The following is a 111,830-nucleotide window of genomic DNA, read 5'->3' as shown; positions in this document are numbered from 1 at the left end:
GGTTTGTCGCCGGCATAGCGTTGGCGTAAATAATTCACCAGCGCCGTTACCTGCCGATCGGAAAAACTGTCCTTAAAGCCCGGCATAAAGCCCAATTCGGCGGTGGCCGGTTTGGGGATCCCTTGCAGGATCACCTTGATCAGGTTATCGGGGCGATCGCTGAAGATGTTGGTGTTGTTGGCCAGATCCGGGCTGACGCCGAACAGCTGCGGCCCGCCGGCGGCGGCGCTGTGGCAGGCCTGGCAAGCGCCCTGAAACAACCGCTCACCGGCAAGTTGCCCCACCGCCGGCAATGCGCGAGCCGCCAACTGCGCCTGCGGCTCCACGTTCAGCGTCGACTTGGCGCTCAGCGACATCACATAATTGGCCATCGCCCGCAGATCGCTCTGCGGCAACGTCGCCAGCTCGCTCACCACCGGCCCCATCGGCCCGGCCGCCACGCCGTGCTCGGCGGAATGCCCGCTGCGGAAATACTGAAACAGCTGTTCCTCGGTCCAGGGTTTTTCCGCGTTGGCCAATTGATTCAGCGCCGGCGCTTCCCACCCGTCCACCATCCCCCCCGCCAGGAAAGCCGCACCGCCCTTTTCCGCCCCCAGCAGGTTGCGCGGCGAATGGCAGGCGGCGCAATGGCCAAGCCCGTTGACCAGATAAGCGCCGCGGTTCCATTGCGCGCTTTGTTGCGGATCGGGTTGATATTCCCCCTGGCGCAGGAACAGCGCGTTCCAGCCGGCCATCAGCGGCCGCAGGTTAAACGGGAAACGCATCTGATTGGCCGGGTTGCTCTGGCGCACCGCCGGTTGCGACATCAGATAAGCGTACAGCGCCTGCATGTCGCCGTCGGTCATTTTGCTGAAGGCGGTGTAAGGAAATGCCGGATAGAGGTGGCGGCCGTCGCGGGCGATACCCTGGCGCATCGCCCGATCGAACGCGGTAAACGACCAGTTGCCGATGCCGGTTGCCACGTCCGGGGTAATATTGGTGCTGTAGAGCGTGCCGAACGGCGTCGCCATCGCCAGCCCGCCGGCGTTGGTCGCCCCTTCCGATGCGGTATGGCAAACCGCGCAGTCTCCGGCGGCGGCCAGCTGACGGCCGCGCTCCAGCGTGGCGGCCGACCAGGTGCCGGCGCCGGGCGTCGCCACCGGCGCGATCTCCGCCCGCCACGGCAAGGCGCTGCCGGCGATGCCCAGCACGGCGCCGAACAGCCCCGCCGCGCCGCCGAACCACCATTTGCCACGCTTCTTTTTCTTGGGCGGCGCGGCCTGCCGTTCGGCATCCGGCCCGTTCAGCGCCTCACGCAGCTTGTCCGAGGTGATCGGCAGCTCGCGAAAACGAATGCCGGTGGCGTCGAACACCGCGTTGGCGATGGCCGCCGCGCTGGGCACCGACGCCGACTCCCCGGCGCCCAGCGGCGGATCGTAAGGGCGCGGCATCATCACCACGTCCACCTCCGGCACCTCCGGGAAGGTCAGGATCGGGTAGGCCCCCCATTCTTTGGCGGAGACCGTCGATTCCTCAAAGGTCACGCGCTCTTTCAATACCCGGCTGGTCGATTGCAATACATTGCCGTGAATTTGGTGGCGCACGCCGTCCGGGTTAACCATCATGCCCGCGTCGTGGCCGACCACGATGCGCGTCACCGCCACTTCACCGCTGGCTTTGTCGATCGCCACGTCGGCCACCCAGGCGGCCCAGGCCGCGCCAAAGCCGGGAAACTTGCTGTGGATGTAACGGGCATAGGCAAAGCCGCGCCCGCGCAGCACGCCGTCTTCCGCCGGGGTCTGCATCGGTTCGGTATGCGGCGTCCAGCCGGCGCGTTCTGCGGTGCTGCGCATCAGTTCACTGGCGCGTTCATCATTGATGTAGCGCAGCCGATACTCCAGCGGATCGACGCCGGCGGCGTGGGCCAGCTCATCGATATAAGACTCGTGGGCGAAGGTGTTGGGCAAGGCGGAAACGCCGCGCATCCAGGAGGCACGCACGATCGGCGCCATGTCCTCGATGCTGACGCGCAGCGCCGGATACTCATAAGGCGGCACCGAAGTGCGATCGCCCATTTCATAGGCCACCGGCAGCGGCTCGACCCGGCCGGTCAGCAGCAGCGCCAGCGTCGGCGCGCCGTTGGAAGGATAATAGGTGCGAAAATCGTAGGCGACCGGGTGCCCGGCGGCGTCCAGCCCGCCGTCCACCTCCATCAGTTGCGCCGTGCCCTTCGGTTCCCACACATGTTCTTGTTCGCGGGTCAGTTGCACCCGCACCGGCCTGCCCACCGCGCGCGACAGCAGCGCCGCGTCGGCGCAGACGTCATCGGCGCAATTGCGGCCATAGCAGCCGGCCGCCTCCATGCGAACGATCTCGATCTGCGCTTCCGGGTACTCCAGCAGCCAGGCCAGATCGGCGCGCAGCAGGTGCGGGTTCTGGCTGCCTGACCAGACCTGCAGACGCTCCGGCCGGTAGTCCGCCAGCGCGCAGGAAGGGCCAATCGAGGCATGAAGCTGATACGGCCACAGGTAGCTGCGGGTGAAACGCCTGTCGGCCGCCGCCAGCGCCGCGTCCACGTCGCCGGTATCGTGCACCACTCGGGTCGAATGCGGGTTGTCGCGCAGCGCCTGCGCCACGTCGGTCATCTGCGGCAAATTGCGCCGCCAGTCTTTCCAACTGACCTGCAGCGCCTGCGCCGCCTTGATCGCCTGCTCTTCGCGCTCGGCGACAATGCCGATGAAATCGCCGATCACCACCAGTTTGACGATGCCGGGAATATGCGCGATCGAGGTTTCGTCCACCGCCAGCAGGCTGGTGCCGACAAATTCGCCGCTGTCGTACCCGGCATAGGGCGGCCGCACTACCCGGCCGTGCAGCATATTCGGCAACCGCATATCGTGTACGTAAGTGGTTTCGCCGGTCGCCTTGGCCGGAATATCGACGCGCGCGGCGCTGGTGCCCACCAGGCGATACTCCGCCTGCGGTTTCAGCGGCGCGTCGCCGGAAATAGACAGTTCGACATGACCGCCGGCCACCAATTCGGCGTAGCTGAGCGCTTGCCCCTGCGGGCTGCGGATCACGCCCTCCTCCAGCGTCAGCCGTTCCACCGGCGCATCGAAGCGCTGCGCCGCCTGGCGCAACAGCCAACGGCGCGCTTCGGCGGCGGCGTTGCGCAGCGGCACGGCGGCGATCTGCAGCGTGGCGCTGGCGATGGTGGCGCCCTGATTCGGCGCGCGCTCGGTATCACCCAACACCATTTGCACCTGATCCATGCGCAGGTACAACTCTTCGGCGACGATCTGGCCGAGCGCGGTGCGCACGCCGGTGCCGAGATCGACATGGCCGTTAAAGGCATAGATTTCACCGCTGCCGCACAGGGCGATAAACAGCCCTTGCTCCTTGGGCTTCAGCACCGGCGTTTGCCCCTTGGGCACCAGCCCCGGCGGCGGTTGCACGCTGTCGACGATCAACAGAACGCCGTCGCGCTGCAGCAATTCGGCCTGGCTCGGCGATGGGGTACGGGAATCAGTCATGATCGTGGGCGTCCTCATCGCGGCAGAGAATGATGGCGCGCTGAACCGCACGCAGGATTTCAAGATGGGTGCCGCAGCGGCACAGATTGCCGGACAGCGCCTGACGGATCTCCGCCTCACTCGGGGCGGGATTGCGATCCAACAGGGCTTTGGTGGTCATGATCATGCCATTGAGACAGTAGCCGCATTGCGCCGCCTGCTCTTCGATAAAGGCGCGCTGCACCGGATGCGGGCGCCGGCGAGTGCCGAGACCTTCCAGGGTCACGATCGCCCGGCCGGACACGCCGAGGGCCGGGATCACGCAGGAGCGCGCCGCCACGCCGTCGATCAGCACGGTGCACGCGCCGCATTCGCCCAGGCCGCAGCCGTATTTTGGGCCGTTGAGCGCCAGATCGTTGCGCAGTACCAGCAAGAGCGGCGTATCCGCCATCACCTGCGCATGAAGCTGTTCGCCGTTCACCGACAGCATCAGCGGATGCTCCGTCAGCGTAGTTTTCGCGCCTTCCCTGGGCGATTGCACTTCAGATATCGCCATTGTTTGCGTCTCCGCCTGCACTTGATGGTCTTATGGGCTGGCCTCTCGCCACCGACCACCAGGCAACCGACGTTGCGCGGGCGAATCAGCCGGTGGCAGGGTCTTCCAGCATTTTATTCAGCAGGAATATCAGCGCTATCCGTTCGGCCGGGTTCAGCGTGCCGAACGTCAATTCTGTGATTTTCGCCGCCTGCGGCACCGTTTCCGCCAGCAGCGCGCCGCCGGCGTCGGTCAGGCCGACCACCACCTTGCGCCGATCCACCGGATCCGGCGTCACCGTGATCAGATCGCGCGCCTTCAGCCGCTCGACGATGCCGCGGATGGTGGCTTGATCCACCGCCGTCACCTGCACCAGCTCGGTCAGCGAGCTCGGCCCCATATCGCGCACCGCGCACAGGGTGATGAACTGCACCGCCGTCAGCTGCGAATCGCCGACGTTTTGCTGGAAAATCGCCACGTGGCGCTGATAAACCTTGCGCAGCAGGTGCCCGACTTGCTCGGTAAAATGATAATTTTCGGGTTGGCCGCTCACGGCTGACGGGTATTCGGGGGGCGTCATTGCGTTACTCTCACCATCTATGGAATCCACGAGAATAGTACAAACCCCCGCCGTTGGCAGCAACGATTAGGCCCGGCGCACGCGCGACGCCTCCGGCGCCACCACTTCCCCGTCCGCCACCACCGTTTGCCCATCGAGACGAATGTCGCAGCGGCGCAGCGCGATGTCCATATGGCAAGGCGTTTTGCGCGTGCCGCCCACTTCGGTATTCGGCCCGGTGGAGAACAGAAAGTTGCCGTAGAACGCGCGCGCGTCCATGCACATGCCGTCGTTCTTGTCGTGCAGGCCCATCGCCGTCCACTGGGCGCGAGGCTGCAAACCCCAGCCGATGTGCGAGATACCGTACACTTCCGGATCGTCGAAGTATTTCATGTATTCGCGCAGGTATTCCGCCTCAAAACCGCCGTGAATGCGGGTGACGAACCCTTGTTCGATCTCCAGCGTGATGCGTTCGCGCGCATAGCTTTTGAACGGCAGCAAGATATCGCCAACCTCCAGCACCAACACGCCCTCCGCCTGCTCCTCATTCGGCCAGGTGAACAGGAAACCGCTCGGCCAGTGATCCCAGCGCCCCGGCTCATCGGCATAGCCGTACTCGGTCACCGTCGGATATTGCCCGAGCGGCGCGCGGAAATCGCTGCCGGCGGCGGAGGTCACCTGCATCAGCTTCGCCTGCTCCAGCACGGCGGCGGCGGCCAGCACCCGCGCTTTGTCCTCCGCGTTGGGCAACATGCGCGCCAGCACCTCCGGCGGCTCCACCGCCAGCAGGATGCGGGTGCCGGTTTTCAGGATCTGTTCCTGCTCCGGCGAATGCAGCAGCATCATGGTATCGACGATCAGGTCGGCGGCCTCCAGCGCACGCTGCGCCGCCAGGTTGCCGGTCAGCGCGGTATCGCCGCAATAGGCGGTCATGTCGTTGCCCATCGCCCGCGGATGGTTGAACGCCGGCAGTTCGACGGCATACACCCTGGCGCCCAGCCGCAGCGCCGCGTCGGTCGCGGCGCGCACCGTGCGCGCATCGGAATAATGGCTTTTCAAAATCGCCACGCTCTGCGAAGCATCGACCTTCGACAGCGTAAGCACCTGCTCGAACAGCTGTACCAACTGGGTTTCATTGACCGCCATGGCCTGTCTCCTGTCACGTCAAGGGTATCCGACGCCCGCAAGGCGGCGGTTATTTTTCAAACAATTTAAAGTGAACACGCTCATTTTATCTAAGTCAAAAAAGGAAGAGAAAGCAAGCCACAGATGGCCATCATAAGAAAGTCCTATTTCATGCCTTATCAATCCTGTGATTAACATGAGTTTAACAGTAATGCGCTGTCAATTAGCGTGAGCAAGATCTGATTTAACACTTTTGCAACTTTGCGTTATCTAGTGCATACACTATAAATCAATCGTCCAACCACGCGTTGGGCCTACGCTGAAAAAAGCCAACAGACAGGGGAAACATGATGAGCAAACAACCACGCATCGCCGTCGTCGGCGCCGGGCTGGGGGGCGCCGCCGCCGCCGGGCTGCTGCAAAAAGCCGGCTTTACCGTCGATCTGTATGAGCAGAGCCCGGCGTTCTCGCGCCTCGGCGCCGGCATTCACATGGGGCCGAACGTGCTGAAGATTTTCCGCCGTCTCGGTATTGAGCAACGGTTGGAGCAGATGGCGTCTCATCCCGATTTCTGGTTCAGCCGCGACGCCGAAAGCGGCGACTACCTGTCGCGCATCGAACTGGGCGCCTTCGCCCGCCGGGAGTACGGCGCCGCCTATGTGACGGTGCACCGCGGCGATTTGCAGGCGTTGCAGCTCTCCGCGCTGCAGCCCGGCACCCTGCACTTCGGCAAATGCCTGAGCAAGATTGAAGATCGCGGTGACGAGGTGGCGCTGAACTTCGTCGATGGCACCTCGGCCCACGCTGATATCGTGATCGGCGCCGACGGCATCAACTCGCGCATCCGCGAGCATCTGCTGGGCGCCGAAGCGCCGACCTACAGCGGCTGGGTGGCCCACCGCGCGCTGATCCGCGGCGAGAAGCTGGCGAAATACAACCTGACGTTCGAAGACTGCGTGAAGTGGTGGTCGGCGGATCGCCATCTGATGGTCTACTACACCACCCAACGGCGCGACGAATATTACTACGTCAGCGGCGTGCCGCACCCGGCCTGGGATTTCCAGGGCAGCTTCATCGACAGCAGCCGCGAAGAGATGTTCGAGACCTTCGCCGGCTACCATCCGATCGTGCAGGCGCTGATCGAATCCAGCGAACAGGTCACCAAATGGCCATTGCTGAACCGCAAACCGCTGCCGTTGTGGAGCGAAGGCCGTCTGGTGCTGCTCGGCGATGCCTGCCACCCGATGAAACCGCACATGGCGCAGGGCGCGGCGATGGCGATCGAAGACGCCGCCATGCTGACCCGCTGCCTGCAGGAAACCGGCCTCGGCGACTACCGCACCGCCTTCCAGCTGTATGAAGCCAACCGCAAGGAACGCGCCTCCAGGGTGCAGGCGGTGTCCAACGCCAACACCTTCCTGCGCACCCAGGAAGATCCGGCCTGGGTTTACGGCTATGACCTGTACGCGCAAGCGCTGAAATCGGAGAACGCCGCATGAGCACCTTCCTCTACGGCGCCCACGTTCACGCCAACAACATTCGCCAACACTATCTGCGCTACGGCGGCCACGGCCCGGCGCTGATCCTGGTGCCCGGCATCACCAGCCCGGCGATCACCTGGGGCTTCGTCGCCGAGCGGCTGGGGGAAAAATACGACGTCTACGTGCTCGACGTGCGCGGCCGCGGTTTGTCGTCCAGCGGCCCGGAACTGGCTTATGACGCAGAGACCTGCGCACAGGACGTCAACGCCTTCGCCGCCGCGCTGAACCTGGACAGTTACGCCCTGCTCGGCCATTCGATGGGCGCCCGCTTCGCCCTGCGCGCCGCCGCTTTGCGGCCCGCCGGCGTGCGGCGGCTGGTGCTGGTCGATCCGCCGGTTTCCGGCCCCGGCCGCCGCGCCTATCCCGGCCAATGGCCATGGTACGCCGACTCCATCCGGCAGTCGCAGCCGGGCATGAGCGCCGAGCAGATGCGCGCCTTTTGCCCAACCTGGAGCGAAGAACAGCGCCAGCTGCGCGCCGAGTGGCTGCATACCTGCTACGAGCCGGCGATCCAACGCGCCTACGACGATTTTCATCAGGTGGACAGCCACCGCGACTACCCGCAGCTGACCATGCCGACGCTGCTGATGGCCGCGGGCAAAGGCGGCGTCATTCAGCCCGAAGACCGGGCGGAGATCCGCGCGCTGCAGCCGGAGATCGCCATCGTCGAGGTCGAGAACGCCGGACACATGATCCCGTGGGACGATTTCGACGGCTTCTTCCACGCCCTGGGCGATTTTCTGGATTAACTGAGGAACACCGACATGAGCAACCACTACCGCATCGGCCAGATCGTGCCCAGCTCCAACACCACGATGGAAACCGAGATCCCGGCGATGCTGGGCGCGCGCCAGTTGATACGCCCGGAGCGTTTCACCTTTCACTCCAGCCGCATGCGCATGAAACACGTCAATAAAGAAGAATTGGCGGCGATGGACGCCGAGTCCGACCGCTGTGCGCTGGAGCTGTCCGACGCGCGGGTCGACGTGCTCGGCTACGCCTGCCTGGTGGCCATCATGGCGATGGGGCTGGGCTACCACCGCGAATCGCAGGCCCGGCTGGCGCAGGTGACGAAAGACAATCAGGCCGCCGCGCCGGTTATCAGCAGCGCCGGCGCGCTGGTCAACGGCCTGAAGGTGATCGGCGCCAAACGCATCGCGCTGGTGGCGCCCTACATGAAACCGCTGACCCAGCTGGTGGTGGACTACATCCAGCACGAAGGCATCGAGGTCAAGGTATGGCGCGCGCTGGAGATCCCGGACAACCTCGAAGTCGGCCGGCACGATCCGGCCAGGCTGCCGGGGATCGTCGCCGAGATGGACTTACGCGAGGTCGATGCTATCGTGCTGTCCGCCTGCGTGCAGATGCCTTCGCTGCCGGCCGTCCCGACGGTGGAGGCCCAAACCGGCAAACCGGTGATCACCGCCGCCATCGCCACCACTTACGCGATGCTGACCGCGCTGGAGCTGGAGCCGATCGTCCCCGGCGCCGGCGCCCTGCTGTCCGGCGCCTATTGAGGAGGCAGAATGAACGACACCCTCAGCGACAACTATCGCGGCGTCTGGGGCCAGCGCATCGGCTTCGGCCGGCGCCCGGCGCTGCTGGCGATCGACTTTATGCAGGCCTACACCACCGAAGGCGCGCCGCTGTTCGCGCCGGGCGTAGTAAGCGCAGTCGAGGAAAGCCGCGAGCTGCTGGCCTGCGCGCGCCGAACGGGAATTCCGGTGATCCACACCCATATCCGCTATCATGCAGGCCATTTTGCCGATGGCGGCCTGTGGGTCAAGAAAGCGCCGGTGATGAAGGACATGGTGGAAGGCAACCCGCTGGCGGCGTTCTGCCCGCCGGTGGCGCCGCTGGGCGATGAGGTGGTGCTGAGCAAGCAATACGCCAGCGCCTTCTTCGGCACCGCGCTGGCGCCGCTGCTGGTGGCGCAAGGGATCGACACGCTGCTGATGATCGGCTGCTCCACCAGCGGCTGCATCCGCGCCAGCGCGGTGGACGCGGTACAGCACGGCTTTCGCGCCATGGTGGTGCGCGAGTGCGTCGGCGATCGTCACCCCGGCCCGCACGAAGCCAACCTGTTCGACATCGACAGCAAATACGGCGACGTGGTGCACAAACGGGAGGCGCTCGACTATCTGAACCGGTTATGAATCAACGATTCACCTGCAACGACAATAACGAAGGCGCAGACAGCACCTCAGGCGACCGCCCGAAACAGGGCGGCGTCCATGCAACGCAAACACAACAGGCGCCTCCTGCGGAGGCCAACACGCACCACCTGGAGACAACATCATGGCCATTGTCGACACCCCGCTGGCGGGGAAAGCGGACGCAGAATCGCTGCTGCTGTACCGCAAAATCACCTGGAAACTGATCCCGTTTCTTTGCCTGTGTTATCTGGCGGCCTACCTCGATCGCATCAACGTCGGGCTGGCCAAGCTGCAGATGGCCGACGCGCTGCAGCTGAGCGAAGCGGCCTTCGGCCTGGGCGCCGGGCTGTTCTTCGTCGGCTATATTCTGTTCGAGGTGCCGAGCAACCTGATCCTGCAGCGCGTCGGCGCCAAGATGTGGATCGCCCGCATCATGATCACCTGGGGGCTGCTGTCCACCGCCACCATGTTCGTCACCACGCCGACGCAGTTCTACGTCATTCGCTTTCTGCTCGGCGTGGCGGAAGCCGGTTTCCTGCCCGGCGTGCTCTTTTACCTGACGCTGTGGTTCCCGACCTATCGCCGCGGCCGCATCATCGCGCTGTTCATGATCGGCCTGCCGCTCTCCAGCGTGATCGGCGGGCCGCTCTCCGGCTGGATCATGGGCCATTTCGACATGCGCCACGGGCTGCACGGCTGGCAGTGGCTGTTTCTGCTGGAGGGCATTCCCAGCGTGCTGTTGGGCGTGCTGACCTTCTGGCTGTTGCCTAACACTTATCAGCAGGCCAAGTGGCTGACGCCCGAGGAAAAGCAGCGCATCGCCGACGATTTGGCGCGTGACGACGCCGAGGCCGATCACGGCAAGCACAGCTTCCGCGACGGCTTCTTCAACCTGAAAGTGTGGATGCTCGGCGGCATCGACTTCGCCATTCTGCTCAGCGCCTACGCCATGGGCTTTTGGATGCCGACCTTCATCAAAACCGCCGGCGTCACCGACATCACCACCATCGGCTACCTGACGGCGATCCCCAGCGTCGCCGCCCTGCTCGGCATGCTGCTGATCGGCAGCAGTTCGGACCGGCTGCGCGAACGGCGCTGGCACATCATCGTGCCGTTTATCGTCGGCGCGTTGGCGATGGCCGGCAGCACCTTCTTCACCCACAATGCGCTGGCCACGGTGCTGCTGTTCTCCATCGCCCAGGCGGCGATCATCGGCGCGGTGCCGGTGTTCTTCAGCCTGCCGGCCACCTTCCTGCGCGGCACGGCGGCGGCGACCGGCTTCGCGCTGGCCTGCTCGCTGGCCAACATCGCCGGGCTGGTGAGCAATTCGCTGATGGGGCTGGCGCTGGATCTGACCGGCAAGAGCGGCGGCGCGCTCTGGGCCTTCGCCGGCTGCCTGCTGCTCAGCTCGCTGCTGGTGGTGGCCCTGCCGGCCAAGGTGGTGAACCGCTGACTGTCGGCCAAGCCAAAAAGACGAAGGGCGCATAACGCGCCCTTTTGTTTGCTTACCGGGAATGGCCGAACTTACTCGTCCTTCAGCCCGCGGTTGATCAGCATCGGCTCGATGCTCGGCTCTTTGCCGCGCCAGTCGATGTACAGCTTCTCCAGATCCTGGCTGTTGCCGCGCGACAGGATCATGTCGCGGAAGCGCTGGCCGTTTTCGGCGGTCAGGCCCCCGTGTTCGGTGAACCACTGGAAGGCGTCGTCCGCCAGCATTTCCGTCCACAGATAGGCGTAGTAGCCCGCGGCGTAGCCGTTGCCCCAGATATGCTGGAAGTAGCTGGAGCGGTAGCGCGGCGGCACATAGCTGAGATCCACCTTGTCTTTTTGCAGCGACTCGGCCTCGAACTTGTCCACGTCCTGCTGCGGCTGATCGGCGGTCAGCATATGCCAGTGCATGTCCAGCAGCGCGGCGGACAGCAACTCGGTCATGCTGTAGCCCTTGTTGAACTTGTCGGCCTTCTTGATCTTGTCGACCAGTTCCTGCGGCATCGCCTCGCCGGTCTGGTAGTGCTTGGCGAAATGGCTGAACACTTTCGGATCGCTGACCCAGTGCTCGTTGAACTGCGACGGGAATTCGACGAAGTCGCGCGCGGTGTTGGTGCCCGACAGGCTCGGGTACTCCTGATCGGCGAACATGCCGTGCAGCGCATGGCCGAACTCGTGGAACATGGTGATCACGTCGTCATACGACAGCAGCGCCGGCTGCCCCGGCGCCGGTTTGGTGAAGTTGGCGACGTTGTAGATCACCGGCTTGGTGCCATTGAGCTTCGACTGATCGACGAAGTTGCTCATCCAGGCGCCGCCGCCCTTGTTGTCGCGCTTGAAGTAGTCGGTGTAGAACAGCGCCAGCGATTTGCCGTCCTTGTCGAACACTTCATACACCTTGACGTCCGGCTGATAGACCGGGATGTCCTTGCGCTCTTTGAAGCTGATGCCGTACAGCAGGTTGGCGGCGTAGAACACGCCGTTGTTCAGCACGTTGTTCAGCTCGAAGTAAGGTTTGATCTGCGATTCGTCCAGATCGTACTTGGCCTTGCGCACCTGTTCGGCGTAGAACTGCCAGTCCCAGGCCTGCACCTTGAAGTCGCCTTTCTGCTGATCGATCACCGCCTGTATGTCTTTGGCTTCACGCTCGGCGCGCGCGGTGGCCGCCGGCACGATGTTGCGCATAAAGCTCAGCGCGGCATCCGGCGTCTTGGCCATCTGGTTCTGCAGCTTCCAGGCGGCGTAGTTCGGGTAGCCCAGCAGTTTGGCCTGCTCGGCGCGTACCTTGGCCAGACGCGAAATGGTCTGACGGGTATCGTTGCCGTCGCCCTTCTCCGCACGCGTCCAGGAGGCGTCGAACAGCGCTTTGCGGGTGTCGCGATCTTTCAGGCTCTGCAGCAACGGCTGTTGCGTGGTGTTCTGCAGCACCAGCAGCCACTGTTTCTCCAGCTTGCGTTCGGCGGCCGCCTGCGCTGCCGCGGCCAGTTCGCCTTCGGACAGACCGTCCAGCTTCGCCGGGTCGGTTATCGCCAGCGCGCCGTTTTTGCTCGCCGCCAGCAGTTTGTTGGTGAACTGGGTGCTCAGCGTCGCCGCTTCCTGGTTCAGCGCTTTCAGCTTGGCCTTGTCGGCGTCCGACAGGTTGGCGCCCGCCAGCTCGAAGTTCTTGTAGGTCACTTCCACCAGCCGGCGCGATTCCGGATCCAGCTTCAGCGCATCGCGATCCTGATAAATGGCCTTGATGCGTGCGAACAATTTGCCGTTGAGCATGATGTCGTCGTTCAACGCCGCCAGCTTCGGCGAGGTCTCTTCATCCAGCTTCTGCAGCGCGTCGCTGGTGTTGGCCGAGGTCATGGCGCCGAACACGTTCATCACCCGCGTCAGCAGCGAACCGGCCTGCTCCAGCGCCACGAAGGTATTTTTAAAGTTGGGCTTGGCCGGGTTGTTGGCGATCTTCTCCACCTCTTCCCGCTTTTGCTTGATGCCCGCTGCGATCGCCGGCGCGTAGTCGCTCTCCTTGATCAGGTTGAACGGCGGCGCCTGGAACGGCAGACGGCTTTGATAGAAGAACGGGTTTTGGGTCTTTTGCTTGTCGTGCTGATTGGCTTCACCGGTCACGGTAGCCTCCTTCGCCTGGCCGCTGGGCAGCGCGCTATGGTCGGCGTGAGGTTGGGTTTCTGCTGCCTGTGCCTGCGAGCCCAGCGCCATGCCGATCGCCAGCACCAATGTGGATAAACGCATCAAATCGAAACTCCTCCATGTTCACGGAATAAGGTCTCGGGGAATGGCTCCCTCTGAGTCATCACCTAGCTTAGGCGCAGTTGGCAGTTTGAGCAAAAACAAGTGATTAGAAGTTAGTCGCCTCGCCAACCTGCTGTATCAGAAAGGTCAGCAGCGCGCGCGTTTTGGCCGGCAGATAGCGGCGGCCGGGATAAACGGCATACAGCTGCAGCGGCGCCGGCGGCAAGGCCAGCGGTATCTCAACCAAACGTCCGTCGGCCAGAAACGGCCGGCAGCCGAGCTCGGAGAGCATGGCGAACCCCACGCCGGCCAGGGCCGCCTTCAGCGCCATCTCCCCGCTATTGACGCGATAGCGCGCATTGACCGGGACGGTAACGAACTTGCCGTCCGGGCGCACGAATTGCCACGGCATGCCCTTCAGCGCATCCACCGTGCTAATGCAGGGCAATTGCGTGAATTGCTCAATCTCCGCCGTCGGCGGCCACTGCGCCAGCAGCGCCGGCGCGGCCACCACGATGCAGGGAAAGGTCGCCAGCGGCTGCGCAACATAGTCGCTGTCGTCTAACAGGCCCCGGCTGATCATCACCGCCAGATCGACATCGTCAAGCAGCGACGCCATGCCCGCCAGATTGGTGACGCAGCTGATTTCGATCTGCGGATGCTGCAGGGCGAAGGCCGCCAACGGATCGCCCAACAGGTATGGCCCCACTTCATTCGGCACGCACAGGCGCAGCGGCCCGCGCAGCTGTTGTTGCCGTTCGCTGAGCGTTTGCGCGGTATGATCGAGCGACGCCAGCAACGGCTGAACCCGCTCATGCAACAGCTGGCCGTTCGGCGTCAGCCGCATTGAGCGGGTGCTGCGCTCGATTAAGCGCTGGTCGAGCTGGCGCTCCAGCTGCGAGATAGCGCGGCTGACGTTGGAGGTCGGCATCGCCAGCGCCCGGGCGGCCCCGACGAAGCTGCCTTGCTCCACCACCGCCACGAAAATGCGTAACAGGTTTAAATCCAATTTGGCGCGCATGATTATCCCACATTTGATAACAAACCATGCCATTTCTACCACCTAATCCCGCTCAACGCCAAGCGCTACACTGCCGGCCTGATTCTGCAACCGATGGATGCTTATGACACCCACGAGAAAGCTGACGGCGATAGCGCTGGTCATCGCCTTTATTCAATTCACCAATGCCCTGGAATACATGGTGTTCAACCCGATATTTCTCTATATGGCCGCCGACTTTTCCGTGCCCGTCAGCTACGCCGGTTATGTCAGCGCGGCCTATACGCTGGCGGCGGTGATTTCCGGTATCGGCGCATTCTATTGGATCGGCGGCGTTGAGAAGCGGCGTTTTCTGCTGCTCAACGTCGCGCTGCTGGGGGTGACGACCTTACTGATCGCCGCAACCCGGCAGTTTTATTGGCTGTTGGCGCTGCGGCTGCTGGCCGGTCTGCTGGGAGGCACCACGATGGGCGTGGGGATCGGCTTGCTGCTCAACGCCGCGCCGGCCGCGCTGCACGGCCGAATGTTGGCAACGGTGATCGCATCTTTTTCACTGGTGAGCATCGTCGGCATGCCGGGCATGCTGTACCTGTGCGAGGTGGCGAGCTGGCGCGTTGCGCTGGTGGCGATCGGCGGGCTGTGTCTGCTGGCGGCGGTGTTGGTGGCACTGTTCGTTCCCAGAGATGCGCCGCAGCCGCAGGCCGCCGCCCCCGTCACGCTCGATCGCCGTTTGTTGCTGTTCGCCTCCGCCGCCGGCCTGACACAGTTCAGCCCGATGCTGCTGATCCCGGTGCTGGCGCCGCTGCTCACCCAGCGGCTACAGGTGGCCGACGCGCATTTGGCCTGGCTGTTTCTCATCGGCGGCGTGGCCGGCTATCTGGCGACCGTGCTGGCGGGACGCTGGCTGCAACGCTTTGGCGCCGTGACGCTGACGGTGAGCGCCACGCTGTTGCTGTTGGGCAGCCTGTGGTTGGCGGCGTGCGGTGGCGATCGCGGCGAACTGTTCATGATTGCGTTTCTCGCAGCGGCCTACGCGCGGCTGGTGGCGATCTCTTCCCTGAGCATGCGCTGGCCGGACCATCGGCAACGCGCCGCCTTCGGCACGCTGCAAACCGCCCTGATACACCTGAGCGCCACGGCGGCCTTCTTGCTCTCCTCCGCGCTGCTGAGCGGCGGCCTCACCCCGCTCGGTTTGCAACGCCTGTTATGGCTGTGCGCGCTGAGCGCCGTCGTCGCCGCGCCGCTCAGCGTTTGGCTGCAGGCGCGGCTGCGTCAGCGCGCCGCCTGATAAACCACCTTGCCGTCCACATAGGTGCAATAAATATTGCGATCGTCCCCCAGGGTCATCAGCACAAACCCTTGTTCCATCAGCGTGGCGCTGTTGGCGTGACGCAGCTGCTGCAGCGGCGTGACCGCCGGATCGAGCACCACGAAATCCGCCTCTTTACCGACGTTGAAGTTGCCGATTTTGTCGTCCAGCGCCAGCGCGCGGGCGCCGCCCAGGGTGGCATGATAGAACGCTTCTACGGCGGAGAGCCGGTAATGCTGCAGCTGGCCGACCTTGTACGCCTCGCCTAACGTGCGCAGCATATTGAAGGTGGTGCCGGCCCCCACGTCGGTGCCGATGCCGAGCTTCACCCGCTTGCGCCAGGCCTGCTGCAGATCAAACAGCCCGCTGCCGAGAAACAGGTTGGAGGTGGGGCAAAAGGCGATCGCCGAGCGGGTATCGCACAGGCAGTCCCACTCCTGCTCCTCCAGGTGCAGGCAGTGAGCGAACACGCTTTTATCGCCGGTCATGCCATAACGGTGGTAAACATCCAGATAGCTGCGGTGCTGCGGAAACAGCGCTTTTACCCAGGCCACTTCCTGCGGGTTCTCGCTCAGGTGCGTCTGCAGCCAAACGTCGGGATACTCTTCGCGCAGCCGCTGCACCTGCGCCAGCAGCGCCGGCGTACTGGTAGGCGCAAAGCGCGGCGTAATGGCGTAACCGAGGCGGCCTTTGCCGTGCCAGCGTTCAATCAGCTCACGCGTCTGGCGATAACTCTGCTCCGGCGTTTCCAGCAGCGCCTCCGGCGCATGGCGATCCATCATCACCTTGCCGGCGATCAGGCGCATGTTCAGCGCTGCCGCCTGGCTGAACAGCGCATCGACCGACTGTGGATGCACGGTGCCGAACACCAGCGCGGTGGTGGTGCCGTTACTCAGCAACTGCTGCAGAAAGAAGGCCGACATCGCATCGGTGTGCTGCTCACAGTCATAACGGCTTTCGGTCGGAAAGGTGTAATTGTTTAACCAGTCCAGCAGCTGGTCGCCATAGGCGCCAATCATTTCGGTTTGCGGGTAGTGGATGTGGGTATCGATAAATCCCGGCACGATCAGCTTGTCGCGATACTCCGTGACCGTGAAGCCCGGCGGCAGCAGCGCCTCGCCCTGCTGCCAGTTGCCGAACCAGACGATGACGCCGTCGTTCAGCAGCAGCAAACCGTCGGGAACATGCCGCAGGCGTTCCTCAAGCTGTTGCGGCGCCTCCACACAGGCTGCGATATCAAAAAAATTGCCACGAATAGCCGTGGTGAATTGCAGTGCCATTATTTTCTTCCTTGTCGCGACCGGCCAAGCTCACCCGCGAAATAACCTGCGCCGATGAAACAAGGCTTTTTTGCCCAAACGTAAAGACCGGCTTAAGCATAGCAAGCCGCATGCCAACAGGCGGCGATAAAATACATTTTTAAATAAAAACAATTGATTGGTAATTAACCTGAAAGCATAGGCCGGCGAAAGAGAATAAGACCCACGCTCAGTCTTCGACGGCGGATAAATAGCAACCGTTTGCCTGTCAAAATAACATCGCGCCGCTGCACCTTGAATGAGCAAGCGAATATCTTCACGGCGCACGGCTTATTTCAACACCACGCCTGGGGGTTGAATCTCGGCCTAAGGACAACGGCCAAACTTGAAACGATAACCATTCTCAATTATCATCCGCGCATCTTTTTGACCAGCAATGCGAAAATCATGTCCGCCACCGCTTCTGCCCCGCACGCCGCGCTGTCGCGCCTTTACGCCACCCATCATGCCTGGTTGCAGGGATGGCTGCACCGGCGGCTGGGCTGCGCGTTCGATGCGGACGATGTGGCGCAGGACACCTTTATGCGCCTGCTGAGAAGCGACGCCGCGGCAACCCTGCGCGAACCGAAAGACTTTTTGGTCACCGTCGCCAAACGGGTGATGGTCGATCTGTTCCGCCGCAGAACGCTGGAGCGCGCCTATCTGGAGATGCTGGCGCTGATCCCGGAAGGCTATGCCCCGTCGCCGGAGCAGCGCCAGAGCCTGCTGGACAACCTGCAGCAGATCGACGCCATGCTCGACGGCCTCGGGCCGAAGGTAAAACAGGCCTTTCTGTTGTCGCAGCTCGAAGGCCTGGGCTATGCGGACATCGCCGCGCGCCTCGGCGTGTCGGTCAGCTCGGTTAAAAAATACATGGCCAAAGCCACCGAGCATTGCCTGCTGTTCAGCCTGGAAAACGACGTTTATTCATGAGCAACGCCATCACCCCCGAGCAGCGCCAGGCGCTGAAAATGGCCGCACACTGGTATGCGCTGCTGTGCGACGAGCACGTCACCGAGCGCCAGCGCCAACAGTGGCAAGCCTGGCATCAGCAGCATGACGATCACCGCTGGGCCTGGCAGCGCGTCGAAGCGCTGCAGAGCCAGCTACAGGGCGTGCCGGGCAAGTTCAGCTACCGTGCGCTCGACCGCGCCGGCCGCCAGACGGCGATCGATCGCCGCACCCTGCTGAAAAGCCTGCTGCTGTTGCTCGGCGTGGGCGGCGGCGGCTTCCTTTACCAGTCGCCGTTCGGCCGGGAGCTACGCGCCGACTACCGCACCGCCACCGGCGAGATCAAACCCATTGTGTTAAGTGACGGCACCCAGCTGGTGCTGAACACCGCCAGCGCGGTGGACGTACATTACGACGATCGTCAACGGCTGATCCGCTTGCACGCCGGGGAAATCAGCCTGATCACCGGACACGACGCCCGGCCGCTGTGGGTGCAAAGCCCGCAGGGGGCGATGCGCGCGCTCGGCACCCGTTTTTTAGTGCGCGAGAGCGGCGGCGAGACGCGTCTGACGGTGCTGGAGCATGCGGTTGAAGCGCAACTGGCGCAGGGCGCGCGGCAAACGCGCCGGGTGAATGCCGGCGAACAGATCAGCTTCAGCGCCACGGCCTTCGGCGACAAACACCCCGCCGCGCAGGAGGACGGCTGGCTGCGCGGCGTGCTGAGCGTCAGCCAGTGGCGGCTGGAGCGGGTGATCGCCGAGCTGGCGCGCTACCGGCGCGGCCATCTGAGCTGCGATCCGGCCGTTGCCGGCCTGCGCGTCAGCGGCAGTTTCCCGCTCAACGATACCGATCGCGCTCTCGCCCTGCTCAGCCAGACGCTGCCGATACGTCTGCAGAGCTTTACCCGCTATTGGCTGCAAATCGTCCCCGCCTGAACTTTTTAAATGAAAATGATAAAAAATCGCATTTTTGATTGTCCCTTTTGCCTTGCTCATCCGACTCCCAGGAAAACACTGCAGCAATAAATAAAAATGATTCAGGAGAAGGTATGAACAACGCTTGGGGAAAGGTCGCTCCGGCTTCGCTTTGGGGAAAACGGGCCAAACCGCTGGCCGTGGCTATTGGCCTGGCATTCGCCGCACCGCTGATGGCGAGCGCCGCCAGCGCCGCGGCAACCTATCACATTCCAGCCGGTGAGCTGGACGGCGCGCTGAACGCTTTCGCCGCTCGCGCCGGCATCGCACTCTCGGTAGACGGCGCGTTAACCGCAGGTAAACGTTCGCCGGGCCTGAACGGCAGCTACGGTGTCGACGACGGCCTGAACGCCCTGCTGGCGGGCAGCGGCCTGCAGGCTAAAGCGCTCGGCAACAACGGTTACACGCTGGCCACACTGCCGCAGCCGCACAAGGAAGAGGACATCACGGTAGTCGGTGACTGGCTGGCGGAAGGCCGTCAGGCAGACGTGTTCGAACACCCCGGCGCGCGCGACGTGGTGCGCCGCGAAGACTTCGCCAAAACCGGCACCACCACCGTGCGCGAAGCGTTGAACCGCGTGCCGGGCGTGGTGGCGCCGGAGAACAACGGCACCGGCAGCCATGATATGGCGCTGAACTTCGGCATTCGTGGCCTCAACCCGCGCCTCGCCAGCCGCTCCACCGTGCTGATGGACGGCATTCCGGTGCCCTTCGCCCCTTACGGCCAGCCGCAGCTGTCGCTGGCGCCGGTCTCGCTCGGCAATATGGACGCGATTGACGTGGTACGCGGCGGCGGCGCGGTGCGCTACGGGCCGCAGAGCGTCGGCGGCGTCGTCAACTTCGTCACCCGCGCCATCCCGAAAACCTTCGGCATGGAGGCCGGCATGCAGGGGCAGCTCAGCCCGACCTCGCGCCAGGATCACCCGAAAGGCACCGGCAACCTGATGATCGGCGGCACCGCCGACAACGGCTTCGGCGCGGCGCTGCTCTACTCCGGCACCCGCGGCAGCGACTGGCGCGAGCACAGCGCGACCAAGATCGACGACGTGATGCTGAAAAGCCGCTACGCCCCGAACGAGGTGCACACCTTCAACAGCCTGCTGCAATACTACGAAGGCGAAGCGAACATGCCGGGCGGACTGAGCCGGGCGGACTACAACGCCAACCCGTTCCAGTCGACGCGCCCGTACGACAAGTTCTGGGGTCGCCGCCAGTTGGCGAACTTCGGCTACCAATATCAGCCGGATCGGCAGCACAAGTTCGACGTGCAGAGCTTCTACACCTACACCCTGCGCAGCGGCTATCTGGATCAGGGCAAGAACCTGACGCTGTCGCCGCGCGAATACTGGGTGCGCGGCGTAGAACCGCGCTACAGCCAGAGCTTCCGCTGGGGCGACTCGGCGCATGAGGTCGGCGTCGGCTACCGCTACGTCAGCGAATCCACCCACGAACTGCGCTACACCAGCAAAGCCAGCACCGGCAGGCTGCCGTCCACCGCCAGCCCGTACGATCGCGACACCCAGTCCGGCACCGAGGCGCACGCGTTTTATATCGACGATCGCATCGACATCGGCGACTGGACCCTCACGCCGGGCATGCGTTACGAGTACATCAAGTCGTATCAGAACAACTACATCAAGAACAACCGCCTCGACGTCAGCTATAACGCGCCGCTGCCGGCGTTGAACGTGATGTATCACCTGAACGAATACTGGAACCTGTACGCCAACACCGAAGGCTCCTTCGGCACCGTGCAATACAGCCAGATGGGCAAAGCGGTCGACAGCGGCAAAATTGAACCGGAGAAGGCGCGCACCTGGGAGCTGGGCACCCGCTACGCCGGCGATGCGCTGACCGGCGAGATCGGGCTGTTCCTGATCAACTTCAACAACCAGTACGACTCCAACCAGGTGACCGACAGCGTGACCGCGCGCGGCAAAACCCGCCACGCCGGGCTGGAAGGCAGCCTGCGTTACGATCTGTCGCAGCTGACACCGAAACTGGACGACCTGACCGCCTACGCCAGCTACGCCTACGTCAACGCCACCATCCGCGAAGACGGCGGCTACAAGGGCAACCAGGTGCCGTTCTCGCCGAAGCATAAAGGCACGCTGGGGCTGGACTACACGCCGGGCAACTGGGCGTTTAACCTTAACGGCGAGTTCCAGTCCAGCCAGTTCGCCGACAACGCCAACACCGTGGCGGAAAGCGCCGACGGCAGCACCGGCCGCATCCCTGGCTACATGCTGTGGGGTGTGCGCGCCGCCTATGATTTCGGCCCGGAAATGGCCGGCCTGAATCTGGGCGTCGGCGTGAAAAACCTGTTCAACCACGAGTATTTCACCCGCGCCTATGACGACAACAACAAGGGTCTGTACATCGGCCAGCCGCGCACGATTTATCTGCAAGGTTCGGTGAAGTTCTGATCCGCAGCGGCGGGCGCGGTTAACCGTGCTCGCCGTCTTTCTCATCAACGTGACGCCGTCACATAAAGCCGTTCCTCCGCGCCGCCGCAGCGGCGAAAAATAAGTCGCTTCTGACGCCAATGCGCGTAATATCGACGATCCGCCCCAACTTATGGGCGCGGATTTTTTTGCCATTCTGGCCTGAAAAGCGAGGGAATAAGATGAATCATAATGACCTTTCTCAGTGCCGCGTTGACACCGACCGTTTGTTGATTGCCCCCTTTACCGCAGCAGACGCCGACGATGTTTACCAGGCGATCACCCCCACTCTGACGCGCTTTATGACCTTTGAGCCGGAGGCGTCGCCGGAGGATTTCGCCAACGTCTGGCAAGGCTGGCTGCCGTTGATGCGCGAAGGTGAAGAAGTGATCTTCGTCGCCCGTCGGCGCGAAGACCGGCAGTTCGTCGGCGTCGGCGGCGCACATAATCTGCGCAGCCACACCCCGGAGCTGGGCATCTGGGTTAAAGAGAGCCTGCATGGCCAGGGCTACGGCCGTGAAATCGTACAGGGCATCGCGCGCTGGGCCAGCGAGCGCTTTCAGCCGCCGCACTTTCTCTACCCGGTGGCCGAGCAGAATACCGCCAGTCGCCGCCTCGTCGAGTCGCTGGGCGGCGTGCTGGCCGGCCGTTGCGAGCGCATCAAGTATGACGCCGTGGTGTATCACCTGCCGCCTCAGCGCTAGTCAGCATCGGGCCGCCGGCCCGGTGTCATCTTTTTTGCTTTCCGCCGTGATAACCCCTGCCACTGCCTGCGGGTTTGTGCTAATGATAGAGGCATGTAGGGTAAAAACAGTTGAGGAACAGCAACATGATTATTTTTGTTACCGGCGCCACCTCCGGTTTCGGCGAGGCGATCGCGCGCCGTTTTATCCGTGAAGGCCACCAGGTGATCGCCGCCGGGCGCCGCCTTGAGCGTCTTGAAGAGCTGCAGGAAGAACTCGGCCAAGCGCTGCACATCGTGCGGCTCGACGTGCGCAACCGCGCCGCCATTCAACAGGCGATCGAAGCACTGCCGGCCGAGCTGCGCCAGATCGACGTGCTGGTGAACAACGCCGGGCTGGCGCTGGGGCTGGAGCCGGCGCACAAGGCCAACGCCGATGACTGGGAAACCATGATCGACACCAACGCCAAAGGGCTGGTGAACATGACGCGCGCGCTGTTGCCGGCCATGGTCGAGCGCAACGTCGGCCACGTGATCAACATCGGCTCCACCGCCGCCAACTGGCCTTACGCCGGCGGCAACGTGTACGGCGCCACTAAGGCGTTCGTCAAACAGTTCAGCCTGGGCCTGCGCGCCGATCTGCACGGCACGCGCATTCGCGTGACCGATATCGAACCGGGCCTGGTGGGCGGCACCGAGTTCTCCAACGTGCGCTTCAAGGGCGATGACGGCAAGGTCAACAAAACCTACGAAGGCGCCGATGCGCTGACGCCGGAAGACATCGCCGAGTCGGTGTTCTGGGTCGCGACGTTGCCGGCGCGCGTCAACATCAACACGCTGGAAATGATGCCGGTCAGCCAGTCCTTCGCCGGGCTGAACATCCACCGCGGCGCCTGAGCCGCGACGGCGGGAGGCAACTCCCGCCGCGTTTCCTCAGGCCGCGCGCCAGCCGGAAACGATAATCAGCATGCCCGCCAGCGCCACGCCGGCGCCGACCCAATCCAGCGCAGACAGCTTCACCCCATCAACCACCCGCAGCCACAGCAGCGCAGTCGCCACATACACACCGCCGTAGGCCGCATAGACCCGCCCGCTGGCCGCCGGATGCAGCGTCAACAGCCAGACAAACAGCATCAGGCTTAATGCCGCCGGCAGCAGCAGCCAGGCGCTGCCCTGCTTCTTCAGCCACAGGTAAGGCAGGAAACAGCCGATAATTTCAGCCAGGGCGGTGGCGAAAAACAACAGCGTGGTTTTTAACATCGGTCGCAGTTTTCTCTCGGTAAAGTAAACGAATCGGCGCTTGGCTGGTGAATTCCAGGAGCGCAGTGGTATATTTATCACCACGCCTGCGGGCGAGGTAACGCCAGTGTCGCCATCATCAGGCGCACTCACTCATAAGGATGAAACGATGAAAACATTTTCGACCCAACGACTGCTGCGCGGGATGCTGCCGGTCGCCATGCTGGCCGTTATGGGCGCCTGGCAGGCGCCGGCGCTGGCCGCCACCTGCACGCAGGGCAGTACCTGCGTCACCGTCGATGGCAAAGGCAGCGGCGCGATGAGCACCGAAGAAGCGCGCCAAAGCAAAGAGCAGTGGAATGATACCAAATCCCTGCGCCACAAGGTCAACACTCGCGTCGAGAAAGAGTTCGACAAGGCCGATCGCGCGGCGGATGACGAAGACCGCTGCAACGACAGCAACAACGTCAACGCGTACTGGGAACCGGACACCCGTAAATGTCTGGATCGCCAGACCGGGCGTCGGATTAATCCTTAATCCGCCTGCGGCGGGCGGGCAAGCGTGAAACCCGGCCGCCGTTGCTGCTATCCTGTTACAGGAAGTTCATTGTCTAAAAGGATGACGTGATGAAGAAAACGCTGATATTAACCGCTGTTTTGCTGGCCGGCGCCCCATTGGCGGCTCTGGCCTCCTGTGAAAGCGTGAAAGCGGACATTTCGCAAAAAATCGTCAATAACGGCGTTCCGGAGTCCGGCTTCAAACTGGAGATCGTGCCTAACGATCAGGCCGATCAAGCGGGCGGCCAGGTGGTCGGCCACTGCGAAAACGACACCCAGAAGATCGTTTATACCCGCCTGAACAACGGCGACGATAGTGGTGACGCGGCGCAGACCGGCACCAGCCAGGACACCTCCAACGCGCAGTAAGCCGCATCGGCTACCCAGGGCGCGCAACAGCCGCGCCCTTTCCTTTTCCTTTACGCCTGCTCCGCCTCTTCCTCTTCGCCTTGCGGCCGACAACGCGCCGGGATCAGCATCGCCGCCGCCAGCGCCAGCAACGACACCAACGCCGATACCAGGAACACCCAATGCAGCGAAGCCGCCACCTGCTGGATAAGCTGCGCCAGCGCTTCGCTCCCCATGCTGTGCCGCACCGCCGGCTCCATCAGCCGCTGCACCGGATCGTCAATCTCCGGCAAACGCCACTGCAGGTTGAGGTTCAGCGTGGCGCCCAAAATCGCGGTGCCGATGGCCGAGCCCACCATGCGGGTAAACACTGTACAGGCGGTGGCAATGCCGCGAATGCTGTAATGCGCCGCGTTCTGCACCGAAACCAGAAACGTCGTGTTGCACAATCCCATGCCGGCGCCGACCATAAACGCCGCCACCCGGCCCCACAGCAGACCGCCGTTCGGCTGCAACATCAGCAGGATCAGGCCGCCCGCCACCAGCAGCAGCGCGCCCAACAGCGCCGTGGCGCGATACGAAGTCATCAGCATCAAACGGCCGCTCAGCGTGCTGGCCAGCGGCCAGCCGATCGACATCAACGCCAGCGTGGTGCCCGCCTCCAGCGGTGAGCCCCCCATCACGCCCTGAATGAAGGTGGGCAGAAAGGCGCTGATGCCCATCATCGCCGCGCCGATCACCAGCCCGCCGATGTTACCGGCGACGATCACCCGGCTTTGCCACAGCGCCAGCGGGAACAGCGGCTCAACCGCGCGCCGCTCCTGGCGGATCAGCAGCGCCAGCGACGCCGCCGCCAGCGCCAGCAGCGGCGCCACCCACCATCCGAGACTTTCCATCTGCAACAGTGCCAGCAGCAGCGCGGAAACGAACAGCGTCAACCAGGCGGTGCCCGCCAGATCCAGCGCGTGCCGCCGCAACTGCTGATGCGCCGGCAGATAGCGCCAGAGGAAGAGCATCGCCAACAGGCCGATCGGCAGGTTGACCCAGAACACCAGCGCCCACGGCAGGTGTTGCACGATAAACGCGCCCAGCAGCGGGCCGATGATCGCCGATACGCCCCACACGCTCGACAGGTAGCCCATCACCTTCGGCCGCTCGGTGGCGCTGTAGATGTCGCCGATGATGGTGGACGCGATCGGCATGATGGCGCCGGCGCCCAATCCCTGCAATAAGCGGAAGCCGATCAGCCAATACATGTCGGGGGCGAAGCCGCACAGCACCGATCCCAGCAGGAACAGCGTCGCGCCGAAGAAGAACACCCGCTTGCGGCCGTAGAGATCCGCCAGCCGGCCGTAGATGGGAATGGTGATCGCCTGCGCCAGCAAATAGACCGCGAACACCCAGCCCAGCAGCGAGAAACCGCCGAGATCGCCGATGATGGTCGGCATGGCGGTGGCGACGATGGTGGCTTCGATCGCCGACATGAACATCGCCAGCATGCAGGCGATCAGGATCAGCGGGCGGTGGGCAATGGGTGCGGGTGAAACGTTATTTGTCATGGCGTTATGCAGGTTTCCTGGCGTTTTTATTTTCCCTGAGTATATCAGCAAGCGCCAGCGCCAAGTCTATCCGCCCTCACATCCTGCCTTTGCCGGCGGCGAATCGCACCATTTGGACTAACTGTTACGGCGTAACGTTTTGCCGTGGATTTTTTTCACTTTACCCGCATCCCAGCGCTGACGCGGGCTGCGGCGCCAATACGGGCAAACTCAATCAGCTGATTTTGTTCATAAAACTTGGCACGGTCAACGACAGGGTGCTATACCTTCCCTAGCCGGCGCCTTTGGGCTTCGTGCTTTCTCGGGTTTAAATATCAGTATCTTATGCTGATTAACTCACGTATTGAGCCTACGTTCAGCACGCTGTGCCGAACGCACCCTTCGCTCAATGTCGCTAACCTCATGCGAAACGCCCGTTTTGTACCGCCACGCCCGCCGGGCCGTGGGTAACAATCAGAGCGGAATGCGCCGTCTCGTCGGCCGCTCCGCGCAACGGAGGACGCAACATCATGCACAAGTCAGCGCCATACCGGCGCCTGCTCCTCGGGAGCCTGCTGTTTATCGCCGTCATCGCGCTGCTGGTTTACGGCATCGGTTGGGAAACCCTCAAGTCGCGCCGGGAAGATTTGATTTACCTCGGTCAGCAGCACATGTTCCTGGTGGTGTGTTCGATGCTGCTGTCGCTGCTGGTCGGCATTCCCAGCGGTATCCTGCTGAGCCGCCCTTTCGCCCGCCGCTGGGCGGAGCACGTGATGCAGATCTTTAACGTCGGCAACACCCTGCCGCCGCTGGCAGTGTTGGCATTGGCGATGGTGATCATCGGCATCGGCGACCGGCCGGCGGTGGTGGCGTTGTTCCTCGCCTCGCTGCTGCCTATCGTGCGCAATACCTATGCCGGCCTGCGTTCGGTGCCGCCGGCGCTGGTCGAGGCCGCCAACGGTATTGGCATGACCGCCGGGCAGCGGCTGCGCCAGGTCGAACTGCCCAATGCCCTGCCGGTGATCTTCGCCGGGGTGCGCATCGCGATGGCGATTAACGTCGGCACCGCGCCGCTGGCGTTTTTGATCGGCGCCAGCAGCTATGGTGAGCTGATCTTCCCCGGCATCTACCTGAACGACTTCCCGACGCTGATCCTCGGCGCCGCCGCCACCGCGCTGATCGCCCTGCTGCTCGATCTGGCGCTGGCCGGTCTCGGCCGCCGGCTCAGCCCGCACACCGCATCCTGATGGGAGAAACGCGATGACTCGATGGTTACAACGACTCCGCCACGCGCTGCTGTTCTCCTTGCTGATGACCGGCGCGGCCGCCTGGGCCGCCCCGCTGACGCTGGCGAGCAAGAACTTTACCGAACAGCGCATTCTGTCGGCGATCACCGTGCAATACCTGCGGGCCAAGGGTTTTCAGGTCGAACCCAAGACCAATCTGGCTACGGTGATCACCCGCAACGCGATGATCAACAAGCAGATCGACATGACCTGGGAATACACCGGCACCTCGCTGATCATCTTTAACCACATCAATAAGCGCATGTCGCCGCAGGAAACCTACGACACGGTGAAAAAGCTCGACGCCAAACTCGGCCTGGTGTGGCTGCAGCCGGCGGACATGAACAACACCTACGCCTTCGCCATGCAGCGCCGGCGCGCGGAAAAAGAGCAGATCCGCACGATGTCGCAGCTGGTGGCCAAAGTGGAACAGGTGCGTAAAACCGACCCGAAACACAACTGGCTGCTGGGGCTGGATCTGGAGTTCGCCGGCCGCTCGGACGGCCTGAAGCCGATGCAGACGCTGTACGACATGCCGCTGGATCGCCCGCAAATCCGCCAGATGGATCCCGGCCTGGTCTACAACGCCATCCGCGACGGCTTCGTCGACGCCGGGCTGGTATACACCACCGACGGCCGGGTGAAAGGCTTCGATCTGCAGGTGCTGGAAGACGATAAAGGCTATTTCCCGAGCTATGCGGTCACGCCGGTGGTGCGCGCCGACGTGTTGCAAAACACGCCGGGGTTGGAGGAGGCGCTGAACACGCTGTCGAAACAGTTCAACAATCAGGTGATCACCGAGCTTAACGCCAGAGTGGATATCGACTACCAGACGCCGCAACAGGTCGCCGACGCGTTCCTCAAGCAGCGCGGCCTGATTTAGGAGGCATGATGAATACCTTACTTTACGCCTGGCAAAACTGGGCCTATATCGCCGGATTGACGCTGGAACACCTGCTGCTGGTCGGCATCGCCGTCGGCCTGGCGATCCTGATCGGCGTGCCGCTCGGCGTGCTGATCGTCCGCCACAAATGGCTGGCGACGCCGGTGCTGAGCCTGGCCACGCTGGTGCTGACCGTGCCCTCCATCGCCCTGTTCGGGCTGATGATCCCGCTGTTTTCCTTAATCGGCCACGGCATCGGCTACGTGCCGGCGATCACCGCGGTGTTCCTCTATTCGCTGCTGCCGATCGTGCGCAACACCCACACCGCGCTCGACAACCTGCCCGGCGGGCTGCGCGAAGCCGGCCGCGGCATCGGCATGACGTTCTGGCAACGCCTGCGCTGGGTGGAGATCCCGGTAGCGCTGCCGGTCATTTTCGGCGGCATTCGCACCGCCGTGGTGATGAATATCGGCGTGATGGCGATAGCCGCCGTGATCGGCGCCGGCGGCCTCGGCCTGCTGCTGCTCAACGGCATCAGCAGCAGCGACATCCGCCAGTTGATTACCGGCGCCGTGATGATCAGCCTGCTGGCTATCGTCCTCGATTGGTTATTGCACCGTTTGCAAATTGCGCTCACGCCCAAGGGGATCCGCTCATGATTAAATTGGAAAATCTGACCAAACAGTTCATGCAAAAGAACGGCACGCCGTTCAACGCCGTCGACAACATCAATCTGGACGTGCCGGAAGGCGAAATCTGCGTGCTGCTCGGTCCATCCGGCTGCGGCAAAACCACCACGCTGAAGATGATCAACCGCCTGATCGAACCCACCGGCGGCACCATTCTGATCAACGGCGAAGACACCAGCGCGCTGGATACCGTCAGCCTGCGCCGCAAAATCGGCTACGTCATCCAGCAGATCGGCCTGTTCCCCAACATGACCATCGAGGAGAACATCACCGTGGTGCCGCGCATGCTGGGCTGGGACAAAAAACGCTGCCACGATCGCGCCGAGGAGCTGATGAGTATGGTGGCGCTGGATCCCAAGCGCTTTTTGCACCGCTACCCGAAAGAGATGTCCGGCGGGCAGCAGCAGCGCATCGGCGTGATCCGTGCGCTGGCGGCCGATCCACCGGTGCTGCTGATGGATGAACCCTTCGGCGCGGTGGATCCGATCAACCGCGAAACCATCCAGAACGAGTTTCTCGACATGCAGCGTCAGCTGAAGAAGACCGTGATGCTGGTCAGCCACGACATCGACGAAGCGCTGAAGCTCGGCGATCGCATCGCGGTGTTCCGCCAGGGCAAGATCGTGCAGAACGCCAGCGCCGATGAGCTGCTGGCGCGCCCGGCGAACGACTTCGTCGCCTCCTTTGTCGGCCAGGATCGCACGCTGAAGCGCCTGCTGCTGGTGCAGGCCGGCGACGTGGCAGACCAACAAGAGACGGTGACGGTACGCCGGGAAACGCCGCTGACAGAGGCATTCGGGTTGATGGACGATATCGACGCCCGTTCGGTGACGGTAGTGGACGCCGACGGCAAACCGCTGGGTTACGTCAAACGCCGCGAGGCGCGCGGTGCGCCGGGGGTATGCGCCGACAGCCTGCACCGCTTTCGCGTCACCGCCCGCGCGGAAGAGAACCTGCGCGTGGTGCTGTCGAAGCTGTATGAGCACAATACGTCCTGGATGCCGATCGTCGATGAAGACGGCCGCTACAGCGGCGAAATCTCGCAGGATTATATCGCTGACTACCTTAGCTCCGGCCGCACGCGCCGGGTGCTGACGCCGCAATAACCCCCGCCGGGGCGCCGACCGCCCCGCCCATGCCGCAGTTTGATAAAGATTCACTGGTCATCGGCCGGAGCGCCAAGCACAATGCGCTGATGACCCTTTGATTTTTCTCACGACGCCGCCCACGCATGAAAAGATTGGTCCACCTGCACCACTATCGCGCCCTGCTGCGCAGCCTGTTTATCGCCGTGTTCATCGGCGTCGCCGCCGCCCTGGCGGTGTGGCTGTTCCACCGTTCGATGATTGGCCTCGAGTGGCTGTTGCTCGGCAATGCCGACGGCAGTCTGGTGGCCGCCGCCGCCGCGCTGCCCGGCTGGCGGCGCGCCCTGACGCCTGCGTTGGGCGGGCTGGCGGCGGGCCTGCTGCTGTATGTTCACCAGCGCTACCGCCACCAGCGCCCGGCGGCGCCCACCGACTATATGGAAGCGATCGAGACCGGCAACGGCAAGCTGGACACCGGCGCCAGCCTGGTGAAGTGTCTGGCGTCGCTGCTGGTGGTGTCGAGCGGCAGCGCCATCGGCCGTGAAGGCGCGATGATCCTGCTGGCAGCGCTGGTGGGCTCGCTGTTTGCCCAGCGCTTTACGCACGAGAAAGAATGGAAACTGTGGGTGGCCTGCGCCGCCGCCGCCGGGATGGCCAGCGCCTATCATGCGCCGCTGGCGGGCAGCCTGTTTATCGCCGAGATCCTGTTCGGCACCCTGATGCTGGCCTCGCTCGGCCCGGTGGTGATCGCCGCGGTCAGCGCCCTGCTGATGACCAACCTGCTCAACGGCGGCCAGGCGCCGCTCTACCTGGTGACGCCGCTCGCCGCCCCCTTGCCGACGCAATACCTGCTGATGGCGCTGGTCGGCGTGGTGGCCGGCGCCGGCGGGCCGCTGTTTTTATGGTTGATGACCGCCACCGGCCGCGCGTTCCGATCGCTTCGCCTGAAGCCGCCGCTGCAGCTGGCGCTGGGCGGCCTGATCGTTGGGCTGCTTTCGCTGTTGTTCCCGCAGGTATGGGGCAATGGCTACAGCGTGGTGCAGGCGCTGCTGATCGCGCCGCCGGGGGTGTTGCTGCTGGGGGCGATCCTGGTATGCAAGCTGTTGGCGATCCTCGCCAGCAGCGGGTCGGGCGCGCCCGGCGGGGTCTTCACCCCGACGCTGTTCGTCGGCGCCGCGCTCGGTTCGATGATCGGCCAGCTGTTCGGCCTGTGGCCGGGGATGGATGCGGCGGTGCCGCTGCTGCTGGCGCTGACCGGCATGGCTACCCTGCTGGCCGCCACCACCCATGCGCCGATCATGGCGGCGCTGATGGTGTTTGAAATGACCGGCGAATACGCGCTGCTGCCCGGCATTCTGCTGGCCTGCGTGATCGCCACCACCGTGTCGCGCGGCCTGCGGCCGGTATCGGTCTACCACACCGCGCCGCCGCCCAAACGCGAGGCTTAAAACTCGCCCTGCTGCAGCAGCTTCCTGAACTGCGGGCACTGCAGGTGCTCCGGTTCAGGGCAATCGACCATGTGCTGCAAACCGGCGCGCACCTGCCCCAGACGCCGCAGGGTGCGATCCAGTTCTTCAATCCGCGCCGCCAGCAGCCGGCGATCGAGGGCGATGCGCCCTCGATCGTCAAACAGCGAGGCGATCTCATCCAGCGTAAATCCCGCCAGCCGCCCAAGGGCGATCAGCTTCAGTTGATCCAGCACGCCGGCGGCGTATTGGCGACGTAAACCGTTGCGGCCTATCGAGGCGATCAGCCCCTTTTTCTCGTAATGCCGCAGCGCCGAGGGCGCGATGCCGCTCAAACGCGCCACCTCGCCAATATCCAGTTCTTTTTCCATTGACTTGAAGTCGACTTTAAGTTGCACACTGTGCGCACATTACACCATGAGTGACTTTAAGGACACGAAAATGACGACAGAAATTTTACTGATGATTCTGCTGACCGGGGTGGGCGCCACGCTGTGCACCGATCTGTGGGCCATCGTGCAAAAGCGCGTGCTGGGCATCCCGCCCCTTAACTACGCGCTGGTCGGCCGCTGGTTTATCGGCCTGTTCGACGGCCGGTTTTATCACGCTCCGATCATGGCTGCGCCGGTGCGGCGGGGAGAAAAAGCGATGGGATGGCTGCTGCACTACGCGATCGGCGTCGCCTTCGCCTTTATCCCGCTCGGCTTGGCGGGCATCGCGTGGTACGCCGCGCCGACGCCGCTGGTCGCGCTGTTGAGCGGCTGGCTGAGCCTGGCGGCGCCCTTCTTCGTGATGCAGCCGGCGTTGGGCTTTGGCGTGGCGGCGGCGAACCCCCCCAATCCGACGCGTAGCCGCATCATCAGCCTGCTGGTGCATACGGTGTACGGCCTGGGGCTGTTTGTCTCCGCCCGTTTGTTGGCCCCTTTCCTGGCCTGAGCGCGCTAGCGCAGCAGCGTGGAGATGTCGAGGTAGTGCGCCAGTTCGCGCTGCTCCGCGCGCGGCAGGTACGGAATTTCACCCAGCAGCGGCGCAGAAATGCGCTGCTGCAGCGCCGCGATGGTTTCGGCATAGTGCGCCAACCCCGGGTTGATGCGGTTGGCGACCCAGCCCAGCAACGGCAGGCCGTCGTTGATAATCGACTGTGCGGTCAGCAACGCGTGGCTGACGCAGCCCAGCTTGATGCCCACCACCAGCACCACCGGCAGCTGTTCCTGCACCACCCACTCGGCGTAAGGCCGCAGATCGTTCATCAGCACCCGCCAACCGCCGCTGCCTTCCACCACCACCGTATCGGCTTTGGCCGACAGATCCCGCAGACCGCTGCTCATCACGCCATAGTTGATGTCCTCGGTCGCATGCGCATGAAACACCTCATCCAGGCAGGTGATGGGATTGATCTCCTCGTAGGACAGCGGCAGGGTTGAAGATGCCTGCAATACCAAAGCGTCTTTATTGCGGATGCCCTCGCTGGTTTCCTGGCAGCGCGCGGCGATCGGCTTGTAGCCGGCCACCGAACGGCCTTCGGCGGCCAGCGCCTGCATCAACCCGCGGGAAACCACGGTTTTACCGACGTCGGTATCCGTGCCTGTCACAAATAAACGCTTCAACATGAATAAAATGCCCCAGAATGCCCCGTTAACAATGTATCGCCGCACCGGCGGCGAAGAAGTATTTCGGAAAAATTCTAGGGGATGCTGCCGCTTAGGGGCTTGAGGTAGCTCAATCTTTTGCGGAATTAATAAGAGGTTCTGATGTTAGCCTTGCAGCAGTTGCACCAGCAATGAACCGTTATACAGCGCCTCTTTCACCAGCGCCGCGCCGGGCATGGTGCCCTGATTGAAGAACTGCGTGGATTCGACCTTGACCTGCTCGCTGTAGGCCGGCAGCGCCTGCTGGCGAATGCAGGAGGCGATGGCCGGGTGCAGGATCTCCGCCGCGCGGTTGAGCGGCGAGCCCACCAGGATCTTCTCGGGATTGAACAGGTTGACCATGATAGCCAGAATGCGCCCCACGCTGTGGCCGACGCCGAGAATGATGTCCCGCGCCAGCTGATCGCCCGCCAGCGCGGCGTCGCACAGCGATTCGACGGTCAGCGGCGCGCCGTGCAGGCTGGAGCTCATCGAGCCGCTCAGCCGCTGCTGGGCGATCTCCAGCATGTTCTCAATGCTGGCCACGGTTTCGAGACAGCCGTGGTTGCCGCAGTAACAGCGTTTGCCGTAGGGATCGACCTGGGTGTGGCCGATCTCCACCACGCTGTGGCTGCCGGCGTGCAACACATGGCCGCCGGTGATCACCCCGGCGCCGACGTTGTGGTCGATCACCACCTGAATCACGTTCTGGCTGCCGCGCGAGGCGCCGTACAGCGCCTCGGCCATGGTCCAGGCGCTGATGTCGTGCTGCAGGTAAACCGGCAGGCCGGTGCGGGTTTCCAGCGCCGGGCCGAGCGGCATCTCCAGCACGTCGTAAAACGGCATGCGGTGCACCACGCCGGACTGGACATCGATCATGCCCGGCAGCGTGATGGCGATCGCCGTCAGCCGTTCCAGCTTGCTTTGGTGGCGGATAAAGAACTGATCGACTTCGGTCAGGATGCGCTTCAGCAGCGGTTCGGGATGTTCGGCCGCCAGCGGCAGCTGTTCCTCCACCACCAGCTTGCTGCTGAGATCGCGCAGCGCCAGCGTGATGCTGCCGCGGCTGATGCGGGCGGACAGGTAGTGCCAGGCTTCGGTGTCCAGCACCAGCCCTACCGCCGGGCGGCCCCGGCTGCCGATCTCCTGGTACTCGGTTTCCTTGACCAGATGGGCTTCCAGCAGCTCGCGCACGATCTTGGTGATGCTGGCGGGCGCCAGCTGCGCGCGTTTTGACAGTTCGATGCGCGAAATCGGACCCAGTTGATCGATTAGCCGATAAACCGCCCCCGCATTGGTCTGTTTGATTTGATCGATATGCCCAGGCTGCCCAACCGCAATCACAAACCGGCTCCTACTATTTTTCGCGCTTCTAAATAAAGACTAGGGGTTATGGTGGGGCTTTTGTCATACAGCGTCAACTATTTGATTCGTTATGTGATTTGCTGCACAAATTCCTCGCAATTTCAGCGTGAATTGATTTTTATTTGCCCAAGCTCAACGTCATTTCAGCATCAACGCCATCAGCGACTGCGCCGCCGCGGTCAACGGCCGCCGGCGGTGGTGCACCAGCCACACTTCGGTGGTGGCGTCCGGCTCCGCCAGCGGCAAATAGCGCACGCCGTCCACCCGCACCCGGGCGAAAGACGCCGGCAGAATCGAAACTCCCAACCCGGCGGAGACCAGCCCGATGATAGTCATCGCTTCCCCCACTTCCTGGGTGATATACGGGGTGATGCCGGCCTTGCCGAGCAGCAGCAGAATTTCGTCGTACAGCGCGGTGCCCACTTCGCGCGAGAAGAAAACGAACGGCTCCCGCGCCAAATGTTGAAACCGCAGCGCGCCGCCGGGCGTTTCCGCCAGCGGATGCCCTTCCGGCACTACCGCCACCAGCGGTTCGCGCAGCAGCAGCTGATAGTGCAGCGCTTCCGGCAGCCGCGTGTTGCGCATCACCCCCAGATCCAGTTCGCCGTTCAGCAGCGGTTCGATCTGCTGTTTGGTGTTGATTTCGCGCATCTTGATGTGCACCTGCGGGGACTGCTGGCGAAAGGCGCGCAGGCTGCGCGCCACCACGCCGATAAAGGGCGCGGAAGAGGTAAAGCCGATGGTCATTTCCCCCAGTTCGCCGCGATCCAGGCGCGCCGCCTTTTCCGCCGCGCGGCCGACCTGATCGAGCACCTGATAGGCTTCTTTGAGGAACATCTCCCCGGCCTGGGTCAAACTGACGTTGCGGTTGTTGCGCGCCAGCAGCCGCGCGCCGACCATCTCTTCCAGCGCCTGAATTTGCTGGCTGAGCGGCGGCTGGGAGATGCGCAACCGCTCGGCGGCGCGGCCAAAATGCAGCTCTTCGGCCACGGCGATAAAGTAACGCAGGTGTCTCAACTCGATATTCATATTTAAAAAGTCTTAATTGTAATTATTAATATATTAGACAAAAAAATCGCCGCTCCCTATCATTTTGTTATCTGCAAAGTGTCTGTTTATCTCCCCGAAGTTCGGTAAGGAAACGCTGTGACAACCCCTGTGCGTTCTGCGGCCGTGATGCCGTCGACGCTGGCCGCCAACGATGACGCGGCCGCTGCGCCAAAAGTAAAACGCTCCACCCTCAACAATAAACTCCCCTATATCGAACGCGGCACGCCGCAGTTTATGCGCGTCACGCTGGCGCTGTTTTCCGCCGGGCTGGCGACCTTCGCGTTGCTTTACTGCGTGCAGCCGATCCTGCCGGTGCTGTCGCAAGACTTCGGCGTCTCGCCGGCGGAAAGCAGCCTGTCGCTCTCGGTCTCCACCGGCCTGCTGGCGATCGGCCTGATGTTCACCGGGCCGTTGTCCGACGCCATCGGCCGCAAGTCGGTGATGGTGGTGGCGCTGCTGCTGGCGGCGGTTTGCACGCTGATTTGCGCCTTTATGACCAGCTGGCACGGCATTTTACTGATGCGCGCATTGATCGGCCTGTCGCTGAGCGGCGTCGCCGCGGTCGGCATGACCTACCTCAGCGAAGAGATCCACCCCAGCTTCGTCGCTTTCTCGATGGGGCTGTACATCAGCGGCAACTCGATCGGCGGCATGAGCGGCCGTCTGGTGACCGGGGTGCTGACCGACTTCTTCTCCTGGCGCGTCTCGCTCGGGGTCATCGGTCTGTTCGCCCTCGCCGCCGCCTGCATGTTCTGGCGCATCCTGCCCGCCTCGCGGCATTTTCGCGCCAGCTCGCTGCGCCCGCGCACCCTGCTGATCAACTTCAAACTGCATTGGCACGATAAGGGCCTGCCGCTGCTGTTCGCGGAAGGTTTCCTGCTGATGGGCAGCTTCGTCACCCTGTTCAACTACATCGGTTATCGCCTGCTGGCGGATCCTTATCACCTGAGCCAGGCGATCGTCGGCCTGCTGTCGGTGGTGTACCTCACCGGCTCCTACAGTTCGCCCAAGGCCGGCGCGCTCACCTCGCGCTTCGGGCGCGGCCCGGTGCTGCTGGCGTCGATCGTGATTATGCTGATCGGGATCCTGATTACCGCGCTGCCACAGGTGCCGGCGATCTTTATCGGCATGATGCTGTTCACCGCCGGTTTCTTCGCCGCCCACTCGGTGGCCAGCAGCTGGATCGGCCGCCGTGCGCGCCGCGCCAAAGGACAGGCGTCGTCGCTGTATCTGTTCTGCTATTACGTCGGCTCCAGCGTGGCCGGCACCCTGGGCGGCGTGTTCTGGCACAGCTTCGGCTGGAATGGCGTGGCGGCGTTTATCAGCCTGATGCTATTGCTGGCGCTGCTGGTGGTGCATTACCTGAAACGGCTGCCGGAAGCGGCGCGCCTGTGAATGGAAAAAGCCGCGGTGGTTAGCCGCGGCTCGTCATGCCAGAGCCCGTGATTATTGACCGGGTTTCCAGCGAGTTTGCAGGTACTCCACCGCCTTGTCCGTTTGCGGCTCGGTCAGATAACGTTGCCGGAACAGGATGGTTCCCCCCATCCCCGGCAGGCTCTCGTTGAGATCCAACTGCCTTTTCAGCTCGGGGACGCCGCCGTCGACGGTCCAGGCCGGCTCGCTGGCCGATGGCGTGCCCACTTTATACAGCGCCACCCCGGCATAGAGCCGAACCGGCGTGTCTTTCACCACCTCGGCCCACCAGTTGGCCAGCACGTCGTAGCGAACAATTTCACGATCGAAAGGCCAATACAGCTGCGGTGCGATATAGTCGAGCAGCCCCAGTTTGACCCACTGGCGCGTATCGGCATAGGCCGTATCGTACGACGGCGCGCCGGCCCGCGTCGCCGAACCGGCAGGATCGTCCGCTTTGTTTCGCCATACGCCCGCCGGGCTGACGCCAAACGCGACCGCGGGCTTCAGTGCTTTGACGGTGGCGGAAACCTGTTTTATCAATTGCAGCGTGTTGTCTCTTCGCCAGTCGGCCTTGTCTGCAAACCCTTTGCCGTATGCGCGATACGTCTTTTCATCATCAAGCGGCGATTGCGGCGTTTCGTAATAGAAATAATCGTCAAACTGAATGCCGTCGACATCGTAGTTTTTGACGACTTCAGCCACCACGCCGGTGATCCAGTTGCGCACCTCGGGCAGGCCGGGGTCGAGCACGAAGCGATCGCTGGCGGTGCGTATCCAGTCGGGATGTAGCGCATAGACGCTGGCCGGCGGCGACTGCAGCGTATGATTGAGTGCATCAATCGTTTGCTGTCGGGTATTCATGGAAACCCGATAAGGGTTCAGCCAGGCATGCACTTTGATGCCGCGTCGGTGCGCTTCTGTCAGCATAAAGGCCAGCGGATCATAACCGGGGTCCTGGCCCACGGTGCCGGTCAATACCTCCGACCAGGGCAAGATGTCAGAACGCCACAGGGCCGTGCCGTCCGGTTTAACCTGAAAATACACCGTGTTAATCCCGGTTTTCACCATGTCGTCCAGCGCGTCCGTCAGCCCCTGCTTCTGCAGACGCACCCGCTCTTGCGTGGATTCCGCTTTCAGCGAGGCCGCCGGCGGCCAGTCCAAGCCAATGACCGTGGCCAGCCAGATGCCCCGCATCGGCGTTGCCGGCGGTACAGGCTGCGGAGGCTTTTCCGGCTCAGGGGGTTTGGCGCATCCGCTCACGCCCAGCATGGCGGCCATCAACAGCCATCCGCCTAGTTTTGTTGCGCCTGTCGGCATAAATGTTCTCCTTCCGTGAGTGACGGTTATCCCATGTCGCGGCGTGCGGAGCAAGAAACCGCCCGCTTTATCAACGCCATCCAGCGACCGGCGCCGCCCTTTCTGGCGACGCCTCTCCTTATCCCATCACCAGCTCAGCCCCGTCCCGCGAGGGAACGCCACCTTGCCGGTATTGGTTTGCTCATCGTAGTCATGCCAGGTATTAACCGGCAGTTTTCCGTGCGGTCTGATTTTCCCCGTCAGCACCTGCGCCAGCGATATCATCGAAGGGCCACGCCATACGCCGCTGTCATACCCGTAGTAAGAATAGGTGGCGACAGCCGCATCCACGTCAGCGGCATAGTTCACGATATCGTAAGGCGCGCGCAATGAGAGGTGAACGCATTTTTTCCCCTGCTCGGCGGCGTATTTCAGCCAGCCCGGATAAGGACTGCTGTCATTAGCCGCCCCGGTTGCGGCGGTCACGACCCCATCCTGCTCGGCAGGCGTAAAGCGGGTTGAGAGGGTTCCAAGCAAGAACACGTCGCAGCCGGCAATATGTTCCCTGACCTGGGCGTCGCTCAGTTCCGTTTCCTTCGCGGCCACGACGTTCTGATAGCCCTCCTGCGCCATCACGTTCGCAATGCCTTTGGCCTGCTCGCCCCACGGAGTCAGAATAAAGTAGCGCAGCGCTTTGTCCTTTAACGGCAGCAGACATTGACGGTTGATAACCACGGTAATGGAACGATCGGCAATCCGTTTCTCTAGCTGATGCGCGGAGGACGAAACGTCGTGGGAACAGGGTTTATCGCTATGGCCCATCAAGTGATGGCGCAATTTGAGGCGCAAAATGCGCTCGACCGAAGCATCGATATCGGCCTCGCTGAGATGCCCGGTTTTCACCCGCTGCGCAATGTAGCGGATAAGCTCGGGCAGCAGGCTCGCCTGCGCCGGCGAGGCGATGCTGACAGGCATCAGAGCAATATCCACCCCGGCGGTAAAGACGTTTTCAGCCGCCGTTTGCTGGCTGAAATGCTCGGCAATCGCGCCCATATCCAGCGCGTCTGAAATCGTTACGCCGGCATAACCCAGCTCATTGCGCAGGATCTGGGTCTGGATTTCGCGCGACATGGTGGCCGGCACCGTGATTTTTTCACCGTTGCGGGTGTCGATCTGGCTGTTATCCAGTGCGGGGTACTGAATATGCGCAGTCATCACCATATCCGGCGCCGCGCAGCGATCGATGGCCTGTTTATAAGGGGCGATATCAATGGCAAAAGCTTCTTCCCGCGTACGATCGACGCGCGGCAAACCGGTATGCGAGTCGGTGGAGGTGCTGCCATGGCCGGGGAAGTGTTTGTACGCGGTGATCAGCCCCTGCTGTTTCATGCCCGCCACCATGTTTTCCGCCAGGCGGGCAACGGTGTTCTTATCATCGCTGAAGGCGCGAACGTTAATCACCGGGTTGAACGGGTTGGTGTTGATGTCCACGACCGGGGCAAAGTTGGTATTGATATGCAACGCGCGCATATCCTGGGCCATCAGTTTGCCCTGTTCAACGGCGAGCTGTTTATCCGCACCGCCCTCGATCGCCGCCGCCAGCGCCATATTGCCGGGGAATGAGGCGTAGTCGCCGCGCGGCAGCCGGAAAACGTTACCGCCTTCGTTATCCGTGCCAATAAACAAACGAACGCCCGCGTGGGTTTTCAGCGCGGCATACCAGGCCGTCAACGTTTTGATCTGCTGCTTGTCTTTCAGATTATTGGCAAACAGGATCACCCCACCGATGTGGTTATCGGTGATCAGCTTGCCAATGGCTGCATCGGGAACGGTCATATCCTGATTGCCGCTACCGTTCTGATCCCAGTAGCGAAAATCCAGCATGATTTTTTGCCCGATCTTCTCTTCCAGCGTCATGTTTTTGACTTTCTGTTTAATATCCACAGTAAACCTCCGTTTAAAGCACCCGTTAATGACAGAAGAAAAGATAACCCGAGGGGCTCATAGCGTCCTGCCATTCTGTTTGTTCCAGCAATTGGACAACGGCAAACGGAAAATGGATCAAACAAAATATCAACCAACAGAAAAAATCCATCAATGAATCAAACCCATACCAATGCAAAGTCTATTTCGCGCCCTGCTGTAGAAGTCCCTCTGGCGTATTTTTCGCTGACAAGCCGGGTGGCCAGTGAAGCCGCTCTCTCTTCGTTTGCCTATGTTGCCCCCAGTCGGCCACTCTTCTATAGTATGTTGTAACTAATATGGGGGTGTGCGATGAGCAGATACGATGTGATTGGCCGAATGAACGCCTGCTTTAACGAGCTGGAGCAGGCGCTCGGCGCGTTGCAGCAGCAGATCGCCCCGCTGCGGTTGCTGGCGGCGCGGGTGTTCAGCCTGCCGGAGGTTGAAAAAGGCCAGGAACATCAGGCCATTTCGCATATCGCGGTCGAGCAGCATGTGGGGCAAGCGGCGCGCGATCTGGCGCTGGAGCATTATCAGCGGCTGTTCATTCACCACAACCGGGAGAATGTCAGCAGCAAGGCCGCCGTGCGCCTGCCCGGCGTCATCTGTCTGGCGGTGGAGCAACCGGAGTATCAGGCGCTGCAAACGCAGCTGGCGCTGATCAACCGCCTGAAGGGCGAACTGGAGCAGATTATCACCGTCGATTCCGGCCTGGCGCCGGAGCAGCGTTTCGAGTTCGTGCACACCCATCTGCACGGGCTGATTACCCTCAGCGCCTATCGCACCCTCACTGCCCTGACCAATCCCGACTCCGTGCGCTTCGGCTGGGCCAACAAGCACATCATCAAAAACGTCAAGCGGGACGACATTCTGGCGCAGCTGGAGAAAAGCCTGAAAGCCGGCCGCGCGGTGCCGCCGCACAGCCGTGAACAGTGGGCCGCCCTGGTCAGCCGTGAGATCGACGACGTCAGCCGGCTGCCGCAGCAGGCGACGCTGAAGATCAAACGGCCGGTAAAAGTGCAGCCGATCGCCCGGGTGTGGTATCAGCAGCAGCAAAAACAGGTGCAGCACCCCTGCCCGCTACCGCTGATCGCCCTGTGTCAGGTTGAAAGCGGCGCCGCGGTGCCGAAGATCGGCGAACTGCTCAACTACGACGCCGAGGCGGTGAAACACCGTTACAAACCCGACGCCAGGCCGCTGCGGCTGCTGGTGCCGCGTCTGCACCTGTATACCGACGACGCTACTCGCTGAGGGCATACACCCGCAGGCGATGGCCGTCCGGATCTCGCGCCACGAAGGTGTAACCGAACTCCATCTCGGTCGGCGTTTGCTCGATAGTCAGCCCAAGTTCGCGCCACTGGTTATAGCGCGCCTCCACTTCTTGCGGATCCTGGCATAAAAAGCCCAGTTCACCGCCGCCCCCGGTCAGCGTGGCGGCGGGTTTTACCCCCTGTTTGGCCCACATCCCCAGCTTGAAGCCGTTGTTGAGCACGAACAGGGCAAAGCCGGGCGAAAGCTCCACCGGCGCCTGCCCCAGCAGGCGTTGATAAAAGGCGGCGCTGTTGAGCGGGTTGTCGACGTAAAGCAGGGTCATGCTGGGAAGGGTCATCGGTCTGTCCTTTGGGTGATGGGAACCGGCCGGTTCCCGATAGGCACAGACTAAGGCGCGCGACTGACAGTTTATGGCAGCAGCGTGCCGCTATTGCTCCGCAATGCCCTCGCTGAGGCGCCACTCTTTCAGCAGCCGCCGCCGGCCACGCGGATAGCGCTGTGCAAGCGGCGTGGCGGCCTGAATGCGATCGAGACGAAAATGGCGAAAGGCCTGACGCAGCTCGCACCAGGCGACCAACATCTGAAACTGATCGAAAAAACCCAGCGCAAAGGGCCACAGCAGGCGTTCGCTGCGCTGCCCCGCCAGATCGAGGTAGTCGATATGCAGTTTGCGCTCGCAGCGGATGGTGTCTCGGATCAGCACCCGCATCTCATCCGCCACCGGCGGCGCCTGAACCGGCGCGATAAGCAGCGTATTGGCCTCCAGCTCCTCCCGCAGCGCCGGCGGCAGCACCGCGGCGATCTTGGCCAGCGCCTGACCCGCCGCGCTCGCCAGTTGGCTGTCACCGCGGCGGCTGACCCAGCGCATCCCCAGCACCAGCGCTTCTGTCTCCGCCGGCGAGAACATCAGCGGCGGCAGCATAAAGCCGGGGCGCAGCACATAGCCGACGCCCGCCTCACCGGCGATTTCCGCCCCCTGCTGCTGCAGCGTGGCGATATCGCGGTACAGGGTGCGCATGCTGATGCCCAGCGTCTGCGCCAGCGCATGGCCCGCCACCGGATAACGGTGGTTGCGCAGCAGCTGCATCAGATCGAGTAAACGTTGTGCGCGCGACATATCACGGCTCCCTGCATAGCGCGGTTTGGACAAAATCGGCAAAGGCCCGCGCCTTGGCCGAAACGAAATGGCCGCCGGGGAACACCGCCCACAGCGCCAGCGGCGGCAGTTGCCAGTCCGCTAATACCGCTATCGCCGCCCCGCTTTGCAGCTCGCTGCGAAACAGGCCTTCGCTGGCGACGGTGGCGCCAAAGCCCGCCAGCACCAGCTCGCGTACGCACTCCGCCGCGTTGACCCGCATGCGCCCCGGCAGCCGCAGCGCGCGCTGCTCTTCTCCGCGGCTGAAGCGCCACTGCTCGCCGCCGCCACGGCGATGGTAAATCACCATCTCGTGCTGCAACAGATCTTCCGGCCGCTGCGGCATACCGGCAGCGGCAAAATAGCCGGGCGTGCCGATCACGCATTGCTTTACCTCACCCAGCTTGCGGGCGGTAAAACCGGAATCCTCCAACTCGCCAACACACAGGGCAATATCGATGCCTTCTTCAATCAGCGACAGATTGCCGTCATCCAGCAGCAGATCAACGTGCAACCGTGGATTGGCGCGCATAAACGCCGTCAAATCAGGCAAGGGAACGATGCGGGCGAACACCGCCGCCGAAGCGACCCGCAACCGGCCGCTCAGGGTCTCGCCGGCGCTCTGCACCAGCGCTTCCGTCTCCGCCAGCTCGTTCAGGATACGCCGGGTGCGTTGATACAGCTGCTGTCCCGCATCCGTCGGCTGCAGGCCGTGGGTCGAGCGCAGCATCAGGCGCGTGCCGAGCTGCTGTTCCAGCCGCGCCACCGCTTTTGAGACCGCCGGCTGCCCCACGTGCAGCCGCCGCGCCGCCGCGGTAAAGGAGCCGCTCTCGTAAACGCAGGCATAGGTTTCGTAATCGGCAAATTTACCCATGGCATTCCTTGTTGGAATAACTGTTAGCATTTATTGCAGTCTACACGCGCCATTTTGGAATGGGCAAGATAAGCGCTCCCCCTCATTCCCGTCAGGAGAACGCATGACACTGCAAGACAAACTCGATGCCTTCAAAGCGGCATTCGAGGCCGACCAACTGCCGTTCAAACTCGCGGTGCAAGATCACGCGCTGATGCGTGAGGCGATCCAGGCGCAGATCGCGTCGGGCGTGGCCGAACGCGCCCTGAAGGTCGGCGACGCCGCGCCCGGCTTTACACTGTCGGACAGCGAAAACCGACCATGCTCTTCCACGGCGCTGTTGGCAAAAGGGCCGCTGGTCGTCAGTTTCTATCGCGGGATCTGGTGCCCTTACTGTACGCTCGATCTGCAGGCGCTGCAGGCCGCATTGCCCGCCATCACGCAGTACGGCGCGCAGTTGTTGGCCGTTTCGCCGCAGAGCGCGGTGCATAACCGCCAGGCCGCGCGCGATCACGATCTCACTTTTCCGTTGCTCAGCGATACAGGCAACCGTCTGGCGGCCCAGTTCGGCCTGCGTTACCGCCTGCCGGACGCGCTGATCGCCCTGTATCAACAGCGGCTCGGCCTCGATCTGGCGCAGTTCAACCAGGATGACAGCTGGACGCTGCCGCTGCCGGCGCGATTCGTCATCGCCCGCGATGGCCGTATTGTCTACGCAGAAGCGCACGCCGATTACACCCAGCGGCCGGAGCCGCAGGCGCTGTTATCGGTGCTAGAGATGTTGGCTTGAAAAGACGGGGCGCAACCGCGCCCCATTTAGGCATGACGTCATTATTTCTGCATGCTGCCGACCATCGCTTCCGGCCGCACCCACTCGTCGAACTGCGCTTCGGTCAGGTAGCCGAGCTTCAGCGCCGCGGCTTTCAGCGTCAGCCCTTCCTTGTGCGCTTTCTTGGCGATTTCCGCCGCCTTGTCATAACCGATATGGGTATTGAGCGCCGTCACCAGCATCAGCGATTCGTTCAGCAATTGGGAGATGCGATCGCGGTTCGGTTCGATGCCCACCGCGCAGTGCTCGTTAAAGCCCTGCATGCCGTCGGCCAGCAGGCGAATCGACTGCAGGTAGTTGTGGATCACCATCGGGCGGAACACGTTCAACTCGAAGTTGCCGGAAGCGCCGCCAATGTTCACCGCCACGTCGTTACCCAGCACCTGAGCGCACAGCATGGTCATCGCTTCGCACTGGGTCGGGTTGACCTTGCCCGGCATGATGGAGCTGCCCGGCTCGTTCTCCGGGATCGAAATCTCGCCAATGCCGCAGCGCGGGCCGGACGCCAGCCAACGCACGTCGTTGGCGATCTTCATCAGCGAAGCCGCCAGCCCTTTCAGCGCGCCATGCCCTTGCACCAGCGCATCGCAAGTCGCCAGCGCTTCGAACTTGTTCGGCGCCGTGACGAACGGCTGATGGGTCAATTCCGCCAGCGCTTTAGCGACGCGCACCGCGTACTCCGGATGGGTGTTCAGGCCGGTGCCGACCGCCGTGCCGCCCAGCGCCAGCTCGGCAATGTGCGGGATACTGTCCTCGATGTGTTTCAGATTGTGCGCCAGCATCGCCGCCCAACCGGATATCTCTTGCCCCAGGGTCAGCGGCGTGGCGTCCTGCAGATGGGTGCGGCCGATTTTGACGATATCGCGGTAGGCTTCGGCCTTGTCGCTCAGCGTCTTGTGCAGCACTTTCAGCTCAGGGATCAGGTGTTCGCGCAGCGCAATCACCGCCGCCACGTGCATCGCGGTGGGAAACACATCGTTGGAGCTCTGGCTTTTATTGACGTCGTCGTTCGGGTGCACCTTGCGCTCTTCACCGCGCACGCCGCCCAGCAGCTCGCTGGCGCGGTTGGCCAACACTTCGTTCATGTTCATGTTGGTCTGGGTGCCGGAGCCGGTTTGCCAGATTGATAACGGGAACTGGTCGGCATGGCTGTCCGCCAGCACTTCGTCGGCGGCGTTGATAATGGCGGCGCCCCGCTCGGCCGGCAGCAGCCCCAGATCCACGTTCACCTGCGCGGCGGCGCGCTTGGTCAACGCCAGCGCGTGGATCAGCGCGGTCGGCATCTTTTCGGAGGAAATACGGAAATGCGCCAACGAACGCTGGGTTTGCGCGCCCCACAGCTTGTCGGCCGGTACTTCGATGGGGCCCATAGAGTCTTTTTCGATACGAACGCCTGCCATCACGATCTCCTTAGCATAATTCCTAAAATTGTAGGGTTAGGCCGACGCGCTCCCCCCCACGTCGGCATGCACTCCCAGTATAGTGACATAATAACTATTCGCATTAAGAGAGTTATCTCACAGCACGTTTCATCTCTTTTACCCATTAACGACGCGGTTATTTTCCGCCGGTTAACCCGCGGTGAAATAAACGGCCGGGAATGAGCCTGGAGAATAAAAATCTGGATAACCATTAACGCGGATGACGCGCATTAAAATTATTGATGCGCTGCGCCTGTAAATGATTGAGTTCATCGATCCGTTGCTGCTGCAGATGATTGATCTCGTCGTAGGCGTCCTGCCGTTCATGATGCCGATACGCCCCGGTCACCGCCGCACCGGCGGTGAGTGCCAGCGGATGCGCCACAGGCGCTATCGCGGCGGGAACCGCGACCGGGGCGGGTGTGACGACGATCGGCGCCGGCGCGATCACCACGGCGCGCGGCGCCGCGTAGGGATAGGCGACAATCACCGCCGCCTGGGCTGCGCCGGTGCAAAACCCCAACAGCAACAACAGTGTTTTCATGCAACAGACCTCTTGTTTCGTTAAATCGACGTGTTAGCCGTTACGGTAAAGGGGTCTGACGCCCAGGTTTAAGCTCAGCGTGTGATAGCCCGGTGCAGCGCGAGAATAATAATAAGGGAATGGCTCAGACGGTAAAAAATAAATTCAGCCGACATAGTTTGACATGCTGAAAAAATAAATAATGACGTTGAATGACCAGGCTAAAGGCAATAATCCCCGTTGGGCCAAATAATAATCGATCGGCGGGTTTTCCGGGTCGCCTTGGGACCTGCGCGCCAATTGAGACGCCGATCGTTATCACGTTATACTATGGCCCCATTGCCGGGCGCGACGTTATCCGGCGTTTTTTTGATCGCGCCCATGATTTTTCCTGCCGACGCGGGCGTAGGATAGTCGTCGGCACAGATTTAGTTAACCGTATAAAATCAGTAGGTTATTGTCATCCAGTGCGACAATGACGTTAAGGACGTTTATCGACATGCAAAAAATGACCAACGCGGTACAGAATTACGCCTGGGGCAGCCACGATGCGCTGACCCGTCTTTACGGCATCGCCAACCCGGATAATCAGCCGATGGCCGAACTGTGGATGGGCGCCCATCCCAAGAGCCCTTCCCGCGTGCCGGGCGCCGACGGCGAACTGCGTTCGCTGCGCTTTCTTATCGATGAAGACCAGCCAAAACAGCTGGGCGCCGGCGTCGCCAGCCGTTTTGGCGAGTTGCCGTTCCTGTTTAAAGTGCTGTGCGCCGATCAGCCGCTGTCGATCCAGGTTCACCCGAGTAAAGCGGCGGCCGAGATCGGCTTCGCGAAAGAGAATGCCGCCGGCATCCCGCTGAGCGCCGCCGAACGCAACTATAAAGATCCCAACCACAAGCCCGAGCTGGTGTTCGCCCTGACGCCGTTCCTGGCGATGAACGGCTTTCGCGAACTGGCCGATATCGTTTCCCTGCTGCAACCGATCGCGGGCGCGCACCACGACATCGCCGCCTTCCTGCAACAGCCGGACACCGCGCACCTCGCGACCCTGTTCGCCAGCCTGTTGACGATGAGTGGCGAACAAAAATCGCTGGCGCTCGGCGTGCTGAAAGCCGCGCTCAACAACCAGCAGGGGGAACCCTGGGATACCGTGCGCTTTATCGCCAGCTTCTATCCGGACGACAGCGGTCTGTTCTCACCGCTGCTGCTGAACGTGGTGCAGCTCGCGCCGGGCGAGGCGATGTTCCTGTATGCCGAAACGCCGCACGCCTACCTGAAAGGCGTGGCGCTGGAGGTGATGGCCAACTCGGATAACGTGCTGCGCGCGGGCCTGACGCCGAAATTCATCGACGTGCCCGAGCTGCTGGCCAACCTGCAGTTCCGCCCGCAACCGGCTTCCGGCCTGCTGACCCAACCGGAGCAACGCGGCAACGAGCTGTTCTTCCCGATCCCGGTGGAGGATTTCGCCTTCTCACTGCACGATTTGACCGCCGCACCACAGGCGCTGGCACAGCGAAGCGCAGCCATCGTGTTCTGCGTCGCCGGCGAAGCGACGCTGGAGAAATCCGGGCAACGCCTGACGCTCAAACCGGGCGAATCCTGCTTTATCGGGGCGTTCGAATCCCCGGTCAACGTCAGCGGCAGCGGCCGCATCGCCCGGGTTTATAACCAGCTGGCCTAACCGTTGATAAATTTCAGCAAATTGCTTGCTGAAAGCGAGAGCTACCCCCACAATTAAACGCCTGCGGGCGTTTTTTGTCGGCCCCTATTTGCCCCTCCCATGCAACGGAGGGTGATAAGAAAAAAAGGATGAAACAGAGCTATGAAAAAATCGTTAGTCGCTGTCAGCGTCATTGTCGTTCTTGGCGCAGCATGGACCGGGGCATCCTGGTACACCGGGAAACAGATCGAGCAGCACATGGGCGAAGTCGTCGACAACGCCAACGGCCAACTGAAAGCCTACCTGCCGAAAGCCGGCGTCAAGCTGAGCTATGAAAATTACCAGCGCGGCCTGTTCAGCAGTAAAGTGCGTTATGTGCTGCGTTCCGACGGCACGGATACCAGTGAAAATGCGGCGCTGAAAGCCGGTGAAGAAGTGGCGTTCCTGGAAACCATCGATCACGGTCCGTTCCCGTTCGCGCAGCTGAAAAAATTCAACCTGCTGCCGAGCATGGCGTCGGTGCATACCGAGCTGGAAAACACCCCGGCGGTGAAAGGCCTGTTTGAAACCACCAAAGGCAAATCGCTGTTTACCGCCGATTCGCGCATCTCGTACAGCGGCGATACCGCGTCCACCATCGACTTTATCCCCCTGGACTACCAGAAGGATAAATCTTCGCTGAAATTCAGCGGCGCCACCATTGACGCCGATGTGTCCCGCGATCTGAAAAAATTCGCGCTGGACGCCAATAGCGACACTATCGTGTTCGCCAGCCCGAACGAATTCGGCCAAAATGAGCAGATCACCTTCCAGGGCTTCAACCTGAAAGGCAACAGCAACGAAAGCAAGTTCGGCGTGAAGCTCGGCGATCAGACGATGACGCTGAAGCAGTTCAAACTGACGATCGACGGTAAAGATACCGTGGCGTTGGACGGTTTCAATCTGGTGAGCAAGTTTGGCGAGCAAGGCAGCAGCAATATCGGTGGCCAGATCGACTACACCATGGACGCGCTCAAGGTGCAGGGCAACGACTTCGGTGCCGGTAAACTGACGCTGAAAATCGACAACGTCGACGGCAAGGCGCTGAAAGACTTCTCCGACAGCTACAACCGCCAAACCATGGCGCTGCTGCAGCAGGGCGAGAACCTGGATCCGGACGTCTACGAACAGCAGACCTCCGAGATGCTGCAAAAGAACCTGCCGCTGCTGCTGAAAGGCAACCCGAGCCTCAGCATCGCCCCGCTGAGCTGGAAAAACAGCAAGGGTGAGAGCGTCTTCACGCTGGATCTGGCGATGACCGATCCGAGCAAGGCCGCCTCCCCGGCACAATCGCCGGATCAGTTGATCGCGCAGGCGGTTAAAAAGCTGGATCTCAGCCTGACCATTCCGGAAGCGATGGCTACCGAAGTGACCGCGAAGACCGCCTTGTTGCAGGGCTATAATGCGGAAGACGCGCAGAAACTGGCGCAGCAGCAAGTGCAGGGCCTGGCGGCCATGGGTCAGATGTTCAAGCTGACCACCCAGAAAGACGGCGTGATCGCGAGCAAGTTCCACTACGCTGACAATCAGGTTGACCTGAACGGCAACAAGATGTCGCTGCAAGAGTTCATCGGCCAGTTCGCCATGCTGGGCGCCCCGGCGGAAGACGCTGAACCGGCTCAGGAAGCGGAACCCGCTCCGGCACCGGCGCAGTAATAGCCTGAAAACCTAACAAGGGCCCCCTGCGGGCCCTTTTTATTTACGCCGCATAAACCGCATCGCGGATCTGCTGCGGGTAGCGGCCGCACATGCCCTCAAATGCGGTATTGGTCAAGACAACCACGCTCAGCTGCGCCTGTGGATCAAAGAACCAGCTGTGGCCGTAAACGCCGCCCCAGGTCAGCGTGCCGGCATGCTGCGGCGTCTGCGCGGCGTCTGGATCCACCAGCAGCGCGCCGCCAAAGCCGAAGCCCCAGCCCGGCCCTTGCGTTTGCGCCTCGGCGCCGACGTGCGGACTGCGCAGCAACGCCACCGTATCCGGCTGCAAAATGCCCTGCCCGCCGCTGCGCAGCGCCTCCACCAGCCGCAGCACGTCGTCGGCATCACCGACCATGCCCGCGCCGCCGGAGGGATAAGCCTCCGCGTTAAGCGCGCGCGCGGGTGAAAACAGCACCTCGCCCCCCGCCATCTCCTCCGGCAGCGCCACCCGCAGGCCTTCATACATGCGCAGTGGCCCTTGCGGGGTGTTGTAATACGGCGTCGCCAGGTTCGCGGCGTCCGTCGCATGGAATGCGGTGTTGCCAAGCCCCAGCGGCTGCGCCACCCATTCGACAAACAGTTGCGGCAGCGACATGCCCGTCACCCGCTCCAGCACCGCGCCAAGCACATCGATCGCCAGCGAATAATTGAAGCGCTCCCCCGGCGCCGACAGCAACGGCGCCTGCGCCAACAGCCGCAGGTTTTGCTCCAGCGTCAGCGTCGACAGCTCCACGCCGTCCTGGATCCCCAACTGATGGTAAACGCCCGCCGGCGGTTGGTTCAGCCGATAGTCCAGCCCGGCGGTATGGCTCAGCAAATGACGGATCTTGATCGTCGGGCGCCGGCCGTCCGCCAGCGCCGGGGTAAACCACGGCAGCCAGTCGCTGACCGCATCGTCCAAGCTCAGCTTGCCTTGCTCAATCAAACGCAACGCCGCCAGCGTGGTATAGGGTTTGGAAACCGACGACAGCCGAAACTGCGTTTCCCGCCGCATCGGTTGCCGCGCTTCGCGATCGGCATAGCCGGCCGCCCCGGCGTAGCAAATTTCGCCCCGCCGCGCCACCAGCACCACGCTGCCGACGATGCGCCCTTCGGCCATCGCCTGTTGATCGATCGCCGCGATCCGTTCTGTTAACGCCTGTTGTATTGCCGACATGATTTTAATCTCTCTGAGGGAAAGTAAAACCAGTCTAAAATGTTCTTCATAAATTAAAATAAGGCATAATTTAATGAATCATTAAGCAGAGGTTATTGATAGATGAGTTCACTCCTGCAACTGCTGCCCTATTTCGAAGCCGTGGCACGCCTGGGCAACTTTACCCGCGCGGCCAGCCAACTGGGCGTCACGCCGCCGGCGGTGTCGCAAAACATTCAGGCGCTGGAGAATCAGCTGGGAGTGCGGTTATTTCACCGCACCAGCCGCTCGGTGCGCCTCAGCGACGAAGGCCGGTTGTTCTATCAGAAGGTGTCGCCGGCCATGGGCCAGATCGATGTGGCAGCGGACGATGTGCGCGCCCTGGGCGCACAGCCGGCAGGCCTGCTGCGCATTACGCTGCCGCAGTTGGCCGCTTCGCTGCTGGTAATGCCGCATCTGGCGGCGTTTCAGCGGCGCTATCCCGAGGTGCAGCTGGAGCTGTTTACCGAAGACCGCTTTTCCGATCTGGTGCTGGGCAGTTTCGATGCCGGCATTCGCATGCACGCCATGCTGCAAAAGGACATGATCGCCGTGCCGATCGATAACGGCCAGCGCCGGGTGCTGGTCGCTTCGCCTGACTATCTGGCGCGCTGCGGCGCACCGGCCACGCCGGACGATCTGCTCGCGCACCATTGCCTGCGCTACCGTTTTCCCGGCAGCGGCAAACTGGAACCCTGGTATTTCAGCCTGGGCGACGATGAACGCGCGCTGGACGTCAGCGGCAGTTTGATTTTTAACGAAGACAGGCTGATCAAGGATGCGGCATTGGCGGGGCTGGGTATCGCACAGCGTTTTCAGGGCACGGTGTTGCAGGAGCTGGCACAGGGGCAACTGGTGGAAGTGCTGCCGGGTTACGCCAGCGAAGCATCGGGATTTTTCATCTACTTCCCCGCCGGCAGACATCTGCCGCTCAAACTGCGCGCCTTTATCGATTTCATGCGCGAGCAACGTGAACGGCAGCATCGGTGGTAGGGGCGCCCCGCCGGCGCCCCTGATTGTCAGCGCTTCTCCAGCGCCTGGATGATGCGATAAGTCGCCTCGACCCGATCGTCGTTCGGGAACCATTTGTTGGCCAGCATCACCACGGCGATATTCTTCGCCGGGATGAACACCGCGTAGGTGGAGAAACCGCCGGTAGAGCCGGTTTTGTTATACCAGCCGGCGCGCAATTCCGGCTGCGGCGGCGTGATGGCGGTAGCCGGCGTGCCATTCATGATCATCCCGGCGTTGTTGCCCTCGATCAAACGCGACAGTTTCACCGGATACGGGTAGTTCTCCCACATCAGATCCTGCGTGAACGCGCCCGCCTTATAATAGCCGACGTGCGTCCCGGCCAGCGCGTCGCGCCACGGCTGTGCGACCTTCACCTGCTGCAGGTTGGCGTCCAGATAGCGAATCAGATCGCGAGCGTTGGACTTGATGCCGTAAGACTCGGCGTCCAGCGGGCCGGGATTGACCCGCACCGGCTTATCGTCCTTGTTGTAACCCTGCGCATAGTTGGCCATCTGCGCCGCCGGCACCTGAACGTAGGTGTGGCTCATGCCCAGCGCCGGCAACATCCCCTGTTCCATCGCCTGGATAAACGGCTGGTCGAGGCTTTTGGCGGCGATCATGCCCAGCATGCCGATACCGAGATTGGAATAGACGCGGTAGCTGCCCGCCGGGTGTTTCGGCTGCCAGGCCCGGTAGTAGGCCATCAGTTGGGCGTTGTCGGTCACGTCGTCCGGCACGAACAGCGGCAGGCCGGAGGTATGCGTCGCCAGATTCAGCAGGCTGACGCCGTCGAAGGCGCTGCCGCGCAGCTCGGGCAGATAGCGGCTGGCCGGATCGTTGAACGACAGCTTACCCTGCTGCTGCGCATAGACCGCCAGCGTCGCGGTGAAGGTTTTGCTCAGCGAGCCCACTTCGAACAGCGTCTGCTCGGTGATCGGTTTACCGGTCTGCTTCGAGGCCACGCCATACGGGTAAATCTGCTGTTTGCCGTCAACCGACACGGCGATCGCCATGCCCGGCACGCCATATTTTTTCATCAGCGGCTGAATAACGGCGTCGATATCCTGCTGCTGTGCGGCCTGTGCGGTCGGCAGGATCAGCGCGGCGATCAACGCGGCCGCCAGGCGGTTCATTTTCGTCATGATAGAAGCTCTCAGGTTGCAGGGCATCGGCCGCGGCCAAAAGTTTTTATTGGCGTTATGCACGGCGCTTTCCCTGGTTGATGATGTCATTCCTTTACGGCTGCCGCGACGCTCTCAGCAGCCGCGCCAAATATCGGATTTTGCCGCCGGGTTGACAAGCGATAATAATTTCAGCCAGCATAAAGAAAAACTTATGGCTATCGACGATGCGCAATCGACTTCCCCTCAATGCCCTGCGGGCGTTCGAATCCTCCGCCCGCCACCTGAACTTCACCCGCGCCGGCCTGGAGCTGCGCGTCACCCAGGCCGCCGTCAGCCAGCAGGTGCGCATGCTGGAAGAACAGCTGGGCATTCAGCTGTTCCGCCGCCTGCCGCGCGGCCTGGATCTGACCGAAGAAGGCCAGGCGCTGCTGCCGGTGTTGAACGACGCCTTCGACCGCATCGAGGCGGTGCTGCAACAGTTCGAAGGCGGGCATTTCCACGAGGTGCTGACGGTGGCGGTGGTCGGCACCTTCGCCGTCGGCTGGCTGATGCCGAGGCTGGCGGCGTTCCGCACGGCGCACCCGTTTATCGATCTACGGGTGCTGACCCACAACAACCTGGTCAATCTGTCGGCCGACGGCATGGATTTCGCCATCCGCTTCGGCGAAGGCCTCTGGCCCGCCACCTGCAATATCAAGCTGTTCGACGCGCCGCTGACGGTGCTCTGCCCGCCGGCGGTCGCCGCGCGCCTGCGCACGCCGCAGGATCTGCAGCACGAGCAGCTGATGCGCACCTACCGCAAGGATGAATGGGAGCGCTGGTTCACGGCTGCGCAGGTGACGCCGTGGCGGATCAACGGCCCGGTGTTCGACTCGTCAAGGCTGATGGTGGAAGGCGCGATCCAGTGCGACGGTGTGGCGCTGGCGCCGGTCAGCATGTTCCGCCGCGAACTGGCCGCCGGCGTGCTGCAGCGGCCGTTCGCCGCCGAGGCCGCGCTTGGCGCCTATTGGCTGACCCATTTGAAGTCGCGGGACCTGACGCCGGCGATGAAAACCTTTATCGGCTGGATCCGCCGGGAGGCGGAAGAGGAACTGCGGCGGGATTAGGCGGAGCCGCGCCGGATCAGCGTCGGCGGCAGAATGACGTTCTGCGCCGGCAGGTCGGCGTCACCGATGCGCTGCAGCAGGCGCGCGGCGGCGCTGCGCCCCACTTCCCGCGCCGAGCTGGAGACGAAGGTCAGCGGCGGCTCGGTCAGCTCGGCCTCCGGCACGTCGCCGAAGCCGATCAGCGCCACCTGCCGCCCGTAGTAAGCGTCAACCCCATCCGAGCCGATGCTGCGGCCGCTGCGCGTCAGGCCAAAATAGGCGCCAAGCGCCACCGAAGCCTTGTGGCAAACGACAGCGGTAATGTTCGGATAGTGGCGCAGCAGCTGTTCCGCCGCTTGCGCCGCCTCACGCTGCCGGCAATCGCACTCGACGATCCATTCGCTGCGAAACGGCAGGCCGTACTGCACCAGCGTGGCGCAAAAGCCGCCCAACCGCTCGGCACGCGTCAATGAGTCGCTCTGGCCGCCAAGGTAGGCGATTTGGCTGTGGCCGCGTTTGATCAAAAATTCGGTGGCCAGTTTGGCGGCCTGCATGTTGTCCGGCCGCACCACGTCCACCCCATCGAGACCGCTGGAGCGCGCCACGCAGACCAGCGGTACGCCCTGCTCGGCCGCCTTCTCCTTCAACCCAGCCGCCGCGCGAATGCCGCCGGCCAGCACGATACCGTCGACGCCCTGCGCCAGCAGCGCGTCAAACGCCCGCTGCAAGCCCTGGCCGTCGCGCCCGCTCTGGGTTAAAAACAGCAGTTTGTCGTGCGCCTCCAGCGCTTCGCTCAGCCCGGCGGTCATTTCGGCATAGAAGGGTTCGCAAATGTCGCGCAGAACGAGGCCGATCACCCCAGATTCACCGCCGCGCAGCGTCGCCGCCTGACGATTGCGCACGTAGCCCAGCTGCTCTATCGCCTGATTGACCTTCTCGACGGTGGTCGGCGAAATCCGCCCCTTACCGCTCAACACCAGGGAAACCGTGGTGACCGACACGCCCGCCTGCTGCGCCACATCGGTGATGGTGATTTTTTTGATGCTCATAGTCTCTGCGAACCCGTTCCTGGGCAACCCGCGCCGTAATGATCAAGGGTATACCGAATCCGTTAACTCAGTAAAACGTTTTACTGCCAGCCGCATTGTCGCCAAAAACCGGGCGGCAGATTTGTGATTGGTGGCGCATTTTTGCTAGGTAAAACGTTTTATCTTCTTTTTACCTAATCAGCAGTCCCCTTTTTGCTCGTCTTTTCGCCAGGAGAAGTCGGTTATGTCAGCAGCCAACAAACCCAAAATCACCCTCTGGGAGTTCTTCCAGAGCCTGGGCAAAACGTTCATGTTGCCCGTCGCCTTGCTCTCTTTCTGCGGCATCATGCTGGGGATCGGCAGCTCGCTGAGCAGCCGCGACGTGATCACCCTGATGCCGTTTATCGGCCACCCGATCTTCCAGCTGATCTTCACCTGGATGAGCAAGGTAGGCTCCTTCGCCTTCAGCTTCCTGCCGGTGATGTTCGCCATCGCCATTCCGCTGGGCATGGCGCGCGAAAACAAAGGCGTCGCCGCGTTCTCCGGTTTCGTCGGCTTCGCTGTGCTGAATCTGGGCACCAACTTCTACCTGACCGCCGCCGGCGTGCTGCCCACCAGCGATCCGCTGGTGCTGAAAGCCAACAATATCCAGAACATCCTCGGCATTCAGTCGATCGATACCGGCATCCTCGGCGCGGTGATCGTCGGCATCATCGTCTATCGCCTGCATGAACGCTTCCACACCATCCGCCTGCCGGACGCGCTGGCGTTTTTCGGCGGCACGCGCTTCGTGCCAATCGTCACCACCGTGGTGCTGGGCCTGTGCGGCCTGGTGATCCCACTGATCTGGCCGTGGTTCGCCGCCGGCATCACCGGGCTGGGCTGGGTGATCAACAGCGCCGGCGCCTTTGGCCCGATGCTGTTCGGCACCGGCGAACGCTTGCTGCTGCCTTTCGGCCTGCAGCACATTCTGGTGGCGCTGATCCGCTTTACCGAGGCGGGCGGTACGATGGAGGTGTGCGGCCACAGCGTCAGCGGCGCCCTGACCATCTTCCAGGCGCAGCTCTCCTGCCCGACCACCACCGGCTTCGCCGAGAGCGCCACCCGCTTCCTGTCACAGGGTAAAATGCCGGCGTTCCTCGGCGGCCTGCCGGGCGCGGCGCTGGCGATGTACCACTGCGCTAAACCGGAGAATCGTCACAAAATCAAAGGGCTGTTGATTTCCGGCGTGGTGGCCTGCGTGGTCGGCGGCACCACCGAACCGATCGAATTTTTGTTCCTGTTCGTCGCGCCGTTCCTGTATCTGATCCACGCGCTGCTCACCGGGTTGGGCTTTACCGTGATGGCGCTGCTGGGCGTGACCATCGGCAACACCGACGGCAACATCATCGACTTCGTGGTGTTCGGCATTCTGCACGGCACCGCCACCAAGTGGTATCTGGTGCCGGTGGTGGCCGCCGTCTGGTTCGTCGGCTATTACGCCATTTTCCGCTTCGCCATCCAGCGCTTTAACATCAAAACGCCGGGCCGTGAGAGCGACAGCGCCATCAGCCAAAGCGCGCCGAGCGGCGCGGTGGGCAAATCCGGCTACAACGTGCCGGCGATTCTGGCGGCCCTCGGCGGCCCGGGCAACGTTATCACGCTGGACAACTGCATCACCCGCCTGCGCCTGTCGGTCAACGACATGAGCCGGGTGGACGACGCGGCGCTGAAGGCCAACCGCGCCATCGGCGTAGTGCATCTCAACGACCATAATCTGCAGGTGGTGATCGGCCCGCAGGTGCAATCGGTGAAAGATGAATTAGACTCACTGATAGCCACGGCGCAACCTGCCGCGGCGCTGCAGGGAGCCACCCATGTTTGATTTCTCCACCCCGATCGACCGCCACGGCACCTGGTGCACCCAGTGGGACTATATCGCCGATCGTTTCGGCAGCGACGATCTGCTGCCGTTCACCATCTCCGATATGGATTTCGCCACCGCACCGTGCATTCTCGAGGCGTTGCAGCAACGCCTGCAGCACGGCGTGCTGGGCTACAGCCGCTGGCAGCACGAGGATTTTCTCGGCGCGCTGCGCCACTGGTATCAGCAACGTTTCAACGTCGCCATCGACACCGCAACGGCGGTGTACGGCCCTTCCGTTATCTACATGGCGGCGCAGCTGATCCGCCAATGGTCCGTACCGGGCGACTATGTGGTGACCCATACCCCGGCCTACGACGCCTTCTACAAGGTGATCCTCGCCAACCAACGCCAGCTGTTGGCCTGCCCGCTGCACAAGGCCGGCGACGACTGGCGCTGCGACATGGCGCACCTTGAGGCGTTGCTGGCGCGGCCGCAAACCAAGATCCTGCTGCTGTGCAGCCCGCATAATCCCACCGGCAAAGTGTGGCGCCGCGACGAGTTACAGCAGATGGCCGAACTGTGCGAGCGCCACGACGTGCGCGTCATCAGCGACGAAATCCACATGGATATGGCATGGGGGGAACACCGCCATACGCCGTGGAGCCAGGTGGCGACCGGCGCCTGGGCCTTGCTGACCTCCGGCTCCAAGAGTTTCAATATCCCGGCGCTGACCGGCGCCTACGGCTTTATCAGCGATGACGCCAGCCGCGAAGCCTACTTCCAGCAGCTCAAATCCCGCGACGGCCTCTCCTCGCCGGCGGTGCTGGCGGTGGCGGCGCACGTGGCTGCCTATCGCCACGGCGAACCCTGGCTGGACGCCCTGCGCGACTATCTGCAGGATAATCTGAGCTACGTCGCCGAACGGCTGGAGCAGGCGTTTCCCGCGCTGGGCTGGCGCCCGCCGCAGGCCACCTACCTGGCCTGGATCGATCTGCGGCCGCTGGCCGTAGACGATCGGGCGCTGCAGCAGGCGCTGATCGAGCGCGAAAAGGTGGCGATCATGCCGGGCTTTACCTACGGCGAGGAAGGCCGCGGGTTCCTGCGTCTCAACGTCGGCTGCCCGCGCGGCAAGCTGGAGGCCGGCATGGACAAGCTGATCGCCGGGTTGAGGGTGGTGCTGGGCGAGCAATAACGCGAGGGGGCGAGCCTCTGCCCGCCCCTCGGTTACGCCTGAACAGACGGAATTTCCTCCAGATGACGATAGACCGTCAATCCCCATTCGTTAGCCAACCGCACGTCGTTATCGGCTCCCGCAGATGCCCCTTCGATGCGATATACCGCCTGACACTGCGCAATCAGCCGATGGGCCACCGGGTAAAGAAACGCCTCGCTCACCGCATCGCCAACCTGAGTGGAGCCTGCCGCCGCCGCCAAAGGCAGCGCCAGCCATTCGCCGATCACCGGCACGTGTCCCCGTAGGTAAACCGCCAGCGCCGCCTGTTCCAGGCGCGCCAGATTGGCGGCGATACGCTGCGGATCGCCATCGGTGCCGCTGCGATAGGGGCCAGCGATCAGGATTTGTTGTGCTTTCATCGTTCTTCCTCCAACGTCCGGTTCAAGGCGACAAACTGCAGCAGCATGATGGTCTTGGCGTCAACGATCGCGCCCTGACGAATCGCCTGCAGGGCCTGCGCCAGCGGCAGCTCGATCACCTCCAGATCCTCGCCCTCCGCCGCCACCCCGCCGCCCTCGTTGACGCGATCGCCCGCCTGATATTCACCGATGAAAAAGTGCAGCTTCTCGGTGACCGAACCTGGGCTCATGTAGGCTTCAAACACTTTCTCCACGTTCTGCACGAAATAGCCGGTTTCCTCTTCCGCTTCGGCTCTGATGCGCGCCTCCGGCGACGCGTTGTCCAGCAGCCCGGCGGCGGCCTCAATCAGCATGCCGTCATGACCGTTGACGAACACCGGAAAGCGGAACTGGCGCGTCAGGATCACCGTCTGCGCCTGCCGGTTGAACAGCAAAATCACCGCGCCGTCACCGCGATCGTAAGTCTCACGGCTTTGCCGCTGCCAGACGCCGTCGCGCCGCAGAAAATCAAAGGTGGTTTTTTTCAGCAGGTACCAGTCATCGGACAACACCCGGGTTTCGACAATGCGAACCCTGTCTTTGGTGGCTATCATCGGTTTACTCCGCCAGAGGAAGGAAATTGATACTATCGTGCAGCTTCGTGTATGATCAAGATATTTCGTGCAAAACAAATTTGAGGGAAAAATGGCCATATTGACCAGCCAGCGCAAGAAAATCATCCTGGAGAAACTGGCTCAGGACGGCCAGGTGTTGGCCAAGCAGCTCAGCGAGCTGTTCGGGCTGTCGGAAGACACTGTCCGGCGCGACCTGCGCGAACTGGACGCCGAGGGGTTGCTGCAGCGGGTGCACGGCGGCGCCCTGCCGGTTTCATCCGCCATCGCCAGCTTCGCCGAACGCAATCAGTTGGAATCCGGCGCCAAACGCGCAATCGCCAAAGTGGCGGCGGCGCTGATCGCCCCCGGCCAGGTGGTGATCATCGACGGCGGCACCACCTCCGCCGAGCTGGTCAGGCAGCTGCCGCTCAGCCTGAACGCCACCATCGTCACCCACAGCCCCAGCGTCGCCGTGGGCCTGGCCGATCATCCCACGGTGGAGGTGATCCTGATCGGCGGCAGGTTGTACAAGCATTCGATCGTCAGCGTCGGCGCCGCCGCGGTGGAAGCGATGTCGCATATTCGCGCCGATATTTATTTTATGGGCGTGACCGGCGTGCACCCCACTGCGGGGCTGAGCACCGGCGATCTGGAAGAGGCCTACATCAAGCGGGCACTGGCGGCCCGCGCGGCGGAAACCGTGGTGCTGGCCTCCGCCGCCAAGCTTAACGCCGCCTCGCAGTATGCGATCGGTGACATTACGCTGGCGCATACCATCATCGTTGAACGCGCCACCGACGACGCATTGATCGCGCCGTTGCAGCAGGCGGGCGTCAGCGTGTTGAAAGCCTGATTCACGACGATAATGCGATACCCCTCGCATTATTTGTGATGCAAGTCACTTTTTTATGCAACGAGATGGCAAGTTTCATTCATTTGTTTTTATACTGTTCTGCACTTTACCTACGATAATTAGCGAGTGCCCAGCATGATCGATCCCCGCCTACCGCTTACCGACATTCACCGCCATCTCGACGGCAATATCCGCGCGCAGACCATTCTCGACCTCGGTCGCCAGTTCAACCTCACCCTGCCGGCCAACGATTTGGAGAGCCTGCGCCCGCACGTGCAGATCACCCACGCCGAACCGGATCTGGTCAGCTTCCTGCAGAAACTGGACTGGGGCGTAGCGGTGCTGGGCGATCTGGACGCCTGCCGCCGGGTGGCCTACGAAAACGTCGAGGACGCCGCCAACGCCGGCCTGCACTACGCCGAGCTGCGTTTTTCCCCTTACTACATGGCGATGAAGCATCAGCTGCCGGTCGCCGGCGTGGTGGAAGCGGTGATCGACGGGATCCGCTCGGGCTGCCGCGATCGCGATATCGACATTCGCCTGATCGGCATCATGAGCCGCACCTTTGGCGAGGCCGCCTGTTTGCAGGAGCTGGAAGGGTTGCTGGCGCACCGCGACGGCATTACCGCACTGGATTTGGCGGGCGATGAGCTGGGCTTCCCCGGCAGCCTGTTCCTCAGTCACTTCAACCGTGCGCGCGACGCCGGCCTGCGCATCACCGTGCACGCGGGCGAAGCCGCCGGCCCGGAAAGCATCTGGCAGGCGATCCGCGAGCTGGGCGCCGAACGTATCGGCCACGGGGTGAAAGCGGTCGAAGATCCGGCGCTGATGGACTTCCTGGCGGAACACGGCATCGGCATCGAGTCCTGCCTGACCTCCAACATCCAAACCAGCACCGTGCCGTCGCTGGCGCAGCATCCGCTGGCCACCTTCCTGCGCCACGGCGTGCTGGCGTCGATCAACACCGACGATCCGGCGGTTCAGGGCATCGAGATCGAGCATGAATACCGCGTCGCCGCGCCACAGGCCGGGCTGACGCCGGAAGAAATCCGCACCGCGCAGGAAAACGGCCTGAAGCTGGCCTTCCTCAGCGAGCAGGAAAAACAGGCGCTACGCGCCAAAGTTCAGGGCTAATCTCCCCAGGCGCCAAACGGCGCCTTCTTCTCATCCCCCGTCTTCTTCCGCCTGCTCATCTTTATCGCTGTTTTCACCCCATCACTCTGTTGCAAGAGAGGAGATCCGCATGTCTGACAAACTACGCCGTATCGTGCTGACCGGCGGCCCGGGTTCGGGCAAAAGCACGCTCATCGACGTTCTTCATCGCCGCGGTTACCCGCATTCGCAGGAGGCGGGCCGGGCGATTATTCAGGATCAGGTGAGTATTGGCGGCAATGCGCTGCCGTGGGGCGATCGCCAGGCTTTCGCCGAGCGGATGCTCGATTGGGAACTGCGTTCATGGCGCGAAGCGACGGGCGCAACATGCTGGTTCTTCGATCGCGGCCTGCCGGATATCGCCGGTTACCTGACGCTGTGCGGATTATCGATCCCCGCCCCCTTAACAGCGGCGATCGACGCCTTTCGCTATGCCGATACGGTGTTCATCGCCCCGCCGTGGCGAGCGATTTATGCGCAGGACAGCGAGAGAAAACAGTCTTTCGCCGAAGCCGAGCAAACCTATCGGGCGATGGTGGCCATCTATCGCCGTTATGGCTATCGGCTGCAAGAGCTGCCGCGCGCCTCACCCGATGAGCGCGCCGACTTTCTGCTCGACGCGCTGGGCCGCCGCTAGCGGCCTGCTACCTATTTGGCCGCCAGCGCCTCCGCCTCGGCCCGCTGTTTGGCGGTTTTACGCGCATAGCGCTGCGCCAGCACCGCGCACACCATCAGTTGCACCTGGTGGAAAATCATCAGCGGCAGCACCATGGCGCCCACCGCCGCGGCCGGGAACAGCACGTTGGCCATCGGGATGCCGTTCGCCAGGCTCTTTTTCGAACCGCAGAAGACGATGGTGATTTCATCGGCGGTGTTGAAGCCCAGCCAGCGCGCCGCGTAGGTGTTGATCACCAGCACCACCGTCAGCAGCACCAGCGACATCACCAGGATAGTCAGCAGCGACCAGCCGTCGATACGGTGCCAAATCCCTTCCACCACCGCCGCACTGAACGCGGTATACACCACCAGCAGGATCGACGAACGGTCGGTCAGGTTAATCAGTTTGCGATGGCGGTCGATCCACTTGCCGATCAGCGGCCGCGCCAGATGGCCGATCACGAACGGCACCATCAGTTGCAGAATGATTGAGCCAATGGCGTGCAGCACGTCGGTATTGCCGCCCTGGGTATGCATCAACGCCCCCACCAGCAGCGGCGACAGGAACACGCCAAGAATGCTGGACGCTGAGGCGCTGCAGATCGCCGCCGCCACGTTGCCGCCCGCCGCCGAGGTAAAAGCGATGGCCGACTGCACCGTGGCCGGCAGCGCGCACAGATAGAGGAAGCCGAGATAGACCGTCGGCGTCATGATGCCCGGCACCAGCAGGTTCATCGCCAGCCCGAGCAGCGGGAACAGCGCAAAGGTGCTGAGGAACACCAGCAGATGCAGCTTCCAGTGGCTCATGCCGGCGACGATCGCCTCGCGCGACAGCTTGGCGCCGTGCATAAAGAACAGCAGCGCGATGGCGGCGGTGGTCAGGTGTTCAAAGAAGGTTTTCCAGATGCCTTCGCAGGGGAACAGCGAGGCGACGATCACCACCAAAATCAGAACCAGCAAAAATTTATCAATGCGCAAACGCTGCAACCAGGACATGAAACGAATTTCCTTGCACGTAAAGTCGTAAAAAGGCCCGACGTTGCGCCGGGCACAGAGAAATGGGCGGTATTAAACCACCGGCAGCGCCTGCTGCAGCCGGGCCGATTCCAGCCCCAGTTCAATCAATGCCATCACCGCGATGGCGTCGGCGGCCGGCACCGGGTTTTCAGCGATGCCGGCGATGGCGTCGCGCACCGCCGCGTAATAAGCCGGATAATTGCCGGGAATGTTGAGCAGCGGTTGCTCCGCCAGCAGATCGTCACGTGACAGCGTCACCACGCCATCGCGCATGTCATAGCCCCAATCGGCCTGCGGCAAGCGCTCGCCGGCCTTCAGCCGGTCCTCCTGCGTATCGAGGCCGTATTTGACATAGCTGCCGCGGGTGCCGTGCACGACGTAGCGCGGGCTCTCCGCCGCCGCCAGCATGCTGGCGTGCAGCACCACGCGGCGATCGCCATAGCTCAGCAGCGCGTGAAAATAGTCCACCGCCTGCGCCCCCGGCCGCAGCTCACCCAGATCGACAAACAGTCGGTCGGGCTTGCCGAAGAGTTGCAGCGCCTGATCGAGCAGATGCGGCCCCAAATCGAACCAGATGCCGCTGCCGACGCCGCCCTGTTCGCGCCAGCGCTGGCGCACCTGCGGCCGGTAGCGATCGAAGTGCGATTCGAAGTACACCACCTCGCCCAGCGAACCGTCGTTCAGCAGCGCCTTAAGGGTAAGGAAATCGCTGTCCCAGCGACGGTTGTGGAACACCGACAGCAGTAAACCGCTCTGCTGCGCCTGCTGTTGCAGCGCCTGTGCTTGTGACAGCGTCACGGTAAACGGTTTATCCACCACCACGTGCTTGCCGGCGGCCAGCGCCTGTTGCGCCAGCGGGAAATGGGTATCGTTGGGGGTAGGAATGACGATCAGATCGAGGGCCGGATCGGCGAACAGCGCCTGCGCATCCCCCACGACCGTCATCGACGGCCAGTCGGCGTGCACTTTGCCGGCATCGCTGCTGGAAACGGCGGCCAGTTCCAGCCCCGGCGTACCGGCGATTAGCGGCGCATGAAAGGTTTTACCGGCGTAGCCGTAACCGACCAGCCCGACACGAATTTTTTCAGCCATGGGATTTCCTCTTGCAGGCTCACGACAGACCCTTTCGATTTGACACCATGCGGCCGGATGGAACAAGAAGTAAATGAGATGTTAATTCGAAGCGAGGCCGGAGTAGCCAAACGTGCGGCCCGGCGCCGCGATGCCGAGCTATCCGCTTGATAGAGATGACGAAGCCTATATTACCCGCTAAGCTATGCCGCCTGTGATCCCCGATTCAATCAGGAAGCCGTTTTATGTCTCAAGCTGAATACTCTCGTATCGGCGGTTGGTTGCTGGCCCCGCTGGCCTATCTGATCGTTACCCTGCTCAGCGCCAGCCTGATGCTGCTCCTGTACGCCATGGCGATCTTCATGCCCGAGTCGCGCGACTATCTGTTGACCAACGCCCAGGCGTTTACCCTGCAATGGTACTTTTCGGTGCTGACCACGCTCTTGATGTGGGGCTTTACCCTGTGGCTGGTGTTTCTGTTCTGCCAGCGGTCGCAGCGCTTCCCTAAACTGTTCTTGTTATGGCTGCTGATCACGGTGATCCTGGCGGTGAAAGCTTTCGCCTTCGCGCCGGTGCCGGATGAAGTGGCGGTGCGCAGCCTCGGCTGGCCGCTGCTGATGGCGGCGCTGCTGGTGCCTTACATCAAGCGCTCGCAGCGGGTTAAAGGCACCTTTACCGAACGTTAAAGGCGGTTGCAGCACGTTTTATCGGGTGTTTTGTGTAAATTTTCGCCAAAAAAGGCAATACCCCTGCGATTCATATGTTGTCGTCCGGCCGCCGATTCCCGATAATAGGCGGCTTTTATTTTTTTAGGCATCGCAATGACCGAATACCTGCTCCTGTTTGTCGGCACCGTACTGGTGAACAACTTCGTTCTGGTGAAGTTTCTTGGCCTGTGCCCGTTCCTCGGCGTTTCCAAGAAGCTGGAAAGCGCCATCGGCATGGGAATGGCCACCACCTTCGTCATGACGCTGGCCTCCGTCAGCGCCTGGGTGATCAACACCTTTATTCTGGTTCCGCTGGATCTGGTGTACCTGCGCACGCTCTCCTTCATTCTGGTGATCGCCGTCGTCGTGCAGTTCACCGAGATGGTAGTGCGCAAAACCAGCCCGGCGCTCTACCGCCTGCTGGGCATCTTCCTGCCGCTGATCACCACCAACTGCGCGGTGCTTGGCGTGGCGTTGCTTAACGTCAACCTCGGCTACAACTTCCTGCAGTCCGCCGTTTACGGCTTTAGCGCCGCCGCCGGTTTCTCGCTGGTGATGGTGCTGTTCGCCGCCATTCGCGAACGTCTGGCGGTGGCCGACGTGCCGGCGCCGTTCCGCGGCTCCTCGATCGCGCTGATCACCGCCGGGCTGATGTCGCTGGCCTTTATGGGCTTTACCGGGCTGGTGAAATTCTAATGACTGCGTTGTGGATAGCTATCGCGGCTCTAAGCGCGCTCGGGCTGCTGTTCGGACTGGTGCTGGGCTACGCCGCGCGCCGTTTTGAGGTGGAAGAGGATCCGGTCGCCGAGCAGGTCGATGCGATCCTGCCGCAGAGCCAGTGCGGCCAGTGCGGCTACCCCGGCTGTCGCCCCTATGCCGAGGCGGTGGCCAACGGCGAGATGATCAACAAATGCGCGCCGGGCGGCGAACAGGTGATGCTGAAACTGGCGGAGCTGCTCAACGTCGAGCCGCAGCCGCTGGGCAGCGAAGCCGCCGCCGAGCCGGAGCGTAAAGTGGCCTATATCGACGAGGCCAACTGCATCGGCTGCACCAAGTGCATTCAGGCCTGCCCGGTGGACGCCATCGTCGGCGCCACCCGCGCCATGCACACCGTCATCACCGACCTCTGTACCGGCTGCGATCTGTGCGTCGCCCCTTGCCCTACCGACTGTATTGAAATGAGACCGGTCGCTACCACCACCGCCAACTGGAAGTGGGACATGAAGACGATCCCGGTGCAAGTGATCCACGTGGAGCAACATGCTTAATCTGTTCGCCGCCTTTAAAAAAGACCGGATCTGGGATTTCGACGGCGGGATCCATCCACCGGAAATGAAAACGCAGTCCAGCGGTGCGCCGCTGCGTGTCGCGCCCCTGCCCAAGACCTTTATCATTCCGCTGCAACAGCATCTGGGGCCGGAAGGCGAGCTGTGCGTCAGCGCCGGCGATCGGGTGTTGAAAGGCCAGCCGCTGACCGTCGGCCGCGGCCGCACCGTGCCGGTGCACGCCCCGACCTCGGGCACCGTCAGCGCCATTACGCCGCACATCACCGCGCACCCGTCTGGGCTGACGGAGCTGTGCGTGATTATCGAGGCAGACGGGGAAGACCGCTGGTGCGAGCGCGATCCGGTGGCGGATTATCGCCAATCGCCCGCCGCGGAACTGATTCAACGTATTCATCAGGCCGGCATCGCCGGCCTGGGCGGCGCAGGTTTCCCGACCGCCAGCAAACTGCAAGGCGGCATGAGCGGCGTGGAAACGCTGATCCTCAACGCCGCCGAGTGCGAGCCTTACATTACCGCCGACGACCGTCTGATGCAGGAACATGCCGCTCAGATCATTGAAGGCACGCAGATCCTGCAACACATTCTGCAACCCAAGCTCACGTTGATCGGCATCGAAGACAATAAACCGGAGGCAATCGCGGCGCTGAAACAGGCGTTGCGCGGCCAGCCCGGCATTGCGCTGCGCGTCATCCCAACCAAATACCCGTCCGGCGGCGCCAAGCAGCTGACCAAAATTTTGACCGGCAAGGAAGTGCCGCACGGTAAGCACTCCTCCGCTATCGGCGTATTGATGCAAAACGTCGGCACCGCCTTCGCCATCAAGCGAGCGATCGTCGACGGCGAACCGCTGATTGAGCGCGTAGTGACCCTGACCGGCGAGGCGATCGAGCGCCCCGGCAATCTGTGGGCTCGCATCGGCACGCCGGTGCAGCACCTGCTCGACTTCGTCGGTTTCCGCCCGCAGGCGCAGCAGATGGTGGTCATGGGCGGCCCGCTGATGGGCTTCACCCTGCCCGCGCTGAACGTGCCAATCGTCAAGATCAGCAACTGCATTCTGGCGCCGACGGTGGATGAAATGACGCCGCAGGAACCGGAGCAGTCCTGCATCCGCTGCGGCCTGTGCGTAGACGCTTGCCCTGCCGGGCTGCTGCCACAACAGCTGTATTGGTTCAGCCGCGGGCAGGAGCACGACAAGGCGCGCAACCATAACCTGTTCGACTGCATCGAATGCGGTGCCTGCGCGTTCGTCTGCCCCAGCAATATCCCGCTGGTACAGTACTACCGGCAGGAAAAGGCCGAAATCAAGGCTATCGATCTGGAAGCGGCGCGCACCGCCGAGGCCAAGGCGCGTTACGAGGCTAAGCTGGCGCGTCTGGAGCGTGAAAAACTGGCGCGTGAAGAGCGACATAAAAAGGCCGCCGTCAAACTGACCGACGACGATCAGGGCGCAGTGCAGGCCGCGCTGGCGCGCGTGCGCAGCAAGAATGCCGAAGCGTCGGTTACGCCGGTCAACGGCCAGCAGCCGGATAACAGCGAGGTGATCGCTGCCCGCGAAGCACGTAAAGCGCAGGCGCGCGAACGTCGTGCCCAGCTGGCTGCCGAGGTGGAAACGGAAGCGCCACCGGCGACCGCCGGCGACGACGCGCGTAAAGCCGCCGTGGCCGCGGCGCTGGCCCGCGTGAAAGCGCGCAAAGAGGCGCCGGCGGCAAACAACTCCGCCCCGGCGGCAACAGAGGACGATCCGCGTAAAGCGGCCGTTACGGCCGCCCTGGCGCGCGTGAAGGCCAAAAAGGCAGAGCAGCAGGCGGATGCCCCTGCTCCGGCGGAAACGACGCCGGCTGCCGCCGAAGAAGATCCGCGCAAGGCGGCGGTCGCGGCGGCACTGGCGCGCGTAAAAGCCAAGAAAGCGGCGCAACAGGCGGATGCCCCTGCATCGGCGGAACCGGCGCCGGCTGTAGCCGAAGAAGATCCGCGCAAGGCGGCGGTCGCGGCGGCTATCGCCCGCGCCAAGGCCAAGAAAGCGGCGCAGCAGGCGGATGCCCCTGCACCGACGGAACCGGCGCCGGTTGCCGCCGAAGAAGATCCGCGCAAGGCGGCGGTCGCCGCGGCTATCGCCCGCGCCAAAGCCAAAAAAGCCGCCAGAGAATCGCTGGCGGCGGAAACGGAAGACAAATAATGATAGCGGCGCCTGGCTGACGCCAGGCGCCATTTAATCGATAGAAATCAGGTAGGTGTAATCCACTTCAATCTGACGCAGTTTGGATTCAGGATTCCACTCTTTGGTTTGAATGATCTCCATTTCCATACTGCCGCGCACTTTATCCTTCAACCCCGGCATCACATGCGACATCAGGTAGCCGAAAAACTGCAAACACTCTTTCGCCGACCCCTTATGGTTGATAGAGATAAACTCGCGGCTCGGCAAATGGAAGGTGTCTATCTGATGGTTGGAAAGAATATCCTTTCTGTGTTCAGGATCGACCGCCATCACCAGCGTGGATGAGAGCTCGTCGCCCTCCCCGGCATGAGGGGAGTAGATGCTGTAAATCCGCCGACAGTCGACGTGCAGCCCCTTGAAGAAGTCGTTGAAAATCTCATCCTTCATCGCCATGCAGGAAGAGTACTCCAGTTCCTGTTCGGAGGCGAAATCCAGCCGGCGAGTGAAGCCGACCAGCTGCATGTCGGGCAGCGTCAGCCGCTTCACTTCCGGGTAATAACCGGCGCCGTAGCTGGCTTCGAAGTTAAAGCGCGGCATCAGGTTTTTCACGTCCCAGTGCTCCATCGAGCGGTAGCGATTGGGAGTAGTGCCGAAGCGCTGCTTGAACATGCGGGTAAAGGTCTGCTGAGAGTCGAAGCCCAGCTCATCGGAGATATCGATGATGGAGCGACGAGTAATGCGCAACGCCACCGCGGCGCGCGTCAGGATGCGCGAACGGATATAGGTGGCGAGTTGAATGCCGGTAATACGCTTGAATTTACGCTGCAGATGCCACTTGGAATAGCCCGAAATACGCGCGACTTCATCCAGGTTTGGCCGTTTCTCCAGATGTATCTCCACCCACTCAATTAGCTCTTCAATAAAAAAAATGTCTTCATTTGTCATTATTATGGATTCACTGACTCAATAATGTTCGCGATAGTAACCTACACGGATTATGTGAAAGTTGTTATTTTGTGCGGAAATCTGGAGAAAAATGATATCTCATTCAGACGTTTACCCCATTTTCCGCGGTCGATGACGGCGCAAGTTCCACTGACAATTCCTCACGTTAGCCCATTTCCCGGCCAAAAAAAAATCAAATCGCGCCACCCCGATCGCCAGATGTGCGGAAAGCCGAATACCCCTATCATTAAGGCGTATTACCCTCGCATCGAATCAGGTAGAATGCTCGGCTATCATTTTTGCCGCGCCCGCAGTATGGCGCATCGAAACTGCCGCAGGCGCGGCGCAGAAGGTATCGTTACTCTATGAAGTTCAGGCCGGTATCACCCACAGCCGCCAAAGGCTTACACATCGCCAGCTCGCCTTTCACCCACAACCAGCAAAGCACCAGCCGCATTATGCTATGGGTCATGTTGGCGTGCATTCCCGGCATTGCGGCGCAGATTTGGTTTTTCGGCTACGGCGTGCTGATTCAGGTGGCGCTGGCGGCGATCGTCGCGCTGGCTGCAGAAGGCGCGATCCTCAAGCTGCGCAAGCTGCCGGTGCGCAGCCGGCTGGCGGATAACTCCGCCCTGCTGACCGCGCTGCTGCTCGGCATCAGCCTGCCGCCGCTGGCGCCGTGGTGGATGATCGTCATCGGCACCTTCTTCGCCATCGTTATCGCCAAACAGCTGTATGGCGGCCTCGGGCAGAACCCGTTCAACCCGGCGATGGTCGGTTACGTAGTGCTGCTCATCTCCTTCCCGGTGCAGATGACCAGCTGGCTGCCGCCGGATGAACTGCGCGCCGCCGCGCTGTCGCTCCACGACACGCTGCTGGCGATTTTCAGCGGCCATACCGCACAGGGCGCGACGCTGCACGAACTGCAGATGGGCGTGGACGGCATCAGCCAGGCCACGCCGCTCGACGGCTTCAAAACCGGCCTGCGCAGCGGCCACAGCGTGGAACAGGTGTTGCAGCAGCCGCTGTTCGGCGGCGCGCTGGCCGGTATCGGCTGGCAGTGGGTCAACCTCGGTTTCCTGACCGGCGGCCTGTTTATGCTGGCGCGCCGCCTGATCCATTGGCAAATCCCTTTCAGCATGTTGGCCGCCATCGCCTTCTGTTCCGGTCTGGCCTGGTGGATCGATCCGGCGCATCAGGCTTCACCGCTGATCCACCTATTCTCCGGCGCCAGCATGCTGGGTGCGTTCTTTATCGCCACCGATCCGGTCAGCGCCTCCACCACGCCGAAGGGCCGCTTAATCTACGGCGCGCTGATCGGCGTGCTGGTCTGGCTGATCCGCGTCTATGGCGGCTACCCTGATGGTGTGGCCTTCGCCGTGCTGCTCGCCAACATCACCGTCCCGTTAATCGACCACTACACGCAGCCGCGCGTGTACGGCCATCGCTAAGGAGCCGCCATGCTGAATTCCATGAGAAAGCACGGCACCACGCTGGCGGTGTTTGCGGCGGTCACCACCGGCCTGACCGCCGTAGTTTACGCCCTGACGAAAACCACCATCGCCCATCAGGCGGCGCTGCAGCAAAAAGCGCTGCTCGATCAGGTGGTACCGCCGGAAAACTACGACAACATCATGCAGAACGAATGCCTGCTGGTCAGCGATCCGGCGCTGGGCGACGGCGCGCCGCACCGCTTGTACCTGGCGCGCAAAAACGGGCAGCCGACGGCCGCCGCGCTGGAAACCACCGCGCCGGACGGCTACTCAGGCGCCATCAAGCTGCTGGTCGGCGCCGATTTCAACGGCACGGTGCTCGGCACCCGGGTGATTGAACACCACGAAACGCCTGGGCTGGGTGACAAAATTGAACTGCGCATTTCCGACTGGATTTCCTTCTTCAGCGGCAAGAAAATCGACGGCCCGGACGACAAACGCTGGGCGGTGAAGAAAGACGGCGGCATGTTCGACCAGTTCACCGGCGCGACCATCACCCCGCGGGCGGTGGTCAATGCGGTGCGCCGCACGGCGTTGTATATGGAAACGCTGCCGCCTAAACTTGAAAGCTTACCTGCGTGTGGAGCCGCCGAATGAGTGAAGCCAAAGAATTGATCGTTCAGGGGTTGTGGAAAAACAACTCCGCCCTGGTGCAGTTGCTGGGCATGTGTCCGTTGCTGGCGGTGACCTCCACCGTCACCAACGCGCTGGGCCTGGGGCTGGCCACCACGCTGGTGCTGACGCTGACCAACGCCTCCATCTCCGCGGTGCGCCGCTGGGTGCCGAGCGAAGTGCGTATTCCGATCTACGTGATGATCATCGCCGCGGTGGTGAGCATCGTGCAGATGCTGATCAACGCCTATGCCTTCGGCCTGTATCAGTCGCTCGGCATCTTTATTCCATTGATCGTGACCAACTGCATCGTGGTCGGCCGCGCCGAAGCGGTGGCCGCCAAGAAGCCGGTCGGCCTCTCGGCGCTGGACGGCATGGCCATCGGCCTTGGCGCCACCGGCGTGATGGTGACGCTGGGCTCGATGCGCGAACTGTTGGGCAACGGTACGCTGTTCGACGGCGCCGACCAACTGCTGGGCGGCTGGGCCAAGTCGCTGCGCATCGAAGTGGTGCATTTCGACAGCCCATTCCTGCTGGCGATGCTGCCGCCGGGCGCCTTTATCGGCCTGGGGCTGCTGCTGGCGGTCAAGTATCTGATCGACGAAAAAATGAAGGCGCGCAAAGCCCGCGCCGTGGCGGCGGAACCGCTGCTGGAACAAGGACGTGCTGAGAAGGCCTGATGAACAAGCAGAAGCGACTGGAAATTCTGACCCGGCTGCGCGACAACAACCCGCACCCGACCACCGAGCTGGTGTACACCACGCCGTTTGAACTGCTGATTGCCGTGCTGCTGTCTGCGCAGGCCACCGACGTGAGCGTCAACAAGGCGACCGCCAGACTTTACCCGGTCGCCAACACCCCCGCCGCCATGCTGGCGCTGGGGGTTGATGGCGTCAAGGAGTACATCAAGACCATCGGCCTGTTCAACAGCAAGGCCGAAAACGTGATCAAAACCTGCCGTATGCTGCTGGAGCTGCACGGCGGCGAAGTGCCGGAAGATCGCGCCGCGCTGGAAGCGCTGCCGGGAGTCGGCCGCAAGACCGCCAACGTGGTGCTCAATACCGCCTTCGGCTGGGCGACCATCGCCGTGGACACCCACATCTTCCGGGTGTGCAACCGCACCCACTTCGCGCCTGGCAAGAACGTCGATCAGGTGGAAGAGAAGCTGTTGAAGGTGGTGCCCGCCGAATTCAAGGTCGATTGCCACCACTGGCTGATCCTGCACGGGCGCTACACCTGCATCGCGCGCAAACCGCGCTGCGGCTCCTGCATCATCGAAGATCTGTGCGAGTATAAAGAGAAGGTTTATCCGGAATCCTGAGTCTGACGGGTGCGGCAAACCGCACCCGTCGCCGCCACTCCCCCCGCCAGCGCCTCTTTTTTATCGGAAATGTGATATCGCGCAGCAGTAACCCCGGCGTTATCGCGGTTTTCAGTGAAAAACTCAGTGCCGCGTTATTTTCAAGCGAAAAATTAGTCAAAAATTGCGGTGAACGTCACGCTTTCAGGATCACAAGGCGTTCACAAATGCCAGTCCCGTTTTCCTAAATTTCTATAATTTTACAAAACGCTGCATATGCACAACATTCCAATGGATTAACAACCACACATACACTGATGCGCTAAAAAATAGCAATTCAGCAGAATATATCCCTGTTTAAAATCCGTATAGCTTTTAATCAAAACAAAAAATCGGCAAACCATTAAAACCCGAAAGTTAATACTGCATAACATTTGCAACATCGCAGCATAATCCTGCGAGCGTTAAATGTAACCGAATATGACAAACTGCTTGCCACGTTGACAAAGATAGTGAACATTAACCGCCGTCCCCATCCTATAACAACGCAAAAGGATGCCGTTCCGCATCAACTTTTGTACTTTCCCGTCCTCCAAAGACGGGCTGCGAAAAAACAGAGGTACCAGTGTCAACAGCAAACAACCAACACCCGGAGAGCGTTAGCCTTAACGCGTTCAAACAACCGAAAGCGTTCTACCTGATCTTCTCGATCGAACTGTGGGAGCGTTTCGGCTATTACGGCCTGCAGGGCATCATGGCGGTTTATCTGGTCAAGATGCTCGGCATGAGCGAAGCCGATTCCATCACCCTGTTCTCTTCTTTCAGCGCCCTGGTATACGGCTTCGTCGCCATCGGCGGCTGGCTGGGCGACAAGGTGCTGGGCGCCAAACGCGTGATCGTGCTCGGCGCACTGGTGCTGGCCGCCGGTTACGCCATGGTGGCCTACTCCGGCCACGACATCTTCTGGGTTTACATGGGCATGGCGACCATCGCCGTGGGCAGCGGCCTGTTCAAGGCTAACCCGTCCTCCCTGCTGTCCACCTGCTATGAGAAAGATGACCCGCGCATCGACGGCGCTTTCACCATGTACTACATGTCGGTGAACATCGGTTCCTTCTTCTCCATGCTGGCCACCCCGTGGCTGGCGGCGAAATACGGCTGGAGCGTGGCGTTCTCCCTGAGCGTGGTCGGCATGCTGATCACCCTGGTCAACTTTATGATGTGCCACAAGTGGGTGAAGGAAAACGGCTCCAGACCTGACTTCAAGCCGCTGCATCTGCCGAAGCTGCTGATGGTGCTGGTCGGCATCGTGGCGTTGATCGCCGTGTCCAGCTGGCTGCTGCACAACCAGGTGATCGCGCGCTGGGCGTTGGCCCTCGTTTCCGCCGGTATCGTTCTGGTGTTCGCCAAGGAAACCTTCGCCCTGCACGGCGCCGCACGCCGCAAGATGATCGTCGCCTTCCTGCTGATGCTGGAAGCGGTGGTGTTCTTCGTGCTGTACAGCCAGATGCCAACCTCGCTGAACTTCTTCGCCATCCATAACGTGGAACACAGCATCTTCGGCGTCGCCTTCGAGCCGGAGCAGTATCAGGCGCTGAACCCGTTCTGGATCATGCTCGCCAGCCCGATTCTGGCCGCGCTGTATAACAAAATGGGCGATCGCCTGCCGATGCCGCACAAGTTCGCTTTCGGCATGATCCTCTGCTCCTGCGCCTTCCTGGTGCTGCCATGGGGCGCCAGCTTCGCCAACGAACAGGGCATCGTGTCGGTCAACTGGCTGATCCTGAGCTACGCGCTGCAGAGCATCGGCGAGCTGATGATTTCCGGCCTGGGTCTGGCGATGGTGGCACAGCTGGTGCCACAGCGTCTGATGGGCTTCATCATGGGCTCCTGGTTCCTGACTACCGCCGCCGCCGCGCTGATCGCCGGTAAGGTTGCCGGTCTGACCGCCGTGCCAAGCGACATCAACGACGCGCACGCTTCGCTGGCCATCTACAGCCATGTGTTTATGCAGATCGGCATCGTCACCGCCGTCATCGCTATCCTGATGATGCTGACCGCGCCGAAGCTGTACCGCATGACGCTGGACACCACCGAAGACGCCAATCGGCAAGCGCAGGAAGCCGCTGCGGCTCGCTGACCGCCGGCGGATTGAGCGTAAATAAAAACACCGGGGTTAACGCCCCGGTGTTTTTTTATGCCGCAAGAAAAAGGCTTACGCTGACTTGGGTTTGCCGCTCAGGTTGGCCCACATGAATTCGCTTACCAGTGCGCTGTGGAACGCCGCCTGCTGCTTGTCGGCGGCGGCGCTGTGCCCGCCTTCGGTATTTTCATAGAAATAGGCCTGCTGATACCCCATCGCCTGCATGCGCGCCGCCATTTTGCGGGCGTGGGCCGGGTTGACCCGATCATCGCTGGTCGCGGTATAGAACAGCACCGGCGGGTAGGCCGTCTGCGCCTGAATGTTGTGGTATGGCGAGAAGGTCTTGATGTAGGTCCACTCCTCCGGCTTGCTCGGATCGCCGTATTCGGCGATCCACGATGCGCCGGCGGAAAGCTGGGTATAGCGCTGCATGTCCAGCAGCGGCACTTCGCAGACGATGCAGCCGAACAGCTGCGGATACAGCGTCAGCATATTGCCCACCAGCAGGCCGCCGTTGCTGCCGCCGCGTGCGCCGAGATGCGGCGCCGAGGTCACCTTGCGTGCGATGAGATCTTCGGCCACGGCGGCGAAATCCTCATAGGCGCGATGGCGGTTCTGCTTGAGCGCCGCCTGATGCCAGGCCGGGCCGTATTCGCCGCCGCCGCGGATGTTGGCCACCACGTACACCCCGCCGCGCTCCAGCCAGGCCGGCGCCTTGCCGCCGAGATAGCCCGGCAACAGCGGCACTTCAAACCCGCCGTAGCCATACAGCAGCGTCGGCGTGCTGCCGTCCAGCTTGAGATCTTTGGCGGCGATCTGGAAATACGGCACGCGGGTGCCGTCCTTGGAGCGCGCGAAATGCTGGCTGACCTGATAGCCGGCGGCGTCAAAGTCCTGCGGCGCCTGTTTCAGCAGCGTCGCCTCACCGCCGTCGAGATTACCCATATACAGCGAGGTCGGCTGCAGGAACCCGCTGACGGTCAGGAAATAGGCGTTGCTCTCTTCGTCGATGCCGCCGGCGGAAAGGGTGCTGATGGCACCGGGGTTGCCCAGCGGACGACGCTGCCAGCTGCCGCCCTGCGGCGTCAGCACCTCCAGCCGGTTGACCACGTTATCCATGATGCTGAGGATCAGGTGATCGCGGGTGCCGCTGTAGCCGCTCAGCGCCTGCTCCGCCGTCGGGGTAAACAGCAGCTGCAGCTCGCGCTTGCCCGCCAGATAGTCATCGAAGTTGGCCGCCAGCAGCGCGCCGGACGGATAACGCTTGCCGCCCACTTCCCAGTCGCTGCTCGGTTTGATCAGCAGCCATTCCCGATGCGTGTCCAGCTCGGCGTCGGACGGGATGTCGATTTTTTTCTGCCGACCATCCTGAGCCAGCAAGAAATAGTCACGGCGATAGAAGTCCAGGCTTCGGCCGACGAAATCGCGCTCAAAGCCCGGCGTGCGGTCGTGATAGGCGAAGACCGCCATGTCTTCGGGCTGCGCTTCATACAGCGTTTCGGCGGCGCTCAGCGGCGTACCGCGCCGCCAGCGTTTGGCGATGCGCGCGTAGCCGGACTGGGTCATCGAGCCGGGGCCGAAATCGGTGGCGATGAACAGCGTGTCCCGATCGACCCAGGAAACCCGGCTTTTCGCCACCGGCACGTTGAAACCGTCTTTGACGAAACGTTTGGCAACCAGATCGAATTCGCGGATTTCGGTGGCGTCACCGCCGTCCGGCGACAGCTGCATCAGGCAATAACGGTATTCCGGCGCCAGCGGTTGCGAGCCCTGATAAACCCAATCCTTGCCCTCCGCTTTGCCCAACGCATCGATATCCAGCACCGTCTCCCAGGCCGGTTTGGCCTTGCGGTACTCGTCCAGCGTGGTGCGCCGCAGCAGGCCACGCGGGTTGGCCTGATCCTGCCAGAAGTTGTAATAGTACTCGCCGCGTTTGCTCACCCACGGGATCTGGGTGTCTTTATTGAGGATATCCAGGACTTCGCGCTCAATGCGCTGAAAGTCTTCGCCCTGACCGAAACGTGCCACGGTGCGCTGATTTTCCTGCTGCACCCATTGCAGCGCTTTTTTACCCTGCAGCTCTTCCAGCCACAGGAATTCATCGCCGGCGGCCGCGCCGCCCTCCGCCGCCATCGCCAGGCGGATACTGTTGGGTAATGAAGTCATCGCGAATACGGCTCCTGCGGTTTGCGCACTGAGTTTAATGAACTGACGTCGATTGGTGACCGGCAAAATCAAGCTCCTTTTGAGTCGGCTGCAACGCCGCCCCGTCATGGGCGACAGCCTGTGAAATAAGAGTCATTTTCAACAAGGTAGGCGTTTGGCGGCGCGGAGTCAAAGCCCACGGCCGCCGCGTTGAGTCAGGATTGAGGATAGTGGATCAGATCGTGGATACGCACCGTTTGTGAACCGGCGTTGCGGTAAGCATGCGGCCGATCGGCCTGAAAGCGCATCGCCTCGCCGGCCGCCAGGCTGTGCCACGCGCCGTCTATCGCCAATTCCAACCGGCCGCTGATCACGATCACATGCTCGATCACGCCCGGCTCATGCGGCGACGATTCGCTGAGCGCACCCGGCGCGAGATCGATGACGAACATATCGAAACCCAGCTGGCGATCGTAGGGAAACAGCGGCACCACGCGCATGTCGGCGTTGTCCTGATCGTACACCGGCAGATCGCCATAGCGGTGCAACGTCGCCTGCTGCTGCGCGGGTGAGGCCTCAAGAAAGGCGGAAAACGCCACGTTGAAACCGGTGGCGATCTTCCACAGCGTCGCCACCGTCGGGCTGGACTCGCCGCGTTCAATCTGCCCGAGCATCGCCTTGCTGACGCCGGTGTATTCCGCCGCCTGCGTCAGGCTCCAGCCGCGCTGTGCGCGCAGCGTGCGAAGGGTGTGCGCCAAATGGCCGGCCAGTTCCTGCATCCTGTTCTCCTCTGCGTGTCGAGCCAGATTATACCCGCTTGTGCGCTATAGCGCACGATGCTATGCTGATTTCTTGCCGTGCGTTATAACGCACAACCACCGATTGGAGCTGCTCATGCGCCCTGCCGTCACCCTGCGTCATCTGACCCTGCCCGCCGTCATGGCCGGCTTTGTCGCCGTTCTGGTCGGTTACACCAGCTCTGCCGCCATCATTTTCCAGGCCGCCGCCGCCGCAGGCGCCACGCCGGCGCAGATCGGCGGCTGGCTGAGCACGCTTGGGATCGCGATGGGCGTCACTTCCCTCGGGCTGTCGCTTTACTATCGCACCCCGATCCTCACCGCGTGGTCGACGCCAGGAGCGGCGCTGCTGGTCACCAGCCTGCCCGGCACGCCGATCCATGAGGCGATCGGGGTGTTTATCTTCGCATCGGGACTGATCCTGCTCTGCGGCGTCACCGGGCTGTTCGCTCGCCTGATGGATTATATTCCGCAGGCGATTTCCGCCGCGATGCTGGCGGGGATCCTGCTGCGTTTCGGGCTGGACGCCTTCGCTTCGCTGCAGCTCAATTTCCTCCTCAGCGCCGGTATGGGGCTGACCTATCTGCTCAGCCGCCGTTACCTGCCGCGCTACGCCATCGTATTGACGCTGGCGATTGGGCTGGCGATCGCCGCGCTGCAGGGCGATATCCAGCTGACGCAACAGACGCCGGCGTTCGCCGTGCCGGAATTTATCGCGCCGCATTTCAGCTGGCCGACGCTGCTCGGCATCGGCGTGCCCTTCTTCGTGGTGACCATGGCTTCACAGAACGCTCCCGGGATCGCTACGCTGCAGGCGGCGGGTTACCGTGTCCCCACCTCACCGCTGATCGCCTGGACGGCGCTGACCGCGCTGCTGCTGGCGCCATTCGGCGGTTTCTCGGTGTGCATCGCCGCCATTACCGCCGCCATTTGCATGGGGCCGGACGTGCATCCCGATCCGCAGCGGCGCTATATGGGCGCGGTGGCCGCCGGCGGTTTCTACCTGCTGGCCGGGCTGTTCGGCGGCGCCATCGGCCTGCTGTTCAGCGCGTTGCCGGTCGCCCTGATCCACACCATCGCCGGGCTGGCGTTGCTCGGCACCATCGGCGGCAGCCTGCAACGCGCGCTGCATGATGAAAAACAGCGCGACGCGGCGCTGATCGCCTTCCTCATCACCGCTTCCGGCGTCACGCTGCTCGGCATCGGTTCGGCCTTCTGGGGCATTGTCGGCGGCGCCATCGCCCATCTGCTGCTGTCGCTGCCGCGGCGAACCTCCGAGGCGTAACGGGCGGTCTACATTGACAAGCGACGCCGTGGCGCCTTCACTTTCTCTGTCGTCTGACTGTCAATTCACCTAATAAGTGACGCCGTCACCAAGGAAGCTTATGACTGAGAAAGCCGCGCTGTTGGCTCAGCGCCTGATACGCAATGTCGAACAGGTAGAGATGAAACATGACCGGCGGCCGCCGTTGTATGACAGCGTCGGCGCCCGTCTCGGCACCGGCACCGCCGCCGACAAGCTGGGCGCCTCTTTCGATTGTGTGGCGCCGGGCATGCGTTCCTGCCCCTACCATTTTCACTACGCTCAGGAGGAAATGTTCATCATTCTGGAGGGCTGCGGTACGCTGCGAGTGGCCGGAGAAATGCTGCCGATCGTCAGCGGGGATGTCATTTTCATTCCGCCGGGCCCGGAATACCCGCACCAGATCATCAACACTTCCGATGCGCCGCTGAAGTACCTGTCCGTCAGCACGCGCGAACAGCCGGAGCTGGTGATGTACCCGGATTCCGGCAAATACCAGGCGATGGCGCGCAGCGCAGACGGCGAGCAGGTGCGCTACCTGCAGCGCCCTTCAACCTCGCTCGATTACTGGCAGGATGAACCCTGAATCGCCGTCCGGCAACGGGATATCCAACGCGCGCGCCGCCAGTTCGGCCACGCGAAAGTCAATGTCAGCCGCCTGCCCGTCTTCCATGAACCAGGCGGCGGAGAGCCCCGACCAGGCCAGGATCCATTGCAGCAAGCGCCGGCGATCCAACCCGGCCAACCGGCACACCTGTTCCACGCGGCGCTGGAAAATGGCCGGATCGGTGGCGATACCGTAGTTGGGATTGCAGAAGATATTGGCGTAATCGAAGCCCCGTTCACCGTACAAACGCTTGGGGTCGATCGCCAGCCAGCCGCGTTCGCCGAAGTCGAGCACATTGTCATGGTGGATATCGCCGTGCAGCACGCTTTCTTCTCGCGGGCTGCTCAGCAATTCCGCCGCCGTTGTGGCGCTGAGGCGCAGCATGCCGCCGTGCGCCTGCGCCGCCGGCCACAGCGAGCTGAACCACTCCTGCAGCGGGATCAATTCGGGCAGCGGTGCCTCTCGCGGCGCATGCAAGGCGGCGATCGCCCGGCACAGGATCTGCGTGGCCTGTTCATCGTCGCCATCACGCACCAGCTGCGCCAACGAACCTTCGCCCTGCGCGCGCTCCAGCAGAATGCCGTCGTCGTGCCACGCCAGCACCAGCGCGGCGCCTTCCCCGCGCCACCAGCACATCAGCCGGCCACCGAAGCGCTCCTCCTGCTCGCGGGCGATCTTCAGCATGGCGGCCTCGCCCCGGTAACGCACCGGCATCAGCAGACTGCTGTGGGTTTCGAAGGCTTTGCCATCCTGTTCCAGTTGCCAGCGTTGCAGGTAGGGAGTAAAAATCGGGTTCATCGTCTCATGCGTCCTTGTGGCCGAGCTGCGCCGCACTGTCACATTCGGGTGAAGACGACGTATAAAATAAAGAGGGATGATACTCTCAAATATCATCGGTGCGCGGCGCCTGGCCGCCGTTTCTTCAGTATCCTAACCAAGTTTGTCGATTTTATTAACCGGTCTTGCGCGGGGTTTGACCATGACATCATTAAAACGCACGAATTATCCGCAGTTGCCGACGCCGGGCGGCCCCTATGTGCATGCGGTGCGCCACGGCGATCGCTTATACGTTTCCGGCTTGACGGCCTACGCCACCGACGCTCAGGGATTGAGCGCGCCGGAGCAAACGCAGGAGATCCTCGAACAGCTGGCCACCATTGCCGCCAGCGAAGGCGTCAACCTCAAGGCATTGATTAAAATCAGCGTGTTCCTGACCGACATCGCCGATCTGGCGGGCGTGCGCCCGGTGCTGTTTGACTATTTCGATGGCGCGCTGCCGGCCTGTTCACTGATGGCGGTCAGCGCGTTGTTCTCACCCGCGGTGTGTGTGGAAATAGAGGCGGTGATGGCGTTGCAGTAATGCGCGGCTAGAGCGCGCCCTCATCCGGCACGCAGGGGCCGATCTTGAACCAGGCTTTGGCGATCCTCCCCTGTTCCACTTCATAGATGGCGATGACATCCATTTTGCCGCGCCCCTGCGGGAAATTGCGCGTCACCACCTCCTGATCGACCACCATATTGCCTACCGCCATGCGTTTTATCCGTTCGCCATACAGACTCGGCTCCTGGAAACGCACCAGATGCCGTTCACGGATCGCCGCCTTGCCGCTGGCCAGCAGCGTGTCTGGATGCTCGTAATACTGGGCGTCGTCCGCCCAGCAGGCCATAAAGGCCTCGATGTCGCGGGCGTTATAGGCGTCAAGCTGTTGTTGAACCACATCCTGCGGGCGTGCCGTTTTATCGTTCATCACATCCTCCTGCCGAAGTTAACCGCCGCATGCGTCGAACCCATCACGTTAACCGCCCAGTGCTGCAGCTTGATGACACGGCGAATTATGAATAAAAACCCAAAAATAACGAATAAATAACCTATCATGCCCAATGAACAATTCAAGCGCCCACGCATAAATTTTCTGCGCCGCGCCAGGGGCGGTGAAAACCGCATGACGCCGCGCGTTAATCTTTGCGACGGTGAGGGAAATTCTGCTAATTTAGCGTGAACAGCCTGACGATAACGAAACGCTATGCAGCAAAAACCGGTGTTGGACGAAGCCAGACAGTTAAAACGACTCAACGCCGCCACGCGGCGCCAATCCCATATGTACAAATGGATCGCGCTGATTGCGGCGCTGGATGCGCTGTTGGTGTTTTGGTATGACCGGGATATGCGCAACGTCACCTTCTCGGGAGCGGTTGCGCTGGTGTGCGGCTATTTGTGGATCCGCGATCGCAACAAGGCCCGGGGTTACCGGCGCGAGTTTGACCGCAAATTCGGCAAGCGCAGCGGCGATTAAGGCTGCATCGCCTCCAGCACTTTAGCACTGTCGACGATCTGCACGAACTTCACGATTTTGCCGGCGCGCAGCGTATAAATATGCGCAAAAGAGGCGCTGAAGGATTTGCCGGTGGCCCGGTAGGTGCCGTGATAAAAACCCTGAGCGATCACGTTGTCGCCGGCGTCGTAAAAGTGATCGACGTCGGCGCGGTAACCTTGCCATTCGCTGCCCAGGCGCTGATGCACGTTCTTGATGATGTTCTCCGGGCCGATATAGGTACCGGCGTAAGGGAAACCGGCGGCTTCGGTCCACTCGGCATCAGGGGCCAGCGCCGCCAGCAGATTGCGGCCGTTTTCTTCGGAGCTGCCTTCATAGGTTGCGCGCACTATTTCAAGAGGGGTTGGCATGTCTCTTCTCCCATGGCTGATGAGGATATTCCGGCCATCCCCGCGGACACAGGCTCTCACCAAGCGGAGACGGCGGAATTCGGCTATTCTAGGTTGCTTGTTTCGCTGCAAAAACCGCAGTTATGACAATAGTGGGTTGCACTTTAGTAAACAATAGCCGTTTTACTGTCATCCTCCCGGCATCCGGCACGGCTATGCTGATTGACCGATTTCCCCCAACAGGAGCTGAACGTGTCTTTACCCTCGCTGACGCAAGAGCTGTTACAACCGTTTTCCCCCTACCAGGCGCTGGCACAAACGTTGCTGCCGCTCACCCTCGAGTCGGACGACGGTTCGCATGACGTCGCGCACCTGCACCGGGTCTGGAAGAACTGCCGTCGGATCAGCAAGCAGGAAGGCGGCGACCGGCGCATTCTCTGCGCGGCGGTGCTGCTGCACGACGCCGTCGCGGTGGAAAAGAATTCGCCGCAGCGCCATCTGGCCTCGCGCATGGCGGCAGAGCAAGCCACGCTGACGCTGGCCCGGCTGGAATGGGCGCCGGCGGACATCGCAGCGGTGGCTCACGCCATTGAAGCGCACAGTTTTTCCGCCGGCATCCCGCCGCAAACGCTGGAGGCGAAGATCCTGCAGGATGCTGATCGCCTCGACGCTATCGGCCTTATCGGCGTGGCGCGCTGCTTCTATATCGGCGGCCGCATGCGCAGCGCGCTGTATGACGCCGCCGATCCGCGGGCCGAACATCGTCAATACGACGACAAGCGTTTCTGCCTCGACCACTTCGAAACCAAACTGTTCAAGCTACAAGACGGCTTCCAGACCGCCGCCGGGCGGCAGATGGCCGAACAGCGCACCGAACGCATGCGGCGCTTTGTCGACGATCTGCTGGAGGAGGTGTAATGCCGGCCTACGGGGCATTTTCGTTATGCCCATAACATTTTCGGTCATATAACGCCGCTAAACTGTAAGTCAACTTCACCGAACGGGCGGCACAGATGAAAAAGTTGACGTTGAAAGAGATGACGGAAAGCGAACAGCGGGAAGTGAAAACCGAATTGGACAAGGCGCGTAAAAGCCATGGCAGGCCGCTGACCAACGCCGAACAGCACAAGGTCAAGGATGAAGTGGTGGCGCGCATCATGGCCGCCAGAGCGAAGCTCGCCAAGGCGGAGCGTGCAGAACGCAAAGCCAACCGCTACCGGCCAAGTGGCGACACTTTCAGTTGGTCTGCCACCATCGGCTCCCGCCCGCCGCGCTGAGCCAACCCTCCCCGCCGCGGCGGGGATTTTTATTTATTAGCCAAACTCATCCTCACCGGCGAATCATGAATAACAATGTTATCAATCTGTTGTAAATTGACAGCCTGATGAAGAATATTCATTATCACCCCACTTCCCCTTTTCGCGAGACTGCCATGGCCTACCCACGCAACGCTGATATTCTGATGACGCCTGCGTTGCCCCTTGGCGGTTTGGCGGCGGTTACATCAAAGAAACAGACGCTCATTTGACCGGGGCGCGCTGTCCCGTCAGATGAGCTGACTGGATGGCACGCAACGCCCCGCCTTCAATTTTCTCATCTGGCTTCTCTGTCGGTCACACAGAAGGAATATTTTATGGCCTCATTTTCGGGTATTTGGGTGGCGATGGTTACCCCTTTCAATCACGACGCCGTCGACCTGCCGGCGGTGCAACGCCTGGCGCGGCACCTGCTCGACGCCGGCATCGATGGTCTGGTGGTCTGCGGCTCCACCGGTGAAGCCGCCGCGCTGAGCAAAGAAGAACAGCTGGCGGTGCTCGACGCCGTATTGGAAGTGGCGCCTGCACGCCAGGTGGTGATGGGCCTTTCCGGCAATAACATGGCCGCCACGCTGCAAATGCAGCAGGCCATTCAGCTGCGCGACATCGCCGGCGTGCTGATCCCGGCGCCTTACTACATCCGCCCTTCGCAATGCGGCCTGATCGACTATTTTACCCAGTTGGCCGACGCCTCCACCGTGCCGGTGATCCTGTACAACATTCCGCAGCGCACCGGCATCGCCATGGAGCTGGCCACGCTGCGCCGGCTCGCACGCCATCCGCGCATCACCGCCATCAAGGACTGCGGCGGCAACCCTGACACCACCATGGCGCTGATCGCCGATGGCGAAATCGATGTGATGACCGGGGAAGACAATCTGATCCTCACCACGCTGTGCCTCGGTGGCACCGGCGCCATCTCCGCCGCCGCGCATGTTCACCCGGAACGTTTCGTCCAGCTGGTGCAGCAGGTCGCCGCCGGCGATCTGGCTGCGGCGCGCAGCAACTTCTACGAGCTGCTGCCGATGATCCACCAGATGTTCAGCTTCCCGAATCCGGCGCCGGTCAAGACGGTGCTGGCCCAGCAGGGGCTGATCGCCAACGAGTTGCGTTCGCCGATGCAGGTGGCGCCGCCGGCGCTGCAGCAGCAGATCGCCGCGACGCTGGCGCAGCTGCAGCCCGCCGAGGCGATCGTCGGTTAAATTTGTTAGCTAAGCCGCTGTAATTTTGGTGCTATGGGACTACGATGAGAGGTTAAGCATGCCCGTCATTCGTCATCAACAAGGAGCTTCCGATGAAACTGTTCTATAAAGCCGGCGCCTGTTCGCTGTCCCCGCATATCGTGTTGCGTGAGGCAGGGCTGGATTTTACGGCGGAGAAGGTCGATCTGGCGCAGAAGAAAACCGAGAGCGGCGCCGATTACCTCGCCATCAACCCCAAGGGACAGGTCCCGGCGCTGCTGCTGGATGACGGCAGCCTGCTGACCGAAGGCGTGGCGATCGTGCAATATCTGGCGGACCGTGTGCCGGATCGCAACCTAATCCCGGCGGCGGGCACCCTGTCGCGCTACCACGCGATCGAATGGCTGAACTACATTGCCACCGAGCTGCACAAAGCATTCAGCCCGCTGTTCAACCCGAAAACGCCCGAGGAATACAAAACCATCGCGCGCGCCAGGCTGGAGCAACAGTTCAGCTATCTGGATTCGGTGCTGGCGAAGCAGCACTTCCTGTTGGGAAACCGTTTCAGCGTGGCCGACGCCTATCTGTTCACCGTGTTGCGTTGGGCGTTCGCCCTGCAGTTCGACGTGCGCAAACACGCCCATCTGGCGGCCTGGTTCGATCGCGTTGCGGCGCGCCCGGCGGTGGATGCGGCGCTGAACGCCGAAGGATTGAAGTAAACATTCGGCCCCGGTGGCTATCGCCGGGGCCCGTTGCACTTACAGTTTTACCGCTTTGAACTCGCTGCGCGGTTGCACGATCCGATCCTGCGCCGCCACTACCTGCAGTTCGTACTCGCCCATCGCCTGCGTGGTCAGCATCACCTCATACACGGCGGCGGTCACGTGCTCCAGCGCTTTATCCAGCGCCTCGCCCTTCAGCAGATCCACCAGCAGCAGACCACTGGTCAAATCGCCGACGCCGACCGGTTGACGCGCGCCGAAGTCCACCAGCGGCCGGCTGATGTGCCAGGCCTCCTCCGCCGTCACCAGCAGCATTTCAAAACAGTCGGCGTGATAGCCGGCCCGGGCCAGATGCTTGACCAGCACCAGCCGCGGCCCTTTGGCGATCAGCGCGCGGGCGGCCTGCACCGCATCGGCCACGTTGGCGACGGCCATCTGGCTCAGCATCTCCAACTCCAGCAGGTTCGGCGCCATCATGTCGCTGCACGGCAGCGCCTGGCAGCAGTGAAACTCGGCCACGCCCGGCGCCACGATGCAGCCTTTTTCCGGATGTCCCATCACCGGATCGCAGAAATACCAGGCATTCGGGTTCGCCTGCTTAACCTGGCGCACGATCTCCAGAATATGGTCGCCCTGCTCCGGCGAACCGATATAGCCACTCAACACCGCATCACAGCGCTTCAGTTGATCGATATTGGCGATGCCCTGCGCGATCTCGGTCAGGTGATTGGCCGGCATGACGCAGCCGGTCCACTGGCCGTATTGCGTATGGTTGGAGAACTGTACCGTGTTCAGCGGCCAGACGTTGGCGCCCATGCGGCGCATCGGAAATTCAGCCGCACTGTTGCCGGCGTGACCAAACACCACGTGCGACTGGATAGAAAGAATGTTTTTCATCGACAGAACTCGTTCGGAATACGGCAGCCGGGCGGCTGCGCAAAAATAAAGGGGCCGCCAGGGCCCCTTACCATTATTATTCGCTTACTGCCAATCCACCAGGCAGTAATGCTTTTTGCCGCGGCGCAGCAGCGTGTAGCGGCCGAACAGACGGTCTGAATCGCTGAAGCGGTATTCGGCATCGGACTGCTTCTCGCCGTTGATGGTTACCGCGTTGGAGCCGATCATGGTGCGTGCCTGGCCGCGTGACGGTACCAGCTCGGCATTCACCAGCGCCTGCTGCAGATCGGCGTCGCGGTCCAGTTTGATGGTCGGCATGCCGTCCTGCGCCAGCTGGGCGAAGTCCGCTTCGGTCATGTCGTGCAGCGCACCGGAGAACAGACTCTGGGTGATGCGCTTGGCGGCCGCCAGGCCTTCCGCACCGTGCACCATGCCGGTCACTTCTTCCGCCAGCACGTACTGGGCGCGCGGCGCCTTGCCGCTGTTCTTGTCTTCTTCTTCCAGCGCGTTGATGTCTTCCAGGCTCATGAAGGTGAAGAACTTCAGGAAGCGGTAAACGTCGGCATCTGCGGTGTTGATCCAGAACTGGTAGAACTTGTACGGGCTGGTTTTTTCCGGCGCCAGCCAGACCGCGCCGCCTTCGGTTTTACCGAACTTGGTGCCGTCTGCCTTGGTGATCAACGGCACGGTCAGGCCGAACACCTGCTTCTGATGCTGACGACGCGTCAGATCGATACCCGAGGTGATGTTGCCCCACTGATCGGAACCGCCGATCTGCAGCTCCACCTGGTGGCGGTTGTACAGTTCGGAGAAATCGAAGCCCTGCAGCAGGTTGTAGGAGAACTCGGTGAAGGAGATGCCGGAGTCGTCGCGATTCAGGCGCTGCTTAACCGCTTCCTTGTTAATCATCTGGTTGACGGAGAAGTGCTTGCCGATATCACGCAGGAAGGTCAGCACGTTCATGCCGCCGAACCAGTCGTAGTTGTTGGCCGCGATAGCGCTGTTGCTGCCGCAGTCGAAATCGAGGAACGGGGAAACCTGTTTGCGGATCTTCTCGACCCACTCGTTCACCGTATCGGTGGTGTTCAGCTTGCGCTCCGCCGCTTTGAAGCTCGGATCGCCGATGAGGCCGGTGGCGCCGCCCACCAACGCTACCGGCTTGTGGCCGGCCAGCTGGAAGCGCTTCAGGCACAACAGAGGAACCAGATGGCCCAAATGCAAGCTGTCAGCGGTCGGATCGAAACCGCAATACAGTGCAATTGGCCCTTGCGCCAGTCGCTCCGCTAACGCTTCCTCATCCGTAACCTGGGCAACGAGGCCCCGCTCTTGCAGTTGTTTAATCAAGTTGCTGCTTGCCATCAATGACTCCATGTATAAACGAATGCACCTTTGCCGGTACACGGCCTTTCGCCCAGTGGCGAAATAAAAATTCAGGGTAGCGCATAGAATAAAGCGCCGGCGGCATCAGCACCAGCGCTTAGAGAGGATTTTCCGCCTTCAGGGTGCCAGTCGGTCAATTTTCCAGTCATTCCCGTCCCGCTGATACAGGAAACGGTCATGCAGGCGATGGGCGCCACCCTGCCAGAACTCGACGGAGTCGAATTTCACGCGGAATCCGCCCCAGAAACTCGGCAACGGCACCTCGCCCTGCTGGAACTTCTGCTTCAGCTCGAGGAATTTGCTTTCCAGCACGCCGCGCGCGGAAATGCGCGACGATTGCTGCGAGACCCAGGCGCCGATCTGGCTGTCCTTCGGCCGGCTGTTGAAATACTTCAGCACGTCGAGCGTCGACAGACGCTCCGCCTGGCCGAGGAAAATCACCTGGCGATCGAGCATGTGCCAGGGGAACAGCAGGCTGATATGCGGGTTGTGCGCCAGCTGTTGCGCCTTGCGGCTGCCGAGGTTGGTGTAGAACACCAGCCCCTGCTCATCGAAATGCTTCAGCAGCACGATGCGTTGATAAGGCTGGCCGTGTTCGTCGACGGTGGCGACGCACATGGCGGTGGGATCCGCAAGGCGCGCGTCGCAGGCCTGTTTCAACCAACGCTCGAACAGTTCGAGCGGGCTGGCGGTCAGATCGTTGCGGCGCAGGCCGCCCCGGGTGTATTCACGGCGCAGGTCCGCAACATCAAACTCATTCTTTTCAATCATCTGGGTTATCGACCAACTGAAAAAATCCGTCGTTACATTCTGCGCCTGCGGCGTCAGGAACTCAATCGCTCCGACGCCGCCGTCAACCCTCACTCCGTCAACACGCAGTCGCTCATGACTACCTTGCCGTTGCGCTCAAGATAGGCGTTACGGTCTTTCGACCAAAAAGTGTATTTGCCGTCGCTGTATTTGGCGCCGGTCAGCGCCAGCACCTGCTTGAGATGCAGCTGCTCGCCATCCATCAGCAGGCTGACTTCGCTCGCCTTGCCGTCGAGCGCCACCGTCAGCGGCGTAGTGCCGCACTGGTAGTGCATCGTCTGGCTGCTCTGCGGCAGGATGTAGCTGCAGCCGGACAGCGCCAGCGCGCCGGCGACGAAAATGACTTTTTTCATGCTGTTGCTCCTTAGAAAAATCCTTCACAGGCTATCCTAACAGAGCTAACGGCCCCCCAATGGCAAAACCGGATAAATCCCACCCAGCACCGTTTCACGGCTGGCGCCGGTTACCGAAGGCAGGTTGCCGGCCTGGCCGGACAGCGTACGGAAGGCCAGCCAGGCAAAGGCCAACGCCTCCATGTCGTCACCGCTGACGCCGAAATCGTCGGTCAGCCCGACCTCAGTGCCCGGCAGCAGCGCCGACAAACGCGCCATCAGCAGCGTGTTGCGTGCCCCGCCGCCGCACACCAACAGACGCTCGCACCCGCCGGCCAGCTGCACCTGTTCGCTAATGCTGACGGCGGTCAGCTCCGTCAGCGTGGCCTGCACGTCGACCGGCGCAATCGCCGGTAGTCCGGCCAGCTGCCGCTCCAGCCAAGCGATATTGAAATACTCGCGGCCGGTGCTTTTCGGCGCCGGTTGCGCGAAGTACGGATCCGCCAGCATCTGCTGCAACAACGGCAAGCAGACTCGCCCCTGCATCGCCCAGCCGCCGTCCTGATCATAAGGCTGCGCGCGGTGGCGCCACACCCAGGCGTCCATCAGCATGTTGCCCGGCCCGGTATCGAAACCGCGCACCGCCGTACCGGGCAACAGCAGAGAGAGGTTGGCGATGCCGCCGACGTTTAGCACCATGCGCCGCTCGACGGGATGCCCCAGCAGCGCCTGATGAAACGCCGGCACCAGCGGGGCGCCCTGCCCGCCGTACGCCATGTCGCGCCGGCGGAAATCGCCGACGGTGGTGATATTGGTCAGCGCGGCGATGCGGTTGTTATCGCCGAGCTGCATCGAGAAACGCGCGTCGCCTTCCGGCTCGTGCCACACCGTCTGGCCGTGGCAACCGATGGCGGTGACCTGCTCCGCGTCGATGCCGGTTTGCTTCAGCAGGCCGAGCACCGCCTCGCCGAACAGCGTACCCAACTGCGCATCCAGCCGGCCGACGGCGGCCAACGTAGTTTGCTGCCCCTGGCACATCCCCAGGATCTCTTTTTTCAACGCCATCGGCATCGGATGGCTATAGCTGGCCTGCTGCGCCACCATGCGATCGTCAATCGCGGCCAATACCACATCGATTCCGTCCAGACTGGTGCCGGACATGACGCCTATATAGCGGCCTGACTTCATAGCAACATCCTCTAACCCGCACGGTAAGCAAATTTTATCCTGACAAATAAACCAGAATTGACGAATTAACGCCATGAATTATGATGCTTTTTTTTACGCGCCGTGAGCCAGATGCGTCTCTGTGGCACATTTTATGTGTTAAACCGTGCGTTAACCGGCAACGGAATGTCGGTGAGGCTGTCATAAAGGTAAACCGCGGTTTATTATTGGTTGAACAGAGAAAAGTTAAGCTGCGTGCAGCGATGAGGCATGGCGCTGTATCAACTTTCAGCCATACTTTGTCTATCATTTTCACTGAATCTTGCCTGGTGAGCATTGCCAGGTTATGGACTACTACCATCAGGAGTTTTATATGATCAAGCGTCTTCTCGTCGTTGCCGTCGCCGCCGTTACGTTGGCTGGGTGTGCCAATGAATCCATGTCCGGCGATGTCTACTCGTCCTCGCAGGCCAAGCAGGTGCAGAACGTCACTTACGGGACGCTGGTTTCCGTGCGTCCGGTTAAAATTCAGGGCGGCGAAGGCTCCAACGCCTTGGGGATGATCGGCGGCGCGGTAATTGGTGGGTTGTTGGGCAACACCGTTGGCGGCGGCACCGGCCGTACGTTGGCTACCGCGGCGGGCGCTATCGCCGGCGGCGCGGCGGGCAACAGCATCGGTGAAGTGGCCGGTCGTACCTCAGGCTACGAGCTGGAAATCAAAACCGACCAGAAAGAGAACATCGTGGTGGTGCAGAAAGCAGGCGACACCAAGTTCAGCCCGGGTCAGCGCGTGCGCATGGCGCGCATGGGCGACACCATCACCGTCTCTCCGCTGTAAGTCAGCAGGCGGCACACGGCAAACCGGAGGCAATCGCCTCCGGTTTTATTTCTGATGCTGTGAAACTGTAATCGTAGAAAAATAAGAATATTATTATTTGTTCTGCAGTTCGGTGATATTTTGTTCTAACTTGCCAATCAGCCCTACCAACAGATGCACTTCGTCGGCGGTAATGCCGCTTAAAATCTCACTGCGTGTAGACGTGATCACACTGTCCACTTCCCTGATGATCGGATCGGCCGCTTCGGTCAGCTTGATGCGCTTCGCGCGGCGATCGTTGGCACAGGTGTGACGCGTGATCAGCCCCTTCTCCTCCAATTGGTCCAGCGTGCGAACCAGTGACGGTTGCTCGATACCGATCGCCTTGGCCAACTGGATTTGCGACTGCTCCGGCGGCAAACGATTGATATTGTGCAAAGTGACCCAGTGCGTTTGGGTCAGCTCCAACGGCTTGAGCCGATGATCGATGAGCGCGCGCCAAACACGAACTAATCGTGCTAAATCTGAACCTAATGTTGACTCCACTTCCCCCTCCTTATAATTAGCATGCTAACATTACCTCCCAGAGTTTAGACTATTTTGGGTAACTCACATTAAAAACACAAATGTATATAATGTATATTGTGGAAATAGCCACTATTTTCGGCCGTTATCGTTTAATCGTTATGCAAATATTCAACATATTCACCCTTAGGGATTGTTAATGTGAATACATCATGGTTACACACCTCATCCCCCTTACCCGATTTGGTCCTGGGGGCATCGCTTTATTTTCCACCTATATTTAAAGCTTTTTTACTAGGACTGGTCTTATGGCTGCTGATTCATCAACTGCTGAGAGACTGGATGTATTCCGGTGAAATCTGGCATCCCATGTTGATGGACCTGTCCATTTTCGTTCTGACCGTCAGCGGTTCCTTATGGATTTTAGCGAGTTGGTAACCCATGCAGCATAAAACATTAAAATACTTCTCTACGGTGATCGTCTGCGCCATTGCCGTCTGCGCCGGTTGGTGGCTCTGGAATTATTATATGCAATCCCCATGGACCCGTGATGGAAAAGTGCGCGCCGAACTCGTCAATATCACCCCTGAAGTCTCTGGAAGATTAGAGAAAATAAGCGCGAATGACAATCAGTTCGTACCTGCGGGAAGTCTGATTTTTACCCTCGACCCGGTGCCCTACCAGATCGCGCTGGACAATGCCGAGGCCGCGGTGGCAAAAGCGCAATCGGATCTGGCCAAGGCAGACCACGAAGCCGCCCGACGCCGCGGGTTGCCGCGCAACGTTATTTCCGCTGAAGATTTGGACGAGTCCAATTTAGCCGCTCAGGCAATGAAGGCCGCCTATAAAGCCGCCCTGGCCAACCTGGAACAGGCCAAATGGAATTTGAGCAAAACTAAAATTTACGCGCCGACCGACGGTTATATCACCAATCTGCAGGCGCGGGTCGGGAACTACGCCAACGCCGGCACGCCTTTGGTCGCGTTGGTGGATGTCCATTCGTTTTATGTACTCGGTTATTTCGAAGAAACCAAGCTGAAACATATAAAAGAAGGCAATAAAGCCGATATTGTCTTATATAACGGCAACACCCCGCTGCAGGGAGAAGTAGAGAGTATCGGCCGCGCCATTTACGATCAGAGCGTTGACAGCAACAACGATCTATTAATGGATGTTAAGCCCAATGTTCCCTGGGTGCGTTTGGCTCAGCGCGTGCCGGTGCGGATAAAATTGCTCAACGTGCCCGCCGATTTGACGCTGGTTGCCGGCACCACCTGCACCATTTCGATTCATCAGCGGAACTAAAGTGTGAACCTGCCCTTTCTGGAGTGGAGCCGTACCCCCTGGGGTAAGGCGACCGGCGGCCAATGGCGCTATGCGCTGCGCAACTCGCTGGCGATGTGTCTGGCGCTGTGGGTCGCGTTCGTGCTCGAACTCGACGAACCCTATTGGGCGCTTACCTCCGCCGCGGTGGTGAGCTTCCCCACCATCGGCGGCGTGATCAGCAAAAGCATCGGCCGCATCTTCGGCAGCCTGGTGGGCGCCGCCGCCTCGGTGGCGATCGCCGGCCACTGCCTGAACGATCCCTGGCTGTTTACGCTGTTCATCGCCGCCTGGATCGGGTTGTGCACCTACGTCTCCAACCATTACCAAAACAACGTCTCTTATGCCTTCGCGCTGGCGGGCTATACCGCCGCCATCATCGCCTTCGGCACGGTCAACGTCACCGATACCCAGCAGATCTTCGACATCGCCCAGGCGCGAGTTTGCGAAGTGATCACCGGCATTCTGTGCGGCGGGTTGATGATGATGATCCTGCCCAGCACCTCCGACGGCGAAGCCCTGATGACCTCGCTGCGGCGCATGCAACTGCGCCTGCTGGAGCACGCCGCCATGCTGTGGCAGCCGGAGGTCACCGCGCAGATGCGCACCTCGCACGAAGGGGTCATCGGCCAGATCCTGACCATGAACCTGCTGCGCATTCAGGCATTCTGGAGCCACTACCGGCTGCGGCGGCAAAATAACCTGCTCAACTATCTGCTGCACCAGCAGCTGCGCATTACCAGCGTCATCTCCAGCCTGCGCCGCATGCTGCTGAACTGGCCGGATCGCCCCGTCAATCTGATGCCGGTGCTGACGCAACTGCTGGACGAGCTGCGCGATCCCGCCACCGATAAATATCGCTTGGCGCGCCTGCTCCAGCAGATCGCGCCGCACGATCCCGCGGACTATCGCCATCGCGCCTTCTGGCTGCGGTTGCGCGATTTCTGTTGGCTTTACCTGCGCTGCAGCCGCTGGCTGCGGCGGTTGGAAAGCGCCACGGCGGTCAGCGATCTCCAACCGCCGCGCGCCACTTCGCTGGCGCGCCATACCGACAGCTATGAAGCCGCCTACAATGGCCTGCGCACCTTTTTGTGCATCGTGATCGGCTGCGCCTACTGGATCAACACGCAATGGGACGCCGGCAGCGCGGCGCTGACGCTCACCGCCATCAGCTGCGTGCTCTACTCCTCCACGCCTTCGCCGATCAACAGCGTCAGCACCTTGCTCAAGGCGGTGCTGCTGCTCTCGGTCGCCTGCTTCGTGGTGAAATTCGGTTTGATGATCCAGATTGACGATTTCTGGGTGTTCTGCGCCTTCCTGTTCCCGATCCTGGTGACCATGCAGATGCTCAAGCTGCAGAACCCGCCTTATGCCGCGCTTTGGGGGCAGCTGATCGTCTTTATGGGCTCGTTTCTGACCGTCAGCAATCCGCCGAGCTATGACTACCAGTCCTTTATCAATGACAACATCGCTAAAGTCGTCGGCGTGCTGCTGGCCGGGCTGGCGTTTCAGATCCTGCGCCCCAGCTCGGACAAACGCAAAAGCCGCCGCATTATCCGCGCGCTGCGGCGCGACTTTATCGATCAGTTGAGCAAACGGCCGCAGCAGAGCGAAAGCCAGTTTGAATCGCTGATCTACCATCGCATCAGCCAGCTCAATCAAAGTCAGGATCAGGAGGCGCGCACCTGGTTACTGCGCTGGGGCGTGGTGCTGCTCAACTGCAGCCATATCGTCTGGCAACTGCGCGACTGGCAAACCCGATCAGATCCGCTGTCGGCGGTGCGCAACGTCTGTATCCACTGCCTGCGCGGCATCATGACGGAGAAAGGCGTGCAGCACAGTTCGCTGGACGCCACACTGCAGGAATTGCTGCGCATGAGCAACGCGCTGGCGCACCACCCGGAACAGGCGGCGCGCGATCTGGCTGGCCTGATTTGGCGGCTCTACTGCTCGCTGCAGCAGTTGCAACAGGCGATGGGCCAGCCCGCCGCCGCACCGGCCGTTAGCGGCGGGTGATCACTTGATCACGCCGCAGGCGAAGCGCGCACCGCCGCCGCCGAGCGGCTGTGGATGATCCGAGTGGTTATCGCCGCCGGCGTGCACCATCAGCGCCTTGCCCTCAATTTCGCTGATTTTTTTCAGCCGCGGCGCCAACACCGGATCGTTCGCCATGCCGTCGGCGGTCACATAGATGGCCGGCAAATCGCCCAGATGCCCGTCGGCATAGGGTCCGAGGTGTTTCCCGGTTTTTTGCGGATCAAAATGCCCGCCAGCCGCCAGCGCCGCCACCGCCTTGCCGTCCTTCATGCCCGGCTCGCAGCTACCTTTCTCATGCACATGAAAACCGTGCACCCCGGCCGGCAAGGCTTTCAGGCTCGGCGTGAACAGTAAGCCGTAAGGCGTTTCGCTGATGGCCACTTTGCCGATATCCTGACCGATACCCTGCCCGGTCACCAAATTCATCTCAACGTCGACCGTCGCCGCCTGAGCGGCCCCGCAGGCCATCAGGCCAAGCGCCGCATACCAATAACGTTTCATCAATCAGTCTCCTTAATGACTATATCGAGTTATCAGTATAGGAGAGCCAACGCCAGCACTGTTAACCAACGCACAATCTCGCCAATTTGATTCGCGGGCCTAATATTTAGCACCAATAATAATTCTACCGATGTTGGTCCTCTGACCAGCTGTCGTTCGGCTAACGTTGTTTCCCTGTTTCCACCGCCGACGCGCGAGAGTTCACTTCCCGGCCAGGCGGCATACTTCATAAGGAACTGATATGGGCATCTTTAGCTATAAGGATCTGGACGAAAACGCGTCAAAGGCGCTGTTTTCCGACGCCTTGGCCATCTCTACCTACGCTTACCACAATATCGATAACGGCTTCGATGAAGGCTATCACCAGACCGGTTTCGGGCTCGGTCTGCCGCTGACGCTGATCACGGCGCTCATCGGCAGCACCCAGTCGCAGGGCGGCCTGCCCGGCCTGCCCTGGAACCCCGACTCCGAACAGGCCGCGCAGGAAGCGGTAAATAATGCCGGCTGGTCGGTGATCGATGCCACGCAGTTGGGTTACGCCGGCAAAACCGATGCGCGCGGCACCTACTACGGCGAGACCGCCGGTTACACCACCGCGCAGGCCGAGGTGCTGGGCAAATATGACAGCGAAGGCAATCTCACCGCCATTGGCATCTCATTTCGCGGCACCAGCGGCCCGCGCGAGTCGTTGATCGGCGATACCATCGGCGATGTGATTAACGATCTGCTGGCCGGGTTCGGGCCGAAAGGTTACGCCGACGGCTATACGCTGAAGGCGTTCGGCAACTTGCTGGGCGACGTGGCGAAATTCGCGCAGGCCCACGGGCTGAGCGGCGAGGACGTGGTGGTCAGCGGCCACAGCCTCGGCGGGCTGGCGGTCAACAGCATGGCGGCGCAGAGCGACGCCAACTGGGGCGGCTTCTACGCGCAGTCCAACTATGTCGCCTTCGCCTCGCCGACCCAGTACGAAGCCGGCGGCAAGGTGATCAACATCGGTTATGAGAACGATCCGGTGTTTCGCGCGCTCGACGGCACCTCGCTGACCCTGCCGTCATTGGGCGTTCACGATGCGCCGCATACCTCCGCCACCAACAATATCGTCAACTTCAACGACCACTACGCGTCGGACGCCTGGAATCTGTTGCCGTTCTCCATTCTCAACATTCCGACCTGGCTATCCCACCTGCCGTTCTTCTATCAGGATGGCCTGATGCGGGTGCTGAACTCCGAGTTTTATTCGCTGACCGACAAAGACTCGACCATCATCGTCTCCAACCTGTCGAACGTGACGCGCGGCAGTACCTGGGTGGAAGACCTGAACCGCAACGCGGAAACGCACAGCGGGCCGACGTTTATCATCGGCAGCGACGGCAATGATTTGATCAAGGGCGGCAAAGGCAACGATTATCTCGAGGGCCGCGACGGCGACGATATCTTCCGCGACGCCGGCGGCTATAACCTGATCGCCGGCGGCAAAGGCCACAATATCTTCGATACCCAGCAGGCGTTGAAGAATACCGAGGTCGCCTACGACGGCAACACGCTTTACCTGCGCGACGCCAAGGGCGGCATTACGCTGGCGGACGACATCAGCACCCTGCGCAGCAAAGAAACCTCCTGGCTTATCTTCAACAAAGAAGTGGATCATCAGGTAACCGCCGCCGGATTGAAATCGGACTCAGGCCTCAAAGCCTATGCCGCCGCCGCCACCGGCGGCGACGGCGATGACGTGCTGCAGGCTCGCAGCCACGACGCCTGGCTGTTCGGCAACGCCGGCAACGACACGCTGATCGGCCACGCCGGCGGCAACCTGACCTTCGTCGGCGGCAGCGGCGATGACATCCTGAAGGGCGTCGGCAACGGCAACACCTTCCTGTTCAGCGGCGATTTCGGCCGCGACCAGCTGTATGGCTTCAACGCCAGCGATAAACTGGTATTTATCGGCACCGAAGGCGCCAGCGGCAATATCCGCGACTACGCCACGCAGCAAAACGACGATCTGGTGCTGGCCTTCGGCCACAGCCAGGTCACGCTGATCGGCGTCTCGCTCGATCACATCAGCACCGATCAGGTGGTGTTGGCCTAAAGATCGGCATAAAAAAAGCCGGGCGCTTTCGCCGCCCGGCTTTCCTCTTTCTGCCCGCCTTAAGGCACGTCATACCCCAGCGCCGCCTTGCGAATGCGGAACCACTGCTGGCGGCTCAGCACCAGTTTCTGCGCCTTCAGCGCCGAACGCACCCGCTCAATCTTGCCGGAGCCGATGATTGGCAACGGCGACGACGGCAGGCGCATCACCCAGGCGTACACCACCTGCTCGATGGTCTCCGCGCCGATCTCTTGCGCCACCCGCTGCAACTCGTCGCGCAGCGGCTGAAACTCGGCGTCGTTGAACAGGCGCCCGCCGCCCAGGCAGGACCAGGCCATCGGCTTGATGCGCAGTTGCTGGCACTGGTCGAGCGTGCCGTCGAGAATGGCCGGTTGGTGAATCGGCGAGATCTCCACCTGGTTGGTCGCCAGCGTGAACGGCAGACGCGACTGCAACAGTTGGAACTGCGCGGGCGTAAAGTTGGATACGCCGAAATGGCGCACCTTGCCGCTTTTGTGCAACGCAACGAAGGCTTCGGCTACGTCGTCAGCGTCCATCAACGGATCCGGGCGGTGGATCAGCAGCAGATCGAGGTAATCGGTATGCAGATGGCGCAGTGACTGTTCCGCACTCTGCACGATATGATCGCGGTCGGTGATGTAATGCCCAATCGGGTTACCGGGCTTGGCGGTGGTGGCGATACCGCACTTGGTCACCAATTCCAGCGACTGGCGTAGCGCCGGCTTCAGACGCAGCGCGTCGCCGAACGCCTGTTCGCAGGCATAGCCACCGTAGATATCGGCGTGATCGGCGGTGGTGACGCCCAGTTCGACATGCTGTTCGATGAACGTCAGCAGCTGCTGCGGTGACATGCCCCACTCCATCAACCGCCAGTAACCGCAAATCATGCGGGAAAATTCAGGCCCCTGCGGCGCGAGACGAATACGTTCTACCATTGCGAAAACCTCATGACATTAGTTGTCAGCCAGCATACACAAGCCGGTGAGGCACAGGGAAGCGGTAAGCCACACGAACGTGCGGCAGATCAGGAAAGGTTAAAACAACGACGGCTGCTCCGGCAGCGGCTCGTCAGGCGCTTTATTGGCGCGCTGCAGCCGCAGGAAGCGTTGACGGCACAGGCGCAACACCTCGCGCTTTTGCGCATCACTCATGTTCATCCAGCCGAAACGCTCCTCGCGGCTGCGCAGGCAGCCACGGCAGAATCCACGATCGTCGGCCTGACAAATGCCGCGACACGGGCTGGGGATGTCGAAAAACTCAAGCTGCTGCGCCACGGGGCTCCTCCTGCGTTCTCTTGCTAATTGAAGACGCCATCGCCGCCGCTGGCAAGTCCCTTTTCTCCATTGCGGCGAAAATAGTCACGCAAATAGCGCAGCGCCTGGCGGCTTTTCTCCGGCATAGTGCGTTCCAGCGTCAGCGCGTGCAGCCGCAGCGGCGCCGGCCGCCACTCCGGCAACAGCAGCAACAGCTCGCCGCGCTGCAGTTCGTCGCCAATTTCATACAGCGGCTGAACGGAAATGCCCAGACCGGCGCGGGTAAAGGCGCGCATCACGTTCATGCTCTCGCTGACGATCTGTCCTTCCGCCAGCCGCAGCTTGACCTGCTGGCCGGACTGGTGCTGCAAATCCAGATGCGCCCCGCTGTAGCCGCTGGAGATCCAGCGGTGCTGTACCAAATCCTGCGGTTTTTCCGGCACCCCATGCTGGCTGAGGTAACGCGGTGCGGCGCACAGCACCATCGGCCACGCCGTCAGCGGATGCGCAATCATATTGGCGTCCGCCAGCTGCCGGTTGGCCCGCAGCGCAATGTCGACCCGCTGTTCTATCATATCGACGATGCGATCGTCCGCCAGCACTCGCAGCGTCAGCTTGGGATGCGCCTGCAACAGCGGCGACAACGCCTCCGCAAGCGATCGGCCGCCGATGCCGACCGGGGTGGCGATGCGCAGCTCCCCCACCAGCGTATCCCGCAGCTCCGCCAACCGCTGCTCCGCCTGCAGCGCCTGTTGCAGCATCGCCTCGCAGCCGGGATAGAACGCCGCTCCTGCCTCGGTCAGCACCAGACGGCGGGTGGAACGATGCAGCAACGGCACCCCAAGCGCCTTCTCCAGCGAGCGCATGTGCTGGCTGACCGCCGACGGCGTCATGCCCAGCCGCCGTGCCGCACCGGCCAGCGAGCCCTCCGCCACCACGGTGGCGAATACCGCCATTCGATTGAGTTTATCCACGATTATGAAGTTTTACTTAATCAAGAAAGCATGAATATGGCACTAATCACGGCTATTGTTAAGGACTAGAGTAGAAACCACGCGGCAGGCACCTCGGCCTGCCTCACAATACTGAACCTATCCCCGAAGGAGCATACAGATGAAAGTAGCCATTATTGGAGCAACCGGTTTTGTTGGCCGCCGCGTGGTGGATGAAGCGCTGGCTCGCGGTATTCAGGTGACGGCAATCGCGCGCCAGAAAAAAGAGTTGCCGGAGCACGCCAATCTGACCGTCGCACTGGGCGACGTCGCCGATACGGCTTGGCTGGCGGGACAATTGCGCGGCCAGGACGCGGTGATCAGCGCCTACAACCCCGGCTGGGGCGAAGACAACCTGTATGAGAAAACCACCCGCGGCGCCCAGCAGATCCTCACCGCGGTCGAGCAGGCCGGCGTCAAACGCCTGTTGGTGGTCGGCGGAGCCGGCAGCCTGGAAGTGGCGCCGGGCGTTGAACTGGTGGATACGCCGCAGTTCCCGGAAAATATCCGCCCCGGCGCGCAGGCGGTGCGCGATCTGCGCAACAAACTGCGTAACGAGTCGGCACTCGACTGGACCTATCTTTCGCCGGCCGCCCTGCTGGAGCCGGGCAAACGCACCGGCCAGTTCCGCCTCGGCACCACGCAACTGCTGATGAACGGCGAAGCGCCGGCCAGCATTTCGGTGGAAGACCTGGCGGTCGCTATCGTTGATGAGATTGAAAAGCCTCAGTTTATTCGCGCGCAATTCACCGCCGCCTACTAAACCGCCCCGCCGCCAGGCCGCTCGGCCTGGCGTTTTCCGCGTATTCTCCGCCGCCAGTAATCTGAGTTTCTAAGGTTTTCTTAAGTTTCATCCGGTAGATTTCAAGGCATTATCTACTTTCAGGATCCCGATTTGGCAATGTGGTTACGTCAACGCTTACGGTGCAACAGCCTCGGTTTTACCCTCGCCGCCGCCCTGTTCTTCACTTTATTTCAGAACGCCTTATTCCTGCAGCGCGCCTGGTCGTATATCACCTTCGATAGCGCCCACAGCGTGATTTTCGCCGCCAGCATGCCGGTGGTGATCTTCTGTGCGTTGAATATCATCTTCAGCGTGTTGACCGTGCCCTACCTGCGCAAGCCGCTGATCATCTTTTTCTTGCTCGGCAGCGCCGCAGCCAACTATTTCATGTTCAGCTATGGTGTGGTGATCGACGGCAACATGATGCAGAACGCCTTCGAAACCAACCCTCAGGAGGCGACCGCGCTGCTGACGCCGCGCATGGGATTGTGGCTGACGCTGCTCGGCATTCTGCCGGCGGTGGCGGTCTGCTTCACTCAAATTCGCCAAACTCGCCCCTGGTGGTACATGGTCGGACTGCGCGCCGCCAACGTCATGCTGTCGTTGGTGGTGATCCTGATCGTCGCCGCGCTGTTCTACAAAGACTACGCTTCGCTGATCCGCAACAATAAGAGCGTGGTGAAGATGTTGACGCCTTCCAACTTCGTGGCCGGCACCATCAAGTTTACCGAACAGCGTTACTTCACCCGCAATCTGCCGCTGGTCAAGATCGGCGAAGATGCGCGTAAAGGGCCGCTGATCGCCAGGCAGGCCAAGAAAACGCTGGTGATCCTGGTCGTGGGCGAAACCGCCCGCGCCGAAAACTTCTCCCTAGGCGGCTATGAACGCGAAACCAATCCGCGCCTGAAGCAGGACAACGTGGTCTACTTCAAAAACGCCAGCTCCTGCGGCACCGAAACGGCGATCTCCGTGCCCTGCATGTTCTCCAACATGCCACGCAAGGAGTACGACGCGACCCAGGCGACGCACCAGGAAGGCATGCTCGACGTGCTGGCGCATGCCGGCGTCAATGTGCTGTGGCGCGATAACGACGGCGGCTGCAAAGGCGCCTGCGACCGGGTGCCGCACATCGACATGACCAAGCTGAAACCGCCGCAGGACTGCGACGGCGAGGTTTGCATGGACAACGTGCTGTTGTACAAGCTGAACGACTACATCAATAGCCTGAAAGACGACGGCGTGATCGTGCTGCACCAGATGGGCAGCCACGGCCCGGCTTACTACCGCCGCAGCACGCCAGAATTCCAGGCGTTTTCGCCGACCTGCAACAGTAATCAGATCCAGGATTGCAGCCATGAACAATTGGTGAACACCTACGACAACTCAATCCTGTATACCGACGCGATGCTCGATGCCACCATCAAGCTGCTGCGGCAGTATGACGACCGTTTCAATACCGCGCTGGTCTATTTGTCCGATCATGGCGAATCGCTGGGGGAAAACGGCATGTATCTGCACGGTACGCCTTATGTCTTCGCGCCGAGCCAGCAAACGCACGTGCCTTTCCTGATGTGGATGTCGGCCGACTATCAGCGCAATTTCGGCATCGATCGCCAGTGTCTGAATACGCTGGCGGAAAAGGACGAGGTTTCGCAGGACAACCTGTTCCACACCCTGTTGGGCATGCTGAACGTACAAACCCGCGAATATCAATCCCAGTTGGATATCCTGCAACGCTGCCGCAACGCGGCGTAGCGCTTAACTTCCGCGTGCCGCTGGGGCACAATAGTTTGCAGACAACCGGCGTTTTGTGCGCCGGTTTTTTTATTCCCATTGACCTAGACCAATCGGTCTATTATGCTCGGCACCATGATGACCAAATCAACGCATTGCAACGTGGATACACGTGAACATCTGCTCGCCACCGGCGAAACCCTCAGCCTGCGCCTGGGCTTTACCGGCATGGGGCTGAGCGAACTGCTGGCCACCGCGGGCGTGCCGAAAGGCTCGTTCTACCACTATTTTCGCTCGAAGGAAGCCTTCGGCGAAGCGATGCTGCAGCGCTATTTCGCGCATTATGATGCAGAAATGCAGGCGCTGTTTGCCGACAGACGCGGTGATGCCCGCCACCAGCTGCTCGGCTATTACGCCCAGGCTATCAGCTACCACTGCCGCAGCGAATGCCACAACGCCTGCCTGGCGGTGAAGCTTTCCGCCGAGGTGAGCGATCTGTCAGAACCGATGCGCCATGCGCTGGAAACGGGCACCGCTCGCGTGATCGGCCATCTTCAGGAGGCCATCGAGCGCGGTATCGCCGAGGGCTCGCTGTCGGTAGCCATGAGCCCGGCGGCAACCGCAGAAACGCTGTATTCACTGTGGCTCGGCGCCACGCTGCGCGCCAAAATCCGTCACTCGCTGGCGCCGTTGACCAGCGCGCTGGAAAGTATCGAGTTGCTGCTGCGCCCGCCGCAACCGTAACGGTAACAACTTATTTTTATTGAAAAAATGCAGTTCATGGTTTTTTATCGCTCATTACTAGACGACCGGTCTATTAAATACAGGATGCACTATGAAGACTGAAAAATTGCTCTCTCCGCTGAAGGTTGGCGCCATCACCCTGCCCAACCGCGTGTTTATGGCTCCGCTGACGCGTTTGCGCAGCATCGAGCCGGGCGATATTCCTACGCCGCTGATGGCGGAATATTACGCACAGCGCGCCAGCGCCGGCCTGATCGTGACCGAAGCGACCCAGGTTTCCTTCCAGGCGAAAGGCTACGCCGGCGCGCCCGGTTTGCATACGCCGGAGCAGATCGCCGCATGGAAAAACATCACGCAGGCAGTGCATGACAACAACGGCCACATCGCCGTGCAGCTGTGGCACGTAGGCCGCATTTCCCACGCCAGCCTGCAGCCAGGCGGGCAAGCGCCGGTCGCACCTTCGGCCATCAACGCCGAAACCCGCACCACCGTGCGTGATGAAACCGGCGCCTGGGTGCGCGTGCCGACCTCCACGCCGCGCGCGCTGGAAACCAGCGAGATCCCGGGCATCATCAACGATTTCCGCCAGGCAACCGCCAACGCGCGCGAAGCCGGTTTCGACTTCATCGAACTGCATGCTGCCCACGGCTATCTGCTGCACCAGTTCATGTCACCGGCTTCCAACCAACGTACCGATCAATACGGTGGCAGCATTGAGAATCGCACCCGCCTGACGCTGGAAGTGGTCGACGCCACCATCGCCGAATGGGGTGCCGAACACATCGGTATCCGTATCTCGCCGCTGGGGCCGTTCAACGGGCTGGACAACGGCGAAGATCAGGAAGAAGCAGCGCTGTATCTGGTGGAAGAGCTGAATAAGCGCAATATCGCTTACCTGCACATCTCCGAACCTGACTGGGCCGGCGGCAAACCGTATTCCGACGCCTTCCGCGACTCGGTGCGCGCCCACTTTAAAGGGGTGATCGTCGGTGCCGGCGCCTACACCGCCGAAAAAGCCGAAGCTTTGATCGAAAAAGGTTTCATCGACGCGGTGGCCTTCGGCCGCAGCTACATCGCCAACCCGGATCTGGTAGAGCGTTTCCGCCAGCACGCCCCGCTGAACGAACCTAAGCCGGAAACCTTCTACGGCGGCGGCGCCGAAGGCTATACCGACTATCCGTTTCTGGCGAAGTAATCTGTCCTGACCCCAACGGCCACGCAATCGCATGGCCGTTTTTTATGCGTCGCGCGCAAAGCAAAAAGGCCCGCACGAGGCGGGCCGCTGTTCCCTGGTGTTGATCTTTATTGCCGTTCGATTTTTACACGATCGCCGCTGGAATAGATAATTGATTGTGCAGATCAATTACTCTGTATCGATCGGTACACTCGATCAATATTTAGACACCCTCGACGCGAGACCACAAAGTGACATTGTCACCAGTTCGTCACGTTGAATTCCCTTGCGGGACAAGGCTATACTCGCTTGTGCTTCAATCCACCCGCCGTCTGCCACGGCACAGTCAATTCAGAGGAATTATGCGCTTACTCCATACCATGATCCGCGTCGGTGACCTGCAACGCGCCATCGACTTCTACACCAAGGTATTAGGCATGCGCCTGCTGCGCACCAGCGAAAACCCGGAGTACAAATACTCCCTGGCTTTCGTCGGCTATACGGAAGAGAGCGAAGGCGCAGTTATCGAACTGACCTATAACTGGGGCACCGACAGCTACGATATGGGCACCGCCTTCGGCCACCTGGCGCTGGGCGTGGATGACGTTGCCGCCACCTGCGACAGCATCCGTCGCGCCGGCGGCAAAGTCACCCGCGAAGCCGGCCCGGTGAAAGGCGGTACCACGGTTATCGCCTTCGTCGAAGATCCGGACGGCTACAAAATCGAGCTGATCGAAAACAAACACGCCGGTCAGGGCCTCGGCCACTAAGCCTCCCCTTCAGGGCGCGTTGGCGCCCTGCTGATTCTCCGCGCGATAGCGCCTGCAACCGGGCGCAAAATTTGCCATAATGCGCGCTGCATTCGATGAAGATAAGAAACTGATGGCCGAGAAAAGTGATCTTAACGCCCTGAGTGGTCGTTTTCGTGGGTTTTATCCCGTAGTAATAGATGTTGAAACCGCCGGCTTCAACGCCAATACCGATGCGTTGCTGGAGATCGCCGCCGTCACGCTGAAAATGGATGAGGACGGCTGGCTGCAGCGGGACGAAACCCTGCACTTCCACGTGGAGCCTTTCGAGGGCGCCAACCTGCAGCCGGAAGCGCTGGCGTTTAACGGCATCGATCCGCACAATCCGCTGCGCGGCGCGGTCAGCGAATATGACGCGCTGCACGCCATTTTCAAAGCGGTGCGCAAAGGGCTCAAGGATCGCGGTTGCAATCGCGCCATTATCGTGGCGCACAACGCCAACTTCGATCACAGCTTTTTGATGGCCGCGGCCGAACGCGCCGGCCTGAAGCGCAACCCGTTCCATCCGTTCGCCACCTTCGACACCGCCGCGCTGAGCGGCCTGGTGCTGGGGCAAACGGTGCTGGCCAAAGCCTGCATCGCCGCCGGCATGCCGTTCGACAGCAGCCAGGCGCACTCCGCGCTGTACGACACCGAGCAAACCGCCCTGCTGTTTTGCGAGCTGGTTAACCGCTGGAAACGTCTCGGCGGCTGGCCGCTGCCCGCCGGCGATCTCGCCGAATAAAACCAACAAAAAAGGCGGCCCAGTTACACTGGCGCCGCCCGTTACGCGATAATCGCAAGCCCGTCGATTAAGACTGCTGGTCTTCCTGCGCTTTATACTTTTCTGCCGTTTCTTTGATCAGTTGCTGCAGTTCGCCGCGCTGATACATCTCGATGATGATATCGCAACCGCCGACCAGCTCACCATCTACCCACAGCTGCGGGAACGTCGGCCAGTTGGCGTATTTTGGCAGCTCGGCGCGGATATCCGGGTTCTGCAAAATGTCCACATAGGCGAAACGCTCGCCGCAGGCGGACAGCGCTTGCACAGCCTGCGCGGAAAAGCCGCAGCTCGGCAGCTTTGGCGAACCTTTCATGTAAAGCAGAATCGGGTTTTCAGCGATCTGGTGCTGAATTTTTTCAAGTGTCGTCGTCATTTATTGCTTCCTCAAGCCACATTTCATGGCTACAACATGCATCACGCGGGCTATTGTAGCGGCTGGAACAGTCGCAAGAAAACGCCATCTTTTGCAAGGATATTCGCCCGCCGCCGATCGCGTTTCACCGGCCACGTCATTCCGGTCAAAACATACGTTGAGAATAACATTTTTAATCCGACCATTTCACTAATATATTGCGCCGCGATGCCGGCGCGGCTTAATTATATCCGCCACCGTCGCCTGGCGCTTTTTTATACATCAACAGGCTGATTTTAAACCAAAAAAAATGTCATTAACGTTTTCTCACAATATGGATTATTATTTATGAGTTCTTCGCTGTTTTATATGGTGAAGTTCGGGAATACTGTAACTCTTTCGATATCCGTTTCGGGGCCAAGGTTGGTGACGTCGACATGCGTTTAATTCTTACGCTCTTTGCGCTGCTGTTTACGCAGCTCTTCTTCAATTTGGCGCACGCTGCGCCACAGGCGCGCGTTGCCGCCGAGCAGCGTAAAAGCCATGCTAATGAAGCGCGGCCCGATGACCGCAGAAAAAAGAAAGCGGATAAAGCCGCCAAAAAAGCCAAAGTGACGGCCCCCGAGAAAAAAACCAAGACCGCCAAGGCCAAAAGCGAGAAAAGCGCGAAAAAGATCGTCAGCGCCAAACCCAAGGCCAAAGCGCAGAAAACCGCCAAGATTAAAGTCACCCCGCCGAAAAAGGGCTATAAAAAAGGCTATGGCCGCCACCGCGACGCCGGTATGGCCACCGCCAAACTGGCGCGTGAAGAAAAGCCGTTAAAACTCAGCCCGGCGCACAAAAAACGTTACCAGCATGCCAAACAGACCGCGATGGCCAAGCTGATGGATCAGATGGGCAAGCCTTACCGCTGGGGCGGCAGCTCGCCGCGCACCGGCTTCGACTGCAGCGGCCTTATCTATTACGCCTATAAGGACGTGGTGAAAATCAAGATGCCGCGCACCGCCAACGAAATGTATCACCTTCGCGACGCGGCGCCGATCAAGAAAAGCGAACTGGAAAGCGGCGATTTGGTGTTCTTCCGCATCAACAACCGCGGCGTGGCGGACCATGTCGGCGTCTATCTCGGCAACGGCAAATTCATCCAGTCGCCGCGCACCGGCGAAGAGATCCGCATCAGCCAGCTCGACAACGACTATTGGCAAAACCATTACATCGGCGCACGCCGCGTAGTGACGCCGAAAACCATCCGTTAATTCCCTGTTCTGCGCGGTTGCGGCCCCGGTCGCAACCGCCTGCTCAAGCTATCGCCCATCGCACTCCCCCACGCGCATTTCTCGCTTTTCCTCCTGTTTTTTATGATGAAAATTGTTAAGATTGAATGACCACAATAAAAAACGGCCCATCTGGCTCCCGCCTGGGCGGGAAGAAAGTGGCGCTGTAAAGGAGGAAGCAATGTCGTTTGAATTACCTGCATTACCGTATGAGAAAAACGCGCTCGAGCCGCACATCTCCGCCGAGACCCTGGAATACCACTACGGCAAACACCACAATACCTACGTGGTTAACCTGAACAACCTGGTGAAAGGCAGCGAGTTCGAGGGCAAATCGCTCGAAGAGATCATCAAGACCTCCAACGGCGGCGTGTTCAACAACGCCGCGCAGGTGTGGAACCACACCTTCTACTGGCACTGCCTGTCGCCACAGGGCGGCGGTGAACCGCAGGGCGAACTGGCGGCGGCGATCGTCAAATCCTTCGGCTCTTTCGCTGCGTTCAAAGAGCAGTTCACCGATGCCGCCGTGAAAAACTTCGGCGCCGGCTGGACCTGGCTGGTGAAAAAACCAGACGGTGCGCTGGCGATCGTCAACACCTCCAACGCGGCAACTCCGCTGACCGGTGAAGATAAACCGCTGCTGACCGTTGACGTGTGGGAACACGCGTATTACATCGATTACCGCAATGCGCGTCCAAAATACCTGGAAAACTTCTGGGCGTTGGTCAACTGGAAATTTGCGGCGGAAAACCTGGCGTAAACGCAGGCCTTGCCGAAGTGACGAGGCGCAGCCAGGCTGCGCCTTTTTTAAAACCGGCGGGAGATCAGTTCAACGCGGCGACAAAGCTGAAAGCGATGATCATCGCCAACGCGCCGACGGTAGTGAACAGAGACATCTTCAGATCGGTATCCATGACAACTCCTTTAAAATGGGCTTTCCTAAGGATAAAAGGCGCACAATTAGTACGTCAAATCATTTTCCCACAGTTCGCCGATAAAATCTTGTTATCATTTCCCGGTTTATAATCTCGATTACCTCTTCCACTTTTGTTCAATATGCGACAAAATTCGCAGTTCACAACTGCGTACCGGCATCCATGCCCCTCCTGATTAAGCGCTGAAGACTTCAACACACTAAAAACTCAGTTTTCGCTTCTCTGGAGAAGGATCTACGTAGGCAAACGATTAACATCACACTTACATGCTGTAAACATGTGAGTTCAGGAGTCATTCCTTACATGGCAACGATTAAAGATGTGGCCAAACGCGCGGGCGTTTCCACCACCACCGTTTCGCACGTCATCAATAAGACTCGTTTCGTCGCCGAAGAGACCAAAGCGGCCGTGTGGGCCGCGATCAAAGAGCTGCACTACTCGCCGAGCGCCGTGGCGCGCAGCCTGAAAGTCAATCACACCAAGTCTATCGGTCTGCTGGCCACCTCGAGCGAAGCGCCCTATTTTGCCGAAGTGATCGAGGCGGTGGAAAACAGCTGCTACAGCAAAGGTTACACCCTGATCCTGTGCAACTCGCACAACAATCTGGACAAGCAGCGCGCCTACCTGGCGATGCTGGCGCAAAAGCGCGTCGACGGCCTGCTGGTCATGTGTTCCGAATACCCGGATCAACTGCTGGGCATGCTGGAGGACTACCGTAATATCCCGATGGTGGTGATGGACTGGGGCGCTGCGCGCGGCGACTTCACCGACACCATCATCGATAACGCGTTCGAAGGCGGCTATCTGGCCGGCCGTTACCTGATCGAGCGCGGTCACCGCGATATCGGCGCCATCCCGGGCCAGCTGTCGCGCAACACCGGCGGCGGCCGTCATCAGGGCTTTATGAAGGCGCTGCAGGAAGCGCATATCGACATTCGCGAAGAGTGGATCGTCCAGGGTGACTTCGAGCCGGAGTCCGGCTACAAGGCGATGCACCAAATCCTGTCGCAAAAACAGCGGCCGACCGCGGTATTTTGCGGCGGCGACATCATGGCGATGGGCGCCATCTGCGCCGCTGATGAGCTGGGGCTGCGAGTGCCGCAGGATATTTCCGTGATCGGCTATGACAACGTGCGCAACGCCCGCTACTTCACTCCAGCGCTGACCACCATTCACCAGCCTAAAGAGCGCCTGGGAGAAATGGCCTTCACCATGCTGCTGGATCGCATCATCAGCAAGCGCGAAGAATCGCAGGTGATCGAAGTGCATCCGAAGCTGGTGGAACGCCGTTCGGTCGCCGACGGTCCGTTCATCGACTACCGCCGCTAATCCCCTGAGCCGGAAGCCTGCACGGCTTCCGGCGCCGCCTCGCTCAGCCACTCCTGATTCAGCGTCTCGCCATCGCCCAGATACGCCAGCAGCCAACTCATCGCCGGCGACGGTTTATCCTGCTGCCAGGTCAGGCAGCAAGGGCTGGCGGGAAACGGCTGCTGCAGCTGCAACGCCTTCAGCTCACCGCGCTGCACCAGCGGCAGCGCCCGATGCGCCGGCATCATGCCGACGCACAGCCCGGCGCACAGACAGTCGAGCGCCGATGTCCAGTCCGGCACCACCAGCCGCCGCTGGTTATCCAGCGTCCAGGTGACGCGCTTGGGCAGATTGCGCGAGGTGTCTTCCAGACAAAGCGCAGGGTACGGCCTCAACCGATCGTCATTTAACGGCCCTGCCAGCTGCGCCAGCGGATGCTGTGGGCTGACTACGCACAGCCAGTTCATGTAGCCCATATCGCGGAAGGCAAAGCCGCCGCCGACCGGCACCGCGCGCGTGGCGCCGATCGCCATGTCCACCCTGCCGTCCACCAACGCATCCCAAACGCCGTTGAACACTTCGGGTTGCAGCATCAGTTCAACATCGGGGAAATGGCGGTAGAAATCCAGCACCAGCTGGCGGCTGCGCTGGGGTTTGACGATGATGTCGACTGCGATATTCAGCTGGCCGCGCCACCCGTTGGCCACCTGCTGACAGTGGCGACGGGTGTCGAGCATTTTTTTGATAACAACTCTCGCATCCTTGATAAACAGCGCGCCGGCCGGCGTCAACTCCACATCACGGTGACGCCGCTCAAACAGCGGCACCGCAAGCCATTGTTCCAGTTGCCGCACGGTATAGCTCACCGCCGACGGCACCCGGTGCAGCTCCTGCGCCGCCGCGCTGAAACTGCCGGTGCGCGCGACCGCGTCAACAACTTCAAGAGAATATTCAGACCACATCGCTTTGCCTTCAATTTTTTTAACAGCACTTTGCAAATATTACCGTTTCACAAGCAGAGATCCAGCCGGATACACTGGCCGGCGCTAAAAACCTGCGACACTAAAATATTAACGAGAAATACCATGCGAAATTCTTTTGGCTTTATGTTCTACCTCGCCGGCCTGAGCATGTTGGGTTATCTGGCGACCGATATGTACCTGCCCGCCTTCGGCGCCATGCGGGAGGAACTGCAAATTTCCGCCGGCGCGGTCAGCGCCAGCCTGAGCATCTTCCTGGCCGGCTTCGCCTTCGCGCAACTGCTGTGGGGGCCGCTCTCCGACCGGCTGGGCCGCAAACCGGTATTATTGATCGGCCTGACGCTGTTCGCGCTCGGCTGCCTGGGCATGCTGTGGGTAGAAAATGCCGTGCAGCTCTGGATACTGCGCTTTATTCAGGCCGTCGGCGTCTGTTCCGCCACCGCCATCTGGCAAGCGCTGGTGGTCGACCGCTATCGCGAAGGCCAGGCCAACCGCGTGTTCGCCACCATCATGCCGCTGGTGGCGCTGTCACCAGCGCTGGCGCCGCTGCTTGGCGCCTGGCTGCTGAACCACGCCAGCTGGCGTGCGATCTTCGCCGCGCTGTTGGTGATCACCGCACTGCTGCTGCTGCCGACGCTGCTGCTCAAAGAGCGCGCCAAAACGCCCCCCGCCGCCGACGCGCCGAAAAACGGCGTCAGCTTCTGGCAACTGTTGAAATCTCCGGTGTTCAGCGGCAACGTCGCTATGTACGCCGCCTGCTCGGCCGGTTTCTTCGCCTGGCTGACCGGTTCGCCGTTCATCCTCGGCGATATGGGCTATAGCCCGAGCGACATCGGTCTGAGCTATGTGCCGCAAACGCTGGCCTTCCTGCTGGGCGGCTACGGCTGCCGCGCCGCGCTTAAGCGCATCAATGGCAAAACTCTGCTGCCGTGGCTGCTGGTAGCTTATGGTGTCAGCATGGTGGCGCTGTATCTGGTGGCGACCCTGACCAATCCGACGCTCACCACTCTGCTGATCCCGTTCTGCGTGATGGCGCTGGTCAACGGCGCCGGCTACCCGATCATGGTGGCGAATGCGCTGATGCCGTTCCCGGAAAGCAGCGGCAAAGCCGCCGCGCTGCAAAATACGCTGCAATTGGGGCTGTGTTTTGTGGCAAGCATGCTGGTGTCGGCGTTTATTGCCCAGCCGCTGTTGGCGACGGTGACGGTGATGGTATCTACGGTAGTCCTGGCCGCGCTGGGTTATTTCCTGCAGCGGGGAAAAGCGGCCGATGCGCAGCAAAAGGCACAGCGGGAACATGCTAACTCAGCGTCATAATTGCCAAGATTAATAATCACTTAAAGAATATGTGTGCCGAGTGCGATTTACAGTTGAGTCAACGCCTCGGCACGCCTATACTCAAAAACAACCTTGTAAAGTAACACCTTATAATCTCTATATCTCAATCAGCTATTGTGTACGCGCCTTGCGTCACACTCTTTTTTTAAAGGGGCGTTTATCCTGCGCCGTTTGCGTCGGGCCGTTTCTTTAAATTTCCTCTGTTCATAGTCGGATATCAGACGCCGCGGGCTTATTTCCCGTTGGTATAGGTATGCACCCGCAGAAATTGTCTAAGCTGTTTCCTAACGGGTCATCAGTCAGAAGAAGGTGATGGAGAAGCTATGAGTTCATCGTGTATAGAAGATCTGAGCATCCAGGATAACCAGTGGTACCGTATCGCGCACGAAATGCTCGGTCTGGCCGGTATCGAAATCAACGGATCGCGCCCTTTCGATATTCAGGTTAAAAATCCCGAATTCTTTAAACGCGTTTTGCAGCAAGGATCCCTGGGCCTGGGCGAAAGCTATATGGACGGTTGGTGGGAGTGCGAGCGGCTGGATATGTTCTTCCAGCGCGTGGTCAGCGCCGGGCTGGAGAAGAAACTCCCCCACCACCTGAAAGATACCCTGCGTATCGCCGCCGCGCGCCTGACCAATCTGCAATCGAAAAAGCGCGCCTGGATCGTCGGCAAAGAACATTACGATCTCGGCAACGATCTGTTTACCCTGATGCTCGATCCTTACATGCAGTATTCCTGCGGCTACTGGAAAGACGCCACCACGCTGGAGGAAGCGCAGGAAGCCAAGCTGCGGATGATCTGCGAGAAACTGCAGCTGCAGCCGGGCATGCGTTTGCTGGACATCGGCTGCGGCTGGGGCGGCCTTTCCGCCTATGCGGC

Annotated in this window: 110 protein-coding genes (2 of these 110 cut by a window edge); 64 read left to right on the top strand and 46 right to left on the bottom strand. The window is 61.4% G+C overall.

Annotation, left to right across the window (positions count from 1 at the left end; all coding sequences use genetic code 11):
- The 4 genes from AC2CGI_RS12435 to AC2CGI_RS12420 form a co-directional block, all read right to left on the bottom strand.
- Window positions 1-3,512 carry the 5' portion of a molybdopterin cofactor-binding domain-containing protein gene (locus AC2CGI_RS12435; protein WP_076740246.1) on the bottom strand. Its footprint begins 61 nt before the window's first position, so only the first 3,512 of its 3,573 coding nucleotides appear in the window; it begins with the start codon at window positions 3,510-3,512; its stop codon lies off the left edge, out of view.
- Complete coding sequence (locus AC2CGI_RS12430; protein WP_015377797.1) at window positions 3,505-4,047, bottom strand: (2Fe-2S)-binding protein; 543 nt, start codon at window positions 4,045-4,047, stop codon at window positions 3,505-3,507. Before AC2CGI_RS12430 ends, AC2CGI_RS12435 begins: the two co-directional genes overlap by 8 nt.
- 85 nt (window positions 4,048-4,132) lie before the next feature.
- The gene (locus AC2CGI_RS12425) at window positions 4,133-4,606 is read right to left on the bottom strand and encodes a MarR family winged helix-turn-helix transcriptional regulator (protein ID WP_004938613.1); all 474 of its coding nucleotides are present in this window, start codon (window positions 4,604-4,606) and stop codon (window positions 4,133-4,135) included.
- A gap of 66 nt (window positions 4,607-4,672) precedes the next feature.
- Complete coding sequence (locus tag AC2CGI_RS12420; RefSeq protein ID WP_015377796.1) at window positions 4,673-5,731, bottom strand: 2,5-dihydroxypyridine 5,6-dioxygenase; 1,059 nt, start codon at window positions 5,729-5,731, stop codon at window positions 4,673-4,675.
- A gap of 326 nt (window positions 5,732-6,057) precedes the next feature.
- On the opposite strand from AC2CGI_RS12420, the gene AC2CGI_RS12415 reads away from it, so the two are divergent.
- The 5 genes from AC2CGI_RS12415 to AC2CGI_RS12395 all read left to right on the top strand — a co-directional run bounded on the left by AC2CGI_RS12415 (window position 6,058) and on the right by AC2CGI_RS12395 (window position 10,860).
- A complete protein-coding gene (locus AC2CGI_RS12415; RefSeq protein WP_076740247.1) occupies window positions 6,058-7,209 on the top strand; it encodes an FAD-dependent monooxygenase in 1,152 nt (383 codons plus the stop codon).
- Window positions 7,206-8,000: an alpha/beta fold hydrolase gene (locus AC2CGI_RS12410; protein ID WP_076740248.1), complete on the top strand. Its 795-nt coding sequence runs from the start codon at window positions 7,206-7,208 to the stop codon at window positions 7,998-8,000. Before AC2CGI_RS12415 ends, AC2CGI_RS12410 begins: the two co-directional genes overlap by 4 nt.
- Window positions 8,001-8,015: 15 nt before the next feature.
- Entirely contained in the window at window positions 8,016-8,768 is a 753-nt protein-coding gene (locus AC2CGI_RS12405; protein WP_015377793.1) for a maleate cis-trans isomerase family protein, read from the top strand.
- 9 nt (window positions 8,769-8,777) lie between these two features.
- Entirely contained in the window at window positions 8,778-9,407 is a 630-nt protein-coding gene (locus AC2CGI_RS12400; RefSeq protein WP_015377792.1) for an N-carbamoylsarcosine amidohydrolase, read from the top strand.
- 142 nt (window positions 9,408-9,549) lie between these two features.
- A complete protein-coding gene (locus AC2CGI_RS12395) occupies window positions 9,550-10,860 on the top strand; it encodes an MFS transporter (RefSeq protein WP_004938595.1) in 1,311 nt (436 codons plus the stop codon).
- 71 nt (window positions 10,861-10,931) lie between these two features.
- Here the strand turns inward: AC2CGI_RS12395 and dcp are convergent, their stop codons facing one another.
- Together dcp and AC2CGI_RS12385 are read right to left on the bottom strand one after the other, a co-directional pair.
- Window positions 10,932-13,133, bottom strand: a complete 2,202-nt coding sequence (dcp, locus tag AC2CGI_RS12390; protein WP_076740249.1) for a peptidyl-dipeptidase Dcp — start codon at window positions 13,131-13,133, stop codon at window positions 10,932-10,934.
- A gap of 106 nt (window positions 13,134-13,239) precedes the next feature.
- Window positions 13,240-14,154 (bottom strand): LysR family transcriptional regulator, encoded by a 915-nt coding sequence (locus AC2CGI_RS12385; protein ID WP_076740250.1) that lies wholly within the window; start codon window positions 14,152-14,154, stop codon window positions 13,240-13,242.
- Window positions 14,155-14,257: 103 nt separating this feature from the next.
- Between AC2CGI_RS12385 and AC2CGI_RS12380 the strand changes: the two genes are divergently transcribed.
- Window positions 14,258-15,421 carry an MFS transporter gene (locus AC2CGI_RS12380; RefSeq protein WP_076740251.1) on the top strand — a complete coding sequence of 388 codons (1,164 nt, stop codon included), beginning with the start codon at window positions 14,258-14,260 and terminating at the stop codon, window positions 15,419-15,421.
- On the opposite strand, the gene guaD is transcribed toward AC2CGI_RS12380, so the two are convergent.
- A complete protein-coding gene (gene guaD, locus AC2CGI_RS12375) occupies window positions 15,406-16,722 on the bottom strand; it encodes a guanine deaminase (RefSeq protein ID WP_076740252.1) in 1,317 nt (438 codons plus the stop codon). The genes AC2CGI_RS12380 and guaD overlap by 16 nt on opposite strands.
- 426 nt (window positions 16,723-17,148) lie before the next feature.
- On the opposite strand from guaD, the gene fecI reads away from it, so the two are divergent.
- From fecI to ydfG, 5 genes are all read left to right on the top strand, one after another.
- Window positions 17,149-17,673, top strand: coding sequence for a ferric citrate uptake sigma factor FecI (gene fecI / locus AC2CGI_RS12370; protein WP_048323324.1), 525 nt, complete (start codon window positions 17,149-17,151; stop codon window positions 17,671-17,673).
- Entirely contained in the window at window positions 17,670-18,626 is a 957-nt protein-coding gene (gene fecR / locus AC2CGI_RS12365) for a ferric citrate uptake sigma factor regulator FecR (RefSeq protein ID WP_076740253.1), read from the top strand. The genes fecI and fecR overlap by 4 nt, the downstream gene beginning before the upstream one ends.
- A 113-nt stretch (window positions 18,627-18,739) precedes the next feature.
- On the top strand, window positions 18,740-21,091 hold the full coding sequence (gene fecA / locus AC2CGI_RS12360; protein ID WP_076740254.1) for a TonB-dependent Fe(3+) dicitrate receptor FecA: 2,352 nt from the start codon (window positions 18,740-18,742) through the stop codon (window positions 21,089-21,091).
- Between the two features lie 200 nt (window positions 21,092-21,291).
- Window positions 21,292-21,813 carry a GNAT family N-acetyltransferase gene (locus tag AC2CGI_RS12355; RefSeq protein ID WP_004938571.1) on the top strand — a complete coding sequence of 174 codons (522 nt, stop codon included), beginning with the start codon at window positions 21,292-21,294 and terminating at the stop codon, window positions 21,811-21,813.
- Between the two features lie 125 nt (window positions 21,814-21,938).
- Window positions 21,939-22,688 (top strand): bifunctional NADP-dependent 3-hydroxy acid dehydrogenase/3-hydroxypropionate dehydrogenase YdfG, encoded by a 750-nt coding sequence (ydfG, locus tag AC2CGI_RS12350; RefSeq protein WP_016927858.1) that lies wholly within the window; start codon window positions 21,939-21,941, stop codon window positions 22,686-22,688.
- Window positions 22,689-22,724: 36 nt separating this feature from the next.
- Here the strand turns inward: ydfG and AC2CGI_RS12345 are convergent, their stop codons facing one another.
- Window positions 22,725-23,051 carry a YnfA family protein gene (locus AC2CGI_RS12345; protein WP_004938563.1) on the bottom strand — a complete coding sequence of 109 codons (327 nt, stop codon included), beginning with the start codon at window positions 23,049-23,051 and terminating at the stop codon, window positions 22,725-22,727.
- Between the two features lie 148 nt (window positions 23,052-23,199).
- Between AC2CGI_RS12345 and AC2CGI_RS12340 the strand changes: the two genes are divergently transcribed.
- Together AC2CGI_RS12340 and AC2CGI_RS12335 are read left to right on the top strand one after the other, a co-directional pair.
- Window positions 23,200-23,568 carry a DUF1283 family protein gene (locus AC2CGI_RS12340; RefSeq protein WP_004938560.1) on the top strand — a complete coding sequence of 123 codons (369 nt, stop codon included), beginning with the start codon at window positions 23,200-23,202 and terminating at the stop codon, window positions 23,566-23,568.
- An 89-nt stretch (window positions 23,569-23,657) separates the two neighbouring features.
- Window positions 23,658-23,957: a DUF1161 domain-containing protein gene (locus tag AC2CGI_RS12335; protein ID WP_004938557.1), complete on the top strand. Its 300-nt coding sequence runs from the start codon at window positions 23,658-23,660 to the stop codon at window positions 23,955-23,957.
- A gap of 50 nt (window positions 23,958-24,007) precedes the next feature.
- Here AC2CGI_RS12335 and AC2CGI_RS12330 read toward each other — a convergent pair whose 3' ends face one another.
- Complete coding sequence (locus tag AC2CGI_RS12330) at window positions 24,008-25,495, bottom strand: MDR family MFS transporter (protein ID WP_076740255.1); 1,488 nt, start codon at window positions 25,493-25,495, stop codon at window positions 24,008-24,010.
- A gap of 509 nt (window positions 25,496-26,004) precedes the next feature.
- Here AC2CGI_RS12330 and AC2CGI_RS12325 point away from each other — a divergent pair.
- From AC2CGI_RS12325 to clcB, 5 genes are all read left to right on the top strand, one after another.
- Entirely contained in the window at window positions 26,005-26,721 is a 717-nt protein-coding gene (locus tag AC2CGI_RS12325) for an ABC transporter permease (RefSeq protein WP_004938551.1), read from the top strand.
- Window positions 26,722-26,785: 64 nt separating this feature from the next.
- On the top strand, window positions 26,786-27,643 hold the full coding sequence (locus tag AC2CGI_RS12320; RefSeq protein WP_242517256.1) for a glycine betaine ABC transporter substrate-binding protein: 858 nt from the start codon (window positions 26,786-26,788) through the stop codon (window positions 27,641-27,643).
- Window positions 27,644-27,651: 8 nt separating this feature from the next.
- Complete coding sequence (gene osmW / locus AC2CGI_RS12315) at window positions 27,652-28,302, top strand: osmoprotectant ABC transporter permease OsmW (RefSeq protein ID WP_004938544.1); 651 nt, start codon at window positions 27,652-27,654, stop codon at window positions 28,300-28,302.
- Window positions 28,299-29,438, top strand: coding sequence for an osmoprotectant ABC transporter ATP-binding protein OsmV (gene osmV, locus AC2CGI_RS12310; protein WP_021505258.1), 1,140 nt, complete (start codon window positions 28,299-28,301; stop codon window positions 29,436-29,438). The genes osmW and osmV overlap by 4 nt, the downstream gene beginning before the upstream one ends.
- Before the next feature lie 125 nt (window positions 29,439-29,563).
- Window positions 29,564-30,865, top strand: a complete 1,302-nt coding sequence (gene clcB, locus AC2CGI_RS12305; protein ID WP_033633138.1) for a voltage-gated ClC-type chloride channel ClcB — start codon at window positions 29,564-29,566, stop codon at window positions 30,863-30,865.
- Here the strand turns inward: clcB and AC2CGI_RS12300 are convergent.
- Window positions 30,862-31,254 (bottom strand): helix-turn-helix domain-containing protein, encoded by a 393-nt coding sequence (locus AC2CGI_RS12300; protein WP_015377779.1) that lies wholly within the window; start codon window positions 31,252-31,254, stop codon window positions 30,862-30,864. The genes clcB and AC2CGI_RS12300 overlap by 4 nt on opposite strands.
- Before the next feature lie 70 nt (window positions 31,255-31,324).
- On the opposite strand from AC2CGI_RS12300, the gene AC2CGI_RS12295 reads away from it, so the two are divergent.
- Window positions 31,325-31,819 (top strand): DUF2938 family protein, encoded by a 495-nt coding sequence (locus tag AC2CGI_RS12295; protein ID WP_076740257.1) that lies wholly within the window; start codon window positions 31,325-31,327, stop codon window positions 31,817-31,819.
- A 5-nt stretch (window positions 31,820-31,824) separates the two neighbouring features.
- Here AC2CGI_RS12295 and bioD read toward each other — a convergent pair whose 3' ends face one another.
- From bioD to AC2CGI_RS12280, 3 genes are all read right to left on the bottom strand, one after another.
- Window positions 31,825-32,493: a dethiobiotin synthase gene (gene bioD / locus AC2CGI_RS12290; RefSeq protein ID WP_004938529.1), complete on the bottom strand. Its 669-nt coding sequence runs from the start codon at window positions 32,491-32,493 to the stop codon at window positions 31,825-31,827.
- A 144-nt stretch (window positions 32,494-32,637) separates the two neighbouring features.
- Window positions 32,638-33,855: a sugar metabolism global transcriptional regulator Mlc gene (mlc, locus tag AC2CGI_RS12285; protein ID WP_004938526.1), complete on the bottom strand. Its 1,218-nt coding sequence runs from the start codon at window positions 33,853-33,855 to the stop codon at window positions 32,638-32,640.
- A 159-nt stretch (window positions 33,856-34,014) separates the two neighbouring features.
- Window positions 34,015-34,905 (bottom strand): LysR family transcriptional regulator, encoded by an 891-nt coding sequence (locus tag AC2CGI_RS12280; RefSeq protein ID WP_004938523.1) that lies wholly within the window; start codon window positions 34,903-34,905, stop codon window positions 34,015-34,017.
- Window positions 34,906-35,052: 147 nt separating this feature from the next.
- Between AC2CGI_RS12280 and AC2CGI_RS12275 the strand changes: the two genes are divergently transcribed.
- The gene (locus AC2CGI_RS12275; RefSeq protein ID WP_031300458.1) at window positions 35,053-36,321 is read left to right on the top strand and encodes an MFS transporter; all 1,269 of its coding nucleotides are present in this window, start codon (window positions 35,053-35,055) and stop codon (window positions 36,319-36,321) included.
- A gap of 51 nt (window positions 36,322-36,372) precedes the next feature.
- On the opposite strand, the gene AC2CGI_RS12270 is transcribed toward AC2CGI_RS12275, so the two are convergent.
- Together AC2CGI_RS12270 and AC2CGI_RS12265 are read right to left on the bottom strand one after the other, a co-directional pair.
- On the bottom strand, window positions 36,373-37,659 hold the full coding sequence (locus tag AC2CGI_RS12270; protein ID WP_015377776.1) for a glycoside hydrolase family 10-like protein: 1,287 nt from the start codon (window positions 37,657-37,659) through the stop codon (window positions 36,373-36,375).
- A 126-nt stretch (window positions 37,660-37,785) separates the two neighbouring features.
- Entirely contained in the window at window positions 37,786-39,582 is a 1,797-nt protein-coding gene (locus AC2CGI_RS12265; RefSeq protein ID WP_076740258.1) for a glycoside hydrolase family 3 protein, read from the bottom strand.
- A 330-nt stretch (window positions 39,583-39,912) separates the two neighbouring features.
- On the opposite strand from AC2CGI_RS12265, the gene tus reads away from it, so the two are divergent.
- The gene (gene tus / locus AC2CGI_RS12260) at window positions 39,913-40,851 is read left to right on the top strand and encodes a DNA replication terminus site-binding protein (RefSeq protein WP_015377774.1); all 939 of its coding nucleotides are present in this window, start codon (window positions 39,913-39,915) and stop codon (window positions 40,849-40,851) included.
- Here tus and AC2CGI_RS12255 read toward each other — a convergent pair.
- From AC2CGI_RS12255 to AC2CGI_RS12245, 3 genes are all read right to left on the bottom strand, one after another.
- On the bottom strand, window positions 40,841-41,209 hold the full coding sequence (locus AC2CGI_RS12255; RefSeq protein WP_004938508.1) for a VOC family protein: 369 nt from the start codon (window positions 41,207-41,209) through the stop codon (window positions 40,841-40,843). The two genes, tus and AC2CGI_RS12255, sit on opposite strands and share 11 nt — an antisense overlap.
- A gap of 90 nt (window positions 41,210-41,299) precedes the next feature.
- A complete protein-coding gene (locus AC2CGI_RS12250; protein ID WP_015377773.1) occupies window positions 41,300-41,989 on the bottom strand; it encodes a helix-turn-helix transcriptional regulator in 690 nt (229 codons plus the stop codon).
- 1 nt (window position 41,990) lies between these two features.
- Window positions 41,991-42,881, bottom strand: a complete 891-nt coding sequence (locus AC2CGI_RS12245) for a LysR family transcriptional regulator (protein ID WP_021505430.1) — start codon at window positions 42,879-42,881, stop codon at window positions 41,991-41,993.
- A gap of 103 nt (window positions 42,882-42,984) precedes the next feature.
- Here AC2CGI_RS12245 and AC2CGI_RS12240 point away from each other — a divergent pair, with 103 nt between their 5' ends.
- Window positions 42,985-43,650: a peroxiredoxin-like family protein gene (locus AC2CGI_RS12240; protein ID WP_076740259.1), complete on the top strand. Its 666-nt coding sequence runs from the start codon at window positions 42,985-42,987 to the stop codon at window positions 43,648-43,650.
- Between the two features lie 41 nt (window positions 43,651-43,691).
- Here AC2CGI_RS12240 and fumC read toward each other — a convergent pair whose 3' ends face one another.
- Together fumC and AC2CGI_RS12230 are read right to left on the bottom strand one after the other, a co-directional pair.
- The gene (fumC, locus tag AC2CGI_RS12235) at window positions 43,692-45,089 is read right to left on the bottom strand and encodes a class II fumarate hydratase (protein WP_004938497.1); all 1,398 of its coding nucleotides are present in this window, start codon (window positions 45,087-45,089) and stop codon (window positions 43,692-43,694) included.
- A gap of 232 nt (window positions 45,090-45,321) precedes the next feature.
- A complete protein-coding gene (locus tag AC2CGI_RS12230; protein WP_015377770.1) occupies window positions 45,322-45,654 on the bottom strand; it encodes a hypothetical protein in 333 nt (110 codons plus the stop codon).
- A gap of 478 nt (window positions 45,655-46,132) precedes the next feature.
- On the opposite strand from AC2CGI_RS12230, the gene manA reads away from it, so the two are divergent.
- On the top strand, window positions 46,133-47,311 hold the full coding sequence (gene manA / locus AC2CGI_RS12225) for a mannose-6-phosphate isomerase (RefSeq protein ID WP_076740260.1): 1,179 nt from the start codon (window positions 46,133-46,135) through the stop codon (window positions 47,309-47,311).
- 141 nt (window positions 47,312-47,452) lie between these two features.
- Window positions 47,453-48,985, top strand: coding sequence for a YdgA family protein (locus tag AC2CGI_RS12220; protein WP_015377768.1), 1,533 nt, complete (start codon window positions 47,453-47,455; stop codon window positions 48,983-48,985).
- A gap of 43 nt (window positions 48,986-49,028) precedes the next feature.
- On the opposite strand, the gene AC2CGI_RS12215 is transcribed toward AC2CGI_RS12220, so the two are convergent.
- On the bottom strand, window positions 49,029-50,183 hold the full coding sequence (locus tag AC2CGI_RS12215; protein ID WP_076740261.1) for a serine hydrolase domain-containing protein: 1,155 nt from the start codon (window positions 50,181-50,183) through the stop codon (window positions 49,029-49,031).
- 102 nt (window positions 50,184-50,285) lie between these two features.
- Here AC2CGI_RS12215 and AC2CGI_RS12210 point away from each other — a divergent pair, with 102 nt between their 5' ends.
- Window positions 50,286-51,194 (top strand): LysR family transcriptional regulator, encoded by a 909-nt coding sequence (locus tag AC2CGI_RS12210; protein ID WP_021505436.1) that lies wholly within the window; start codon window positions 50,286-50,288, stop codon window positions 51,192-51,194.
- A 26-nt stretch (window positions 51,195-51,220) separates the two neighbouring features.
- Here AC2CGI_RS12210 and blaSRT read toward each other — a convergent pair whose 3' ends face one another.
- Window positions 51,221-52,357 (bottom strand): SRT/SST family class C beta-lactamase, encoded by a 1,137-nt coding sequence (gene blaSRT, locus AC2CGI_RS12205; protein WP_031300463.1) that lies wholly within the window; start codon window positions 52,355-52,357, stop codon window positions 51,221-51,223.
- A gap of 206 nt (window positions 52,358-52,563) precedes the next feature.
- On the opposite strand from blaSRT, the gene AC2CGI_RS12200 reads away from it, so the two are divergent.
- A complete protein-coding gene (locus AC2CGI_RS12200; protein ID WP_021505437.1) occupies window positions 52,564-53,445 on the top strand; it encodes a LysR family transcriptional regulator in 882 nt (293 codons plus the stop codon).
- Here the strand turns inward: AC2CGI_RS12200 and AC2CGI_RS12195 are convergent.
- On the bottom strand, window positions 53,442-54,473 hold the full coding sequence (locus AC2CGI_RS12195) for a Mal regulon transcriptional regulator MalI (protein ID WP_015377763.1): 1,032 nt from the start codon (window positions 54,471-54,473) through the stop codon (window positions 53,442-53,444). The genes AC2CGI_RS12200 and AC2CGI_RS12195 overlap by 4 nt on opposite strands.
- 223 nt (window positions 54,474-54,696) lie before the next feature.
- Here AC2CGI_RS12195 and malX point away from each other — a divergent pair, with 223 nt between their 5' ends.
- Window positions 54,697-56,316, top strand: coding sequence for a maltose/glucose-specific PTS transporter subunit IIBC (malX, locus tag AC2CGI_RS12190; RefSeq protein WP_076740262.1), 1,620 nt, complete (start codon window positions 54,697-54,699; stop codon window positions 56,314-56,316).
- Complete coding sequence (locus AC2CGI_RS12185) at window positions 56,309-57,490, top strand: MalY/PatB family protein (protein ID WP_076740263.1); 1,182 nt, start codon at window positions 56,309-56,311, stop codon at window positions 57,488-57,490. The genes malX and AC2CGI_RS12185 overlap by 8 nt, the downstream gene beginning before the upstream one ends.
- A gap of 32 nt (window positions 57,491-57,522) precedes the next feature.
- Here the strand turns inward: AC2CGI_RS12185 and AC2CGI_RS12180 are convergent, their stop codons facing one another.
- Together AC2CGI_RS12180 and AC2CGI_RS12175 are read right to left on the bottom strand one after the other, a co-directional pair.
- Window positions 57,523-57,891, bottom strand: a complete 369-nt coding sequence (locus tag AC2CGI_RS12180; RefSeq protein ID WP_015377760.1) for a hypothetical protein — start codon at window positions 57,889-57,891, stop codon at window positions 57,523-57,525.
- Window positions 57,888-58,484 carry an NUDIX hydrolase gene (locus AC2CGI_RS12175; protein WP_076740264.1) on the bottom strand — a complete coding sequence of 199 codons (597 nt, stop codon included), beginning with the start codon at window positions 58,482-58,484 and terminating at the stop codon, window positions 57,888-57,890. The genes AC2CGI_RS12180 and AC2CGI_RS12175 overlap by 4 nt, the downstream gene beginning before the upstream one ends.
- A gap of 97 nt (window positions 58,485-58,581) precedes the next feature.
- Here AC2CGI_RS12175 and AC2CGI_RS12170 point away from each other — a divergent pair, with 97 nt between their 5' ends.
- The 3 genes from AC2CGI_RS12170 to AC2CGI_RS12160 all read left to right on the top strand — a co-directional run bounded on the left by AC2CGI_RS12170 (window position 58,582) and on the right by AC2CGI_RS12160 (window position 61,126).
- Window positions 58,582-59,337: a DeoR/GlpR family DNA-binding transcription regulator gene (locus AC2CGI_RS12170; protein WP_021505440.1), complete on the top strand. Its 756-nt coding sequence runs from the start codon at window positions 58,582-58,584 to the stop codon at window positions 59,335-59,337.
- Between the two features lie 135 nt (window positions 59,338-59,472).
- On the top strand, window positions 59,473-60,471 hold the full coding sequence (gene add / locus AC2CGI_RS12165; protein WP_075685791.1) for an adenosine deaminase: 999 nt from the start codon (window positions 59,473-59,475) through the stop codon (window positions 60,469-60,471).
- Between the two features lie 109 nt (window positions 60,472-60,580).
- Window positions 60,581-61,126: an AAA family ATPase gene (locus AC2CGI_RS12160; protein WP_044031322.1), complete on the top strand. Its 546-nt coding sequence runs from the start codon at window positions 60,581-60,583 to the stop codon at window positions 61,124-61,126.
- An 11-nt stretch (window positions 61,127-61,137) separates the two neighbouring features.
- On the opposite strand, the gene AC2CGI_RS12155 is transcribed toward AC2CGI_RS12160, so the two are convergent.
- Together AC2CGI_RS12155 and AC2CGI_RS12150 are read right to left on the bottom strand one after the other, a co-directional pair.
- Entirely contained in the window at window positions 61,138-62,142 is a 1,005-nt protein-coding gene (locus tag AC2CGI_RS12155; protein WP_004938453.1) for a bile acid:sodium symporter family protein, read from the bottom strand.
- Between the two features lie 72 nt (window positions 62,143-62,214).
- On the bottom strand, window positions 62,215-63,255 hold the full coding sequence (locus tag AC2CGI_RS12150; RefSeq protein WP_076740265.1) for an oxidoreductase: 1,041 nt from the start codon (window positions 63,253-63,255) through the stop codon (window positions 62,215-62,217).
- Window positions 63,256-63,479: 224 nt separating this feature from the next.
- Between AC2CGI_RS12150 and AC2CGI_RS12145 the strand changes: the two genes are divergently transcribed.
- From AC2CGI_RS12145 to rsxC, 4 genes are all read left to right on the top strand, one after another.
- Window positions 63,480-63,920 carry a DUF2569 domain-containing protein gene (locus tag AC2CGI_RS12145; protein ID WP_004938446.1) on the top strand — a complete coding sequence of 147 codons (441 nt, stop codon included), beginning with the start codon at window positions 63,480-63,482 and terminating at the stop codon, window positions 63,918-63,920.
- A 135-nt stretch (window positions 63,921-64,055) separates the two neighbouring features.
- Entirely contained in the window at window positions 64,056-64,637 is a 582-nt protein-coding gene (rsxA, locus tag AC2CGI_RS12140; protein ID WP_004938443.1) for an electron transport complex subunit RsxA, read from the top strand.
- Window positions 64,637-65,209 (top strand): electron transport complex subunit RsxB, encoded by a 573-nt coding sequence (gene rsxB, locus AC2CGI_RS12135; RefSeq protein WP_004938428.1) that lies wholly within the window; start codon window positions 64,637-64,639, stop codon window positions 65,207-65,209. Before rsxA ends, rsxB begins: the two co-directional genes overlap by 1 nt.
- The gene (gene rsxC / locus AC2CGI_RS12130) at window positions 65,202-67,403 is read left to right on the top strand and encodes an electron transport complex subunit RsxC (RefSeq protein WP_484593947.1); all 2,202 of its coding nucleotides are present in this window, start codon (window positions 65,202-65,204) and stop codon (window positions 67,401-67,403) included. The genes rsxB and rsxC overlap by 8 nt, the downstream gene beginning before the upstream one ends.
- A gap of 33 nt (window positions 67,404-67,436) precedes the next feature.
- Here rsxC and AC2CGI_RS12125 read toward each other — a convergent pair whose 3' ends face one another.
- Window positions 67,437-68,330, bottom strand: a complete 894-nt coding sequence (locus tag AC2CGI_RS12125) for a helix-turn-helix domain-containing protein (RefSeq protein WP_004938420.1) — start codon at window positions 68,328-68,330, stop codon at window positions 67,437-67,439.
- A gap of 365 nt (window positions 68,331-68,695) precedes the next feature.
- Here AC2CGI_RS12125 and rsxD point away from each other — a divergent pair, with 365 nt between their 5' ends.
- The 5 genes from rsxD (at window position 68,696) to dtpA (ending at window position 73,875) form a co-directional block, all read left to right on the top strand.
- Window positions 68,696-69,781, top strand: coding sequence for an electron transport complex subunit RsxD (gene rsxD, locus AC2CGI_RS12120; protein WP_076740267.1), 1,086 nt, complete (start codon window positions 68,696-68,698; stop codon window positions 69,779-69,781).
- Window positions 69,782-69,790: 9 nt separating this feature from the next.
- The gene (gene rsxG, locus AC2CGI_RS12115) at window positions 69,791-70,420 is read left to right on the top strand and encodes an electron transport complex subunit RsxG (RefSeq protein WP_015377750.1); all 630 of its coding nucleotides are present in this window, start codon (window positions 69,791-69,793) and stop codon (window positions 70,418-70,420) included.
- Window positions 70,417-71,115 carry an electron transport complex subunit E gene (locus tag AC2CGI_RS12110; protein WP_004938409.1) on the top strand — a complete coding sequence of 233 codons (699 nt, stop codon included), beginning with the start codon at window positions 70,417-70,419 and terminating at the stop codon, window positions 71,113-71,115. The genes rsxG and AC2CGI_RS12110 overlap by 4 nt, the downstream gene beginning before the upstream one ends.
- Complete coding sequence (gene nth, locus AC2CGI_RS12105; protein ID WP_004938407.1) at window positions 71,115-71,756, top strand: endonuclease III; 642 nt, start codon at window positions 71,115-71,117, stop codon at window positions 71,754-71,756. Before AC2CGI_RS12110 ends, nth begins: the two co-directional genes overlap by 1 nt.
- A gap of 604 nt (window positions 71,757-72,360) precedes the next feature.
- On the top strand, window positions 72,361-73,875 hold the full coding sequence (dtpA, locus tag AC2CGI_RS12100) for a dipeptide/tripeptide permease DtpA (RefSeq protein WP_076740268.1): 1,515 nt from the start codon (window positions 72,361-72,363) through the stop codon (window positions 73,873-73,875).
- A 75-nt stretch (window positions 73,876-73,950) separates the two neighbouring features.
- Here dtpA and AC2CGI_RS12095 read toward each other — a convergent pair whose 3' ends face one another.
- Window positions 73,951-76,044 carry a prolyl oligopeptidase family serine peptidase gene (locus AC2CGI_RS12095; protein ID WP_076740269.1) on the bottom strand — a complete coding sequence of 698 codons (2,094 nt, stop codon included), beginning with the start codon at window positions 76,042-76,044 and terminating at the stop codon, window positions 73,951-73,953.
- A gap of 194 nt (window positions 76,045-76,238) precedes the next feature.
- Window positions 76,239-76,802 (bottom strand): helix-turn-helix domain-containing protein, encoded by a 564-nt coding sequence (locus AC2CGI_RS12090; RefSeq protein WP_015377747.1) that lies wholly within the window; start codon window positions 76,800-76,802, stop codon window positions 76,239-76,241.
- Window positions 76,803-76,917: 115 nt separating this feature from the next.
- On the opposite strand from AC2CGI_RS12090, the gene AC2CGI_RS12085 reads away from it, so the two are divergent.
- Window positions 76,918-78,105, top strand: a complete 1,188-nt coding sequence (locus tag AC2CGI_RS12085; RefSeq protein ID WP_076740270.1) for a benzoate/H(+) symporter BenE family transporter — start codon at window positions 76,918-76,920, stop codon at window positions 78,103-78,105.
- A gap of 100 nt (window positions 78,106-78,205) precedes the next feature.
- A complete protein-coding gene (locus tag AC2CGI_RS12080; RefSeq protein WP_076740271.1) occupies window positions 78,206-78,709 on the top strand; it encodes a cupin domain-containing protein in 504 nt (167 codons plus the stop codon).
- Here the strand turns inward: AC2CGI_RS12080 and AC2CGI_RS12075 are convergent.
- Window positions 78,674-79,519: an aminoglycoside phosphotransferase family protein gene (locus tag AC2CGI_RS12075; protein ID WP_370456260.1), complete on the bottom strand. Its 846-nt coding sequence runs from the start codon at window positions 79,517-79,519 to the stop codon at window positions 78,674-78,676. The genes AC2CGI_RS12080 and AC2CGI_RS12075 overlap by 36 nt on opposite strands.
- Before the next feature lie 190 nt (window positions 79,520-79,709).
- Between AC2CGI_RS12075 and AC2CGI_RS12070 the strand changes: the two genes are divergently transcribed.
- Window positions 79,710-80,090, top strand: coding sequence for a RidA family protein (locus tag AC2CGI_RS12070; RefSeq protein WP_015377745.1), 381 nt, complete (start codon window positions 79,710-79,712; stop codon window positions 80,088-80,090).
- 7 nt (window positions 80,091-80,097) lie between these two features.
- Here AC2CGI_RS12070 and AC2CGI_RS12065 read toward each other — a convergent pair whose 3' ends face one another.
- Window positions 80,098-80,478 (bottom strand): nuclear transport factor 2 family protein, encoded by a 381-nt coding sequence (locus tag AC2CGI_RS12065; protein WP_015377744.1) that lies wholly within the window; start codon window positions 80,476-80,478, stop codon window positions 80,098-80,100.
- Window positions 80,479-80,754: 276 nt separating this feature from the next.
- Between AC2CGI_RS12065 and AC2CGI_RS12060 the strand changes: the two genes are divergently transcribed.
- A complete protein-coding gene (locus AC2CGI_RS12060; RefSeq protein ID WP_004938382.1) occupies window positions 80,755-81,024 on the top strand; it encodes a hypothetical protein in 270 nt (89 codons plus the stop codon).
- On the opposite strand, the gene AC2CGI_RS12055 is transcribed toward AC2CGI_RS12060, so the two are convergent.
- A complete protein-coding gene (locus tag AC2CGI_RS12055; RefSeq protein ID WP_004938379.1) occupies window positions 81,021-81,413 on the bottom strand; it encodes a nuclear transport factor 2 family protein in 393 nt (130 codons plus the stop codon). The two genes, AC2CGI_RS12060 and AC2CGI_RS12055, sit on opposite strands and share 4 nt — an antisense overlap.
- A gap of 201 nt (window positions 81,414-81,614) precedes the next feature.
- Here AC2CGI_RS12055 and AC2CGI_RS12050 point away from each other — a divergent pair, with 201 nt between their 5' ends.
- From AC2CGI_RS12050 to gstA, 4 genes are all read left to right on the top strand, one after another.
- Window positions 81,615-82,310: an HD domain-containing protein gene (locus AC2CGI_RS12050; protein ID WP_021505451.1), complete on the top strand. Its 696-nt coding sequence runs from the start codon at window positions 81,615-81,617 to the stop codon at window positions 82,308-82,310.
- 95 nt (window positions 82,311-82,405) lie between these two features.
- Window positions 82,406-82,669 (top strand): YjbD family protein, encoded by a 264-nt coding sequence (locus AC2CGI_RS12045; protein ID WP_004938373.1) that lies wholly within the window; start codon window positions 82,406-82,408, stop codon window positions 82,667-82,669.
- 356 nt (window positions 82,670-83,025) lie between these two features.
- A complete protein-coding gene (gene dapA / locus AC2CGI_RS12040) occupies window positions 83,026-83,910 on the top strand; it encodes a 4-hydroxy-tetrahydrodipicolinate synthase (RefSeq protein ID WP_004938372.1) in 885 nt (294 codons plus the stop codon).
- A gap of 92 nt (window positions 83,911-84,002) precedes the next feature.
- The gene (gene gstA, locus AC2CGI_RS12035; RefSeq protein WP_076740272.1) at window positions 84,003-84,608 is read left to right on the top strand and encodes a glutathione transferase GstA; all 606 of its coding nucleotides are present in this window, start codon (window positions 84,003-84,005) and stop codon (window positions 84,606-84,608) included.
- A gap of 39 nt (window positions 84,609-84,647) precedes the next feature.
- Here gstA and pdxY read toward each other — a convergent pair whose 3' ends face one another.
- The 5 genes from pdxY to anmK all read right to left on the bottom strand — a co-directional run bounded on the left by pdxY (window position 84,648) and on the right by anmK (window position 89,218).
- Complete coding sequence (pdxY, locus tag AC2CGI_RS12030) at window positions 84,648-85,508, bottom strand: pyridoxal kinase PdxY (RefSeq protein WP_075685335.1); 861 nt, start codon at window positions 85,506-85,508, stop codon at window positions 84,648-84,650.
- An 84-nt stretch (window positions 85,509-85,592) separates the two neighbouring features.
- Complete coding sequence (gene tyrS, locus AC2CGI_RS12025) at window positions 85,593-86,867, bottom strand: tyrosine--tRNA ligase (RefSeq protein WP_021505454.1); 1,275 nt, start codon at window positions 86,865-86,867, stop codon at window positions 85,593-85,595.
- Window positions 86,868-87,005: 138 nt separating this feature from the next.
- Window positions 87,006-87,659: a pyridoxamine 5'-phosphate oxidase gene (pdxH, locus tag AC2CGI_RS12020; RefSeq protein WP_004931292.1), complete on the bottom strand. Its 654-nt coding sequence runs from the start codon at window positions 87,657-87,659 to the stop codon at window positions 87,006-87,008.
- Window positions 87,660-87,748: 89 nt separating this feature from the next.
- The gene (locus tag AC2CGI_RS12015) at window positions 87,749-88,051 is read right to left on the bottom strand and encodes an MliC family protein (RefSeq protein ID WP_004931294.1); all 303 of its coding nucleotides are present in this window, start codon (window positions 88,049-88,051) and stop codon (window positions 87,749-87,751) included.
- 45 nt (window positions 88,052-88,096) lie between these two features.
- Entirely contained in the window at window positions 88,097-89,218 is a 1,122-nt protein-coding gene (gene anmK / locus AC2CGI_RS12010; RefSeq protein ID WP_015377738.1) for an anhydro-N-acetylmuramic acid kinase, read from the bottom strand.
- Window positions 89,219-89,570: 352 nt separating this feature from the next.
- On the opposite strand from anmK, the gene AC2CGI_RS12005 reads away from it, so the two are divergent.
- The gene (locus tag AC2CGI_RS12005) at window positions 89,571-90,035 is read left to right on the top strand and encodes an outer membrane lipoprotein (RefSeq protein WP_025159710.1); all 465 of its coding nucleotides are present in this window, start codon (window positions 89,571-89,573) and stop codon (window positions 90,033-90,035) included.
- A gap of 93 nt (window positions 90,036-90,128) precedes the next feature.
- Here AC2CGI_RS12005 and slyA read toward each other — a convergent pair whose 3' ends face one another.
- Complete coding sequence (gene slyA / locus AC2CGI_RS12000; RefSeq protein ID WP_004931301.1) at window positions 90,129-90,560, bottom strand: transcriptional regulator SlyA; 432 nt, start codon at window positions 90,558-90,560, stop codon at window positions 90,129-90,131.
- A gap of 180 nt (window positions 90,561-90,740) precedes the next feature.
- On the opposite strand from slyA, the gene AC2CGI_RS11995 reads away from it, so the two are divergent.
- Genes AC2CGI_RS11995 through AC2CGI_RS11985 form a run of 3 tightly spaced genes read left to right on the top strand, consistent with a single transcriptional unit; the run spans window position 90,741 to window position 93,878 of the window.
- Entirely contained in the window at window positions 90,741-90,977 is a 237-nt protein-coding gene (locus AC2CGI_RS11995; RefSeq protein WP_004931303.1) for a DUF1656 domain-containing protein, read from the top strand.
- A gap of 3 nt (window positions 90,978-90,980) precedes the next feature.
- Window positions 90,981-91,844: an efflux RND transporter periplasmic adaptor subunit gene (locus AC2CGI_RS11990; RefSeq protein WP_015377735.1), complete on the top strand. Its 864-nt coding sequence runs from the start codon at window positions 90,981-90,983 to the stop codon at window positions 91,842-91,844.
- Between the two features lie 3 nt (window positions 91,845-91,847).
- Window positions 91,848-93,878 carry an FUSC family protein gene (locus AC2CGI_RS11985; RefSeq protein ID WP_076740273.1) on the top strand — a complete coding sequence of 677 codons (2,031 nt, stop codon included), beginning with the start codon at window positions 91,848-91,850 and terminating at the stop codon, window positions 93,876-93,878.
- Here the strand turns inward: AC2CGI_RS11985 and sodC are convergent, their stop codons facing one another.
- A complete protein-coding gene (gene sodC, locus AC2CGI_RS11980) occupies window positions 93,879-94,400 on the bottom strand; it encodes a superoxide dismutase family protein (protein ID WP_015377733.1) in 522 nt (173 codons plus the stop codon).
- Between the two features lie 241 nt (window positions 94,401-94,641).
- Between sodC and AC2CGI_RS11975 the strand changes: the two genes are divergently transcribed.
- Window positions 94,642-96,486, top strand: a complete 1,845-nt coding sequence (locus AC2CGI_RS11975) for a polyurethane esterase (protein WP_044031338.1) — start codon at window positions 94,642-94,644, stop codon at window positions 96,484-96,486.
- A 59-nt stretch (window positions 96,487-96,545) separates the two neighbouring features.
- On the opposite strand, the gene AC2CGI_RS11970 is transcribed toward AC2CGI_RS11975, so the two are convergent.
- The 3 genes from AC2CGI_RS11970 to AC2CGI_RS11960 form a co-directional block, all read right to left on the bottom strand.
- Complete coding sequence (locus AC2CGI_RS11970) at window positions 96,546-97,442, bottom strand: aldo/keto reductase (RefSeq protein ID WP_004931312.1); 897 nt, start codon at window positions 97,440-97,442, stop codon at window positions 96,546-96,548.
- A gap of 99 nt (window positions 97,443-97,541) precedes the next feature.
- Complete coding sequence (locus tag AC2CGI_RS11965) at window positions 97,542-97,781, bottom strand: DUF1289 domain-containing protein (protein ID WP_015377731.1); 240 nt, start codon at window positions 97,779-97,781, stop codon at window positions 97,542-97,544.
- Between the two features lie 23 nt (window positions 97,782-97,804).
- Entirely contained in the window at window positions 97,805-98,734 is a 930-nt protein-coding gene (locus AC2CGI_RS11960; protein WP_217697365.1) for a LysR substrate-binding domain-containing protein, read from the bottom strand.
- A gap of 139 nt (window positions 98,735-98,873) precedes the next feature.
- On the opposite strand from AC2CGI_RS11960, the gene AC2CGI_RS11955 reads away from it, so the two are divergent.
- The 6 genes from AC2CGI_RS11955 (at window position 98,874) to rnt (ending at window position 104,721) form a co-directional block, all read left to right on the top strand.
- The gene (locus AC2CGI_RS11955) at window positions 98,874-99,515 is read left to right on the top strand and encodes an NAD(P)-dependent oxidoreductase (protein ID WP_004931317.1); all 642 of its coding nucleotides are present in this window, start codon (window positions 98,874-98,876) and stop codon (window positions 99,513-99,515) included.
- Between the two features lie 138 nt (window positions 99,516-99,653).
- Window positions 99,654-101,291: a phosphoethanolamine transferase EptA gene (gene eptA, locus AC2CGI_RS11950; RefSeq protein ID WP_049240185.1), complete on the top strand. Its 1,638-nt coding sequence runs from the start codon at window positions 99,654-99,656 to the stop codon at window positions 101,289-101,291.
- 102 nt (window positions 101,292-101,393) lie between these two features.
- A complete protein-coding gene (locus AC2CGI_RS11945) occupies window positions 101,394-102,014 on the top strand; it encodes a TetR/AcrR family transcriptional regulator (protein WP_021505463.1) in 621 nt (206 codons plus the stop codon).
- 91 nt (window positions 102,015-102,105) lie between these two features.
- Entirely contained in the window at window positions 102,106-103,209 is a 1,104-nt protein-coding gene (gene nemA, locus AC2CGI_RS11940; protein WP_004931322.1) for an alkene reductase, read from the top strand.
- 341 nt (window positions 103,210-103,550) lie between these two features.
- Window positions 103,551-103,958: a lactoylglutathione lyase gene (gloA, locus tag AC2CGI_RS11935; protein ID WP_004931325.1), complete on the top strand. Its 408-nt coding sequence runs from the start codon at window positions 103,551-103,553 to the stop codon at window positions 103,956-103,958.
- 79 nt (window positions 103,959-104,037) lie between these two features.
- Window positions 104,038-104,721, top strand: coding sequence for a ribonuclease T (gene rnt, locus AC2CGI_RS11930; RefSeq protein WP_016927925.1), 684 nt, complete (start codon window positions 104,038-104,040; stop codon window positions 104,719-104,721).
- A gap of 67 nt (window positions 104,722-104,788) precedes the next feature.
- Here rnt and AC2CGI_RS11925 read toward each other — a convergent pair whose 3' ends face one another.
- Window positions 104,789-105,136 carry a Grx4 family monothiol glutaredoxin gene (locus AC2CGI_RS11925; protein ID WP_004931329.1) on the bottom strand — a complete coding sequence of 116 codons (348 nt, stop codon included), beginning with the start codon at window positions 105,134-105,136 and terminating at the stop codon, window positions 104,789-104,791.
- A gap of 416 nt (window positions 105,137-105,552) precedes the next feature.
- Between AC2CGI_RS11925 and AC2CGI_RS11920 the strand changes: the two genes are divergently transcribed.
- Together AC2CGI_RS11920 and sodB are read left to right on the top strand one after the other, a co-directional pair.
- Window positions 105,553-106,371 carry a C40 family peptidase gene (locus AC2CGI_RS11920; protein WP_004931330.1) on the top strand — a complete coding sequence of 273 codons (819 nt, stop codon included), beginning with the start codon at window positions 105,553-105,555 and terminating at the stop codon, window positions 106,369-106,371.
- A gap of 199 nt (window positions 106,372-106,570) precedes the next feature.
- Window positions 106,571-107,149, top strand: a complete 579-nt coding sequence (gene sodB / locus AC2CGI_RS11915) for a superoxide dismutase [Fe] (RefSeq protein WP_021505464.1) — start codon at window positions 106,571-106,573, stop codon at window positions 107,147-107,149.
- A 64-nt stretch (window positions 107,150-107,213) separates the two neighbouring features.
- On the opposite strand, the gene cydH is transcribed toward sodB, so the two are convergent.
- Window positions 107,214-107,303 (bottom strand): cytochrome bd-I oxidase subunit CydH, encoded by a 90-nt coding sequence (cydH, locus tag AC2CGI_RS11910; protein WP_004931335.1) that lies wholly within the window; start codon window positions 107,301-107,303, stop codon window positions 107,214-107,216.
- A gap of 324 nt (window positions 107,304-107,627) precedes the next feature.
- On the opposite strand from cydH, the gene purR reads away from it, so the two are divergent.
- Window positions 107,628-108,653: an HTH-type transcriptional repressor PurR gene (gene purR / locus AC2CGI_RS11905; RefSeq protein ID WP_004931336.1), complete on the top strand. Its 1,026-nt coding sequence runs from the start codon at window positions 107,628-107,630 to the stop codon at window positions 108,651-108,653.
- On the opposite strand, the gene punR is transcribed toward purR, so the two are convergent.
- Window positions 108,650-109,594, bottom strand: coding sequence for a DNA-binding transcriptional activator PunR (punR, locus tag AC2CGI_RS11900; protein WP_004931338.1), 945 nt, complete (start codon window positions 109,592-109,594; stop codon window positions 108,650-108,652). The two genes, purR and punR, sit on opposite strands and share 4 nt — an antisense overlap.
- Before the next feature lie 123 nt (window positions 109,595-109,717).
- On the opposite strand from punR, the gene punC reads away from it, so the two are divergent.
- Both punC and cfa read left to right on the top strand, forming a co-directional pair.
- Complete coding sequence (punC, locus tag AC2CGI_RS11895) at window positions 109,718-110,929, top strand: purine nucleoside transporter PunC (protein ID WP_015377723.1); 1,212 nt, start codon at window positions 109,718-109,720, stop codon at window positions 110,927-110,929.
- A gap of 344 nt (window positions 110,930-111,273) precedes the next feature.
- Window positions 111,274-111,830, top strand: the 5' end (the start) of a protein-coding gene (cfa, locus tag AC2CGI_RS11890) for a cyclopropane fatty acyl phospholipid synthase (protein ID WP_004931341.1). 595 nt of this gene lie beyond the right edge of the window; only the first 557 of its 1,152 coding nucleotides appear in the window; it begins with the start codon at window positions 111,274-111,276; its stop codon lies off the right edge, out of view.

It is taken from the genome of Serratia sp. LSHTC3 (genome assembly GCF_057197125.1).
The sequence above is the reverse complement of the archived record's forward strand: the minus strand, read 5'-3'. Positions and strand labels throughout refer to the sequence as shown.

Coding starts and splice junctions, on each gene's coding strand:
- AC2CGI_RS12430 (WP_015377797.1), bottom strand. CDS start 4,047: ATGGCGATATCTGAAGTGCAATCGCCCAGGGAAGGCGCGAAAACTACG.
- AC2CGI_RS12425 (WP_004938613.1), bottom strand. CDS start 4,606: ATGACGCCCCCCGAATACCCGTCAGCCGTGAGCGGCCAACCCGAAAAT.
- AC2CGI_RS12420 (WP_015377796.1), bottom strand. CDS start 5,731: ATGGCGGTCAATGAAACCCAGTTGGTACAGCTGTTCGAGCAGGTGCTT.
- AC2CGI_RS12415 (WP_076740247.1), top strand. CDS start 6,058: ATGATGAGCAAACAACCACGCATCGCCGTCGTCGGCGCCGGGCTGGGG.
- AC2CGI_RS12410 (WP_076740248.1), top strand. CDS start 7,206: ATGAGCACCTTCCTCTACGGCGCCCACGTTCACGCCAACAACATTCGC.
- AC2CGI_RS12405 (WP_015377793.1), top strand. CDS start 8,016: ATGAGCAACCACTACCGCATCGGCCAGATCGTGCCCAGCTCCAACACC.
- AC2CGI_RS12400 (WP_015377792.1), top strand. CDS start 8,778: ATGAACGACACCCTCAGCGACAACTATCGCGGCGTCTGGGGCCAGCGC.
- AC2CGI_RS12395 (WP_004938595.1), top strand. CDS start 9,550: ATGGCCATTGTCGACACCCCGCTGGCGGGGAAAGCGGACGCAGAATCG.
- dcp (WP_076740249.1), bottom strand. CDS start 13,133: ATGCGTTTATCCACATTGGTGCTGGCGATCGGCATGGCGCTGGGCTCG.
- AC2CGI_RS12385 (WP_076740250.1), bottom strand. CDS start 14,154: ATGCGCGCCAAATTGGATTTAAACCTGTTACGCATTTTCGTGGCGGTG.
- AC2CGI_RS12380 (WP_076740251.1), top strand. CDS start 14,258: ATGACACCCACGAGAAAGCTGACGGCGATAGCGCTGGTCATCGCCTTT.
- guaD (WP_076740252.1), bottom strand. CDS start 16,722: ATGGCACTGCAATTCACCACGGCTATTCGTGGCAATTTTTTTGATATC.
- fecI (WP_048323324.1), top strand. CDS start 17,149: ATGTCCGCCACCGCTTCTGCCCCGCACGCCGCGCTGTCGCGCCTTTAC.
- fecR (WP_076740253.1), top strand. CDS start 17,670: ATGAGCAACGCCATCACCCCCGAGCAGCGCCAGGCGCTGAAAATGGCC.
- fecA (WP_076740254.1), top strand. CDS start 18,740: ATGAACAACGCTTGGGGAAAGGTCGCTCCGGCTTCGCTTTGGGGAAAA.
- AC2CGI_RS12355 (WP_004938571.1), top strand. CDS start 21,292: ATGAATCATAATGACCTTTCTCAGTGCCGCGTTGACACCGACCGTTTG.
- ydfG (WP_016927858.1), top strand. CDS start 21,939: ATGATTATTTTTGTTACCGGCGCCACCTCCGGTTTCGGCGAGGCGATC.
- AC2CGI_RS12345 (WP_004938563.1), bottom strand. CDS start 23,051: ATGTTAAAAACCACGCTGTTGTTTTTCGCCACCGCCCTGGCTGAAATT.
- AC2CGI_RS12340 (WP_004938560.1), top strand. CDS start 23,200: ATGAAAACATTTTCGACCCAACGACTGCTGCGCGGGATGCTGCCGGTC.
- AC2CGI_RS12335 (WP_004938557.1), top strand. CDS start 23,658: ATGAAGAAAACGCTGATATTAACCGCTGTTTTGCTGGCCGGCGCCCCA.
- AC2CGI_RS12330 (WP_076740255.1), bottom strand. CDS start 25,495: ATGACAAATAACGTTTCACCCGCACCCATTGCCCACCGCCCGCTGATC.
- AC2CGI_RS12325 (WP_004938551.1), top strand. CDS start 26,005: ATGCACAAGTCAGCGCCATACCGGCGCCTGCTCCTCGGGAGCCTGCTG.
- AC2CGI_RS12320 (WP_242517256.1), top strand. CDS start 26,786: ATGACCGGCGCGGCCGCCTGGGCCGCCCCGCTGACGCTGGCGAGCAAG.
- osmW (WP_004938544.1), top strand. CDS start 27,652: ATGAATACCTTACTTTACGCCTGGCAAAACTGGGCCTATATCGCCGGA.
- osmV (WP_021505258.1), top strand. CDS start 28,299: ATGATTAAATTGGAAAATCTGACCAAACAGTTCATGCAAAAGAACGGC.
- clcB (WP_033633138.1), top strand. CDS start 29,564: ATGAAAAGATTGGTCCACCTGCACCACTATCGCGCCCTGCTGCGCAGC.
- AC2CGI_RS12300 (WP_015377779.1), bottom strand. CDS start 31,254: ATGGAAAAAGAACTGGATATTGGCGAGGTGGCGCGTTTGAGCGGCATC.
- AC2CGI_RS12295 (WP_076740257.1), top strand. CDS start 31,325: ATGACGACAGAAATTTTACTGATGATTCTGCTGACCGGGGTGGGCGCC.
- bioD (WP_004938529.1), bottom strand. CDS start 32,493: ATGTTGAAGCGTTTATTTGTGACAGGCACGGATACCGACGTCGGTAAA.
- AC2CGI_RS12280 (WP_004938523.1), bottom strand. CDS start 34,905: ATGAATATCGAGTTGAGACACCTGCGTTACTTTATCGCCGTGGCCGAA.
- AC2CGI_RS12275 (WP_031300458.1), top strand. CDS start 35,053: ATGCCGTCGACGCTGGCCGCCAACGATGACGCGGCCGCTGCGCCAAAA.
- AC2CGI_RS12270 (WP_015377776.1), bottom strand. CDS start 37,659: ATGCCGACAGGCGCAACAAAACTAGGCGGATGGCTGTTGATGGCCGCC.
- tus (WP_015377774.1), top strand. CDS start 39,913: ATGAGCAGATACGATGTGATTGGCCGAATGAACGCCTGCTTTAACGAG.
- AC2CGI_RS12255 (WP_004938508.1), bottom strand. CDS start 41,209: ATGACCCTTCCCAGCATGACCCTGCTTTACGTCGACAACCCGCTCAAC.
- AC2CGI_RS12250 (WP_015377773.1), bottom strand. CDS start 41,989: ATGTCGCGCGCACAACGTTTACTCGATCTGATGCAGCTGCTGCGCAAC.
- AC2CGI_RS12245 (WP_021505430.1), bottom strand. CDS start 42,881: ATGGGTAAATTTGCCGATTACGAAACCTATGCCTGCGTTTACGAGAGC.
- AC2CGI_RS12240 (WP_076740259.1), top strand. CDS start 42,985: ATGACACTGCAAGACAAACTCGATGCCTTCAAAGCGGCATTCGAGGCC.
- fumC (WP_004938497.1), bottom strand. CDS start 45,089: ATGGCAGGCGTTCGTATCGAAAAAGACTCTATGGGCCCCATCGAAGTA.
- AC2CGI_RS12230 (WP_015377770.1), bottom strand. CDS start 45,654: ATGAAAACACTGTTGTTGCTGTTGGGGTTTTGCACCGGCGCAGCCCAG.
- manA (WP_076740260.1), top strand. CDS start 46,133: ATGCAAAAAATGACCAACGCGGTACAGAATTACGCCTGGGGCAGCCAC.
- AC2CGI_RS12220 (WP_015377768.1), top strand. CDS start 47,453: ATGAAAAAATCGTTAGTCGCTGTCAGCGTCATTGTCGTTCTTGGCGCA.
- AC2CGI_RS12215 (WP_076740261.1), bottom strand. CDS start 50,183: ATGTCGGCAATACAACAGGCGTTAACAGAACGGATCGCGGCGATCGAT.
- AC2CGI_RS12210 (WP_021505436.1), top strand. CDS start 50,286: ATGAGTTCACTCCTGCAACTGCTGCCCTATTTCGAAGCCGTGGCACGC.
- blaSRT (WP_031300463.1), bottom strand. CDS start 52,357: ATGACGAAAATGAACCGCCTGGCGGCCGCGTTGATCGCCGCGCTGATC.
- AC2CGI_RS12200 (WP_021505437.1), top strand. CDS start 52,564: ATGCGCAATCGACTTCCCCTCAATGCCCTGCGGGCGTTCGAATCCTCC.
- AC2CGI_RS12195 (WP_015377763.1), bottom strand. CDS start 54,473: ATGAGCATCAAAAAAATCACCATCACCGATGTGGCGCAGCAGGCGGGC.
- malX (WP_076740262.1), top strand. CDS start 54,697: ATGTCAGCAGCCAACAAACCCAAAATCACCCTCTGGGAGTTCTTCCAG.
- AC2CGI_RS12185 (WP_076740263.1), top strand. CDS start 56,309: ATGTTTGATTTCTCCACCCCGATCGACCGCCACGGCACCTGGTGCACC.
- AC2CGI_RS12180 (WP_015377760.1), bottom strand. CDS start 57,891: ATGAAAGCACAACAAATCCTGATCGCTGGCCCCTATCGCAGCGGCACC.
- AC2CGI_RS12175 (WP_076740264.1), bottom strand. CDS start 58,484: ATGATAGCCACCAAAGACAGGGTTCGCATTGTCGAAACCCGGGTGTTG.
- add (WP_075685791.1), top strand. CDS start 59,473: ATGATCGATCCCCGCCTACCGCTTACCGACATTCACCGCCATCTCGAC.
- AC2CGI_RS12160 (WP_044031322.1), top strand. CDS start 60,581: ATGTCTGACAAACTACGCCGTATCGTGCTGACCGGCGGCCCGGGTTCG.
- AC2CGI_RS12155 (WP_004938453.1), bottom strand. CDS start 62,142: ATGTCCTGGTTGCAGCGTTTGCGCATTGATAAATTTTTGCTGGTTCTG.
- AC2CGI_RS12150 (WP_076740265.1), bottom strand. CDS start 63,255: ATGGCTGAAAAAATTCGTGTCGGGCTGGTCGGTTACGGCTACGCCGGT.
- AC2CGI_RS12145 (WP_004938446.1), top strand. CDS start 63,480: ATGTCTCAAGCTGAATACTCTCGTATCGGCGGTTGGTTGCTGGCCCCG.
- rsxA (WP_004938443.1), top strand. CDS start 64,056: ATGACCGAATACCTGCTCCTGTTTGTCGGCACCGTACTGGTGAACAAC.
- rsxB (WP_004938428.1), top strand. CDS start 64,637: ATGACTGCGTTGTGGATAGCTATCGCGGCTCTAAGCGCGCTCGGGCTG.
- rsxC (WP_484593947.1), top strand. CDS start 65,202: ATGCTTAATCTGTTCGCCGCCTTTAAAAAAGACCGGATCTGGGATTTC.
- AC2CGI_RS12125 (WP_004938420.1), bottom strand. CDS start 68,330: ATGACAAATGAAGACATTTTTTTTATTGAAGAGCTAATTGAGTGGGTG.
- rsxD (WP_076740267.1), top strand. CDS start 68,696: ATGAAGTTCAGGCCGGTATCACCCACAGCCGCCAAAGGCTTACACATC.
- rsxG (WP_015377750.1), top strand. CDS start 69,791: ATGCTGAATTCCATGAGAAAGCACGGCACCACGCTGGCGGTGTTTGCG.
- AC2CGI_RS12110 (WP_004938409.1), top strand. CDS start 70,417: ATGAGTGAAGCCAAAGAATTGATCGTTCAGGGGTTGTGGAAAAACAAC.
- nth (WP_004938407.1), top strand. CDS start 71,115: ATGAACAAGCAGAAGCGACTGGAAATTCTGACCCGGCTGCGCGACAAC.
- AC2CGI_RS12095 (WP_076740269.1), bottom strand. CDS start 76,044: ATGACTTCATTACCCAACAGTATCCGCCTGGCGATGGCGGCGGAGGGC.
- AC2CGI_RS12090 (WP_015377747.1), bottom strand. CDS start 76,802: ATGCAGGAACTGGCCGGCCATTTGGCGCACACCCTTCGCACGCTGCGC.
- AC2CGI_RS12085 (WP_076740270.1), top strand. CDS start 76,918: ATGCGCCCTGCCGTCACCCTGCGTCATCTGACCCTGCCCGCCGTCATG.
- AC2CGI_RS12080 (WP_076740271.1), top strand. CDS start 78,206: ATGACTGAGAAAGCCGCGCTGTTGGCTCAGCGCCTGATACGCAATGTC.
- AC2CGI_RS12070 (WP_015377745.1), top strand. CDS start 79,710: ATGACATCATTAAAACGCACGAATTATCCGCAGTTGCCGACGCCGGGC.
- AC2CGI_RS12065 (WP_015377744.1), bottom strand. CDS start 80,478: ATGAACGATAAAACGGCACGCCCGCAGGATGTGGTTCAACAACAGCTT.
- AC2CGI_RS12060 (WP_004938382.1), top strand. CDS start 80,755: ATGCAGCAAAAACCGGTGTTGGACGAAGCCAGACAGTTAAAACGACTC.
- AC2CGI_RS12055 (WP_004938379.1), bottom strand. CDS start 81,413: ATGCCAACCCCTCTTGAAATAGTGCGCGCAACCTATGAAGGCAGCTCC.
- AC2CGI_RS12045 (WP_004938373.1), top strand. CDS start 82,406: ATGAAAAAGTTGACGTTGAAAGAGATGACGGAAAGCGAACAGCGGGAA.
- dapA (WP_004938372.1), top strand. CDS start 83,026: ATGGCCTCATTTTCGGGTATTTGGGTGGCGATGGTTACCCCTTTCAAT.
- gstA (WP_076740272.1), top strand. CDS start 84,003: ATGAAACTGTTCTATAAAGCCGGCGCCTGTTCGCTGTCCCCGCATATC.
- pdxY (WP_075685335.1), bottom strand. CDS start 85,508: ATGAAAAACATTCTTTCTATCCAGTCGCACGTGGTGTTTGGTCACGCC.
- tyrS (WP_021505454.1), bottom strand. CDS start 86,867: ATGGCAAGCAGCAACTTGATTAAACAACTGCAAGAGCGGGGCCTCGTT.
- pdxH (WP_004931292.1), bottom strand. CDS start 87,659: ATGATTGAAAAGAATGAGTTTGATGTTGCGGACCTGCGCCGTGAATAC.
- AC2CGI_RS12015 (WP_004931294.1), bottom strand. CDS start 88,051: ATGAAAAAAGTCATTTTCGTCGCCGGCGCGCTGGCGCTGTCCGGCTGC.
- anmK (WP_015377738.1), bottom strand. CDS start 89,218: ATGAAGTCAGGCCGCTATATAGGCGTCATGTCCGGCACCAGTCTGGAC.
- AC2CGI_RS12005 (WP_025159710.1), top strand. CDS start 89,571: ATGATCAAGCGTCTTCTCGTCGTTGCCGTCGCCGCCGTTACGTTGGCT.
- AC2CGI_RS11990 (WP_015377735.1), top strand. CDS start 90,981: ATGCAGCATAAAACATTAAAATACTTCTCTACGGTGATCGTCTGCGCC.
- sodC (WP_015377733.1), bottom strand. CDS start 94,400: ATGAAACGTTATTGGTATGCGGCGCTTGGCCTGATGGCCTGCGGGGCC.
- AC2CGI_RS11975 (WP_044031338.1), top strand. CDS start 94,642: ATGGGCATCTTTAGCTATAAGGATCTGGACGAAAACGCGTCAAAGGCG.
- AC2CGI_RS11970 (WP_004931312.1), bottom strand. CDS start 97,442: ATGGTAGAACGTATTCGTCTCGCGCCGCAGGGGCCTGAATTTTCCCGC.
- AC2CGI_RS11955 (WP_004931317.1), top strand. CDS start 98,874: ATGAAAGTAGCCATTATTGGAGCAACCGGTTTTGTTGGCCGCCGCGTG.
- eptA (WP_049240185.1), top strand. CDS start 99,654: ATGTGGTTACGTCAACGCTTACGGTGCAACAGCCTCGGTTTTACCCTC.
- AC2CGI_RS11945 (WP_021505463.1), top strand. CDS start 101,394: ATGCTCGGCACCATGATGACCAAATCAACGCATTGCAACGTGGATACA.
- nemA (WP_004931322.1), top strand. CDS start 102,106: ATGAAGACTGAAAAATTGCTCTCTCCGCTGAAGGTTGGCGCCATCACC.
- gloA (WP_004931325.1), top strand. CDS start 103,551: ATGCGCTTACTCCATACCATGATCCGCGTCGGTGACCTGCAACGCGCC.
- rnt (WP_016927925.1), top strand. CDS start 104,038: ATGCGCGCTGCATTCGATGAAGATAAGAAACTGATGGCCGAGAAAAGT.
- AC2CGI_RS11925 (WP_004931329.1), bottom strand. CDS start 105,136: ATGACGACGACACTTGAAAAAATTCAGCACCAGATCGCTGAAAACCCG.
- AC2CGI_RS11920 (WP_004931330.1), top strand. CDS start 105,553: ATGCGTTTAATTCTTACGCTCTTTGCGCTGCTGTTTACGCAGCTCTTC.
- sodB (WP_021505464.1), top strand. CDS start 106,571: ATGTCGTTTGAATTACCTGCATTACCGTATGAGAAAAACGCGCTCGAG.
- cydH (WP_004931335.1), bottom strand. CDS start 107,303: ATGGATACCGATCTGAAGATGTCTCTGTTCACTACCGTCGGCGCGTTG.
- purR (WP_004931336.1), top strand. CDS start 107,628: ATGGCAACGATTAAAGATGTGGCCAAACGCGCGGGCGTTTCCACCACC.
- punR (WP_004931338.1), bottom strand. CDS start 109,594: ATGTGGTCTGAATATTCTCTTGAAGTTGTTGACGCGGTCGCGCGCACC.
- punC (WP_015377723.1), top strand. CDS start 109,718: ATGCGAAATTCTTTTGGCTTTATGTTCTACCTCGCCGGCCTGAGCATG.